The organism is Pseudomonas sp. Tul2A7 (genome assembly GCF_054790505.1).
Genome location: NZ_CP186499.1, coordinates 4,844,156 through 4,959,498, shown reverse-complemented (window position 1 = coordinate 4,959,498; position 115,343 = coordinate 4,844,156). Strand labels below are relative to the sequence as shown.

69 protein-coding genes (2 of these 69 running past the window's edge) are annotated in these 115,343 nt (G+C 60.8%); 41 read left to right on the top strand and 28 right to left on the bottom strand.

Translation table 11 applies throughout. The features are described from left to right. From ACOYXJ_RS22125 to ACOYXJ_RS22115, 3 genes are all read right to left on the bottom strand, one after another. Positions 1-625, bottom strand: partial view of a helix-turn-helix domain-containing protein gene (locus ACOYXJ_RS22125; protein WP_460371407.1) — the 5' portion only. It extends 332 nt beyond the left edge of the window; only the first 625 of its 957 coding nucleotides appear in the window; the start codon lies at positions 623-625; the stop codon falls past the left edge of the window. Positions 626-1,499: 874 nt separating this feature from the next. Continuing rightward, positions 1,500-2,429 (bottom strand): bifunctional helix-turn-helix transcriptional regulator/GNAT family N-acetyltransferase, encoded by a 930-nt coding sequence (locus ACOYXJ_RS22120; RefSeq protein WP_460371405.1) that lies wholly within the window; start codon positions 2,427-2,429, stop codon positions 1,500-1,502. A gap of 67 nt (positions 2,430-2,496) precedes the next feature. Then, the gene (locus ACOYXJ_RS22115) at positions 2,497-2,772 is read right to left on the bottom strand and encodes a hypothetical protein (protein ID WP_102899113.1); all 276 of its coding nucleotides are present in this window, start codon (positions 2,770-2,772) and stop codon (positions 2,497-2,499) included. Positions 2,773-2,909: 137 nt separating this feature from the next. Here ACOYXJ_RS22115 and ACOYXJ_RS22110 point away from each other — a divergent pair, with 137 nt between their 5' ends. Together ACOYXJ_RS22110 and ACOYXJ_RS22105 are read left to right on the top strand one after the other, a co-directional pair. Continuing rightward, positions 2,910-3,746: an AraC family transcriptional regulator gene (locus ACOYXJ_RS22110; protein ID WP_460371403.1), complete on the top strand. Its 837-nt coding sequence runs from the start codon at positions 2,910-2,912 to the stop codon at positions 3,744-3,746. Between the two features lie 55 nt (positions 3,747-3,801). After that, the gene (locus ACOYXJ_RS22105; protein WP_460371401.1) at positions 3,802-4,398 is read left to right on the top strand and encodes a LysE family translocator; all 597 of its coding nucleotides are present in this window, start codon (positions 3,802-3,804) and stop codon (positions 4,396-4,398) included. Between the two features lie 112 nt (positions 4,399-4,510). Here ACOYXJ_RS22105 and ACOYXJ_RS22100 read toward each other — a convergent pair whose 3' ends face one another. Then, a complete protein-coding gene (locus ACOYXJ_RS22100; protein ID WP_460371399.1) occupies positions 4,511-5,281 on the bottom strand; it encodes a PAS domain-containing protein in 771 nt (256 codons plus the stop codon). A gap of 231 nt (positions 5,282-5,512) precedes the next feature. Between ACOYXJ_RS22100 and ACOYXJ_RS22095 the strand changes: the two genes are divergently transcribed. The 5 genes from ACOYXJ_RS22095 (at position 5,513) to ACOYXJ_RS22075 (ending at position 12,010) form a co-directional block, all read left to right on the top strand. After that, positions 5,513-7,138 (top strand): APC family permease, encoded by a 1,626-nt coding sequence (locus ACOYXJ_RS22095; protein ID WP_460371397.1) that lies wholly within the window; start codon positions 5,513-5,515, stop codon positions 7,136-7,138. A 22-nt stretch (positions 7,139-7,160) separates the two neighbouring features. Continuing rightward, positions 7,161-8,087, top strand: coding sequence for a 4-hydroxyproline epimerase (locus ACOYXJ_RS22090; RefSeq protein ID WP_460371396.1), 927 nt, complete (start codon positions 7,161-7,163; stop codon positions 8,085-8,087). A 56-nt stretch (positions 8,088-8,143) separates the two neighbouring features. Continuing rightward, positions 8,144-9,091 carry a dihydrodipicolinate synthase family protein gene (locus tag ACOYXJ_RS22085; protein ID WP_460371395.1) on the top strand — a complete coding sequence of 316 codons (948 nt, stop codon included), beginning with the start codon at positions 8,144-8,146 and terminating at the stop codon, positions 9,089-9,091. 71 nt (positions 9,092-9,162) lie between these two features. Further along, positions 9,163-10,755 (top strand): aldehyde dehydrogenase (NADP(+)), encoded by a 1,593-nt coding sequence (locus ACOYXJ_RS22080; protein WP_460371394.1) that lies wholly within the window; start codon positions 9,163-9,165, stop codon positions 10,753-10,755. Then, the gene (locus tag ACOYXJ_RS22075) at positions 10,745-12,010 is read left to right on the top strand and encodes an NAD(P)/FAD-dependent oxidoreductase (RefSeq protein ID WP_460371393.1); all 1,266 of its coding nucleotides are present in this window, start codon (positions 10,745-10,747) and stop codon (positions 12,008-12,010) included. Before ACOYXJ_RS22080 ends, ACOYXJ_RS22075 begins: the two co-directional genes overlap by 11 nt. A gap of 116 nt (positions 12,011-12,126) precedes the next feature. Here ACOYXJ_RS22075 and ACOYXJ_RS22070 read toward each other — a convergent pair whose 3' ends face one another. Then, positions 12,127-13,065 (bottom strand): LysR family transcriptional regulator, encoded by a 939-nt coding sequence (locus ACOYXJ_RS22070; protein WP_150795408.1) that lies wholly within the window; start codon positions 13,063-13,065, stop codon positions 12,127-12,129. A 120-nt stretch (positions 13,066-13,185) separates the two neighbouring features. Between ACOYXJ_RS22070 and ACOYXJ_RS22065 the strand changes: the two genes are divergently transcribed. Then, on the top strand, positions 13,186-14,112 hold the full coding sequence (locus ACOYXJ_RS22065; RefSeq protein WP_191622703.1) for an alpha/beta hydrolase: 927 nt from the start codon (positions 13,186-13,188) through the stop codon (positions 14,110-14,112). A gap of 111 nt (positions 14,113-14,223) precedes the next feature. On the opposite strand, the gene ACOYXJ_RS22060 is transcribed toward ACOYXJ_RS22065, so the two are convergent. Beyond that, the gene (locus ACOYXJ_RS22060; RefSeq protein WP_460371392.1) at positions 14,224-15,150 is read right to left on the bottom strand and encodes a Gfo/Idh/MocA family protein; all 927 of its coding nucleotides are present in this window, start codon (positions 15,148-15,150) and stop codon (positions 14,224-14,226) included. 188 nt (positions 15,151-15,338) lie between these two features. Between ACOYXJ_RS22060 and ACOYXJ_RS22055 the strand changes: the two genes are divergently transcribed. After that, on the top strand, positions 15,339-16,388 hold the full coding sequence (locus ACOYXJ_RS22055) for an NAD(P)-dependent alcohol dehydrogenase (RefSeq protein WP_460371391.1): 1,050 nt from the start codon (positions 15,339-15,341) through the stop codon (positions 16,386-16,388). A gap of 122 nt (positions 16,389-16,510) precedes the next feature. Further along, entirely contained in the window at positions 16,511-17,206 is a 696-nt protein-coding gene (locus ACOYXJ_RS22050; RefSeq protein WP_460371390.1) for a tRNA (adenine(22)-N(1))-methyltransferase, read from the top strand. Positions 17,207-17,557: 351 nt separating this feature from the next. On the opposite strand, the gene ACOYXJ_RS22045 is transcribed toward ACOYXJ_RS22050, so the two are convergent. From ACOYXJ_RS22045 to ACOYXJ_RS22025, 5 genes are all read right to left on the bottom strand, one after another. Next, the gene (locus ACOYXJ_RS22045; RefSeq protein ID WP_123376776.1) at positions 17,558-17,821 is read right to left on the bottom strand and encodes a PAAR domain-containing protein; all 264 of its coding nucleotides are present in this window, start codon (positions 17,819-17,821) and stop codon (positions 17,558-17,560) included. Positions 17,822-17,903: 82 nt separating this feature from the next. Further along, positions 17,904-18,245 (bottom strand): immunity protein Imm33 domain-containing protein, encoded by a 342-nt coding sequence (locus ACOYXJ_RS22040; protein ID WP_134177840.1) that lies wholly within the window; start codon positions 18,243-18,245, stop codon positions 17,904-17,906. Positions 18,246-18,248: 3 nt separating this feature from the next. Beyond that, positions 18,249-22,937 (bottom strand): RHS repeat-associated core domain-containing protein, encoded by a 4,689-nt coding sequence (locus tag ACOYXJ_RS22035; protein ID WP_460371389.1) that lies wholly within the window; start codon positions 22,935-22,937, stop codon positions 18,249-18,251. Continuing rightward, positions 22,934-25,819 carry a type VI secretion system Vgr family protein gene (locus tag ACOYXJ_RS22030; RefSeq protein WP_460371388.1) on the bottom strand — a complete coding sequence of 962 codons (2,886 nt, stop codon included), beginning with the start codon at positions 25,817-25,819 and terminating at the stop codon, positions 22,934-22,936. Before ACOYXJ_RS22030 ends, ACOYXJ_RS22035 begins: the two co-directional genes overlap by 4 nt. Before the next feature lie 125 nt (positions 25,820-25,944). Then, complete coding sequence (locus tag ACOYXJ_RS22025) at positions 25,945-26,460, bottom strand: Hcp family type VI secretion system effector (RefSeq protein ID WP_008084998.1); 516 nt, start codon at positions 26,458-26,460, stop codon at positions 25,945-25,947. A gap of 433 nt (positions 26,461-26,893) precedes the next feature. On the opposite strand from ACOYXJ_RS22025, the gene ACOYXJ_RS22020 reads away from it, so the two are divergent. The 4 genes from ACOYXJ_RS22020 (at position 26,894) to ACOYXJ_RS22005 (ending at position 29,536) form a co-directional block, all read left to right on the top strand. Beyond that, entirely contained in the window at positions 26,894-27,109 is a 216-nt protein-coding gene (locus ACOYXJ_RS22020; protein ID WP_007916028.1) for a tautomerase family protein, read from the top strand. Further along, positions 27,106-27,762 (top strand): DsbA family oxidoreductase, encoded by a 657-nt coding sequence (locus ACOYXJ_RS22015; RefSeq protein WP_460371387.1) that lies wholly within the window; start codon positions 27,106-27,108, stop codon positions 27,760-27,762. Before ACOYXJ_RS22020 ends, ACOYXJ_RS22015 begins: the two co-directional genes overlap by 4 nt. A 49-nt stretch (positions 27,763-27,811) precedes the next feature. Further along, positions 27,812-28,522 carry an SDR family NAD(P)-dependent oxidoreductase gene (locus ACOYXJ_RS22010; RefSeq protein WP_150795027.1) on the top strand — a complete coding sequence of 237 codons (711 nt, stop codon included), beginning with the start codon at positions 27,812-27,814 and terminating at the stop codon, positions 28,520-28,522. Positions 28,523-28,615: 93 nt separating this feature from the next. Beyond that, positions 28,616-29,536: a LysR family transcriptional regulator gene (locus ACOYXJ_RS22005; RefSeq protein WP_460371386.1), complete on the top strand. Its 921-nt coding sequence runs from the start codon at positions 28,616-28,618 to the stop codon at positions 29,534-29,536. Between the two features lie 68 nt (positions 29,537-29,604). Here the strand turns inward: ACOYXJ_RS22005 and ycaC (ACOYXJ_RS22000) are convergent, their stop codons facing one another. Both ycaC (ACOYXJ_RS22000) and ACOYXJ_RS21995 read right to left on the bottom strand, forming a co-directional pair. Next, the gene (gene ycaC, locus ACOYXJ_RS22000; RefSeq protein WP_007915995.1) at positions 29,605-30,237 is read right to left on the bottom strand and encodes an isochorismate family cysteine hydrolase YcaC; all 633 of its coding nucleotides are present in this window, start codon (positions 30,235-30,237) and stop codon (positions 29,605-29,607) included. A gap of 169 nt (positions 30,238-30,406) precedes the next feature. Next, entirely contained in the window at positions 30,407-31,417 is a 1,011-nt protein-coding gene (locus ACOYXJ_RS21995) for a LacI family DNA-binding transcriptional regulator (protein ID WP_460371385.1), read from the bottom strand. Between the two features lie 204 nt (positions 31,418-31,621). Here ACOYXJ_RS21995 and ACOYXJ_RS21990 point away from each other — a divergent pair, with 204 nt between their 5' ends. The 3 genes from ACOYXJ_RS21990 to ACOYXJ_RS21980 are packed head-to-tail and all read left to right on the top strand — an operon-like array spanning position 31,622 to position 35,138. Beyond that, positions 31,622-32,785: a Gfo/Idh/MocA family protein gene (locus ACOYXJ_RS21990; protein ID WP_460371384.1), complete on the top strand. Its 1,164-nt coding sequence runs from the start codon at positions 31,622-31,624 to the stop codon at positions 32,783-32,785. Beyond that, positions 32,775-33,857, top strand: a complete 1,083-nt coding sequence (locus ACOYXJ_RS21985) for a sugar phosphate isomerase/epimerase family protein (RefSeq protein WP_460371383.1) — start codon at positions 32,775-32,777, stop codon at positions 33,855-33,857. The genes ACOYXJ_RS21990 and ACOYXJ_RS21985 overlap by 11 nt, the downstream gene beginning before the upstream one ends. A gap of 42 nt (positions 33,858-33,899) precedes the next feature. Then, positions 33,900-35,138, top strand: a complete 1,239-nt coding sequence (locus ACOYXJ_RS21980) for a nucleoside permease (RefSeq protein ID WP_460371382.1) — start codon at positions 33,900-33,902, stop codon at positions 35,136-35,138. 84 nt (positions 35,139-35,222) lie between these two features. Here the strand turns inward: ACOYXJ_RS21980 and ycaC (ACOYXJ_RS21975) are convergent, their stop codons facing one another. After that, a complete protein-coding gene (gene ycaC / locus ACOYXJ_RS21975; RefSeq protein WP_007916011.1) occupies positions 35,223-35,855 on the bottom strand; it encodes an isochorismate family cysteine hydrolase YcaC in 633 nt (210 codons plus the stop codon). 128 nt (positions 35,856-35,983) lie between these two features. Next, positions 35,984-36,580, bottom strand: a complete 597-nt coding sequence (locus ACOYXJ_RS21970) for a TetR/AcrR family transcriptional regulator (protein WP_460372998.1) — start codon at positions 36,578-36,580, stop codon at positions 35,984-35,986. 141 nt (positions 36,581-36,721) lie between these two features. Here ACOYXJ_RS21970 and ACOYXJ_RS21965 point away from each other — a divergent pair, with 141 nt between their 5' ends. The 4 genes from ACOYXJ_RS21965 (at position 36,722) to ACOYXJ_RS21950 (ending at position 40,565) form a co-directional block, all read left to right on the top strand. Next, complete coding sequence (locus tag ACOYXJ_RS21965; RefSeq protein WP_460371381.1) at positions 36,722-37,822, top strand: alkene reductase; 1,101 nt, start codon at positions 36,722-36,724, stop codon at positions 37,820-37,822. A gap of 61 nt (positions 37,823-37,883) precedes the next feature. Then, positions 37,884-38,666 (top strand): SDR family NAD(P)-dependent oxidoreductase, encoded by a 783-nt coding sequence (locus tag ACOYXJ_RS21960; RefSeq protein ID WP_150795019.1) that lies wholly within the window; start codon positions 37,884-37,886, stop codon positions 38,664-38,666. A 14-nt stretch (positions 38,667-38,680) separates the two neighbouring features. Further along, positions 38,681-39,511, top strand: a complete 831-nt coding sequence (locus ACOYXJ_RS21955) for an alpha/beta fold hydrolase (RefSeq protein WP_460371380.1) — start codon at positions 38,681-38,683, stop codon at positions 39,509-39,511. A 55-nt stretch (positions 39,512-39,566) separates the two neighbouring features. After that, positions 39,567-40,565, top strand: coding sequence for an NADP-dependent oxidoreductase (locus tag ACOYXJ_RS21950; protein ID WP_460371379.1), 999 nt, complete (start codon positions 39,567-39,569; stop codon positions 40,563-40,565). A 199-nt stretch (positions 40,566-40,764) separates the two neighbouring features. On the opposite strand, the gene ACOYXJ_RS21945 is transcribed toward ACOYXJ_RS21950, so the two are convergent. After that, entirely contained in the window at positions 40,765-41,697 is a 933-nt protein-coding gene (locus ACOYXJ_RS21945) for a helix-turn-helix transcriptional regulator (protein WP_095111883.1), read from the bottom strand. Between the two features lie 569 nt (positions 41,698-42,266). Here ACOYXJ_RS21945 and ACOYXJ_RS21940 point away from each other — a divergent pair. The 4 genes from ACOYXJ_RS21940 to ACOYXJ_RS21925 all read left to right on the top strand — a co-directional run bounded on the left by ACOYXJ_RS21940 (position 42,267) and on the right by ACOYXJ_RS21925 (position 46,197). Continuing rightward, positions 42,267-43,616 (top strand): MFS transporter, encoded by a 1,350-nt coding sequence (locus ACOYXJ_RS21940; RefSeq protein WP_460371378.1) that lies wholly within the window; start codon positions 42,267-42,269, stop codon positions 43,614-43,616. Positions 43,617-43,715: 99 nt separating this feature from the next. After that, the gene (locus ACOYXJ_RS21935; protein WP_460371377.1) at positions 43,716-44,408 is read left to right on the top strand and encodes a fumarylacetoacetate hydrolase family protein; all 693 of its coding nucleotides are present in this window, start codon (positions 43,716-43,718) and stop codon (positions 44,406-44,408) included. Between the two features lie 41 nt (positions 44,409-44,449). Next, positions 44,450-45,208, top strand: coding sequence for an SDR family oxidoreductase (locus ACOYXJ_RS21930; protein WP_150795030.1), 759 nt, complete (start codon positions 44,450-44,452; stop codon positions 45,206-45,208). 32 nt (positions 45,209-45,240) lie between these two features. Further along, entirely contained in the window at positions 45,241-46,197 is a 957-nt protein-coding gene (locus ACOYXJ_RS21925) for a 2-hydroxyacid dehydrogenase (RefSeq protein WP_460371376.1), read from the top strand. Positions 46,198-46,606: 409 nt separating this feature from the next. Here ACOYXJ_RS21925 and ACOYXJ_RS21920 read toward each other — a convergent pair whose 3' ends face one another. Then, complete coding sequence (locus ACOYXJ_RS21920; RefSeq protein WP_460371375.1) at positions 46,607-48,733, bottom strand: TonB-dependent siderophore receptor; 2,127 nt, start codon at positions 48,731-48,733, stop codon at positions 46,607-46,609. Between the two features lie 266 nt (positions 48,734-48,999). Here ACOYXJ_RS21920 and paoC point away from each other — a divergent pair, with 266 nt between their 5' ends. Next, positions 49,000-51,210, top strand: coding sequence for an aldehyde oxidoreductase molybdenum-binding subunit PaoC (gene paoC / locus ACOYXJ_RS21915; protein WP_460371374.1), 2,211 nt, complete (start codon positions 49,000-49,002; stop codon positions 51,208-51,210). Positions 51,211-51,222: 12 nt separating this feature from the next. Here paoC and ACOYXJ_RS21910 read toward each other — a convergent pair whose 3' ends face one another. Then, positions 51,223-51,630, bottom strand: a complete 408-nt coding sequence (locus ACOYXJ_RS21910) for a carboxymuconolactone decarboxylase family protein (RefSeq protein WP_412071133.1) — start codon at positions 51,628-51,630, stop codon at positions 51,223-51,225. A gap of 219 nt (positions 51,631-51,849) precedes the next feature. Here ACOYXJ_RS21910 and ACOYXJ_RS21905 point away from each other — a divergent pair, with 219 nt between their 5' ends. Both ACOYXJ_RS21905 and ACOYXJ_RS21900 read left to right on the top strand, forming a co-directional pair. Continuing rightward, positions 51,850-52,797 (top strand): NAD(P)-dependent alcohol dehydrogenase, encoded by a 948-nt coding sequence (locus ACOYXJ_RS21905; protein WP_460371373.1) that lies wholly within the window; start codon positions 51,850-51,852, stop codon positions 52,795-52,797. Continuing rightward, a complete protein-coding gene (locus ACOYXJ_RS21900; protein WP_102899148.1) occupies positions 52,797-53,501 on the top strand; it encodes a helix-turn-helix transcriptional regulator in 705 nt (234 codons plus the stop codon). Before ACOYXJ_RS21905 ends, ACOYXJ_RS21900 begins: the two co-directional genes overlap by 1 nt. Positions 53,502-53,534: 33 nt before the next feature. On the opposite strand, the gene ACOYXJ_RS21895 is transcribed toward ACOYXJ_RS21900, so the two are convergent. Next, positions 53,535-54,119, bottom strand: coding sequence for a TetR/AcrR family transcriptional regulator (locus ACOYXJ_RS21895; protein ID WP_102899149.1), 585 nt, complete (start codon positions 54,117-54,119; stop codon positions 53,535-53,537). Positions 54,120-54,331: 212 nt separating this feature from the next. Here ACOYXJ_RS21895 and ACOYXJ_RS21890 point away from each other — a divergent pair, with 212 nt between their 5' ends. From ACOYXJ_RS21890 to ACOYXJ_RS21875, 4 genes are all read left to right on the top strand, one after another. Beyond that, positions 54,332-55,009 (top strand): type 1 glutamine amidotransferase domain-containing protein, encoded by a 678-nt coding sequence (locus ACOYXJ_RS21890; protein ID WP_077572445.1) that lies wholly within the window; start codon positions 54,332-54,334, stop codon positions 55,007-55,009. Between the two features lie 104 nt (positions 55,010-55,113). Beyond that, the gene (locus ACOYXJ_RS21885; RefSeq protein WP_460371372.1) at positions 55,114-56,238 is read left to right on the top strand and encodes an alkene reductase; all 1,125 of its coding nucleotides are present in this window, start codon (positions 55,114-55,116) and stop codon (positions 56,236-56,238) included. Positions 56,239-56,519: 281 nt separating this feature from the next. Beyond that, complete coding sequence (locus tag ACOYXJ_RS21880; RefSeq protein ID WP_460371371.1) at positions 56,520-58,058, top strand: cryptochrome/photolyase family protein; 1,539 nt, start codon at positions 56,520-56,522, stop codon at positions 58,056-58,058. Positions 58,059-58,185: 127 nt separating this feature from the next. Further along, a complete protein-coding gene (locus ACOYXJ_RS21875) occupies positions 58,186-60,648 on the top strand; it encodes a PAS domain-containing protein (protein ID WP_460371370.1) in 2,463 nt (820 codons plus the stop codon). Here the strand turns inward: ACOYXJ_RS21875 and ACOYXJ_RS21870 are convergent. After that, positions 60,610-62,157, bottom strand: a complete 1,548-nt coding sequence (locus ACOYXJ_RS21870) for a sensor domain-containing diguanylate cyclase (protein WP_460371369.1) — start codon at positions 62,155-62,157, stop codon at positions 60,610-60,612. The two genes, ACOYXJ_RS21875 and ACOYXJ_RS21870, sit on opposite strands and share 39 nt — an antisense overlap. Before the next feature lie 265 nt (positions 62,158-62,422). Here ACOYXJ_RS21870 and ACOYXJ_RS21865 point away from each other — a divergent pair, with 265 nt between their 5' ends. Then, a complete protein-coding gene (locus tag ACOYXJ_RS21865) occupies positions 62,423-63,679 on the top strand; it encodes an MFS transporter (RefSeq protein ID WP_150795004.1) in 1,257 nt (418 codons plus the stop codon). Positions 63,680-63,859: 180 nt separating this feature from the next. Further along, complete coding sequence (locus ACOYXJ_RS21860) at positions 63,860-64,882, top strand: alpha/beta hydrolase (RefSeq protein ID WP_110719886.1); 1,023 nt, start codon at positions 63,860-63,862, stop codon at positions 64,880-64,882. Between the two features lie 85 nt (positions 64,883-64,967). Here ACOYXJ_RS21860 and ycaC (ACOYXJ_RS21855) read toward each other — a convergent pair whose 3' ends face one another. Continuing rightward, complete coding sequence (ycaC, locus tag ACOYXJ_RS21855; RefSeq protein ID WP_007916011.1) at positions 64,968-65,600, bottom strand: isochorismate family cysteine hydrolase YcaC; 633 nt, start codon at positions 65,598-65,600, stop codon at positions 64,968-64,970. A 211-nt stretch (positions 65,601-65,811) separates the two neighbouring features. On the opposite strand from ycaC (ACOYXJ_RS21855), the gene ACOYXJ_RS21850 reads away from it, so the two are divergent. Both ACOYXJ_RS21850 and ACOYXJ_RS21845 read left to right on the top strand, forming a co-directional pair. After that, positions 65,812-67,398, top strand: coding sequence for a sensor domain-containing diguanylate cyclase (locus ACOYXJ_RS21850; RefSeq protein ID WP_460371368.1), 1,587 nt, complete (start codon positions 65,812-65,814; stop codon positions 67,396-67,398). Between the two features lie 135 nt (positions 67,399-67,533). Further along, positions 67,534-68,280: a response regulator transcription factor gene (locus tag ACOYXJ_RS21845; RefSeq protein WP_460371367.1), complete on the top strand. Its 747-nt coding sequence runs from the start codon at positions 67,534-67,536 to the stop codon at positions 68,278-68,280. 240 nt (positions 68,281-68,520) lie between these two features. Here ACOYXJ_RS21845 and ACOYXJ_RS21840 read toward each other — a convergent pair whose 3' ends face one another. From ACOYXJ_RS21840 to ACOYXJ_RS21815, 6 genes are all read right to left on the bottom strand, one after another. Beyond that, positions 68,521-68,997: a DUF6124 family protein gene (locus ACOYXJ_RS21840; protein WP_460371366.1), complete on the bottom strand. Its 477-nt coding sequence runs from the start codon at positions 68,995-68,997 to the stop codon at positions 68,521-68,523. Between the two features lie 591 nt (positions 68,998-69,588). After that, a complete protein-coding gene (locus ACOYXJ_RS21835) occupies positions 69,589-71,547 on the bottom strand; it encodes a MacB family efflux pump subunit (protein WP_435037095.1) in 1,959 nt (652 codons plus the stop codon). Positions 71,548-71,549: 2 nt separating this feature from the next. Further along, positions 71,550-72,698 (bottom strand): macrolide transporter subunit MacA, encoded by a 1,149-nt coding sequence (gene macA, locus ACOYXJ_RS21830; RefSeq protein WP_460371365.1) that lies wholly within the window; start codon positions 72,696-72,698, stop codon positions 71,550-71,552. Positions 72,699-72,764: 66 nt separating this feature from the next. After that, positions 72,765-90,593, bottom strand: a complete 17,829-nt coding sequence (locus ACOYXJ_RS21825; protein ID WP_460371364.1) for a non-ribosomal peptide synthase/polyketide synthase — start codon at positions 90,591-90,593, stop codon at positions 72,765-72,767. Continuing rightward, positions 90,590-103,606 carry an amino acid adenylation domain-containing protein gene (locus ACOYXJ_RS21820; RefSeq protein WP_460371363.1) on the bottom strand — a complete coding sequence of 4,339 codons (13,017 nt, stop codon included), beginning with the start codon at positions 103,604-103,606 and terminating at the stop codon, positions 90,590-90,592. Before ACOYXJ_RS21820 ends, ACOYXJ_RS21825 begins: the two co-directional genes overlap by 4 nt. 257 nt (positions 103,607-103,863) lie before the next feature. Beyond that, positions 103,864-110,274 (bottom strand): amino acid adenylation domain-containing protein, encoded by a 6,411-nt coding sequence (locus ACOYXJ_RS21815; protein ID WP_460371362.1) that lies wholly within the window; start codon positions 110,272-110,274, stop codon positions 103,864-103,866. A gap of 477 nt (positions 110,275-110,751) precedes the next feature. On the opposite strand from ACOYXJ_RS21815, the gene ACOYXJ_RS21810 reads away from it, so the two are divergent. From ACOYXJ_RS21810 to ACOYXJ_RS21795, 4 genes are all read left to right on the top strand, one after another. Beyond that, positions 110,752-111,546: a helix-turn-helix transcriptional regulator gene (locus tag ACOYXJ_RS21810; protein ID WP_150794994.1), complete on the top strand. Its 795-nt coding sequence runs from the start codon at positions 110,752-110,754 to the stop codon at positions 111,544-111,546. Positions 111,547-111,579: 33 nt separating this feature from the next. Beyond that, positions 111,580-112,974, top strand: a complete 1,395-nt coding sequence (locus ACOYXJ_RS21805; RefSeq protein ID WP_460371361.1) for an efflux transporter outer membrane subunit — start codon at positions 111,580-111,582, stop codon at positions 112,972-112,974. 157 nt (positions 112,975-113,131) lie between these two features. After that, entirely contained in the window at positions 113,132-113,737 is a 606-nt protein-coding gene (locus tag ACOYXJ_RS21800; RefSeq protein WP_008079652.1) for an SCO family protein, read from the top strand. Further along, positions 113,737-114,216 carry a copper chaperone PCu(A)C gene (locus tag ACOYXJ_RS21795; RefSeq protein ID WP_460371360.1) on the top strand — a complete coding sequence of 160 codons (480 nt, stop codon included), beginning with the start codon at positions 113,737-113,739 and terminating at the stop codon, positions 114,214-114,216. Before ACOYXJ_RS21800 ends, ACOYXJ_RS21795 begins: the two co-directional genes overlap by 1 nt. Before the next feature lie 74 nt (positions 114,217-114,290). Here ACOYXJ_RS21795 and ACOYXJ_RS21790 read toward each other — a convergent pair whose 3' ends face one another. Then, positions 114,291-114,788, bottom strand: coding sequence for a hypothetical protein (locus ACOYXJ_RS21790; protein WP_460371359.1), 498 nt, complete (start codon positions 114,786-114,788; stop codon positions 114,291-114,293). A 233-nt stretch (positions 114,789-115,021) separates the two neighbouring features. Between ACOYXJ_RS21790 and ACOYXJ_RS21785 the strand changes: the two genes are divergently transcribed. Then, positions 115,022-115,343: the 5' portion of a hypothetical protein gene (locus tag ACOYXJ_RS21785; protein WP_186614901.1), read on the top strand. 53 nt of this gene lie beyond the right edge of the window; the window shows 322 of its 375 coding nt (coding positions 1-322); the start codon lies at positions 115,022-115,024; the stop codon falls past the right edge of the window.

The window sequence follows — 115,343 nt, the reverse complement described above, 5'->3', positions numbered from 1 at the left end:
CGCTCAGGCACTCACGGCTGACATTGGTGTTCATCAGCGAAATCAGTTTGCTGCCGATGATCTGCGCGTAATGCTCCTGCACCCGCAGCAACGGATCGCTGGCCTCGGCTTCCTGGCAGATCATCGCGAGCAGGTTGGTGAAGCCTTCCAGCTCTTCCAGCCGATAGTGATTGCGCAGGAAACGGATACCGCTGGAGGGGTGCTGCCAGCGCTGCTCGTCGCACACCGATTCGAGCACGCTGACCGGCACCTTGAGGATGAATTTCTCGCAGTCTTCCGAGTACGTCAGATCAACCGGATCATCCGGGTTGATCAACAGCAACTCGCCGGGCACCAGATGCTGTTCGTGCTTGTGCCCGCGCCACAGGCAATTGCCTTGCAAGAGCACTTGCAGGTGGTAAACGGTCTCCAGCGCCACTGAGGTCACGCGCACGCTGCCGCCATAGCTGATGCGGGCCAGATCGAGATCGGCGAGTTTGCGATGGTTGAGGCTGGCTTGCGGGTGGGCGGTTCTGGACAGGCCGATGAAGTGCTGGCCGACGTGCTGATTGACGTAGTCGGAGACGACATAAGGGTCAGCGTGACGGAACACGCTGCTGCGATCGCTCAGCAGATGGCTGTCCATGGGGCATTGCTCGTTGTTGTCGTTATTTTGGGATCACGGGGTTTCAGGCATCACGACTCACAGTACGCCGGAGTTTCAGGGTGGGCAATTGGACGAAGGTTTGGGTGCTCGATAATCGAACGTTTTTTTGCGGATTACAGAGTGGTTTGAACAATGCAAACATTTGCCGAAGAAAGGCCCTACACGCCAAAAAAACCGACACTGAAAAATCATACTTATGACAGCTTTAAAACCAAAAAAAGCCCGTTCCAGACGAAACTGAAACGGGCTTCTCCCACCTCAACGGCCGTTACTTCAGGTCGTCAAAGTGGTCTCGCAGGAACTCGTAAAAGCGAAAGGCTTTAAACAATCTCCATACAAGGCTCAGCGTACGCAGCAAAAGCTTCATACGTTTTGGCCTCCAGGGCTGGGGGCCAAACCTCCGGCAAGCTTACCGGATCATGCGTGCCTTCAGCCTGCACGTTAAAGCAGCTAGTGAGGCGGCCGGTTGAAATCCCTCCGAAACATCATTCCGGCACGGGTGCAAAACCGTGTCAAAGGGCATGAAACCGTTGAGTCACCAGCCTGGCCTCACCGCTGTTCGAACAAGTGAGCGCCCGCATCATAACCTTCATTCAAAGGCTTTCAGGAAAAGTAATTTTCTGTTTTGTTAAGCATTATTTCTGCCAGCTTTTTCTGGAAATGAAATAGCGCAAACAACCAGTTTCATACGAACTTTAACCTTGCAAGGGGGCACAAAGACTCCTACCATGAGCGAACGTTAAAGCAGCTAGTGAAGCAACAAACCTCAGCCGCAAACCGAGGTTTACAAAAGAACCGCCCCGCAAAGGCGGTTTTTTTTCGTCTGCCTTTTCACTTTACCCGACGATGAAAATCAGATCACAACCCCCCGCGCCCACGTCTGACTCACCAGATCCTTGCCAAAGCTGTGAATCGCTTCTTCCTCCACCAACTCAAACCCGGCCTGCTGATAAATCTTGCGTGCAGCCGTCAGGTTGCTGGTCGTCCACAGGGTCACTTTCCGGTAACCGATCTGCCGGGAAAAGCGCAGGCACTCCTCGACCAGACGGCTGCCAATGCCCAAGCCCCGCGCGCTGGCGTCGACGTAGAGCATGCGCAGTTTGGCGGTTGTTGCATCCTGGCGGACGATGAACACGGAGCCAATAACCTTGCCGTCCTTTTCCGCAATCCAGCAGCGCTCGCTTGTCGGGTCGTAATCACGCAGATATTTGGCGACCACCTCGGCCACCAGCGCCTCGAACTCCGAATTCCAACCGTATTCACGGGAATACAGGGCCGCTTGTTGTTGCATCACCGTGCCCATGTCGCCGGGCTGCGGATCGCGTAACACGTAGTTCGAATCCTTGTTGCCTTGCAGCAGTGTCTGGATCAGCGTCATGGCGCCGATCAGTTGTTTCTGCTGCGGTTCAGACAACCGCTCGAGCATGGCGACGATCTGTTCGCGGGAAGCCTTTTCCAGCGGGATCAGGATTTCACGGCCCAGGTCAGTAAGGTGTAATTGCGCAGCGCGAGCATCCGTGGGTGACGGCACTTTCTGGATCAGGCCGCGCTTCTCGAAACCGCTGATGATGCGGCTCATATAACCGGCGTCGAGGCCGAGCATCTGGCGCAGATCAGCGCTGGTCAGATCACCGCGCGAGGCCAGCTCATACAAAATGCGTAGCTCGGTCAGCGAGTAGTCGCTTTGCAGCAGATGCTCCTGCAGTACGCCGATCTGATGGGTGTAGAAGCGATTGAAGCCGCGCACGACGTCGGCTTGCTCGAGGAGATGGCTGCTGGACATGGCAAACACTCAGATAATTGCTTGAGGCAACTATATATTTGCCTAAAGCAACCATGTCAACAGAAAGCTATTTGCATTTGGCCAAGACCACCTGACAGGTGTTCGGCGTGCCCCCGGAGCGCCCGGCATAACGGATGCAGTTGTTCATCGATTTCTGCCGGGCCATGTTCAAACTGGAACCCCACGCCAGACCGCCCTCGCCGACCGACGGCAAGGCTTTGGCGTAGCAGGCGTCCCCAACGCCGGAGGGCGGATAGTGTTTGCGGCTTGAGCAGCCTGCCGTCAGCGCCAGGCTGAGGGCGATCAAGGTGAGTAAAACCCCACGCGAGCATCGGTTCATCATCGCATTCCACCTGTCGCCAAAGGGGCCGTGACCTACAGAGTCTAGCCCCCTCACCTGCACAAATCTTCTAAACGTCGACGAGCATTGCGCGGTATTTTATGGGGCCGCACCTTTCAATGGCGAACTCTGGAGCCTTCGTGGATAAACGCAACTGGATCGAGCTGTCCCAGGATGTCGACACCGGGATTGAATCGATTCGCGCTCACTTTGAGGGCCATGCCTACGATCCGCACTGGCATGACAGCTTCCTCGTCGGCGTTACCGAGCAAGGTGTGCAGCAGTTCAATTGCCGCCGCGTGCGCCATCGCAGTACGCCGGGCAACGTGTTCCTGCTGGAGCCGGGGGAAATCCACGATGGGCAAGCGCCGACCGAGGAAGGTTTTACCTATTCGATGCTCTACCTCGATCCGCACTGGCTGGAGCGTGAACTGCATGCGCTGTTCGAAGACGCACCGTCCGACAGCCAGCCCGGTTTTGCCGACACGCTGAGCCAGGATCCGCGTCTGGCCACAGCGATCAGCCACGCTTTCCAGGCGTTGCATGACGGTGATCTGCGCATCGTCCGGCAGACCGCCGTCGATGGCTTGCTGAGCTCGCTCACGCGCCATCTCGACTGGCGCAAGCGCCAGGTTTTCGATCCGCGCCTGCCGTTGGTGGCGCAACTGGCGCGGGATTATCTGCACGCGCACACCTATGAAGATATCGGTCTCGATGATCTCGCGCGGGTCTGCGGGGTCGACCGTTTTCGTCTCAGCCGCGCCTTCAAGTCTGCTTTTGGCCTGGCCCCACACGCGTACCTGATCCAGCTGCGTCTGGCCAAGGCGCGGCAGTTGCTGGCCCGGGGTGAGACGCCGGCGCAGGTCGCCAGCGTGCTCGGTTTTGCCGACCAGAGTCATCTCGGCCGCTGGTTCCGCCGCGCCTACCAACTCACCCCTGCCGACTACCGCAAGCGCTGCTCAAACCTTCCAGACTGATGCGCACCGACTGGCGATCATGGATGCCTGTGTTCACTTTCAGGAAGTTCGGATCATGGCGTCACTACTGCCCTTTTTGCTGTTTGCTTTCGTCGCCTCGATCACACCGGGGCCGACCAATATTCTGGTGTTGAGCCACAGTTCGCGCCAAGGCTTGCTTGCCACGTTGCCGATCATTTTTGGCGCCTGCGCGGCGGCGGCGTTGATCGTGCTGGTGGTTGGCCTCGGTGCCGGCGAAACGTTGCTGCGCTATCCGCGTGTGCAGCAAGCCATGGCCTGGGGCGGTGTGCTCTGGTTGAGTTGGCTGGCGTGGCAGATCTTTCGCAGCCCGCCGCCATCGCTGAATTCGGACGATGCACAGGAGGAAGGTTTCAGCGTGCTGGGCGCGGCCATGTTGCAACTGGTCAACCCCAAGGTGTGGATGATGGCCGTGGCGGTGGTCAGCGTGTTTGTCGGCGGTGGTGACAAGACCCTGCGACTGCTGGTTTTGTCACTGGCGTTTTTGCTGGTGTCGTTGCCATGCATGACGTTGTGGGCGTTGCTGGGTGTGGGCAGTGCGCGATTGATGGGATCGCCAAAGGCGTTCAAGCGGATGAATGCGGCACTGGCGCTGTTGTTACTGCTCTCGGCATGGCTGACTGTCCTGAAATAACTCCACTGTAGGAGCTGCCGAAGGCTGCGATCTGTTGATCTTGATCTTAAAAGACAGAATCAAAAGATCGCAGCCTTCGGCAGCTCCTACAAAGCGCTTCAATACCATTTCATCAGGGTGAGGTGGCCTGCCGATACTCGCGCGGAGTAAACCCGGTCGAGGCCTTGAACTGCCGAGTGAAGGCGCTGTGATCGGTGTAGCCGCATTGCAGCGCCACATCGGTAATCGGCAGGTCGGTATGCAACAACCGGTGCGCGTGTTCAAGGCGTACTTTCTGGATCATCTGCCGTGGCGTCAGGTGGAACACGCGTTTGCAGTAACGCTCCAGCTGCGCAACTGAAATACCGGCGATGCGGGTCAGTTCACCGAGGGTGACGCGGCGATTGAAATTCGCGCGGATATGCTCATCGACTGCCGCCAGCCGTTCGAATGCCGGGTGCGTTTCACTGGCCGATTGCAGGTCAACCGAGATTCCCGCCAGACCAATAATGACCCCGTCACGGTTGTACAGCGGCTGCTTGTGCGTCAGGCACCAACCCGGTTCGCGACTGCCGTACAGGTGCAGCTCAAGTTGATCCTCCAGTACAAAGCCCTCCTCCAGCACCTTGCGGTCCTGCTCGGTGTAGCCCGGCCCGAATTGCGCCGGGAACACCTGCGCACTGGTTTTGCCGAGCAACGGGCGTAAATCCTTCAAGCCACAGCGCTGCACCAGCGTGCGATTCGCGAGCACGTAACGGGCCTGCACATCCTTGATGAAAATCGCCGCGTTGGGGATCACATCGAGCATCGGCAACAACAGCGCCGCGCCGGCCAAGAGTTCCTCCAGTGTCTGCGGACGATGCCCATCAATGCCTTGAGACAGGATCGAAAACGCCTGCTGCATCAAACAACCCCCTCCTAACGTGAATGGACGAAGCGCCCGCCATGCGGCCTTCGCGTGCAGATTGCAGCATCGCTCAAGACCTGTCGAGGGCCACGTTTCGCCAGTGCGATTGTGCTGATTTCGTCATCGAAGCCACCGCAAAACATCAATCGCCACACCATCGATGAGTTCAAAGTCTGGCCGTCCCAGTGACACAACTGCCTATCCAATAACTCACAAGAAGGCGATGCCATGTCAGGCCAAGGCAAGTTCAAAAAACAGCTTTCACTGATCGACCTCACATTTATCGGGCTCGGGGCGATCTTCGGTTCCGGCTGGTTGTTCGCGGCCAGTCATGTGTCCGCCATTGCCGGGCCGGCGGGGATTTTTTCCTGGCTGCTGGGCGGCTTCGCCGTGTTGTTGCTGGGCATCGTCTACTGTGAACTCGGCGCTGCACTGCCGCGTGCCGGTGGCGTGGTGCGTTACCCGGTGTACTCCCACGGGCCGTTGCTCGGCTACTTGATGGGTTTTATCACCCTGATTGCGTTTTCCAGTCTGGTGGCGATCGAAGTGGTTGCTTCGCGCCAATACGCGGCGGCATGGTTTCCCGAGCTGACCAAGGCTGGCAGCGGCGATCCGACGATCCTCGGGTGGATGGTGCAGTTTGGTCTGCTCTGCATTTTCTTCCTGCTCAACTACCGCAGCGTGAAGACCTTCGCCAAGGCCAATAATCTGGTCAGCGTATTCAAATTCATCGTGCCACTGCTGGTGATCGGCGTGCTGTTCACCTTCTTCGAACCGGCCAACTTCCAAGTACAAGGTTTCGCCCCGTTCGGCTTGTCCGGTATCGAAATGGCGGTATCGGCGGGCGGTGTGATTTTCGCTTATCTGGGGCTGACGCCGATCATCTCGGTGGCCAGTGAAGTGAAGAATCCACAGCGCACCATTCCCATCGCACTGATCCTCTCGGTGCTGCTGTCGACGCTGATTTATGTACTGCTGCAAATGGCCTTTCTCGGCAGCATCCCGACCGAAATGCTCGCCAATGGCTGGGCCGGTATCAGCAAGGAGTTTTCCCTGCCGTACCGCGACATCGCGCTGGCACTGGGTGTGGGTTGGCTGGCCTGGCTGGTGGTCGCCGATGCGGTGATCTCGCCAAGCGGTTGCGGCAACATCTACATGAATGCAACCCCGCGCGTGATCTACGGCTGGGCGCAGACCGGCACCTTCTTCAAGGTCTTCACCCATATCGATGAGAAGTCCGGCATCCCGCGCCCGGCGCTGTGGCTGACCTTCGCCCTGTCGGTGTTCTGGACCCTGCCGTTCCCGTCTTGGGAAGCGTTGATCAACGTGGTCTCCGCCGCGCTGGTATTGAGCTACGCCGTGGCGCCAGTGTCGGTGGCAGCTCTGCGCCGCAATGCGCCAGACATGCCGCGGCCGTTCCGGGTCAAGTGCATGGGGCTGCTCGGGCCGGTGTCGTTCATCATCGCCGCGCTGATCGTCTATTGGTCGGGCTGGAACACCGTGTCGTGGCTGCTCGGCCTGCAAATCCTGATGTTCGTCGTCTATCTGCTGTGCGGCCGTTTCGTGCCGACCGCTCACCTCAATCTGGCCAGCCAAGTGCGCTCCTCGGCGTGGTTGATCGCCTTCTACGCGGTAACCATCGTGCTGTCGAAGCTCGGCACCTTTGGCGGCCTGGGCATCCTCGCTCATCCATTCGACACGATTGTCGTCGCCGCATGCGCCACCGGCATTTATTACTGGGGCGCAGCGACCGGTGTGCCGGCGCATCTGCTGCGTCTGGAAGAGGACGATGAGGAAAGCGAAGTCAACGCCCCTGCCTCGACCGTTTCTGCACGCCCTGCCGGCGCCTACTGAAATCATCCAACGGGATCTATTCATGAAAGAACTACACGTCATTGATTCCCACACCGGCGGTGAACCCACGCGTCTGGTGATGAACGGCTTCCCCGATCTGCCCGGCAACAGCATGGTGGAAAAACGCGACGCGCTGCGCACTCAGCATGATCAATGGCGCCGCGCCTGCCTGCTGGAGCCACGCGGCAATGATGTATTGGTCGGCGCGTTGTATTGCGCGCCGGTCTCGCCGGACGCCACCTGCGGGGTGATTTTCTTCAATAACGCCGGTTATCTGGGCATGTGCGGCCACGGAACGATTGGCCTGATCAACTCGTTGCAGTACCTGGGAAAAATCGAACCGGGCATCCACAAGATCGACACCCCGGTCGGCCCGGTCAGCGCCACGTTGCATGAGGACGGAACCGTCACCCTGGGCAACGTCCCCGCTTATCGCCACGGCAAACAGGTACCGGTGGATGTGCCGGGTTACGGCCGCGTATTCGGCGATATCGCTTACGGCGGCAACTGGTTTTTCCTCGTCTCCGAACACGGCCAGACATTGACGATGGACAACGTCGAACACCTCACGGCGTACACCTGGGCGATGCTCAAGGCCCTCAAAGACCAAGGCATTTACGGCGACGACGGCGCGGTAATCGATCACATCGAACTGTTCGCCGATGACGATCAGGCCGACAGCCGCAACTTCGTCATGTGCCCTGGCAAAGCCTACGACCGCTCCCCGTGCGGCACCGGCACCAGCGCCAAACTCGCCTGTCTGGCCGCCGACGACAAGCTGCAACCCGGTGCAACCTGGGTGCAGGCGAGCATCACCGGCAGCCAGTTCGAAGGCCGCTTCGAATGGGACGGCGAACGAGTGCGCCCGTTCATCACTGGCCGCGCTTACATGACCGCCGACAGCACCTTGCTGATCGACGAAGCAGACCCGTTCGCCTGGGGCATTTGAGCCACCGCGCTGACTTTTCACCTCAATTTGAATGATGTGCCAAGGAGTTAAGAACAATGAGCGACAACATCTTCACCGGTTGCATGCCGGCCCTGATGACCCCGTGTACCGCCCAGCGCAAACCGGACTTCGACGCGTTGGTGGCCAAAGGACGCGAGCTGATCGATATCGGCATGAGCGCCGTGGTTTATTGCGGTTCGATGGGCGACTGGCCGTTGCTCACCGAGGCTGAACGGCAGGAAGGCGTGGCGCGTCTGGTCGCTGCCGGGATTCCAACCATCGTCGGCACCGGCGCAGTGAACTCACGAGAAGCGGTTTCCCATGCAGCGCACGCGGCGAAAGTCGGCGCGCAGGGTCTGATGGTGATACCGCGCGTACTGTCCCGAGGTGCTTCGGCGACTGCGCAAAAAGCCCACTTTGCAGCGATTCTGCAAGCCGCGCCGAACCTGCCGGCAGTGATCTACAACAGCCCTTATTACGGCTTCGCCACCCGCGCCGACCTGTTCTTCGAACTGCGTCGCGAGTACCCGAACCTGATCGGCTTCAAGGAATTCGGCGGTGGTGCTGACCTGCGTTACGCCGCCGAAAACATCACCTCCAAGGACGATGACGTGACCTTGATGGTCGGCGTCGACACGCAGGTGGTCCACGGTTTCGTCAACTGCAACGCCACCGGCGCGATCACCGGTATCGGCAACGCCCTGCCCCGCGAAGTGCTGCAATTGGTGGCGCTGAGCAAGAAGGCCGCACAAGGAGATGCCAAGGCCCGTCGTCAGGCGCGGGAGCTGGAATCGGCACTGTCGGTGTTGTCGTCGTTCGATGAAGGCTGCGATCTGGTGCTGTATTACAAACACCTGATGGTGCTCAACGGCGACAAGGAATACACCCTGCACTTCAACGAAACGGATGCGTTGAGCGATTCGCAGCGGCGTTATGCCGAGAAGCAGTACTCGCTGTTCCGTCACTGGTACGAGAACTGGTCGGCGGAACAGAGCTTCGCCTGACACCTCAGCCTCACCTGCCGCGATGCGTAGTGCTACGCGGCAGGCATTTCCCTTTTCATCAGGAAGACACCATGACTCTGACGGGCCACATGCTGATCGGGCAGCACACGGTTGCGGGAAATCGCGCCGCCATTCGCGGGATCAATCCGTCCACGAATGAAGCGCTGGAACCGGCGTATGCCGGAGGATCGACGGAGCATGTCGAACAGGCCTGCGCGCTGGCCTGGGCAGCGTTCGATGTTTATCGCGAGACAGCACTGAATCTCCGCGCCGATTTTCTGGAAAGCATTGCCGAGGAAATCGAAGCCCTCGGCGATGAACTGATTGACCGTGCCCATGCCGAAAGCGGCCTGCCGCGTGCACGGTTACTGGGCGAACGCGGGCGTACTTGCCAACAATTGAGAATGTTCGCCCGCACCGTCCGCGGCGGTGAATGGCTGGACGTGCGCGTCGATAGCGCGCTGCCGCAACGTCAACCGCTGCCGCGCGCGGATTTGCGTCAGCGTCAGATCGCGCTGGGGCCGGTCGCGGTGTTTGGTGCGAGCAATTTTCCGCTGGCATTTTCGGTGGCGGGCGGTGACACCGCGTCAGCATTGGCCGCCGGTTGCCCGGTGATCGTCAAGGCGCACAGTGCGCATCCCGGCACCAGCGAACTGGTCGGCCGCGCGGTCGCTCGGGCGGTAAAAACCTGTGGTTTGCCGGAAGGCGTGTTCTCGTTGCTGTACGGTTCCGGCCGCGAAGTGGGCATTGCACTGGTCACTGATCCACGGATCAAAGCGGTGGGTTTCACCGGTTCGCGCAGTGGTGGCCTGGCGCTGATGCAAGCGGCGCAAGCCAGGCCCGAGCCGATTCCGGTGTACGCGGAAATGAGTTCGATCAATCCGGTGCTGCTGTTTCCGGCGGCGCTGGACAATCGCACGCAGGCGTTGGCTGAAGGGTTTGTGGCGTCGCTGACGCTGGGCGCGGGCCAGTTCTGCACCAATCCGGGTTTGGTCATTGCCTTGAAAGGACCCGCGCTGGACCGGTTCATTAGCGCCACCAGCGAGATCATTCAACGCAGTCCGGCACAAACGATGCTGACGCCGGGCATCTTCAACGCTTATGAATCTGCCGTGAATGCGCTGACCGAAAATGCCAGTGCACACATCGCCGGTATTGGTCTGAGCGGCAACGGCCCGAACCAATGTCAGGCCCGTGTATTCGTGACAGAAGCCGCTGATTTTCTCGCCGATCACCGCCTGCAAGCTGAAGCCTTCGGTGCAGCGGCGCTGATCGTGCAATGCTGCAGTGAGGCTGAAATCCACCAGGTCACCGAACATCTGGAAGGCCAGTTGACTGCCACGTTGCATCTGGATGACCAAGACCTGGAACAGGCGCGTGCATTGCTGCCGACGCTCGAGCGCAAGGCCGGCCGCTTGCTGGTGAATGGCTGGCCCACCGGGGTCGAAGTGTGTGACGCAATGGTTCACGGCGGGCCATTCCCGGCCACCTCAGACGCGCGCACGACATCCGTCGGTACAGCGGCGATCCTGCGCTTCCTCCGCCCGGTCTGCTATCAGGACTTCCCGGACAGCTTGTTGCCGACCGCACTGAAACAGACCAATCCGCTGCAATTGCGACGTCTGCTCGATGGGCAAAGGGAAGCTCTGCACCATGGCCAATAACGTCTCCCACGACATCGCTGTGGTCGGCGCCGGCATCATCGGCGTCGCCTGCGCACTGCGTCTGGCGCGCCAAGGGTTGCGCGTGGTGGTCATTGATCAGCAGCCACCCGGCCACGGCGCCTCGTTCGGCAACGCCGGGCATCTGGCGACCGAGCAGGTGTTTCCGATTGCCGACGCGTCCATCCTCAAGCGCCTGCCGGCCATGCTAATGGATCCGATGGGACCATTGCGGCTGGACTGGCAATACCTGCCGCGCGCCTTGCCATGGTTCACCCGGTTGTTGCTGAATCTGCGCCCGGCGCCGTTTCAGAACACCGTGGCAGGCTTGCGCGCGCTCAATGAAAGCAGCCTTGAGACCTGGCAGCGCTTGCTCGCCGACATCCAGCGGCCAGACTTGCTCAAGGTCGATGGCTCGCTGTTGGTGTTCGAACGGCCCGAATCGCGTCAGGCAATCCAGGCATTCCAGGCTCGACTGCATCAGCAGCAGGTGCCGGTCGATTACTGGCAGGCCGCTGCCATACGCGACACCGCGCCGCAACTCAGCGAACAAATTCAGGGCGGCTTGTTCTTCCCGCGCACCGGGCACTTCATCGACCCGTATCGCGTGGTCTGGGAATTGGTCGAAGCGGCCAAGGCCAGCGGCGTGAGCTTCGTACAGCAGCAGGTTCAGGGTGGCTATGTGCAAGAGCACGGTGTTTCGCTGATCACTGGATCGGGTGGTTTGACTGCCAGCCGGGTGCTGATCGCCTGCGGTGCGCACTCAGCGAAACTCACCGCCGCCCTCACCGGCAAAAAAGTACCGCTGGACACCGAGCGCGGATACCACCTGATGCTGCCTCAGGAACACGACCGACTGCCCTTCCCCGTGACCTCGCTGGAGCGCAAATTCATCATGACGCCAATGTCCGAAGGGTTGCGCCTGGCCGGCACGGTTGAATTCGCCGGACTGGAAAAACCACCGAGCATGGAACGCGCGTGGCAGTTGCACCGCTTGAGTCAGGGCTTGTTCCGCAAGGATCTGAATGCTGAAGCGGCGACGCCGTGGATGGGTTTTCGACCGTCGTTGCCGGATTCGCTGCCGGTGATTGATCAGGTCTGTGAGGGCAAGGTGTTGCTTGCTTTTGGGCATCAGCATCTGGGGCTGACGCAGGCGGCGGTGACGGCGGAGATGGTGGTGCGGATGGCTCGGCCGGCAACGACGAATCAGGCGACTGATTTGACGGCAGATGAACTCTTCAGACTCGATCGTTTCTGAACGGCGGGTGCTGATGCGATTGAGCGTCTGCACTCAAGTGATCGGTTGCAATGCTTCTTTCAGCGCTCCTGACGACATTGCAACTATCCGCTCCGCCGGGGACATCAGCCCCCTTTTCATACAGCGCACATATCATCGACCGGAGATTGTTCCCACGGGGGGCAAGGCGACCACGCGTCTAAGAGCTTGTCGATGAACAGGCGGATCTTGGGAGAAAGGTGTCGTTTGCTGGGATAGATGATCCGGATGGGTTCTGCTGCCTCAGCGTATTCTTCGAGCAGTTGAACAAGCTTGCCACTGCGTAGTTGGTGGCTCACTACGTACGACGGCAGTGTCGCAATACCCAAGCCCGCCATCGCGCATTCATGCAGCGCTTCCGCGCTGTCCATCTGTAGCCGCCCACCTTGAGTGAAGGCAACCGCCTGGCCGTCTACTCGAAAATTCCATGGAAGTAATCGTCCCCCGCTGACGAAATGCAGACATTCGTGCGCGGACAACTCTTCGGGAGTTTTTGGCCGTGGATGCTCCGCCAGATAGCGGGGTGAAGCACAGGTGATCATCTGCTGGTACGCCACCGTGCGCGTCAGCAATCGAGAATCCTCTTTGGGCGGGCCAATACGCATTGCCAGGTCAAACCCCTCATCAATGAGGTCTACAAGTCGGTCGGAAAACGTTACGTCGACACTTAGCGAAGGCCATTCCTTCAGACAGCATTCGATGTGAGGGAGAACGTGAAGCCTACCCAGCGCGACCGGCAGACTCATACGCAATCGCCCACTGGGTGTCGAGCGACGAAACGCCAGTGCATCCTCGACATCGTCTAGATCTTGAAGGATGCCAACACAGCGCTCGTAGAGAACCTGACCGTCGTCCGTCAGGCTCAGACTGCGGGTTGTGCGGTTGAGTAACCGCACTTGCAATCGAGCTTCCAGCCTGACAATCGATTTACCCACTGCCGAACGAGTGAGACCTAATTGCTTGGCAGCTGCGGTAAAGCTTCCGGCATTTACAGAACTCACAAAAGCCGCGATGTCGTTCAGGTTATGAATTTCCATACTTCCTCACTCGCTCAACGTTCGGGCGCCACGGCACTCGCTATGGGGAACCCTATTCCCCAATCAAGAGAATAGCATCTCGATTAGCTAATCCAATACCCTCCTTCAATCGAGATCACTATGAATACGAAAGTAAAAGCAGCCGTTCAAACTTGGGCCAACAGCCTGAGCGATTTGGTACCTGTCCTCAAAGGCATTGATACCACCACAAAAATGAGCGATATCCGCGACTCCTACGCAGGAATGCTCGCGCAAAATCCAGCGCCCACCGGCGTCAGGTTCGAAGCAGTCGACATGGGCGGTGTTCCAGGGACCCTGGTGACACCCGATGAAGTCAGGACCGACGCAGTTGTGATGTACATCCATGGCGGGGCGTACATTGTCGGCCGTCCAGATGGCTACCACGGCATTGGTGGCAACTACGCAAAAATGCTGGGTGCTCGTGTATACATGCCTGACTACCGCCTGGCCCCGGAGCACAAATTCCCCGCATCCATCGACGACACATTGCGCGCCTACGAGTGGTTGCTCGAGCAGAAAATCCCGGCTGAAAAAATCGCGTTTTCCGGCGAGTCGGCTGGCGGCGCAATGGTTGTAAGCGTGATGGTGGCTGCCAAATCCAAAGGGCTCGCGTTACCTGCGGTGGGTTCTTCGATCTCGCCTTGGGCAAACCTCGAACACACCGGCGCCTCTATGAGCAACCGCGAGGGCCTGGATCCGCTGAATTCCAAGCCTGTTCTGGATATTCTTGCCAGAACATTCCTTGGCGAGACACTCGCCAACCATCCTCTGGCATCGCCAGTTTTCGCGGACGTCACTGGACTCCCACCCATTCTGGTACAGATTGGCGAGAACGAGCTGATGCTGAGTGACGCGATGCGGCTTGCCACCCATCTGGCGGACAACCGTGTCCGAGTCAATCTCGAGGTATGGCCTGCCATGTTCCACGCCTGGCACTTCTACTCTGCCATGCTGCCAGAAGGTCAGCAGGCAATGGAGAGCTCAGTACGTTTCATTGAGGCGGGTCTGGCCGAAGCCAATCGCTGAGTAGAAATTCAGACCGCGGGAGCTTTTCAGTTCCCGCAGATCTGCTTTCAACAGAGCACCGGCAAGGAAAAACAAGTAAAGAGCGATTGACCGGATATGTTGCCTACCGCACTAATCGTAAAACGCCTCAACCAACACCCGACTGCCGACAAAGAAACTGTCCGCCACCAAGCGCAACGGCTGCACATCCAGATCACTGGCCTTGTCGCCAATCAACTGCTGAAAATGCCGATACACCGCTGCGTACTCACCCTCCTCCGACACGGCCTGGCGCACACCGTCGATGCTTAACAGCGCACCGCCGTTATCCAGGCGCAACACGCCTTCAGCGCAACGCACCTCGATACTCCACAGCTCATCATGGCCATGATCAAAATCAAACTCGGCGCGCACATCGAGATGACGCGCGTCCGACATTTGGATCGACGCGGCAATCGGCGACTGGCAGTTGCTCGGCACGCGCAGTTCAGCCGATTCGACAAACAGCGGCGACTTGAGCAAATGAGTGACGATCGATAAGGCATTGATGCCCGGGTCGAATACGCCGAGGCCGCCGGGTTGCCAGATCCAGGTCTGACCGGGGTGCCATTTGCGCACGTCTTCTTTCCAGTCGATCTCCACGCTTTGCAGGGTGCGTGAGGCAAGCCAGTCGCGGGCGGCTTCGATGCCGGGCGCGTAGCGTGAATGCCAGGCAAACAAAGCACTGACGCCCTGCTCGGCAGCCTGATCGACCAAGGCCAGCGCTTCGCCCAATGTGGCGCAGGGTGGCTTCTCAACCAGCACGTGTTTGCCGGCGGCCAGCGCTTGCTGCACGAGGGCGAAACGTCCTTGCGGCGGCGTGCAGAAGGCAATTGCGTCCACCGCCGGGCCGTTTTCCAGCAATTCACTTAAGGATTGGAAGTTTTCCACGCCTGCGCAAGGCTTGCCCTGGGTAGCGACGGAGACCAAGTGGAAGGCGGGATTGGCGAGAATTGCCGGGACGTGTTGATCCTGGGCAATCTTGCCGTAGCCCACCAGACCGAGACGGATTGGTTGCATCAATGACTCCTGTTTTGATTTTGTTGTCGTCAGTGAACCGGGAGATTACCTGCAAACAGCGCAAGCGTCTGTCCGCGCAATGTCACAACGACGCACAGGATCAGGCAAGGATTGCACAGGAATGCACTAGTGCCCGCAGCGCTGGAACAGAAACAATGCCCTACGACAAACCGATCGAGGATGTTCCCATGCTTGTACAAGCCTACGGCGCCCACGCGGGCGACAACCCCCTTGAGCCGATGCAGATCAACCGCCGCGCGCCGGCCGCCCATGATGTGCAGATCGACATTGCGTTCTGTGGCATCTGCCATTCCGACCTGCACCAGGTGCGTGCGGAATGGGCCGGTACGCAATTCCCTTGCGTACCGGGGCATGAAATCGTCGGTCGCGTGTCGGCCGTTGGCGCCCATGTTTCGGACTACAAAATCGGTGATCTGGTCGGCGTCGGTTGCATCGTCGACAGCTGCAAACATTGCGATGACTGCGAAAGCGGGCTGGAAAACTACTGCGACGGCATGATCGGCACCTACAACTTCCCGACTCCGGATGCACCGGGCTGGACGCTGGGCGGCTATTCGCAAAACATCGTCGTGCATGAACGCTACGTGCTGCGCATCCGCCATCCCGAAGCGCAACTGGCCGCCGTCGCGCCGCTGCTGTGTGCTGGCATCACCACTTACTCGCCGCTGCGCCACTGGAACGCCGGCCCGGGCAAAAAAGTCGGCGTGGTCGGCATCGGCGGCCTTGGCCACATGGGTATCAAACTGGCTCACGCTCTGGGTGCGCACGTTGTTGCATTCACCACCTCTGAATCCAAACGCGAAGCAGCGAAAACGCTGGGCGCCGATGAAGTCGTGGTGTCGCGCAATGCCGAAGAAATGGCCGCGCACGCCAAGAGTTTCGACCTGATCCTCAACACCGTCGCGGCGCCGCACGATCTCGATGCATTCCTCGTGCTGCTCAAGCGAGATGGTGCGTTGACGCTGGTCGGTGCCCCGGCCACCTCGCACCCGTCGCCGAACGTGTTCAACCTGATCATGAAGCGTCGCACAATTGCCGGCTCGATGATCGGCGGCATCGCTGAGACTCAGGAAATGCTCGATTTCTGTGCCGAGCACGGCATCGTCTCCGACATCGAACTGATCCGCGCCGACCAGATCAACGACGCCTACGAGCGCATGCTCAAGGGTGACGTGAAGTATCGCTTCGTGATCGACAACGCAACGTTGGCCGTCTAAGCCTCAGCGCCCATTTCCGTTCAGCGCGGCCAATGGGCCATTGAATTCCGTCGCCGGGATTTGACAGGCCCGGCGTTGCTCGCCAGAGTCGCACCCCTTTGCCTGCCATCAAGGGGTTGCCGTTGAACGAACAGACATTGTCCATGCGCCTCGAGCGCGTGGCTGCCCACGTACCGGTCGGAGCACGACTGGCGGATATCGGCTCGGATCACGGCTATCTGCCGGTGGCCCTGATGCGCCGTGGCCTGATCAGCACGGCCGTGGCTGGCGAAGTCGCGTTGACGCCGTTCCACGCGGCTGAACGCACCGTGCGCGAGAATGATCTGCAGCAGTGCATCAGTGTGCGCCGGGCCGATGGTCTGGCGGCGATCAAACCTGACGACGGCATCACCGCCATCAGCATCTGCGGCATGGGCGGTGAAACCATCCGCGACATCCTCGACAACGGCAAGGCTCACCTCAGCGGCCAGGAACGTCTGATCCTGCAACCCAACGGCGGTGAACAACCCTTGCGCCAGTGGCTGATGGAAAACGGCTACCGCATCCTCAGCGAAGAGCTGCTGCGGGAAAACCGCTTCGACTACGAAATCATCGTGGCCGAACGCGCCGAACCGGTGACCTATACCGACCAGGAGCTGTATTTCGGCCCCTTGCAGATGCAGGCCCGCAGCCCCGAGTTTCTGACCAAGTGGCAACGCATACTGAACGAAAAGCAAAAGACCCTCGGTCAGTTCACCCGGGCGCAGCAGGCTTTGCCCGAGGCGAAGGTACGAGAGATCACGCGACAGGCTGAATGGATCGCGCAGTTGCTGGCTTGAGAAGCCGTGGCCGGCGAGGTGCGCATGCGCCAATTCCGCGGGCAGGCTCGCTTCCAGATTCTGGTATTGACCTTACGTCAACACTTCGCCCTTTCGTCCCTGGGCTTTGCTTTTGTCACCGTCATACTTGAACGGGAGTCCAAGTGTGACGGTGACGTGATGCTGCCTCCCTTGAATTACAGTTGAGGGATAACGTTGTAAATCTCTGGCGGAGACAGTTCTGAGTTCGCTTGAAAACCCTGACTTCATTTCCTTCCTCCGCAGCCGCTACCGCCCACTACATTCAAATTACATTTCTTCACTAAGGTCAAACGCCACGCCGCTGGCTCTCCGTCAGTGGCATTACAGCACTCAGCTGACGACCGCACCTTTCGGGCCACTGGCAATCAGCGCAGCGCCACAGGCGGTTTTCATGCCATCGAGCGCGATGGGCGTGCCATCGACGGTGTAGGTGCTGCTGCCCTCGGCAATCGGGAATATCCCTTTGCACAACGGGCAACTGACGTTGTGCCCGACCCCGGCAATGGGCTTGCCGTTGAGGTCAGTCTGGGAGAAGGCTTCGAGGACCTTGCCACCGTGAGTGGTGGAGTCGCCCAAGCGGATGGCGTCCTTCATTGTTGTCACTCCTTTGACAGACGAAATTGATCCACGCGATCAATCAAGCGTGAAACCGGTGACGATCCGGTTTCAATAATGCTTACTCAGCCATCCAGACATCTTCATAGCCGGCTGTATCGATGATGAATTTTGCGCCAGTGGGTAGACAAAGATAATTCACAACCTGAGGCAACATTTCACTCAGGTGGTGAACATGGACAGGCTTGTAAAAGTCATCCGCCGCCGAGTACTCACCGCAGTGAATGAACCAGCTGATATTACCGTCCTCGGGCAATTGCACTCTTGTGCCGTAGATCGGGGACTGGCCAAGCGAATCAATAGCAACCGCGACCATCTCTTCGGGCGGTTGCACAGGCATTCCATACTTGCTACAGATTTCTGTCTGCGCCTGGTCCGGATAAACAGCTTCAGCCTTTTGCATTAATCAGATCCCCAGCTTGGTTTTCATACATTTTGAATACGATGATGCATGCCCACCCTGTTTTTTTGAGCAGACGGGGCAGTGTGACTGCACAGCCAACAACGAGGACTGATGCGTCGCATCGTTAGTGCCCGTTCGATAATACTCCACCACCAAGGCATCTTTGTGATCAGCAACCATTTTAGGCGCCACGGTTCCACACACCACACAAGGTAGGCCCTGTACCGAGGCGGTTTGCGCCGTAGTAGGCCCACACGCCGAACTTCGAGCGTAAGGCTTTGTAATGCCAGGTTTTGGATCAAATTGACTCCTGTCGGGAATACCCAGATTGTTCATCGGAACGGTTTTCCCCGTACCGTCTGGGGTATTCGTCAAGCCTAGAGGGTCAATCCAGCCTGTGGGGTTAGGCGCGTAAGCGTAGGTGTTCAAACCACCTGCATAACCCACCGGGTCCTTGCTTATGAATCGACCGACACCAGGGTCATAGTAGCGATGCCGGTTGTAATGCAGACCGGTCTCGACATCGTGGTACTGCCCCTGGAAACGTATCGGGTTGGCCAACCCCAACTGCTGTGCTCGAGCGGAACGTTGCTCACGAACCTCTCCCCATGCCTTGTAGTGAGCACTCCAGGCAATCTCACCGTGCTCATCAGTGAGTTCCAATGGTGTCCCCAGACGATCGCACTGGTACCAGGCAATCGCATCGAAACTTTGTACAGTCGGTTGGTGATTCCACAAGGGATCGTCGTCGAGCGTGTAGTCGCCAACATAATCGGGCAGTCCTGACAGTTGTATCGAGCCGTTGGAAACAGCCTGGGCTACCGGAATGTAAGTGCCTGGCTCAAAAACGTAATGAACCGTTCTCCCCGTTCCGTCATCTGCTTGAGCAGGACTGCTTTCCCACGCCAGGTTATCTCCGTCCCAGCCAAATAACGTGAAACCGCAGCCTAACTCTCTTTGTTTACGAGCATGTTCGTTGTGATTCCACTGAGACCCTGCCTCTGGACGCTCCTTGTAGTGAGCATTGGAGTTTTTGTACAGGCGCCGGCCCAACGCGTCATAAGCGAAATCGACACTCAAACGTGCATCGTCGAAATTCACCATTCGATCAAACAGATCCCAGCGCATACGGCTGTAACTTCCGTTGTGCCATCGCTGGATAAGATTGCCACGCTCGTCGTACTCATAGTGAGTACCGGCGTATTCACGCAGGAGGTTATCGAGCAACTTGCTGCGCGGCGTGTCCTGATCAAGCGGTCGTCGAACCTGCGTAAGCGCGTCATCCAACAGATTACTGGCCGGATCGAATGCAAATGTTTCGGTGCCCAGTCGGCTGACGGCACTGATGAGACGGCCAACCGGGTCGTAACGGTACGCCAATGGGCCCCGCCGAGTGTCGTTAATCGCGGTCAACTGGCCCACTGCATCGTACTTATACTCGCGCTTGAGTAGAGTCGATTTGTCGTCAGAGTGCCCCAGCAGTTGCTCCTGAAGCCGCCCAGCCGGATCCCACTTCTGGGTTTGTAGTAGCCGATTACCTTGATGGCGTGCCACTTCACGGTGCAGATCGTCGCGCTCGTATGCAATCAGATCATGATCGTCCAGTCGTAACCCCAGAAGGTGGCCACTTCCGTAGGTCAACCAGCTCACCTTGTGCCCGTCTGGGCGAACCGTCGCTATGCGTAGATTGAGAACGTCATATTCATGTTTCCAGACAGCGACAAGAGGCTTGTCGAGATCCAGATAGTGCTGGTGTTCGCGAATAAGATTGCCGGCAGGATCATGAAACCAGTTCAGGCGACTGTTGCCGTTGCTGGCCATGACCAGACGACCATTTCCGTCATAGGCATACGCTTCACTTTGAGACTCACCGCCCAGATTTGCATGACGATCAGTCAGGCGCCCCATGGAGTCGAAATTGAACTTGATGACACGCTGGCCATTGAACTTGCTATCCAGACGCCCGGTTTCAGGATTGTATTGATAGCGAGTCGTGCGTCCGTCGAACCCCCTCTCCTCCAACAATCGGCCAAGCGGATCGTAGTGAAAGTGGGCGCGTTGTTCGTTCTCGTTCTCCAAGGCAACCAGACGGCCCAAACGGTCCCAGCTGTAACGCAAGGTCTGCTCGGCGGCATCTACACGCTCACTGACGAACCCGGCCGCGGTATAACTCCAAGTCGTGCATTGCCCCAATGCATCAACGTGCGCCAGCAGTCGCCCCTCTGCGTCCCGCTCAAAACGCTCTTCCGTTTTGTCAGGATGTTTGATCAGCACCAGCTGACCATTTCTGTATTCGTATTCAGTGCTTTGTCCGGCGGCGTCAGTGAAGCAGATCATCTGGCCACGCGCATCGTACGCCCATGCGCTGGCCTTGCCAGAACAGTCAACGTACTTGGTCAGTTGGCCGGCCTCGTTGTATTCGATCGCTTTTTCATTGCCGTTGGCATCTTTGATGGCAATTGGCAGTCCGGCCTTGTTATAGGCGTACTCCGTCTTGTTGCCTAAAGGATCTATCGCCTCAACAAGGTTGCCGCGGTCGTCATACCCTCTTTGCCACTGACCACCTTCTGCGTCACTGATTTTGATCAGTTGATCATGGTCGTCAAACGCGTAGTACTCGACGCTGTCATCCGGGCGGATGTGTTCAACCATGTTCCCGCGGGCGTCGTAGCTGAAGCGATCGGTACTTCCATCTGTATGAACATGACGAACCAGATTTTTGGCGTCGTCACGAAAGAACCATTCAGAGCGCTCATCCGGATGACGGATGCGATAGGTATAGCCAAGGATGTCGTAGTAATGCCAGGTCTCGTTGCCATACGCGTCCGTCACATAGGTCAAACGAATATTGTCATCCCACTCAAGACGCGTATCGAAGCTGCCATCGTCCGCCCATTCCCGGATAGCCTTTGCGTCGGCGCCACGCCCCTGCCATTCGATGTTCATGCCCCGGGCGGTTCGATCGGTATAGCGAGTGATCAAGTGATGCTCGTACTGATACGACCAGGCGGCTCCATTTTCATCCTGGGCCAGAATCAGATTGCCGAAGGTGTCGTATTGATAACTGCACAGTTGACGCTGAGGCACGCCATCCTTGATCTCCCACAAACCGGTGAGACGTCCGTGATCATCAATTAATGTGCCCAGATGCGAAAGCACTTGAGTGACTTCGTCCTGATAAGTCATCAAGTCCGACAGGATCGATTCGTCACCGTGACGATGCTCGTAATGAAGCATGATCCCGGCACCGTTACGAAGTACGACGCCAGCCAACAGATAGCGCCGACCATGACGTACGTAGGTTTCCTTGCGCTCAAAGCCGCGGCATAACAGCAACTGATCTTCTCTGCTGCGGATCAGCGTGACGTTCTCTATAGGGTCATAGTGAAACAGTCCGACCTTGGGGAGTGGGTAGTCGTGGCTTCTGCCATCGGAGCCAAAAAAGACCAGCCCCTCTTCTCGGCAATCGAAGCGTGTGCTCAGTTCGGTTACCCAGCGTGCACCCAATGAGCCTTGGTCATAGGCATCCAGTCGAGAGTTATAGGTTCTCGACCACTCGATTGGAAAGGCACCGGGCAGACTGAAGTCGATATGACGAAGTAGCTCTGAGCCCAGCGAAAAACTAATACTGTGGCAGGTCCCCGTACAAGCGACGTTCTTGTTTGGATTGGCTGCACCTTTGGCCGGTGCTTGATGACTGGAGGCCTCTAATCGACCTTCCCCGGCCTTGCGTTGTGCCTTGCTGGTCGCATTGGGTTTGACGCTCGCGCTCTGACCATGCCCACGGCGCTTGCGCCACGTCAAAACAGCACCGCTGAGCATTTGCAATAACCAGGCGATCGAATGACGTGTACCTGGATCCCCCAACTTGCTCAGTTGGGTTTTTATCTCAGGCCCCATGGCTCGCAAGGTTCCGGTATGCGTCAAAACCAGCTTCTTGGCTTGATCCGGAAGCAGATTCCTGGCTGCACTGTTGGCGACACCCTTACCTACTGCTTTGTAAGCACTGAAGGCGGCACCAAAAATGTTTCCGATGGCCGCTTTAGGATCACTGAGCAGTTGATTGCCCGCCGTGGTGATTTTCTGACTGGCCGCGCGTGCATCGCCTTTCGCATCAAGCTTGCCGTTGACGACGGCCTCAAGCCCTTTGGCAATTTCGCTGACCGCGCTTTCGCCCAGTTTTCCAGCGTCAGCGAGTATCCCGGAAAGCTTTCCTTGGGCTTGTTTGACGAAGTCATCAATCGTGCCGACGATGGTTGCATTCAAATGACCGACCAATACTTCAATCATTGAATCGCCCAACAGCATTTTGACGCTGTTGCGCAGTTCCTGACGAACAAGAAACAGGGTCGGACGCAAGCTCATGCGCGCTGCAGCCATCGTGGGAGGCGCGGGCAAGACACCAATCAGGTTGATGCCCAGGCTCACCCAATCGAGCAGTTCGCGCTGCTTGCTTTTGGTGAGGGTCACGATATCGCCAAGCGCATCAACCAGCGCCATGATGTTGCCAACAACAGGCAGGGCTCCAGCTACACCCTTGATACGATCCAGCGTAACCACATCGCCACTGATAGATCGCAGCCAGGCATCAAATCGAGCCGCACCGCGCCCGACATCCTGCACATCCAGAGTGTTCAACGGTACAACGGCGACCTGTGGTTCACGTTTTTGCGCACCGGCTGCTTCAGTCATGACAGTACTTCTCCAGTCATGAGGCTTGGAGTTTTAACAACAGATTTCGAAATCGTCGGCGCTGGCAGGCTTGGCAATTTGCCCGCCTTGCTTGCCGCCCCCAGAACCCCCGACGCACTCGGCAACGCCGCACTCGCCAGTTTCGGCAACCCGGCTACCCCGCCCTGCACCACACCTTTCACTTGCTGCGCCGTCTGCATCGCACTCATCCCTGTTTGTGCCATGTCCTTACCCTTCTCCAACATCTCCCAACTCTTGCTAGGCAAGACCTGTGCGACCATCGCCTGCACCTGGCTCGGCACGTCTTCAGCACCTGGCGGATTCAACGGCCACTCCGGCTTGCCGATGTAACTGCCATCGCTCCAGGTGTCCGCCGGATCCTTGCCGAACAACACACGCGCCGGCCCCGGCGCAGCGCCGGCGACGCTGGCAAAACCTTTGCCATCGAGCTTGCCCTTGATGCTTTTACCCAGGGCATCGATGACTTCGTAATCGCCTTCTTTGATGCCCTGACGCCCGGCGTACTGATTGAACAATTCCAGATTGCCCTTGCCCGGTTTTGGTGGTTCCGGGAATACCCCGGCCAAAGATTTCGCGCCGGTGTAGGCGAAGTTCGCCGCGTGCGCGGTGTACGGGCCGCTGGTGGCGTGGGTGATGCCGCCGGCGTTGTAGGTGGTGGCGCTGCCGCCGCCCTGGATCACCAGTTCGGTTTTTGCGGTGATGGTGATGCGGTCGGCGTTGGCGGTGATGTTGAGTTTGGCCAGCAGGTTGATGCTGTCCTTCAGTGCGCGCACGTCGATGTCGCCGGACGCCGCGACCAGCCGCCAGCCCATGCTCTGCACGAACAGGCGCATGCCGCGACTGGCGCTGGCGAGCAGGCGTTTGCCGATCGACAGGCTGGTGTGGCCGGTACTGCTCAGCGCCAGGTGTTCGCCGGTGGCAATGTGGCTGGAGCGTGGCGTGGTCAGGGCGATGCCGGCCGGGCTGGCGAGGACCAGATGCGGTTCGGTGAATTCCGGGAATTCGTTGGCGGTGAGGTTGGCGGGGCCGCTGCCGAGTACGCCTTGGTGCTGGGCGTGCAGCGCTTTGGCGACGTCGTCCTGATCGCCCGCCTCCTGAGCCTGAAGCTCTTTGGCTTGAACGGCGAATCCGTCCTGCTGATCGCTGGCGGTGGCGAGGCGTTCGGCGGTTTCCGGCAAGTCCTTATGGTGTTTGGATTCGTTCGGACGCGGCTCAGTGGTGATCAAAAGACCCGCCCCCGCACGCACTGCGCCGTGGCGGTCGGTGCGTAACTCGAACCCTTCACCGCGCGGCTGTCCACCGCTAGGACGCGGATGAGTCAGATAACCCAGGTTGATCGCACTCGCACCGTGGTCACTGCGCAGCGCGATGCTGATCTCGCTGGTGGTGTCGTCGATGCGTAATTCGTTGGCGCGGGTGCCCTTGTATTCCTTGCTCTTGACCGTCGCCAGCGTCTTGAAATCCGGCAGCTTGTACGGCGGCAGATTCGCGCCGTGGTACAGGCAACCGGTGATCAGCGGTTGATCGGGATCGCCCTCAAGGAAGGTGATCAACACCTCCATGCCGACCCGTGGAATATTGATCGAGCCAAAAGTCTCGGCTGCCCAGCTCGACGCGACGCGCATCCAGCAACTGGTCATGTCGTCGTGCTTGCCTTCGCGGTCCCAGAAGAACTGCACCTTCACCCGGCCGTATTGGTCGCAGTAAATCTCTTCGCCCTCGGGACCGCAAACCACGGCGCTTTGTGTACCGAGGACTTTCGGTTTCGGGTGATCGAGCGGCGGACGGTACGGCACGTCCCACGGAATCGCGCTGAAGCGGTTGCGGTAGCCCTGGTGGAAATCGTCCTTGTTGTCAGTGGTGTCGCTGGTCACCGATTCTTCGAGCACCTGCGGCTGCTTGCCTTCGTGGAAGATTTCGGTAAGCAGCCACAAGTCATTCCAGGTCGGGTTGGCGTGGTCGGTCAGGGCGAGGAAATGCCCGCTGACGAGGATCGGCTGATCGCTGTTGCCCTCGGCCAGACGATAGTCGCTGCGATGGCGTTCCAGCGCGCGATTGGCCAGGTGTTTACCGCGCTCGCGGTCAACGAAACGGCCCGGGTAATCGTAGTCTTCGAGGTCCGGTTGCGCGCTGCTTTTGGCGTCGCTTTCGAGCTCGATCTTCGGTTTGACGAAGTCGTAATCGCGGCGGGTGGTGCGGCTGGTGCGGGTGGCCAGACGCAGGCCGAAACGCTTGACCACCGGTTTGTCGGCAACCAGTCCGGAGTCCTGCTGATAGGCCACTGGCGCCAGTTTCGGGAACACCGTCTGGTCATCGCCGAAGGTCAGTTTGTGGCCGCTGGACGTGTGCTGGAAGTGGTAGTGAATGCCCTCTTCTTCACACAAGCGCTGGATGAAATCCAGGTCCGACTCGTCGTACTGCACGCAGTAAATGCGCTCGGGGTAAATCGCGCTGAGCTGGAAGTGGTAATCGCTGGCAAGGATGCCGTGTTCTTCCAGCACCTGGCTGATGATCTGCTGCACGGTCATCTGCTGGAAAATGCGCTGGTTGACCCGGTGCGCGAGGTACGCCAGTTGTGGGCGCAGGGAAATCTTGTAGCGGGTCAAGCGCTTGCCCGCCTCGCCCTGAGCGATGCTGTAGACCAGCCCGTGAATGCCGCTGCCGCTTGGCGACAGCTGGAGAAACGCCAGTTTGTGCAGCACGCTTTCGAGGTTGATCGAGGCCTTTTCACTGACCAGTTCCAGCTCGAATTCGAACGGCGTGTTAAGGGCCTCACGACCGGTGAACGACAGCACCTGGAAATCGCTGTCGATGCCATCGACGGTCAGATTGAAGTGAGGCTGGTTGGCCGGTGAGAACATTCCCTTGTCCCTCGCGCAGTGCTGCAATGCGCCTCGGATTGCCAGAACCCGGGGCAAAAAATCCTTGATCGAGTGATGAACTCGACCAGCAACGCTGATCGAGTCGGTATAACCATCAGCCGTAATTAAACGACCGGAGCACGCCAGTCATCGGAACCCGAAGTACCGGAGACTTCGTGGGTCCAGGTGATTTTGCGGTAGGTGAACTGCACTTCTTCCAGGTGGGTGAAATGCGCGTTGCCTGGATCCTGGCAGTTGTGCATTTTGTTGTTGATGGCGACGATGATCGCGTCTTCCAGTTTGGTGGTGTAGTAGTGCTCTTGGGTGCCTTGCGCCGAAGTGCGGTACCACTGGATAACGATTTCGCTCATGCGCTCGCCGGAAGTCAGCGCCGCTTGCAGCAGCGGCGAAGCCTTGTCGTAGACCTTGGTGATGACCACTGGCTTGTGCACGCGCTGACCGGTTGGCTGACCGGATTGCGGGTCACGCGGGATGATCACATCGTGGGTGAAAGCCTGCACCATGACCTGGTCTTCGTGGCCTTCCTGGAAGGTGTTGCCTACGGAATCAGCGGTGAAAGCGCCTGCAGTGATCAGGCCTTGTTTTTCGCCAGTAACGGACATGTACGCTGGTGTTGCCATGGGGATGCTCTCCTTGCTTAAAACACACAACCGACAGGCACCATTGCCTGTCCGGGCAGGCCTGAGCTATCAAACTTCATGCCAGCTATCACAAAGCCATTATTCTTCAACGCCTTAAACAAATAGCCCGTACGCCGACCTTTGAATAAACGAGATTAAACAAATAAAAGTGCGCAACTTTTTGCGCAGTGGTGTGCAAGAAGTTGCGCACTTAGCTGAAAGCCCCGGTTCATAAGGCCTGCACAGACTTTCCCGGATGAAAACAGGCGAGGCACTGCGCAACTTCTTGCGCACTTCACCGCACGCAGCCATTTGATACACCACATCACAAATGATGTACCTCAAAGCCTATTTATCAATCTTGCGCAGCTTCTTAAAGTTCATTCCAACAGCGGCCCATCATCCTGACGGGTTGGCCAGTGGAGCGATTCCCATGCCTTTCATCAGCGTACGTATCACCCGTGACGGCGTGACCCGGGAACAGAAAGCCCAGGTCATCAAGGAAATCACCGAAACGATGGAGCGGGTGCTGCACAAGGATCCGAAACTCACCCACATCGTGATCGAGGAAGTCGACACCGATAACTGGGGTTACGCCGGTATCACCACCACCGAATATCGCCAACAGTTGGCGGACTCGCAGTCATGAGCCGGGCCGTGAAAATCGATTTCGTCTCGGATGTCGTTTGCCCTTGGTGCGCATTGGGCGCCACCGCTCTGGAACAAGCGATCAAGAATCTGGCGGGCGAAGTCGATGTGGAACTGACCTACAAACCGTTCGAACTGAACCCCGACATGCCCGCCGAAGGTGAGCACGCCATCGAGCACATGATGCGCAAATACGGGCGCAGCGCTGAGCAAGTGGCGGATCGCAACGCGATGATCATCGAACGCGGCGAGCAGATCGGTTTTCACTTCGACCTGGAAAAGCGCAGCCACTTCCACAACACCTTCGACGCCCATCGATTGCTGTTCTGGGCCGCCACACAAGGACGTCAGCGTGAGTTGAAGCAAGCCTTACTGAAAGCCTACTTCAGCGACGGCGAAAACCCGAATGACCACGCCACGCTGGTGATGCTGGCAGGCGCAGTCGGGCTCGACAGCCAGCGTGCGCAAGAGGTGCTGGCCAACGCTGAGTTCAGCCAGGCCGTGCGCGAACTTGAACGGTTTTACCAGCAACGCGGCATCGATTCGGTTCCGGCCATGGTGATCGACGACAAACAGGTCATCCCCGGTTCCCAGTCCGTCGCTTATTACGAGCAAGCGTTACGTCAAGCCGCGCAGATTGCGGCTCACGCCTGACACCCGAACTTCGTTTTTTCAAACCATTCAGATTGCATGAGGAAACATCATGAACACGTCCAAAAAAGTTGTAGTGATCACCGGCGCCTCGCAAGGCATTGGCGCAGGTCTGGTCAAGGGTTTCCGTGAACGCGGCTATCAGGTTGTCGCGACCTCGCGCTCGATCAAACCGTCCACTGACCCGAATATTCTCGCCGTCGCTGGTGACATCGCCGACCCGCAGACCGCCGAGCGGGTGATTCGCGAAGCCGTTGCACGTTTCGGTCGTATCGACACATTGGTCAACAACGCCGGGATTTTCGTCGCCAAACCCTTCACCGAGTACAGCCAGGCAGACTACGCACAAGTGGTGGCGACCAACATGAGCGGCTTCTTCCACATCTCGCAATTGGCGATTGCCGAAATGGAGAAAAACGCCAGCGGCCACATCGTCAGCGTCACCACCAGTCTGGTCGATCATGCGATTGACGGCGTGCCGTCGGTGCTCGCTTCGCTGACCAAGGGTGGCATCAACGCGGCAACCAAGTCGCTGGCCATCGAGTACGCCAAGCGCGGAATCCGGGTCAACGCGGTTTCGCCGGGCATCATCAAAACGCCGATGCACGGCGAAGAGACGCACGCCGCCCTCGGCAGCCTGCATCCGGTGGGTCATATGGGCGAGATCGATGACATCGTGCAGGCGATCCTCTACCTGGACGGCGCGAACTTCGTGACCGGCGAAATCCTCCATGTCGACGGTGGTCAAAGCGCTGGCCATTGATACCTCCCCGCAGCACTGCCGGTGTGTACCGGCGGTGCCGCTTCATGAGATAAGCCTGAGAATGAACCGTCAGTAGATCCTCGGTGTACTCACATGAAGCGCCACTTTGAAGACTTGCAGTTAGGCAGCATCGAACTCTTTTGCCTCGCCGCTGAAGCCGGCAGTTTCACCGCCGCCGCGCAGCTCGCCGGTGTAACTCCGGCCGCCGTGAGCCGGTCGATTCTTCGCCTCGAAAAAAGATTGGGTTCACGCTTGTTTGCCCGAACCACGCGCAGTATTCGCTTGACCGAGGCCGGCAGAAACTTTTTCCTCCAGTGCAGCCAGGCCCTGACCCAACTGGTCGAAGCGCAACAAGAAGTCATGGGCGCACAGACCTCACCGTCCGGTCAGTTGCGCATCAGCCTTCCCACCACTTACGGGCATCACCGTATCCTGCCGCTGCTGCCAAAGTTTCGTGCGCTCTACCCCGACGTGACTGTCGATATCCACTTGGGCAACCGCAATATCGACTTTGTCGGCGAAGGCTACGATCTGGCGATCCGCGTCCGCGCCCAACCGGATTCGACCATGGTCGCGCGGTTGCTGGAGGATGCAGAACTGGTGGTGGTCGCCTCCCCCGACTATCTGCAAAAGGCTGGCACACCGAAGACGCTTGAGGATCTGGTGCAACACGAATGCATTCAGTTCGAACTGCCCAGCAGCGGACGGCGGATTTCCTGGCTGTTCCAGGAAGACGGCGATGATCGGGAAGTGATTTCCGAGGGGGGCTACTCCTGCTCAGACGATGTGCTTGGCGGTGTCACCCTGGCCAAACATGGTGCCGGGGTCTTCCAGACGTACAAGTTCATTGTCGAAAAAGAGCTGGCCGACGGCAGCCTGGTCGAGGTTCTTCAGCCGTACGCCGGGCGCTCGCGGCCTTACACCTTGCTCTACCCGCACGGCCGCTATGTGCCGCAACGGGTGCGGGCGTTTGTCGATTTTCTGTTGCAGTTTCGTGATGAGTGGGCCGGTTGACGCTGATTGAATCGGCGCAACCCAAAAGCCTGCTTTTCATGGCAGGCTTTCGTTTGAATCGCGTCGGCTTACTTCTGCTGAGCGGTCAGCGCCGAGTAGCTGTTCATCAGATTGCGGTAGTTGGGGATGCGCTGCGACAGCAGATTACCCAAGCCTTCAATGTCGTTGCGCCAGTCGCGGTGCAGCTCACACGCCACCGAGAACCAGTTCATCATCTGCGCACCGGCCTGAGTCATGCGGCTCCAGGCGGCTTGTTGCACGGTGGTGTTGAAGGTGCCGGACGCATCAGTCACCACAAACACCTCAAACCCTTCTGCCAGCGCCGACAAGGTCGGGAACGCTACACACACATCCGTCACCACACCGGCAATGATGATCTGCTTACGGCCGGTGGCTTTGATCGCTTTGACGAAGTCTTCGTTGTCCCACGCGTTGATCTGACCTGGGCGAGCGATGTACGGCGCGTCCGGGAACATCTCTTTCAACTCGGGTACCAGCGGGCCGTTCGGGCCTTGTTCGAAACTGGTGGTGAGGATGGTCGGCAGTTCGAAGAACTTGGCCAGATCGGCCAGAGCCAGCACGTTGTTCTTGAATTCGTTTGGCGAGAAGTCCTGCACCAGGGAAATAAGGCCGGTCTGGTGGTCGACCAGCAGCACGATGGCGTCGTCTTTGTTCAGGCGGTTGTAGGTTGGAGTGGTCATGGTCTGCTTCCCTTTTGAGTTTTAGAAGTTGTTGTTGCGTTCAAGTTGGGTACAGATTACTGACGCACAGGGACGGGATAAATCGGCTGAAAAGCGTTTCACCGTCCACTCAGGCAGGACAATTCTCGGGTAGCGTGGAGGCTAAAAACCGTCGCGGAAATTCAGAGGTTCATCTATCCGCTTGATCAACCCGCGCCGTGCTGTCGCGCTTGGTCAATGCGAACGGCAATACCACATGCCGTTGCGGCAACGGCTGTTTCTCGATCAGCGTAATCAGCATTTCCACGGCTTTCTCGCCAAACATTTCGGCGGGTTGGGAAATGGTCGTCAGCGGTGGATCGCAGTACGCGGCCATTGGGATATCGTCGAATCCGGCGAGAGAAATATCCTCCGGCACACGCAGCCCCTGCTCTTTGATTCGCTTGAGCGCGCCGATGGCCATTTCGTCATTTTCACAAAACAGCGCGCTCGGTCGGCTGTCGAGCGCGAGCAGTTTGCCGGCACCTGAATAGCCCGCGTCGAGGGTGAAATCGCCGTGACAGATGAGCGTGTTGTCCAGCGCAAGACCTGCATCGCCCAGGGCCGCCTCATACCCCGCCAGACGATCGCGCGTGAGCGGGCTGCCTTTGGGTCCTTTGATCAGTCCGATGCGCTGATGCCCCATCGCGATCAGGTGCTCGGTCATGGCTTTGGCCGCCGCAACGTTATCCAGACTGATCGTTGGATGCCGTCCGTGCCGGATGACTTCGCAGGCATTGACGATCGGGGCCGGTGCTGGCTCGGCGGCAGATTCTTCGAAGGGATCATAGGCGCGCAACTGAATGACACCATCGGCTTGATGGGCGTGCACCAGATCAGCGAATTGGCGCTCAAGTGATGCCTGGCCTTGGGTGTCGCACAACAGCAACCGGTATCCGGCGGCCTGCGCGGCTTTTTGTGCGCCGCTGATCACTCTGGCGAAAAAGGTGTTGGCAATGGTCGGGACCAGAATCACCAGGTTGCCCGTTCTGCGCGAGCGAAACTGCACCGCCATCAAATTCGGTCGATAGCCGGTTTGCTGGACGGCGGCCATGACCCGCTCGCGGGTATCGGGCAGCACCCGCTCGGGGGACTTCAATGTTCTCGACACCGTTGCCACTGAGACACCCGCCAGCCGTGCCACTTCGCGGATATTGGACAAGACTGCCTCGCTCTTTCAATCAAATCGGCCGTCGAGCTTACCGCACAGCGTCACGGGCCGAAACGTTGGCATTCGTCAGACACGGTTTGACACTCGCTGATTTCAGGCCTAGATTTCGCCGACGATGTAACCGGTTACATCATCAATGTTCCGCATGAATCCACTGAGACAATTGCCATGATTGCAGCAGGTAGAAAAATAAGAATGGGCTTCGTCGGCGGTGGTGAAGGCGCCTTCATCGCCCAGGCACACCGGCAAGCCGCCGGCCTCGATGGACGCTTCGAACTGGTCTGCGGTGCGTTCAGCCGCGACGCCCACAACAATCAACGCAGTGGTGCGGCGCTTGGGTTGCCTGCGCAACGCTGCTATGACGCCTGGCAAGACATGCTCGCCGCCGAACATGCACTGCCGGCCGATCAGCGCATGGAACTGCTGGTGATCGTCACGCCCAATCACCTGCACGCCCCTATCGCCAGTGCAGCACTGAGTGCGGGTTTCCATGTGTTCAGTGAAAAGCCTGCTGCGCTCAATCTGGCGCAAGTGCAGGACCTGGCCCGCGTGGTCAACAACAGCCAGCGAATTTACGCCCTCGCGCACACCTACCTGGGGTATGCGATGGTCTGGCAGACACGCGAGATGGTCGCCAGCGGTGAAATCGGGCGTCTGCGCAAAGTCCTCGTCGAATACCCGCAAGGCTGGCTCAGCAGCGATGTGGCTGGCGAAGGCAACAAACAGGCGGGCTGGCGCGACAATCCTGAACAATCCGGCATCGGTGGCTGCATCGGTGACATCGGCACGCACGCGTTTTCCCTCGCGGAGTTTGTCGCCGGTCAACCCATCCAGTTCATCAGCGCGATGCTCGGGTCACATTTGAGCAGTCGCCAACTGGATGACGACGCCTCGATGCTGTTCAAAATGGCCGACGGCGCCAGCGGCGTATTGATCGCCAGCCAAGTGTGCGCCGGCGAAGAGAACCCGCTGAAGATTCGTCTGTATGGCGACAAGGGCGGGCTGGAATGGCGTCAGGAAGAGCCCGCCAGTCTGATCCATCGACCCTTGAATGAGCCGATGCGCGTGCTGCGCTCGGGCCTTGGCCAACCTTGGCTGTGCGAAGCCGCCACCCGGCGCATGCGCTTGCCCGCCGGACACCCGGAAGGCTACCTCGAGGCCATGGCCAATCTCTACGGCGACCTCGCGCAGGCCATTTTCAACGGTGCGAGCGGTCCTGACGCACCGGGCGTTCCCGGCATAGCCACCGGGCTGCGCGGCATGGCCTTCATCGAGACCGCCATCGCCAATCATTGTGGCGAAGCCAAATGGACTGCAATACCTGACCTTGCCAATGGAGTAACCGCCAATGAACGTTAATCAACAACGCCCGAGCGGGATGCGCGGCCCCGGCATCTTTCTCGCCCAATTCATCGCCGACGAGGCGCCTTTCGATACCTTGGCCAACATCGCGCAATGGGCCGCTTCCCAAGGCTACAAAGCCATTCAGTTGCCGACCCTCGGCACGCGCTTCATCGACCTTGAACGCGCCGCCGACAGTCAGGATTACTGCGACGAACTCATCGCCGTATGCGCCAAGGCCGGTGTGGTGATCAGCGAGCTGTCGACACACCTGCAAGGCCAGTTGGTCGCGGTGCATCCTGCGTTCGACGCGCTTTTCGACGACTTTGCCCCAGCCGCGCTGCGTGGCAATCCGCAAGCACGCACCGAATGGGCGATCAACCAGTTGAAACTGGCGGCGCGCGCCAGTCAGCGCTTGGGGTTGACCGCCCACGCGACCTTTTCCGGCGCCCTGCTCTGGCCGTACGTCTACCCGTGGCCGCAACGCCCTGCCGGCCTGGTGGAACAGGGCTTTGCCGAATTGGCGAAACGCTGGTTGCCGATCCTCGAGTGCTTCGATGAGGCCGGTGTCGACCTCTGCTACGAGATCCACCCCGGCGAGGACCTGCACGATGGCGCCTCTTTCGAGCAATTCCTCGAAGCGGTGAATCATCATCCACGCGCGGCGATTCTGTATGACCCGAGCCATCTGTTGCTGCAGCAAATGGACTACCTGGGCTTCATCGATCGCTACCACGCGCGCATCCGCATGTTCCACGTCAAGGACGCGGAGTTTCACGCCAGCGCGCGATCCGGCGTCTACGGCGGCTATCAGGGTTGGGTTGATCGCCCTGGCCGGTTTCGCTCATTGGGCGATGGCCAGATCGACTTCAAGGCGATCTTCAGCAAACTGACTCAATACGACTTCAACGGCTGGGCCGTGCTGGAGTGGGAATGCTGCCTGAAAGACGCGGCACAAGGCGCTGCCGAAGGGGCGGCCTTCATCGAACGACACATGATCACCCGAACCCGCAAGGCATTCGACGATTTCGCCGGTGTGAGCGCTGACGAGCAATCCAACCGGCGTCTGCTGGGCCTTGGCGAACCCTGATGACAACGCTGTTACCGACATAAAAATAATACGGTGATTGAAATGAACGTAATGAATGCGCGACTCAGCGTCATGATGTTTTTGCAGTTTTTTATCTGGGGCGGCTGGTTCGTCACCCTCGGCACTTTCCTCACCACGACACTGGCAGCAAACGGCGGCCAGGTGGGAATGGCGTTCTCCACGCAGTCGTGGGGCGCGATCATTGCGCCTTTTGTCGTGGGTCTGATTGCTGATCGTTTTTTCAATGCCGAACGCATCTTGGCGGTGTTGCACCTGCTGGGTGCGGTGCTGCTCTTTCAGCTTTATCGGGCAACTGATTTCAGCGCGTTTTATCCCTATGTGCTGGCCTACATGCTGGTCTACATGCCAACCCTGGCCCTGGTCAACGCGGTAGCCTTCAGACAGATCAAAGACCCGGCCCGGGAGTTTTCCCGCATCCGCGTGTGGGGCACCGTTGGCTGGATCGTCGCCGGCATCGTGATCAGTTTCGGCTTTGCCTGGGACGCTCAACAGGCGATCGCCGCCGGCGGTTTGCGCAACACATTCCTCATGTCTGCCGTGGCCTCGCTGGTGTTGGGGCTCTACAGCTTCAGCCTGCCGAAAACCGCACCGTTGAAATCCACCGCCGATGCGCCAGGCATCAAACAGATGCTGGGGGCGGACGCGTTGGGTCTGCTCAAGGATCGCAGCTATCTGGTGTTCTTTCTCGCGTCCATCCTGATCTGCATTCCTCTGGCGTTCTATTACCAGAATGCCAATCCGTTCCTGGCCGAAATCGGTGTCACCAACCCCACCGCGAAGATGGCCCTCGGTCAGGTCTCCGAAGTGCTGTTCATGCTTCTGCTACCCCTGTTCATCCAGCGTTTCGGCATCAAGATTGCCTTACTGGTCGGCATGCTGGCCTGGGCCTTGCGCTATGTGTTGTTCGCCTACGGCAACAATGGCGACCAAGCGTTCATGCTGCTGATCGGTATTGCACTGCACGGCGTGTGTTATGACTTTTTCTTCGTCTGTGGGCAGATCTACACCGATGCCAAAGCGCCCGAGCGCTTCCGCAGCTCTGCTCAGGGCCTGATCACCTTGGCCACTTACGGTGTGGGCATGCTGATCGGATTCTGGGTGGCGGGTCAGATCACTGACCACTTCACCGCGCAAAACGGCCACGACTGGAGAAGTATATGGCTGTTCCCGGCAGGATTTTCGGTGGTGGTTCTGCTGTGTTTCGCACTGGCGTTCAAAGGCCGAGGCGGCGAAAAGGAGGGGATGCCGTCGACCGTCTAGAAACGCTGCTCTGATAGGCGCTGCGGCAGAAAAACACAAAAAGCCTGCTTTTCAGGGCAGGCTTTTCGTTTACATCGCGCTGGCTTACTTCTGCTGTGCGGTCAGCGCCGAGTAGCTGTTCATCAGATTGCGGTAGTTGGGGATTCGCTGCGACAGCAGATTGCCCAAGCCTTCGATATCGTTGCGCCAGTCGCGGTGCAGCTCACAGGCCACCGAGAACCAGTTCATCATCTGTGCACCAGCCTGAGTCATGCGGCTCCATGCAGCCTGCTGCACAGTGGTGTTGAAGGTGCCGGAGGCGTCAGTCACCACAAACACATCAAACCCTTCCGCCAGCGCCGACAAGGTCGGGAACGCTACGCACACATCCGTTACTACACCGGCAATGATGATCTGCTTGCGGCCGGTGGCCTTGATTGCCTTCACAAAATCTTCGTTGTCCCAGGCGTTGATCTGACCAGGACGAGCGATGTACGGCGCGTCCGGGAACATCTCTTTCAATTCCGGCACCAGCGGGCCGTTCGGGCCTTGTTCGAAACTGGTGGTGAGGATGGTCGGCAGTTCGAAGAACTTGGCCAGATCTGCCAGAGCGAGCACGTTGTTCTTGAATTCGTTTGGCGAGAAGTCCTGCACCAGAGAAATCAGGCCGGTCTGGTGGTCGACCAGCAGCACGATGGCGTCGTCTTTGTTCAGGCGGTTGTAGGTTGGTGTGGTCATGGTCTGCTTCCCTTTTGAGTTTTTGAAGTTGTTGTTGCGTTCAAGTTGGGTACAGATTACTGACGCACAGGGACGGGATAAATCGGCTGAAAAGCGTTTCACCGTCAACTCAAAAAGGACAATACCGATCAACCAGCCACTTCTGCACTGTCGGCAGATATCAGCAATGACGCGGTCATTTCAGCGTGGCATACCACAAGTATTTCATCGGCCAGGGCTGAATCATCCGGGCAGGCACGCGACAGAATAATCGCGCCAACCGCACGCGCCAGCATGTCGATCATTTTCACTCGCCCCTCACCAGATGCCGCGTCGGGCCCTGTCGGGTACTTGTCGCCAAGCGTCTGCAGCGTGCGCTCGATGCCGTCGGCAAACGCCGTTTTCACGTCGTCAGACTGACGCGCGGCGTCGCCGCACAAAGCGGCCATGGTGCAACCGTTGCCCCGCCCGTCCCGATGTTCTTTCGACACATAAGCGTCGATGAAGCCCTGAACATCAAGGGTTTCGGCACCGGCCAACGAGCGCGCAAGGCTGTTGGCAGAGGCTTCGGACATCAGATCGGCCTTCGAGCCGAAGTGTTTGTAGAAACCGCCGTGGGTGAATCCGGCCGCCGCCATGAGATCCGCGACGCCGACACCGTCAAAACCTCGCTCACGAAACAGCACCGAAGCGGTCTCGACGATGTGCTCGCGGTTTGCCTGCGCCTGGGCTTTGGTGACTCTCACGTGCAATACCTCCGTTGAAAAATCATGCGCAGATGATACATAGATGTCGGCCATAATCAAAACCGTTGACAGCTTAGATTTCGATCATCATCCTAATTGCAGACATTATCGCTGCTCATCCACAGGCACGGATCCAACCCCATGACCGATCAAAATCTGTTCACGCCGTACACGCTTGGCTCCCTGACGCTGGCGAATCGAATTGTTCTCGCACCGTTGACCCGCAATCGAGCGGGCGAAGGCTTTGTGCCCAGTGAGTTCGCAGCCACCTATTACAGTCAGCGCGCCTCCGCTGGCCTGCTGATCTCCGAGGCGTCGCAGATCTCCCGACAAGGCCAGGGCTATCAGGACACCCCGGGGATTTACACGCAGGCGCAGATCGATGGCTGGCGCAAGGTGACCGCTGCGGTGCACGAAAAAGGCGCGAAGATCTTTCTGCAACTGTGGCATGTCGGTCGTGTTTCTCACGTCGATCTGCAGGAAAACGCTGCTGCGCCGGTTGCCCCTTCCGCGATACGCCCGGCGACCAAAGTGTTCGTCAACAACCGCTTTGAAGACGTTTCCGCGCCGCGAGCACTGGAGATCAGCGAACTTCCGGGGATCGTCAACGATTTCCGCCAGGCAGCGGTCAACGCTATCGCCGCTGGGTTTGATGGTGTGGAAATCCACGGCGCCAACGGCTATTTGCTCGATCAATTCATCAAGGATGGCGCCAATGTGCGCACCGATGCCTACGGCGGCTCGATTGAAAATCGTGCGCGCTTGTTGCTGGAAGTGACGGCCGCGGTCGTCGCCGAGATTGGCGCAGATCGCACCGGCATTCGCCTCTCGCCGGTGTCGCCGGCCAACGGGGTGTCGAGCAGCGACCCGCAAGGGCAATTCGATTACATCGTCGAGCAACTCGACGCGCTGGGCATCGTTTATCTGCACGTGGTCGAAGGCGCAACCGGCGGGCCGCGCGATGTCGCGCCGTTCGATTTCGGCGCTCTGCGCCAGCGTTTCAAAAACACCTACATCGCCAACAACGGCTACGACCTCGACCTCGCGAACGCGCGGATTGCCGAAGACCACGCCGACCTGATCGCCTTCGGTCGCCCGTTCATTGGCAATCCCGATCTGGTCGAGCGCCTGGCGGCCGGTGCGCCGTTGGCCGCTTTCAACCCCGCCACCCTGTATGGCGGCGGCGCGGAAGGCTACATCGACTACCCGACCCTGGCTGAATGGAGCGCTGCGGCTCAGTAACCCGAGCCCCCAGCGCATTTACTGCCTCTCCTTAATCGTTTTGTTGAAAAGAGATGACCCTATGAACGCCCACCCTACTGTTCTTATCACTGGCGCCTCGACCGGCATCGGCGCGGTTTACGCCGAACGTTTCGCCCAACGCGGGCATGATCTGGTGCTGGTCGCCCGCGATCTTGACCGCCTGGAAACACTGGCCGCGAAACTGCGTAACGAACACAGCGTCGCCGTGGATGTGCTTCAGGCCGACCTGACCCAACTCAAAGACCTGACCACCGTCGAAACGCGCCTGCGCGACGATGCGCGCATTGGCATCCTCGTCAATAACGCGGGCGCCGCGCAGTCCGGCAACTTCATCGAGCAGAGCACCGATAAAGTGGCCAATCTGGTCGCCCTCAACACCACGGCACTGGTGCGGCTCGCCAGTGCCATCGCTCCCCGTCTGGCGAAGGCTGGTAACGGCGCGATTATCAACATCGGTTCGGTGGTCGGTCTGGCCCCGGAGTTCGGCATGTCGGTGTACGGCGCGACCAAGGCGTTTGTCCTGTTCCTGTCTCAGGGGCTGAGCCTGGAACTGTCGCCACTCGGCGTCTACGTGCAAGCCGTGCTGCCGGCCGCGACGCGTACCGAGATCTGGGACCGCGCGGGCATCGACATCAACACCTTGAGCGAGATCATGGAGGTCACCGATCTGGTCGATGCGGCGCTGGTCGGTTTCGATCGTCGCGAACCGGTGACTATTCCGCCGCTGCATGAAGGTGAGCGCTGGGATGCCTTGCAGACCGCGCGGCAGGGCCTGTTGGCGCAGATCCGCCAGTCCGCGGTCGCGCAGCGCTATCTGGCGTGATTGCAGTGGAACAGATGCCGTTCGTCACAGCCGCCAACCAATCGATCATGATTGGCGGCACGGCCTTCGCCTATCGAGACCTCGGCCCGAAATCGGCGGTGCCGCTGATCCTGCTCAATCATTGGGGCGCGGCACTCGACGACTTCGACCCGCGAATCGTCGATGGTCTGGCGCGAACCCGGCGCGTGCTCGCCATTGACTATCGCGGTGTCGGTGGCTCAGGCGGCACCGCGCCCCTGACCGTCGCGCAGATGGCCGACGACGTCATCAGCCTGATCTGCGCGCTGGACTTCACCAGCGTCGATCTGCTGGGTTTTTCCCTCGGCGGATTCGTTGCTCAGGACATCGCGCTCAAAGCGCCCGCCTTGGTGCGGCGCCTGATTCTGACCGGCACCGGACCTGCGGGCGGAGTCGGTATCGCCAAGGTCGGTGCGGTTTCCTGGCCATTGATGTTCAAGGGCTTGCTGACTCTGCGCGATCCCAAGTTCCATCTGTTTTTCACTACAACCGCCAACGGACGGCAGGCCGCGACAGACTTCCTGCAACGTTTGAAAGAACGCCGCAAAGATCGCGACAAGCGCCCGACACCCAGCGCTTTTCTGCGGCAGTTGAAAGCCATCAAGGCATGGGGAAAACAGATGCCGCAGAACCTTGGCGGCCTGCAAATTCCGACGCTGGTGGTCAACGGTGACAACGACATCATGGTGCCCACGGTCAACTCGATTGACCTGGCGAACCGTATTCCCTACGCGCAATTGATCATTTATGAAGACGCCGGACACGGCGCGATATTCCAGAACTACGCTGACTTTGTCAGCAAGGCGCAGGCGTTTCTCGACAGCTGAACCCATCTGCTCAGGCACCCTGCCCTCCCCCAGAACCGTGAGAGCCGTCCCCACCATGAAAGCTTATTTTATCGATCGCTACGGCAAGCAGAACGGGCGTATTGGCGATGTCTCCGAGCCTGTACCCGGCGCCCATGACGTGCTGATTGAAGTCCATGCGGCCAGCGTCAACGTGCTCGATTCAAAGATTCGCAGCGGCGAATTCAAACTGATTCTGCCGTACTCATTCCCCTTGGTGCTTGGCAACGATTGTGCCGGCGTGGTGATTGCGGTTGGCGCAGCGGTCAAGGGTTTCAAGCCCGGCGACGCGGTGTATGCGCGCGTGCCCGAACAGCGAATCGGCACGTTCGCCGAGCGAATCGCCGTCGAGCAAAACGCCGTCGCCTTGAAGCCCGCCAACCTCAATATGGAGCAAGCCGCCGGCATTCCCTTGGTTGCCCTGACAGCCTGGCAAGCGCTGGTCGACATCGCCCGTTTGCAAAAGGGGCAGAAGGTCTTGATTCACGCCGGTTCCGGCGGTGTCGGCACCATCGCCATTCAACTGGCCAAGCACCTCGGCGCTGTTGTCGCGACCACCACCAGCACCGCGAATGTCGAATGGGTTAAAGCGTTGGGCGCAGACGTGGTGATTGATTACAAACAGCAGCGCTTCGAGGAGGAACTGCGCGATTACGACGTGGTGCTGAACAGCCTCGGCACCGACGTTCTGGAAAACTCGCTCAAGGTACTCAAACCGGGTGGCCAGCTGATTTCCATATCAGGCCCGCCAACAGCCGAGTTCGCCAAGGCGCAGGGCTTGGCGTGGCCGCTGCGGCAAGTCATGCGTATGTTGAGCCTGAGTATTCGGCGCAAGGCGCGCAAGCAGAATGTCCGTTACAGCTTCCTGTTCATGCGGGCCAACGGTGCGCAACTGCAAGAAATCACCACGCTGATTGAAGCCGGCGAAATAAGTCCTGTGCTTGACCGCACCTTCGCTTTCGAGTCAGCGGGCCAAGCCCTGACTTACGTCGAACACGGCCGCGCAAAAGGCAAGGTAATCGTGCAGATCAAATAGTTGCCTGCCTGTAATCATCTGGCGAAAGACCCATGGATAACGTTGCCTGCGACACCGAAAAGCCCCCCACCGACGAACTGCAAGACACGGAGAACAAACACCCACCTGAACCCGCGAACCACGAAACGCCCGACCCTAAGCAGCACAACGCAATACTTGGTGTTGCTCCGATCGTCTGGCGGCCCTTGATGCTTGAGCCCTAGGTGTTCAACGGCGATTGCGGCGTATCAGGATTGAGTTGCCGGCGGCGAAACTGTCCCGGCGGCTGGCCGTGAATCTGCCGAAAGCGTCGGGAGAAATACGCCTCGTCAGCGAAGCCGCACAACCTTGCGACCTCGCCCACCGAGCGCGTGCTGTTGAGCAGGAAATTGCGTGCCGCGTGCATCCTGCGTTCGAGCACCAGTTCGGTGAAGGTCTTGCCGATCTCCTTGCGTAGCCAGTGCGTCAGATAGGTCGGGGACAGGTATGTCGCCGCAGCTACCTTGATCAGATTGAGGTCGGGATCGGCAATGTTTTTGCGCAAGTATTCGAACATGCGGCCCAGCGCATCCCGGCGGCTGACCTCGGCCGCATTCTCCTCGGCCAGACGCTTGAGTGGCTCGGCATAAAGGAAACACACGCTGCCAATCAGTTGCAGCAGCAAGCCTTTGAGCATCTCGCGCGTACCAAACTGACGGTTCTCGTCCAGCGTGCGCATCTGCTCGATCAAGGCACAGACCTTGGCGAAATCCTCATCCCCGAGAATGAAATCCAGATGCTCCTGAAAGCGGAATGGCGATAACTCCGGCGCTAGCAGGATCGACACTTCTTCCAGATCCATCGGGTCGCACTGCAAATGCGGCAGCAGAAAGGTCTGGGAAAAATTGATCACCATGAAATTGCTGTCCGCTGGATGCGGGATTACGTGCACCCGGTGCGGCAGGATGAATGCCAGGGTGTTGCGCGGGAACGGACGCTCGACGTTGCCGATGTGCTGCACGGTGTCGCCACCGAGGTTGATCTGAATCTGGAAATACTCGTGCCGATGGGGACTGGTCTCGGCGCGCCGGCCCTTTTTGTCGCGAATGTAGAAGTCGGTCAATTCGCTGCGCTGCTGCATGACATAGGTGGGAATACGGCTGAGTGACGACATCTGCGCAGAATCCTCGACAGGTATTGGCAGTGAGCTGACGACCGTCATCTTGCAGACATGTACGCAATACACGCAAGCAGTCATACGACGACCTGCCTTTCCAGGGAATTTTTATCCTCGATATGGCGTTTAGCCTGTCCAAAACCGCCGAGAACGTATCAAGATTTTTTATTGTTAATAATCAATGTATTAACAGACATATCTAAAAAGACACTTAGGAAATAATCCGATTTATTTTTTGGACAGGTTTAGCAACGCCGCTTCCATAGAAAAAAAACGTTCTAACCCCTCGGTTGCTTTACCAACGTTGTACGACCACTGTGAGCCAACGCAGCCCAACCTCTTCCAAAAACAATCACAGGTGCGCACGTCATGATTCTGCTATTCCCCCTCGCCACCCCTCCCGACATTGTCCCGATCACGCCGACTGGAAAACGTTTCTGAACGTCTGACGCTGGCTGTTCGCACCGTTCGTTTCAGTATCGATTGGCATGCCCCGACCATCGCGGGCAAACGCCTTCGGCTGCACGAAAACATCTCGACTCTTCTAACAATAACGAGGTCTCTTCATGTCGAATTCACATGCTTCCCAAGCCACCGTGCCGCCGGTGATAGACGGCGCCCGGGACGCCGTCGTGCCGCAGCGTCTGCCCTCGCGGCGGCGCTGGTTCATGCTCTCGTTGCTGCTGATTGCGACGATCATCAACTACATCGACCGGGTCAATATCTCGATTGCCGCGCCGTTCATGGCCAAGGATCTTGGCTTGGACAAAATCGAGATGGGCCTGATTTTCTCGGCATTTGCCTGGACTTATGCCTTGGCCCTGGTGCCGGCCGGGTTCATCGCCGACCGCTTCGGTTCGCGCTTCACTTACGGGGTTTCCCTGATCAGTTGGTCGACGGTGACCGTGTGCCAGGGCTTTGCCACGGGCTTCGCGTCCTTGTTCGGTTTGCGTCTGGCGGTCGGTGCGATGGAAGCACCGGCGTTTCCGGCCAACAGCCGTGCGGTGACGGTGTGGTTCCCGGCGCGGGAACGCGGTCTGGCCAGCAGTATTTATGTCTGCGGGCAATACCTGGGGACGGCGTTGTTTACCGGTGCCCTGCTCTGGCTGGCGACCACCTTCGACTGGCGTCATGTGTTCTACAGCACCGGCGTACTCGGCATCGTCTTCGGGGTGTTGTGGCTGTACCTGTATCGCGACCCGCTGAACTGCAAGAAAGTCAGCCAAGAAGAACTGAAGTACATCGAAGCCGGCGGCGGCCTGGTCAAAAGCAGTCAGGAACGTACGCGTTTCAACTGGCGGCAAATCGCCGAATTGTTCAGCTACCGCCAGATCTGGGCGATTTGCATTGGTAAATTCGCCAGCACCTCGGCGCTGTACTTCTTCCTGACCTGGTTCCCCACCTACCTGATCGAAGAACGCAAGCTGACCATGATCAAGGCCGGGATCTTCGCAGTTCTGCCATTTGTAGGCGCGACGGTCGGCATCCTTCTCGCGGGCATCGTGTCGGACTTGTTGATCCGCCGTGGCTACTCGATGTCGTTCGCCCGCAAGTTGCCGCTGGTGATCGGCTCGATGCTGGGCATGTCCATCGTGCTGGTGAATTTCACCGACTCGAACACGATCTGCATCGCCGTGCTGACCATTGCGTTCTTCGCCCAAGGCATCGCGTCGTCTTCGTGGGCGGCGGTATCGGAAGTTGCGCCCAAGGAGCTGATCGGCTTGACCGGCGGGATCACCAGCCTCGCCGCCAACATTGGCGGCATCGTCACGCCGATCGTGATTGGCGCGATTGTGCATGCCACCGGTTCATTCGCCTGGGCCTTCTGGTTCATTGGCGGCGTGGCGCTGATTGGCACCCTCTCCTACTCACTGCTGCTCGGCCGCTTGTACCGCATCGAATTGAAGGTGCGCTAAAGCCAACAGCACCGTTTTCTCCAACTGGAGGCGGCTTTCGTCCAACTTCACCAACGACTGCCGCCGTACGCTGAAGCTACCAACAGGACTATTACCAGGATGAACATGACTGAATACGTCTTCACGCCGGATCTGCCCGTGACCTTGCCCGTAGTCGGCAGTAAGCAGCGCTTTCCCGTTGGCCGGGTATTTTGTGTCGGGCGCAACTACCCGTGGCCAGATGCTGTCGGCCAGTCGCGCCAGCCACCGGTGTTTTTCATGAAACCGGCCAGCAATGTCGTCGACGCCATTGGTGAGGTGGCATTCCCTTCGCTGACCGATGATTTCGCCCACGAAATCGAACTGGTGGTGGCCATCGGTGAAGGTGGCGCGAATATCCCCGAAAGCGAGGCGCTGGCTTATGTCTGGGGTTACGCCGCCGGCCTCGACCTGACCCGCCGTGATGTTCAGCGCGCCGCCAAGAGCAATGGTTTGCCGTGGGAAGGCGCCAAGGTGTTTGACGGCGCCGCGCCGATGACCGCCATCGTGCCAGTGACCCGCACTGGCCATCCCGAAGGCGAATTATGGTTGAACGTCAACGGCGAGGAGCGTCAGCGCGACAGCCTCGACAGCCAGATCTGGTCGGTGGCTGAAGTGATCAGCCGGATCTCCCGGTCAGTGGCGTTGAGGGCCGGCGACCTGATCATGACCGGCAGCCCGGCCGGCGTTGACGGCCTACAACCGGGCGATGTGATCAACGCCGGAATCGACGGGATCGGCCAACTGGAAATGCGCGTCGGCCCGCGGGCCTGAACGCCGCAGTGATTCGAAGACAGGAGAACAACAAAATGTCCATCACTCAACCTTTGAAAGTCGCGCTGGTCACCGGCGCCGGTAGCGGAATCGGCCGCTCTGTGGCGCTTGGCCTGTTGGCCGACGGCTACACCCTGGTGCTTGCCGGTCGCCGGCCGGAACCGTTACAGGCGCTGGTCGAACTGGCGGCAAGCGAAGGACACGAAGCCCTGGCGGTGCCCACCGATGTGCGCGACCCGGTCAGTGTCGATGCGCTGTTCGCAACCATTGCCGAGGTCTACGGACGCCTGGATGTGGTCTTCAACAATGCCGGGGTCAACGCCCCCGCCGTGCCCTTGGATGAACTGACGTTCGAACAGTGGCGCAACGTGATCGACACCAACCTCAACGGGGTTTTCCTCTGTGCTCGTGGTGCCTTCGGACTGATGCGCCGGCAACAGCCGCAGGGCGGACGCATCATTAATAACGGTTCGATTTCGGCGCACACGCCACGCCCGTTCAGCAGCGCCTACACCGCCAGCAAACATGCGGTGCTGGGCCTGACCAAATCCCTGGCGCTGGACGGTCGCGAATTCAACATCGCCTGCAGCCAGATCGACATCGGCAACGCGCTGACCGAAATGTCGGTACGCATGACCAAAGGTGTACGTCAGGCCAACGGCAGCATCGCCGTGGAGCCAATGGTCGACGTCAAGCATGTCGCCGATGCGGTGCGCTACATCGCCGGCCTGCCGTTGTCGGCCAACGTTCTGAACATGACCGTCATGGCCACCGCCATGCCGTTTGCCGGCCGCGGTTGAGCCGGCCTTTTTATTCGGTAAGAGAGGTTTACATGAAGCCAGAAGTCTTGCAGCTGAGCCCGATCCTGATTCCTGAAATCAACACGCGGCTCGATGAATTGTTTACGGTCCGCCGCTATTTCCAGCAGGCGGACAAACAGGCGTATTTGCAGGAACACGGCGCGAATATTCGCGGAGTGATCACCGGTGGCCATACCGGCATCACCCAAGCCGTCATGGCGCAACTGCCGAAACTTGAAGTGGTGGCGGTCAATGGCGTCGGCACCGATGCGGTTGACCTGGCTTACGCTCGGGATCGCGGCATCCGCGTGACGGCGACCATTGGCGCGTTGACCGAAGACGTCGCCGACCTTGCCATCGGTTTACTGATTTCCGTGTGTCGCGGGCTGTGTACCAGTGATCGCTATGTACGCTCGGGTCAATGGCCGCACAGCGCCACACCGCTGGCGCCTCTGCCGCTGGCACGCCAAGTGTCCGGCATGCGTATCGGCATTGTCGGCATGGGCCGGGTTGGCCGCGCGGTGGCCAGCCGAGCGGCGGCCTTCGGCTGTCCGATCAGTTACACCGACCTGCAACCGATGAGCGATGTACCCCACACGTTCGTCGCCGACCTCAAGCAATTGGCCCGCGACAGCGATGCGCTGATTCTCGCCGCCGCTGCCGACAAGGCTGAAGCCATCATCGATGCTGCCGTGCTACAGGCCTTGGGCAAGGACGGTTATCTGATCAACGTGGCACGGGGCAAACTGGTCAACGAGGCTGATTTGCTGGCGGCACTGAATGCCGGCGAAATCGCCGGTGCCGGGCTGGATGTGTTTGTCGATGAACCGAATGTGCCGGAAGCCTTGTTCGGTAACGAACAGGTGGTGCTGCAACCGCACCGCGCCAGCGCCACCTTGCAGACGCGCACGCGAATGGGAGAAATGGTGGTGGCGAGCTTGCTGGACAGCTTTGCCGGGAAAACGCCGCAAGGTTGTGTCACTGGCTAAGTGGCGGGTGCCGAAACAGCTGCCCTCACCCTAGCCCTCTCCCCCAGGAGAGGGGACCGATTGGGGGATATTGGCGATGTGCGCCGACGTGCAATAGCGTCTGTGAATCCAATATTGCCGAGCATTGCGGATGAACCCGTCATCGACGCGATCTTTCAGGTCGATGGATAACCCAAGACACCTCGGTCGGCTCCCTCTCCCGCAGGGAAAGGGGCCGATTGGGGGATGTTGGCGATGAGCACCGACGTGCAATAGCGCCTGTGAATCCATCACCGTCAGGCATTACCGATGAATCCATAATCGACGCGATCTGTCAGGTCGATGCATAGCGCAAGACACCTCGGTCGGCTCCCTCTCCCTCCGGGAGAGGGCTGGGGTGAGGGGCCGCCGTTGTAGCGTCGAGCGCGGCTTACAAGGTGTAGGAAATCCCCACCTGCACCGTTCGCGGCGCACCCGGATAGGCGTAGACATTACCGAACGCGCCCTCTTCATAATCCCGGTCAAACAGGTTCTTCACGTCAAGATTGAGCCGCACCTTCTCGTTGACCTTATAGAAGCCGAGCAAGTCGACAACGGTGTAGCTGTCCATCGAGAAAGCAGTATTGGCGGTTTGCCCAGCGCGCTCGTCGACGTACTTGAGTCCGGTGCCCAGGCCGAGGCCTTTGAACGCACCGTCCTGAAACTCATAGACGTTGAGCAGGCTGAAGCTGTTCTGCGGAATGTTCATCAACCGTGTGCCCGAGCGGATCACATTGTCCTTGGTCACTTCGGCATCCACGTAGGCGTAGCCACCGATCACGCGCCATTCGGGTGTCAGGTTGCCGGCGACGTTCAGGTCGAAACCACGGCTGCGCACTTCCCCGGCCGCCACACTGAAGGTCGAGTCCACCGGGTCGGTGGTCAGCACGTTGCGTTTTTCGATCTGATAGATCGCCGCATCGACGCTCAACTGATGATCCAGCGCTTCCCACTTGACGCCCATTTCGTAGGATTTGCCTTTCTCCGGTGCAAAGCCTCCGCCCACGCGGCTCGCGCCGGTATTGGGCTTGAACGAGCGCGCAGTGTCGGCGTAGACCGCCAGCGTCTCGCTCAGGTCGTAGGTCACGCCGATGCGCGGGGTCACCGCGTTGTCGCTGGCCTGCCAGTTTTTACCGCCGGGTACGTAGGTTTCATAGTCGTGTTCGAAACGCTCAAAACGCGCCCCGGCCAGCACCTTCAGACGCTCGGTCAACGCCACCTGATCCTGCACGAATGCGGCGTAGGTCTTGAGGTTTTCCTTGTCGTGGGTCGGGGTGCGGGTCAATGCCGGGCGCGGTTGGCCGTAAACCGGATCGAAGATGTCGATCGGGTAGGCGCCGACCGCGCCGCTGGAGCGCTGAATGATCGACTTGTAGTCGTAATCTTCATACTCGATACCGGTCAGCAAGGTGTGCTGCAAGCCACCGGTGCTGAAATGACCGGTCAGATTGAGTTGAGTGTCCTTGTCGGTCCACTCCAGTTTGCGGTAGTTGAAGTTGCGCCCCAGAGTTCGACCGTCATCGGCAATGCCGTTGGCTTCGATCGCATTGCCTTCAAGCGAGCCGTCGAGCCACTGGAAGCCACCGCCCAGCGTCCAGTCATCATTGAGCAGATGTTCGAAGCGCAGTTGCGCCATGTTGTTGTCGTTGTGCAACTTGCCGGCGTCTTTCTCGCCGAAGAACGTGTCGCGCGAGGCGGTGCCGATCTGTTTGGCGTAACGCGTCACACCGCGATCCAGTGGATGATTGTTGCGCATGAAATCACCCTCGAAGATCACTCGGGTGGCATCGCTGGCCTGCCAGGTCAGCACTGGCGTGATGCCGTAGCGCTCGGTCTCGACGTGATCACGGAAGGTGTCGCCGCCCTCACCCACCACGTTCAATCGATAGGCCAAACGCCCCTCTTCATCCAGCGGGCCGGAGGCGTCCAGGGTGCCGCGCTTCATGCCTTGATCATTCAACTGACTGCCCAACGTGACCGTGCGCTCTGCCAACGGCTGCTTGGACACAACGTTGAAGGTGCCGCCCGGATCACCACGGCCATAGAGCATCGTCGCCGGCCCGCGCAGCACTTCCAGACGCTCGATGGTGTTGGCGTCGGGCATGTTCGGGTAGCCGCGATTGATCGGGAAACCGTTGCGGTAGAACTCGCCAGTGGTGAAGCCGCGCACGGTGAATGTGGTCAGGCCCTGCCCGCCGAAATTGTTCGCGCGGCCGACGCCGCCGGCGTAATCCAGCGCGTCTTGCAGACGGGTGGCGCCGAGGTCTTCGACAGCATCTTTAGTGACCACGCTGATCGATTGCGGGGTTTCATGGATCGAGGTGTCGGTACGGGTGGCACTGGCAGAACGTGTGGCGCGGTAACCCTGCACCGGGCCGTCAGCCCGTTCGTAATCCGCTGTACCGACCACATCGGTTGCGTCCAGCTCAAGCGCTGAGGTGGTTGAATCGGCCTGTTCGGCCCACGAGGAAGAAGACAACGCCTGCAGCACGCAAATGGAAAGCAGAGTACGACGCATGAAATGAAAACCTTGTGAATAGGCCAGAACGAAGGGTGAAACCGCCAGAACAGCGGCGCGGATGGTATACCAGAGATCGTGTAATTGAAACTTATTCTTATTTGTCATGTTGGTCAGGATTCGTGAGCCGGACTCATGACTCCATCCTGGCAAGGCGCATTATCAGATGCGTTTCAATGGCCTAGGCTCGTAGGCGATATGGCCTGCAACGCTGGTGCTGAGGCGCCCGGCGTTGTCCGCCAGCCCGCCTGAAGAGGAACTCCGCGATGAAATTCGACACACCGGCCGGCACTAATCCGATCGATCAATTGAACGTCATCGGCCAGCCCGCCGACCGCATCGATGGCAAGTTGAAAACCACCGGGACCGCGCCCTACGCGTACGAACAACATGCCGCAGTACCCAACCCCGCCTATGGCTATGTGGTCGGCGCCGGGATCGGCAAGGGACGAATTGCCTCGATCGACTCGACGCAGGCGAGCAACAGTTCCGGGGTGATCGCGATCGTCACCTACGAGAATGCCGGGCCTTTGGCCAAGGGCGAGTTCTATGTTGCGCGCGCCTTGGCTGGCCCGCAGGTGGACCACTATCACCAGGCTGTCGCGATCGTCGTCGCGCAGACATTTGAAGAGGCCCGCAGCGCCGCCAACCTGCTGGAAATCACCTATGTCGCCGAACCCGGCGCGTTCGATCTGGCTGCCGCCAAGGATTCGGCGACCCCGCCGCCACCCGCTGGTTTCGGCCCTCCGCCGCAGACGCAGACCGGAGATTTCGAAGGTGCCTTCAGCGCCGCGCCGGTCCAGATCGATCAGCACTACAGCACGCCGGATCAGGCGCACGCGATGATGGAACCCCACGCCACCATCGCCCAGTGGAACGGCAATTCGCTGACGTTGTGGACGTCGATTCAGCAGATCAACTGGGGCGTGCGCGATCTGGCCAAGACACTCGGCATACGCAAAGAAGATATTCGTTTGATATCGCCCTACATCGGCGGCGGTTTCGGCGGCAAAGGCACGATCCTGTGTGACGCGGTGCTGGCGTCGCTGGCGGCACGACACGCCGGGCGTCCGGTGAAAGTCGCGCTGCCACGTCCGCTGATGTTCAACAATTTGACCCATCGCCCCGCGACGCTCCAACGCATTCGCCTCGGTGCCAGCCGCGAGGGTTTGATCACTGCCATCGGCCATGAGAGTTGGTCAGGCAACCTGCCCGGGGGCCGGGCCGAAGCTGCGACGGCGTCGACACGGTTGCTCTACGCTGGCGCCAACCGTATGACACGTCTGAATCTTGCCGTGCTGGACCTGGCCGAAGGCTCGGCCATGCGCGCGCCGGGGGAAGCACCGGGGATGATGGCGCTGGAAATTGCCATGGATGAACTGGCGGAAAAACTCGGCATCGACCCACTGCAGTTGCGCCTGCTCAACGACACCCAGGTCGACCCCGAACAGCCATCGCGCCCGTTCTCCACGCGGCAACTCGTCGAGTGTTTACAAACCGGCGCCGAGCACTTCGGCTGGCACCAGCGCAACGCAAGCGCCGGGCAACGTCTGGAGAATGGCTGGCTGATCGGCATCGGTCTGGCGTCCGCCATACGTGGCGCGCCAACCACCGCATCGGCGGCCCGTGTGCGTCTTGACCGGCACGGCACGATCACTGTCGAAACCGACATGACTGATATCGGCACCGGCAGCTACACGATCATCGCGCAGACCGCCGCCGAGATGATGGGTGTGGAACTGGACCGGGTCGAAGTGCACCTTGGCGACTCGCGCTTTCCGGAGTCGTCGGGATCGGGCGGGCAATGGGGGGCGGCGTCGTCAACCGCCGGGGTCTATGCCGCTTGCGTCAAGTTGCGCGAAGCCGCTGCCCGCGCCGTCGGACTTGATCCGCAAACGGCCGAATTTGCCCACGGCGAGGTGCACGATGGCACGCGGCATTTTCCTTTGGCTCACGCGGCGGCCGCAGGCGATCTCGTTGGCGAAGACCGCATGGAATTCGGCGATCTGGCCCAGCGCTTTGCCCAGCAGACCTTTGGCGCACATTTCGCCGAAGTCGCGGTCAACGCGGCGACCGGCGAGATTCGCCTGCGCCGTCAAATGGCGGTCTGCGCAGCAGGGCGGATTCTCAATCCGAAGACCGCGCGCAGCCAGATCATCGGCGGCATGACCATGGGCGCCGGGGCCGCACTGATGGAAGAACTGCAGGTCGACAAGCGCCGTGGTTTTTTCGTCAACCATGACCTCGCCGGTTACGAAGTGCCGGTGCACGCCGACATTCCCCATCAGCAGGTGATTTTTCTCGATGAGGTCGACCCCTACGCCACGCCGCTCAAGGCCAAAGGTGTCGGCGAGTTGGGCATCAGTGGCGCGGCAGCGGCCATCGCCAATGCGATTTACAACGCCACCGGCGTGCGCGTGCGCGATTACCCGATCACGCTGGACAAACTTATCGCGCACTTGCCGGAGCAGATTTGACGCCCTGTTCAGTCAGCCCGGCGCGCGCTGGCTGAACACTTCCTTGAACACCGGCACGGCGGAAAACGCATGCGGCCATCCGGCATAGAACGCCAGTTGGGTGATCATTTCCGCCGCTTCGGTCTGGCTCAAACCGTTGTCCATCGCCCGACCCAGGTGATAGCCGACCTGCCCTGTCTGCCCGTTGGCCACCAACGAACTGACCGTGATCAGGCTGCGATCGCGAGGCGCCAGACCTGGCCGCAACCACAGATCGCGGAACAGCGCTTTGGTGGTGAACTCGACCAGCCCCGGCGCCACTGATCCCACCGCCGCATTCACGCGCTCCACGCGGTCAGCTTCGCGAGCCTGGTCCAGCGGCAGCAACGACGGCGCAACCGGTGCCAGTTGCTCAGCATCGATGTTGCGCGCGGAGAACACCTCGCCGGCGATAGGCAGAGCCGCTGACGAGGATCTTGCGACTATCTGCGCTCAGCGTCATGAAGTCATGAAGTCATGAAGTCATGAAGTCATGAAGTCATGAAGTCATGAACACCGTTCATCAATCTGCCTCCTCCATAGAAAGCGAATGGTGCCAAAAACTGGCACTGCCCCGTTATAGAGTCGGAGTCATGTCCACTCTCGGAAGGCGAACCCAACATGTCAGCAGGCTATAAACGTATTCAGTATTCGCGCTACGGCGGCCCGGAGGTGATGCGCGTCGAAGCATTCCAGTTGCCAGCACCCGGCAAGGATGAAGTGCTCGTGCAGGTCAGATTTGCAGCGATCAACCCCATTGACTGGAAGTTGCGTCAGGGCCGGATGAAGCTGATCACCGGCAGAACATTTCCGCGCGCGATGGGTATGGATTTCTCTGGCGTGGTTCTTGCGGTTGGGGCGAGTGTCAGACGCTTCCAGGTCGGCGACGCGGTTTTCGGGTTATCCCGCTTCAAAGAAAGTGGCGCATTGGGCGAAGCCGTCGTGACCAGGGAGGACTTTCTGGCGAGCAAACCGGATACTCTTTCCTTCGCCGATGCGGCGTGCCTCGGCACACCGGGCGTTACCGCGTGGAACGGGTTGATCGACAAGGCCAGACTGCAAGCCGGTCAGCGGGTTTTCATCAATGGTTGCGCGGGGGCGGTCGGCGAAGCGGCGGTGCAGATCGCCCTGATGTCGGGGGCCACCGTATCGGGCAGTTGCAGCGCGTCGGACGTTGCCCGGGCACAGGCGCTGGGGGTATCGACCGTCTACGACTACCGGTTAACGGACCTGACAAGACTGCCGGCGCGCTTCGATGTGGTGTATGACACGGCCGCGACGATGACGGTCTCGACCGGTATCGGATTGCTGCGTCCCGGCGGCTGTTTGCTTGATCTCAATCCGGGTCCGGGTAAATTCCTGCGTGGCCTGATTGATCGGCGACTGAAACTGGTCATTGGCACACCGCGACACGAAATCCTCGAAACACTGGCCAGTGCCGCCAGTGAGGCACGCTTGAAGATTCGGCTAGGAGAAGTGGTGCCGCTGGACGGCGCCATACAACTGATCCGCGAGCTCGAACAGGGCCGCAAACTCGGCGGCAAAGGTGTCGTCGCCATGGAGCGTTAATGGCCAGAAGTCATCGTCTGTTTGAGCTGATGCAAGCGCTGCGGCGTCATCGTCGTACGGTGTCCGGCAAAGCCTTGGCGGCTGAACTGGGTGTGTCGCTGCGCACGATTCGCCGCGACATCGTCACGCTGCAAGGCATGGGGGCCGAGATCGACGGCGAGCCGGGCCTTGGGTATGTGCTCAAGCCCGGTTTTGTCCTGCCGCCGTTATCGTTCAGCGCCGAGGAAATACAAGCCTTGGTCATCGGCGCGCAATGGGTCAGCCGGCAGACCGACAGCCAACTCGCGGGCGCCGTCAACAATGCCCTGGCGAAAATCAGTGCCGTGTTGCCCGCGCAGATGCGGCCGATCTTCGAAGACGAAACCTTTTACGTGGCCAAGCCGCACAAGCCCGGCACAACCATCGACCTCAGCGAGATTCGTCGGGCGCTGCGCGAGCAGAACAAGCTGCGCATCGCGCTAGCGCTCGAACATGCGGAGGCCGCCGAACACATCATCTGGCCGATCATGTTGGGCTTTATCGAAGGCAAGCGCTGCATCGCGGCGTGGTGCGAAGGCGACAGCCGGTTTCGCGTGATCGATATGGCTGACCTTGCGACGGTGCAGGTGCTCGTCGAACACTACGCGCCTGACCGCCGGCGCTTGATCAAACAATGGCGTGCCGAGGATGTGCGGCCCTGCAACAGTCAGGGCGAGGTGTGTTGAGCCATGTAACCTGGGCCACAACGGCCCCGCCGCTCACACCGCCAGCAGTTGTCGGGTCATCGCCATCGAGGTCTGCAGCGACTGCCCGGTTCGCTGCAACTTGTTCAGCAGACTGGCGCCCAACCACAGCTGATAAAGGGTTTCCGCCAGATGCCGGGCGTCGCCTGCGGGCAGGCTGTTTTCGGCCTGGCCCTGCTCGATGCACAGGGTGATGCGCGCCACCACTTGCTCGGCGCCATCGCGCAAGGTCAGGCGCATCGACTCCGACAGGTCGGCGACTTCGGCGCTGAGCTTGACCACCAGACACTCATCGCCGTGGCCTTCGAGGGTGCAGCGGTTCTGCCAGCCCTGCCAGTAATCCATCAGCCGCTCGTAAGCGCTCAGCCCCGGCAGCGTCAGGCGCCGCTCCATGTCGGCGAGATAGCCGACGAAGTAATCCGCCAGCAACGCCTGACCGTACAACTCTTTGGATTTGAAGTAGTGATAGAACGAGCCCTTGGGCACACCGGCGGTTTGCAGGATTTCGTTGAGGCCGACACTGGTGAAGCCCTTCTCGGCCATCATCCGGTGGCCGGTGTCGAGCAAGTGTTGGCGGGTGTCGTCGTAGGTCGCTTTCATCGGGCGCACATTACCAGGCAATAGACCAGTCGTATATTTGGAGGAACGGAAGTTTGCCATACCTGTCGATGAAAAACCGCAGGATAAAAAATTACTAGACGACTGGTCTAATTGGAATCTATGCTGCGCCCCGACAAACGTTTTCTGACCGGTGTGGCCGATGTGCGAATCCTTCGCCCAATCGAAGACACCTGATCGACTCAAGGTGCTCTATGAAAATCCTGATGGTTTTGACTTCCCACGATCAACTCGGCAACACCGGCAAGAAAACCGGCTTCTGGCTGGAAGAGTTCGCCGCGCCCTACTACGCCTTCAAGGACGCCGGCGCCGACGTCACCCTGGTCTCGCCGGCCGGTGGCCAGCCGCCGCTGGACCCGAAAAGCGATGAGCCTGATGCGCAGACTGCCGAGACTGATCGCTTCCGCAAAGACTCCGCCGCGCAGCAGGCACTGGCCAATACCGGCCGTTTGGCCGATGTCAGCGCTGAGGATTTCGATGCCGTGTTTTACCCGGGCGGCCACGGCCCACTGTGGGACCTGGCCGAAGACAAGCAGTCGATCGCGTTGATCGAAGCGTTTGACCGCGCCAACAAACCCCACGGTTTTGTCTGCCATGCGCCGGGTGTGTTGCGTCACGCCCTCACCGCTGACGGCAAACCGCTGGTCCAGCATCGCCAGGTCACCGGTTTCACCAATGCCGAAGAAGAGGCCGTTGGCCTGACAGACGTGGTGCCGTTCCTGATCGAGGACGAGTTCCAGCGCCTCGGCGGTTATTACTCGAAAGTCGCTGACTGGCAGGTTCATGTGGTCGCCGACGGACAACTGGTCACCGGCCAGAACCCGGCCAGCTCCGCCGCCGTCGCGAAAAAACTGCTGGAGATGCTGGGCTAAAACCTCGCTTCCAACCTCCTAACGCCGGGTGCGTCTTGCCCGGCGTTATTTTTTCACCCAATCAATAGTCGACTGGTCTAATAAGCACCAAGACAAGGTAATCCATGAATAGCAGCCCGTTCTTCACCCCGGCCAAACTCGGCCACCACACCCTGAAAAACCGTATCGTCCTGCCACCCCTCACCCGCCAGCGCAGCACCCAGCCGGGCAATATCGCCAATGAGCTGATGGCCGAGTATTACCAACAGCGCGCCGGCGCCGGTTTGCTGGTCACCGAAGGCACGCAGGTTGAACCGCGTGGCCAGGGTTACGCGTGGACGCCGGGCATTCATACGCCTGAACAAATCGCCGGATGGCGCAACGTCACCGACGCCGTGCATGCCGTGGACGGGGTGATTTTCGCGCAGTTGTGGCACGTCGGCCGTGTCTCCCACACCGCGCTGCAACCCGACGGCGCAGCCCCGGTTTCCGCCTCCGCCGTGGCTACAGATCGGGTCAGCGTGTTTATCGAAACCGCGCCCGGCGCCGGTGAACTGGTGCCTCCGTCGGCACCTCGCGCGCTGAGCACCGATGAAGTTCAGGAACTGGTGCAGCTATATATCCAAGCCGCACGCAACGCGATGGACGCCGGTTTCGACGGCATCGAATTGCATTGCGCCAACGGTTATCTGGTGAACCAGTTCATCTCCGCCCACAGCAATTTGCGCGACGATCAGTACGGTGGCTCGCTGCACAACCGCCTGCGCTTTCTCAAGGAAGTGGTCGCCGGCGTCGCCGAGTGCATCGGCAAGGAAAAGGTCGGCGTGCGCTTCGCCCCACTGTTTACCACCACTGATGAAGCGCGCACTTACCTAGGCATGGTCGAAGAGGATCCGCACACCACTTACATTGAAGCGATCAAAGTGCTGCAGGACGTGGGCATCGCCTATCTGTCGATCGCCGAAGCCGACTGGGACAACGCGCCGGCGATGCCACAAACGTTCCGTCAGGCGGTGCGCGACACCTTCAGCGGTGCGATCATTTATGCCGGACGTTACACCGCAGAATCCGGCGCGCAACTGCTCGATTCCGGGCTGGCAGACTTGGTCGCATTTGGCCGCCCGTTCATGGCCAACTCCGATCTGCCTGCGCGTATCGCCAATGACTGGCCGTTGAATGCGTTGAACCCGGCGACGGTGTATGGCGGCAACGCCGAAGGCTATACCGACTACCCCGTTTATCCCGGCTAAGCCTTTCCACGCGGCGTCAAGCGCTCCCACAACAGCGGGAGCGTTTATCCGAGTCGGAGTGCAAGCCCTTGTGGGAGCGAGCCTGCTCGCGAAAGCGGCGGGTCAGCCACTCACAATGTTGAATGTGACGACGCCTTCGCGAGCAGGCTCGCTCCCACTGGGGGGATGTGAATATTCACCGCACAAAAACCTATACACCAACTACAATTCTGTATAACTATCTGGACTTAACGCTAAACGTCCATCAGGCAGCCTGCTGCTCACTACGCTGAATCCGTGAAATGAACATAACCCATCGGCTGTGCCTCGTTCTGGGTGACCAGTTATCGTTTGATCTGGCTTCATTGGCAGGTCTGGATCGCGAACAGGACCGTGTGCTGCTGGTCGAGGTCATGGAAGAAGCCAGCCATGTTGCTCATCACCCACAGAAGATCGCCCTGATCTTCAGCGCCATGCGTCACTTCGCTCAGGCACTGAAAGACCAAGGCTTCCACGTGCATTACGTGACCCTCGACGACCCGCACAACAGCGGCTCGGTGCCTGGCGAATTAAAGCGCTGGCAGGCGCTGCTGCAAGCCAAGGAGGTGCACCTGACCGAATGCGGCGACTGGCGTCTGGAGCAATCACTGAAGGATTGTGGCTTGCCGATCCACTGGCATGCCGATAACCGTTTCCTGTGTAGCCGCGACGAATTCCGCGCGTGGGCCGCTGGCAAAAAGCAGTTGCGCATGGAGTTCTTCTACCGCGAGATGCGCCGCAAAAGTCGTCTGCTGCTCAACGGTGACGGCACGCCGGTCGGCGGCGCGTGGAACTTTGATGCCGACAATCGCAAAGCCCTGCCCAAAACCGTCAAGGCGCCCTACCCGACGGGCTTTACCAACGATGCAATCACCCTCGAAGTTCTCGCACTGGTCAAGGAACACTTCGCCAGTCACTACGGCAGCCTCGATGATTTCAACTATCCGGTGACGCATGCCGATGCCCAGGCATTGTGGGCGTACTTTCTCGATTACGGCCTGGCCGGCTTCGGCGATTATCAGGACGCCATGGCCAGCAACGAACCGTTTCTGTTCCATGCCCGCATCAGCGCTGCACTGAACATTGGCTTGCTCGATCTGCGCCAACTCTGCGCCGATGTGGAGTCGGCCTATTGGTCCGGCAGCATCGCGCTGAATGCCGCCGAAGGCTTCATCCGCCAACTGATCGGCTGGCGCGAATATGTGCGTGGCGTTTACTGGCTGCACATGCCCGAGTACGCCGAGGGCAATGCCTTCGGTAACACGCGGCGCTTGCCGGAGTTTTACTGGACCGGCGCAACGCAGATGAACTGCATGCGCCAGGCCATCGGCCAAAGCCTCAAACACGCCTACGCCCATCACATCCAGCGCCTGATGGTCACCGGCAATTTCGCCCTGCTCGCGGGCATCGCGCCGAAGCAGATCTGTGAATGGTATCTGGCGATTTACATGGACGCTTTCGATTGGGTCGAACTGCCCAACACCCTCGGCATGGTCATGCACGCCGACGGCGGCTACCTCGGTTCCAAGCCTTATTGCGCCAGCGGGCAGTACATCAACCGGATGTCCGACTACTGTCGCGACTGTGCGTACTCGGTGCGTGAAACCACAGCTGACAACGCTTGCCCGTTCAACGCGTTGTACTGGCATTTTCTGATGCGCCACGGTGACCTCCTGCGCGGCAATCAACGCATGGGCATGATGTACAAAAACCTTGATCGCATGCCGTTGGAAAAACAGCAGGCTTTGTGGCAACGCGGGCAGAGTCTGCTCGACAGACTGGATCGCGGCGAATCGCTATGAAAACGCGTGTGCCTTTGGCCCGTGTGCAACTTAACCATGAGGCTCTGGGTCAATGGCTCACAAAGCTGCGAACCCGATCGCTTGAAACACGCCAATCGAACGCAAGCCAACCATCAACGCATGAAGGGTGAACATCCTGAAACAGCTTACTCGCGAGGAGCTTGAGTCTGAGGTCACGCGCCTGCGTCTGGCCGTCAAGGCGACCTGCGACGCCGTCTGGGACTGGGATCTGCAAACCAATCAGGTCATCTGGAACGACTCGCTGCAACAGGCGTATGGCTACGCGTCAACAGCCATCGAGCCGACGTGTGACTGGCGATTTGCGCAGATTCACACGCAGGATCGCGCGCGCGTGACAACCTCGATTCGCTCGGCCATTGACGGCTCTGGCACGACCTGGAGCGCGGAGTACCGCTTCCTCTGCCACGATGGTTCATACGCCGAAGTCCTGGATCGCGGACATCTGATCCGCAATGCCGATGGCAAAGCCGAACGCATGATCGGGGCGATGCTCGACCTGACCCGCTCGCGCAGCGCCGAGACGGCACTGCGCCAGAGTGAAGAGCGCTTCAGCACCATTCTGGAAACCATCGAAGCGGCTTTCGCCATCGTCAAAGTCAAATTCGACGCCGACGACCACCCCATCGACTATTACTTCGTCGAGGCCAACCCGGCGTTCGAACGTCAGGCCGGGGTCAATCTGCGGGGCAAGTGGGTCACCGAGTTCGCGCCCAACCTCGAGAAATTCTGGTTCGAGACCTACGGCCATGTGGCCAAGACCGGCGAACCGGCCAACTTCGAGAACTACGCCAATACCTTCGAACGTTGGTTCGATGTGCGCGCCGTGCGTGTCGGCGACCCGGCCGATCGGCAGATTGCGATCTTCTTCAGCGATGTCACCGAGCGCCGCGACGCGCAAGAGCGTTTGCGCATCAGCGAAGCGGTCGCCCGGGAGAACGTCGAACGCGTGCAACTGGCCCTTGCCGCTGGCGCCATTATCGGTACCTGGCACTGGCACTTGCCCAGCGATCGCTTCAGCGTCGATGAAGCCTTCGCGCGGGTGTTCGACCTCGACCCGGCCTGGGGTCTCGACGGTCTGAGCCTGGAACAAGTGGTGATGACCGTGCACCCGGACGACAGGGAAGGACTCACCACCGCGATCAACGAAGTCATTGCCCGTGGAGGTGCCTATTCGCACCAATACCGAGTGCGCGGCGCGGACGGCCAATACACCTGGATTGAAGCGAACGGCCGCGTCGAGTGCGCCGAAGACGGCACGCCTGTACGCTTTCCCGGCGTGCTGATCGATGTCGAAGACCGGCGCAACGTCGAAGCCGAGCGCGACCGGGTCACCGCCGCGTTAAAGGCGCTCAACGACACATTGGAACAACGGGTCTCGGCGCGCACCGCTGACCTGATGCAGGCCGAAGAAAAGTTACGGCAATCGCAGAAAATGGAGGCGGTCGGGCAACTCACCGGTGGTCTGGCCCATGACTTCAACAACCTGCTGGCAGGCATCTGCGCCTCCCTTGAACTGATGGAAAAACGCATCGGCCAAGGCCGGCTGAACGACATCGACAAATACATGCAGATCGCCCAGGACGCCGCCAAACGCGCCACCGCCCTGACCCATCGCCTGCTCGCCTTCTCCCGGCGCCAGACCCTCGATCCACGGCCGACTGAAGTCAATGCACTGATTGCCGGCATGAGCGAACTGATCCAGCGCACCGTCGGCCCGAGCATTCGCCTGAAAACGGTCGTCGCCGCCGATCTGTGGCCGGCGCTGGTCGATGCCAGCCAACTGGAAAACGCCCTGCTCAACCTGTGCATCAACGCCCGCGACGCGATGCCCGATGGCGGCAGCATCACCGTCGAAACCGCCAACCGAACCCTGGATGCTGAATCAGCGCGCGTACGGGAAATGCCCGAAGGGCAATACCTGTGCCTGTCGGTCGCCGACACCGGTACCGGTATGAGTGCGGAAGTGATCGCCAAGGCCTTCGACCCGTTTTTCACCACCAAACCGTTGGGCCAGGGCACGGGCCTTGGGCTGTCGATGATTTACGGTTTTACCAAACAATCCGGCGGGCAGGTGCGGGTGCAATCGACCGTGGGTCAAGGCACCATCATCTGCATTTACCTGCCGCGCTACCTCGGCGAAACGCAGCGCAATCAGGATGACACGCAAAGCTCAGCGACGCCTCATGCCAAGGCCGGTGAGACCATTCTGATTGTCGACGACGAACCCACCGTCCGCACGCTGCTCAAAGACGTGCTGAACGACCTCGGCTACAACTTGCTCGAAGCGGCCGACAGCGTTGAAGGATTGGAAGTGTTGCGTTCCAGCGCGCACATTGATCTGCTCATCACCGATGTCGGCTTGCCGGGCGGCATGAACGGCCGGCAAATGGCTGATGCGGGCAGGCAAATCCGGCCGAAACTGAAGACCCTGTTCATTACCGGATACGCGGAAAACTCGGTGATCGGTAACGGTCAACTCGGCCCGGGCATGCAGGTGCTGACCAAACCCTTTGCTGTCGACACGTTGGTGTCACGCGTCAGTGGCCTGCTGTCCATCGAAGTCGAGTAAGGCTTGCGCGCGAGACGCCATGAAGCGGTTGCGCCCGGCCAACTTCGCTTGATACAGCGCCTGATCGGCTGACTCGATCAAACCGTGCACCGGGTCCAGGTGCGACCCGCGCGCGGCGGCGATGCCAATGCTCAGGCTCACGCGGGCCACCGGGCTTGTCGGGTGGGCAATGTTGGCGTGCTGCAAGCGCTCGATAATCAACTGTGCTACCACGGCGGCACCGTCGATGTCGGTGGCGGGCATGATCACCGCGAACTCTTCACCGCCGTAGCGCGCGACCAGGTCTGACGGTCGCCGCACACATTCATCCAGCACCCTGGCGACAGCTTGCAGACAAGCGTCGCCGGCAACGTGCCCGAGCGCATCATTGAACAGTTTGAAATAGTCGATATCGATCATCAGCAAGGCCAGCGATGAGCCGTCGCGCTGTGCCCGCCGCGCCTCTGTGGCCAGGGTCTGGTCGAAGCAGCGCCGATTCGCCAGACCGGTCAGCGCATCCTTCATGGCCAACAGTTCCAGCTGTCGATTGGAGCCGAGCAACTGCTGCTGAGCAATGCGCAGTTCGCCTTCCACCTGGGTCCGGCGCCGGATATCGAGGATCAAGAACCAGCCGATCAGTCCGGTAAGGCCCAACAACCCCGCCACCACCACCGCCGACAACAGCGCTTCCGTTCGCCACGCGGTGAGCGCTTCACGCTTGCCGATGGCGACCGTGGTAATCAGCGGCAACTTCTCGCTTTTGCGGAAGGCGTAGAGGCGTTCGACGCCATCCAGGCTGGAGGTATACGACGCGGTACCGACCGATTGATCGACCAGGTACTTGGCGTAGATGGGTGACTTGGAAAAGTTGCGGCCCATGTCCTGTTCGCGGAACGGATAGCGAACCAGCAATGTGCCGTCGGTGTACGACAAACCGATGGCACCTTCCTGCCCGACATCGAGTTTGCCGAACAGGCGCAGGAAGTTTTCCACGCCCAAGGTCACGGCCACCACCCCGGCAAACTCGCCACGATCATCGTTGAAACGGCGGCTGACGGTGATCACCCACTCCTGATTGGAGCGGCTACGGATGGGTGGCCCGATAAAAGGTTCGCGGCTCGGGTCGTCACGATGATGAATGAAGTAGACCCGATCACTGCTGTTGGCCCCCGCCGGGATCGGCCGGTTCGACGACATCAGCCAATGGCCCTGACGGTCATAGATGGTGATCCCGCTCATTTGTGGCATCAACGGCTGCTGGCGGTTGATCAGCGCACCCAAGCGCTGGATCTGCGCGGGGCCACTGCCTTCGGTTTCCAGGCGTTCGACCAGCCCGAGCAGCAGCAGCGAACTTTGCCGGACAATGCCCTCGGAATAGGTCTCGAGTGCCTGGGTCAGGTTCAACCCGTGCACGTTGACTTCCTCCAGCGCGCGATCGCGCGAGGACAGCACTTTCCAAATGGTCAGCGACGCCAGAGAGCAGCCGATGACCAGCAGCAAGAGGATGACGAGGTGGGTATCACGCTTCACGAAAGTACCTAATGGAAAGTCCGGTTTCCCGTTCCGGCCGTTACTGATTCAAGGCAATAACAGCGGTCGTATGTCCTCGACCGGCGCAAGGATACAAGTAGCGCGTCGAACGTGCAGCAACCGTATGACGGAACGTCGTTTTCAGCCCCTTGGCGATGTTTCGCAACGACACGGCGGCGGCCTGCAACTTATATTCACGGCCGCAGGTCATTAGGCTTGCTGAGGTTGAAACCATCCGCAAACCTCAAATATTGAAGATACCGCCGTGGCCGCTGACCTCGATCGCCGCAACAACCTGTCACTGGACAGCCTGAACTTTTTCCTCGCCGACGTGCGCGACGGCCTCGGCCCCTATCTGGCCATTTACCTGTTGGCGGTGCATCACTGGGAGCCGGCGAGCATTGGTCTGGTGATGACCATCGCCGGAGTCGCCGCGCTGATCACCCAAACACCCGCCGGCGCCTGGGTCGACAACAGCCGACGCAAACGTGCGTTGATTGCGATCGCCGCGCTGCTGGTAACCGGCAGTTGCCTGCTGCTGCCGTTCGTGACGTCGTTCACGTGGGTGGCGTTGACGCAAACCCTGAGTGCAATGGCCGCCTCGATATTCGCCCCGGCCATTTGCGCAATCACCTTGGGCATGACCGGGCCGCGAGCGTTTACGCGCCGAACCGGGCGCAATGAAACCTTCAATCATGCCGGCAATGCCTGCGCCGCCCTCCTCGCCGGCGTGTTCGCGTATCTGTTCGGACCGGTGGCGGTGTTCTATCTGATGGCGGCCATGGCCCTGGCCAGTGTCATCGCGATTGCCTGCGTGTCGCCAGACGCGATCAACCATGATCAGGCCCGCGGACTGGACCCGGCCGACGCTGGCCATCGCCAGCCTTCCGGTTTGTCGGTGCTGCTCGGCAACCGCTCGTTGTTGCTGTTCGCCATTTGCTGTGCGCTGTTCCACCTCGCCAACGCGGCGATGTTGCCGTTGGTGAGTCAAAAACTCGCGCAAGCCAATTTGCAGATGGCCACCCCGCTGACCTCGGCGTGCATCGTCGCGGCGCAACTGGTGATGGTGCCGGCGGCATTACTGGTCGGGGCGAAAGCTGATGTGTGGGGACGCAAACCGCTGCTGCTGGCCGGTTTTCTGATCCTGCCGCTGCGCGGTGTGCTCTATACGCTGTCGGACGATGCCTATTGGCTGGTCGCGGTGCAGATGCTCGACGGTGTCGGCGCCGGCCTGTTCGGCGCCTTGTTTCCGATCATGGTCAAAGACCTCACCCAGGGCACCGGCCACTTCAACGTCAGCCTCGGCGCACTGACAACCGCCTTTGGACTGGGCGCGGCACTGAGCAACGGCCTCGCCGGATTCGTCGTGCAAGAGGCTGGTTACAGCGCGGCGTTTCTGACCTTGGCCGGTATTGCGGCGGTGGCGGTTGTCCTGCTCGCGATCGGGGTTCCGGAAACCCAGCGCAACGGTCGTCAGGCTGAAACCGGAGTGGTTGAGGCCAGCGCTGAATCCTCTGCGTAATCCATATCCCTTCCCTGCCCTCTCATTGCCGCCATCTCGTGTCTGCGTGGCGTTGAAAATCCAGATTCAGTGGATCAGGCAAGCAATCCAGAGGAATGCACTACGGCGCTGAGGAGCTGATCGAGAGAATGTTCGGGCACAGGCTCAGACGAATAAACCCTCAATCGCAAGGACATTCCAGTGAAAGGTTTTTGCTTGGCCTTCGGGCTGCTCTTCAGTACTTTTTCAGCCATGGGAGCCGATATGTCGAACGGCGCAGACAACTTCTACACCAGCGATAAAGTGACCGTGGAAAAGGTCACCTTCAAGAACCAGTACGGGATGAAGGTCGCAGGCAATCTGTTCAGCCTGAAGAACCTTGATCCACAGTCAAAAAATGCCGCGATCATCGTCGGCCACCCGATGGGCGCAGTGAAGGAGCAAAGTGCCAATCTCTACGCGACCAAAATGGCCGAACAAGGCTTTGTCACGCTGTCGTTCGACTTGTCCTTCTGGGGCGAAAGCGAGGGCCTGCCACGCCAGTCGGTTGCGCCGGACATTTATGCCGAAGACTTCAGCGCGGCGGTGGACTTTCTCGGCACTCGCCCACTGGTCGATCGCGAGCGTATCGGCGTTATCGGTATTTGCGGCAGCGGCAGCTTCGCCATCAGTGCCGCCAAGATCGACCCACGTTTGAAGGCGATTGCCACCGTCAGCATGTACGACATGGGTGCTGCCAACCGTAACGGCCTCAAACATTCGCTCACGCTAGCGCAACGCCAATCCATCATTGAACAGGCGGCGCAGCAGCGTAACGCGCAGTTCTGGGGCGGCCCGATCCGCTACACCGGCGGCACACCGCTGAAACTCACCGGCAACGCGGTGGGTGACGAGTTCTACGATTTCTACCGCACACCGCGTGGTCAGGTCACGCCGACCGGCGCTTCGCCGCAGACCACCACCATGCCGACGCTGGTCAGCAATGTGAAGTTCATGAACTTCTACCCGTTCAATGACATCGAAAGCATCTCCCCGCGTCCGCTGCTGTTCATTGCCGGTGCTCAGGCGCACTCCCGCGAATTCAGTGAAGACGCGTACCAGCGCGCGGCCGAGCCCAAAGAGCTGCTGATCATTCCAGGGGCCGGCCATGTCGACCTGTACGACCGGGTCAACCTGATTCCCTTCGCCAAATTGACCGAGTTCTTCAGCCATAACCTGAAGTAACGCCATCGCAACGCTGCCAGCGCTTTAAAGCGCAGACACGACAAAAGCCTGCTTTGAGGGCAGGCTTTTGTCGGGTCGCGTTCGCTTACTTCTGCTGAGCAGTCAGCGCCGAGTAGCTGTTCATCAGATTGCGGTAGTTGGGGATACGCTGCGACAGCAAGTTACCCAAGCCTTCAATATCGTTGCGCCAGTCGCGGTGCAGCTCACACGCCACCGAGAACCAGTTCATCATCTGCGCACCGGCCTGAGTCATGCGGCTCCATGCAGCCTGTTGCACGGTGGTGTTGAAGGTGCCGGAAGCGTCGGTCACCACAAACACATCAAACCCTTCTGCCAGCGCCGACAAGGTCGGGAACGCTACGCAGACATCCGTTACTACACCGGCAATGATGATCTGCTTGCGACCGGTAGCCTTGATTGCCTTCACAAAATCTTCGTTGTCCCAAGCGTTGATCTGACCTGGGCGAGCAATGTACGGCGCATCCGGGAACATCTCTTTCAACTCGGGTACCAGCGGGCCGTTCGGGCCTTGTTCGAAACTGGTGGTGAGGATTGTCGGCAGTTCGAAGAACTTGGCCAGATCGGCCAGGGCCAGCACGTTGTTCTTGAATTCGTTGGGCGAGAAGTCCTGCACCAGAGAAATCAGACCAGTCTGGTGATCAACCAACAGCACGATGGCGTCGTCTTTGTTCAAGCGGTTGTAGGTTGGAGTAGTCATGGTGTGCGTCCCTTTTGAGTTTTTGAATTTGTTGTTGCGTTCAAGTTGGGTACAGATTACTGACGCACAGGGACGGGATAAATCGGCTGAAAAGCGTTTCACCGTCAACTTATCCAGGACAATCAGGCAATAAAGCACGCTCCGCTCCGAACTTCCTGGCGATCCTTGTCATACTGTTGCGATGCCTTACGTATGAAAAAAGGAGAGGTTCATGCTCGGACGCCGTCCGCCAGAGCCGAACACCGAAGACCCGAGCAGAGCCGCTTCTGCCCGTAACGCCGTGCGCGCCGGCTCGACATTCCGCCTTACGGTCAGCTTTATGCTGGTGGTGGTACTGGCCTTTCTGACGGTCGAGAGCTGGCGCACCTGGCGCGACTATCGCGCTGCATTCGCCTCCGCGCGCGATTCGGTGACCAACCTGGCCCGCGCCACTGCACAGCATGCCGAAGACACCATTCGCCAAATGGATGTGCTGACCGCCGCCCTGAGTGAGCGGATCGAAGGCGATGGACTGCAGAACCTCGACGTGCCCCGTATTCACAAATTGCTGGTGCAGCAATCGAAAATCATGCCGCAGCTGCATGGCTTGTTTATCTACGGGGCGGATGGGCAGTGGATCGTCACCGACAAGGAGGTCACGCCCGAGACCGCCAACAATGCCGATCGCGATTACTTTCAGTACCACCGCAGCCATGATGATCGGCAAGTGCGCATCGGTGAGGTGGTCGAAAGCCGGTCGACCCATGACTTGATCATTCCCGTCTCCCGCCGCCTGAACAATCCCGATGGCTCGTTCGCCGGGGTGCTGCTGGGCACGGTCAAGGTCAGCTACTTTGTCGACTATTACGGCGACTTCAGGATCGATGACAAAGGCGCACTGGTGCTGGCCAGACGCGACGGCACCATCCTCGTGCGCCGGCCGTTCATCGCGTCGGTGATCGGCAAAAGCCTGGCCAACAGCGAGATCTTCAAGGTCTACCTGCCCAACGCCAACGCCGGTATCGCGCAAGTCCGCGCGGTGGTCGACGACACTGAGCGGTTGTATGGCTATCGCGCGCTCACCACCTATCCGCTGGTGGTCGAGGCCGGGCTTTCACGGGATTCGATCATCGAACCGTGGCAGCAGGATTTGCTGAAAAACGGCTTCGTTCTGGTGTTTCTGATTTTGGTACTCAGCGGCTTCGGCCTGGTGGTGCTGCACCAGTTGCGCCAGCGCATGGCCATGGAGCGGGAAATTCGCTACGCGCACCAGACCATGCGCGACATGGCGCTGACTGACAGCCTCACCGGGCTGGGCAACCGCCGACGCCTGGACAACGCGCTGATGGACGAAATCCGTCTGGCGCGGCGACAGGGTTCGGCGCTGTCATTGATCATGCTCGATGTCGACCACTTCAAACGCTACAACGACCAGTATGGCCATGCGGCGGGCGATGATTGCCTGAGCGCTGTCGGGCAGGCGATCCAGCAAGCGGTCAAACGACCGAGTGACCTCGCGGTGCGCTACGGCGGCGAAGAATTCACCGTGCTGTTGCCCAACACCGACAATGCCGGCGCCATTCAGGTTACCGAAGACATACTGCAGGCTATCCGCGCACTGAAACTGGAGCACGCCGGGCATCCATTGGGCTATGTCACCGCCAGCGCCGGGATTACCACTTGGCATCCAGTCGATGACACGGTAACCCCGGCGACCCTGTTGAAAGCAGCCGATACCTGCCTGTATCAAGCCAAGCAGCAAGGCCGCAATCGCTGGTGCTCACAGGGCAAGCAACCTGACGTCGCGGTTATGAGCTAATAACACCTTCATTAAACCGTCGCTCAAACGTTGTACTAGGATAGGATCCAAGTCTGCGGTATTTCGTCGACCAAGGAGATCGTCGACAGTGCTGCAGACGTTTTTGAATTAACGCCTCTCAGGGATGACACGCATATGAACTCACACTTGTTCCCCCACATCGGCAAGGTCATTGCCAGCACCGGCAGCCGGCATTTTCCGCGCATGCTGCATGACCTGATCCTGACGCAACTGGCGGTAGACGCCACGCACATCCGGCAGATGCGTGTCGAACCGGTGGGCCGCGCGTCGAGCCGCAGCGAGCCTGAGCCGCTGAAAGAGCCAGCCCTGCTCGCCGAAACGGTGTTTTCCGAACACAGTGCGGCGGCCCACCATTTACAGAATCCGCCGACCGCGACCAGCGCGGACGCCTCGCAACTGCACCTGACCCGGCGCAAGGACGGCTACCGCTACGTGATTTCGGTGTATCGCAACGACGAGTCGCAGCGCTTTTCCGCGCAGGAACGCAGCCTGTTGCAGGACATCTCCCCGGTGCTGCTGCCGATGGTGGAAAAGCACATCAACGCCCTGCAACCGGCCAGCCCTGATCCACAAAGCCCACCCGAGTCAGCCGAAGGCAACGGCCTGGAAACCTTGCGCCTGCGCTTTGACGAGCGTCTGGAGCAACTGGGGCTGAGTCTGTCGAACCGCGAAACCGAAGTGTGTGTCGGCCTGCTCGCCGGGCGCACGGCGCCGGAACTGGCCGAGCAGTTGGCGTTGAAGGTCAACACCGTGGAGAGTTATCTGAAACGGGCGGCGATCAAGTTGGGCATCAGCGGGCGGCATTCGTTGATGCGCTGGATGTATTCGCCGTTGGAGGCGTTGGCGTCGAGTGCGGCGTGATACGCAGGGATAGTGAGCGTTTCGGTTTTTTGGGTGTGTCAGTGAGATCTCCCCCCTCACCCCAGCCCTCTCCCCCCAAGGGGGCGAGGGGGAAAGGGAGCCGACCTCGGTTGAATTCGAAACTGAGTTCGACTTTTGAACCGAACTTTGTGCTGTTCAAACCTGAGTTCGACTCGGTATCTCACGTCGGCGTAGCTCGAAAGAACATCTCGGTCAGTCCCCTCTCCCACTGGGAGAGGGTTAGGGTGAGGGCACTCCCGCGACGTGCTCCAATGCCTGATTCACCGCCAATTCCCCCAACGTCACCACTTGCGCGATGCCCAGCAAGGTCTGGCGATGCGGCCCCTCCAGCATCCCGGCAAAATCACACAACATGACCGAGGCCGAGGCCAGCGATTCACAGGCGTTTGCCAGCAGGGATTCGGTATCGGTTTGCGGGTTGACCCGGAACATAGCGTTGGGCGTATAGGGCGTGGCCATGTCACTGGCCGATGACAACGATTCGTAGGCTTCAACGATCAGGGTTTCGTCATCAACGGTGGGGTCGATCAGGTAGATCTTGCCGGTTTTGCGGGTGGGTTTTGAGGTTTTGAGCGCGGAAGGATTGAGATAGAAATTGATCGCCCGCTCTGTGGCCTCTTTGATGTTTTCAGGTTCGAGCGCGGCGTCGTAGGGGATCGGATCGGTATCTGGTGGGTTGGGTGTGGCTTTGAACATAGATAAAGTCTCGTATCGAAATTGACCGGAGCCATCACTTTAGCTACCAAACGAAGGTGGCGGCCATGCGCGGGTTGGTAGACCGGTCGATACGGAAACCCGGCGCTCATGAATGAGCCCCACGCATGTCCACCATATAAAACGCAGCCGCAAAAAGAGACCGCATAAGGTGGCGCCATACGGCGGTACCGAAGCGGGCTACCAAACCCGATCACTGATTTGCAGTGCCAGGCAAACGATATATCCCGACCCATAGCCGCGTAAGCCGGCGGATTCTGGCGTACGCGTAGGTAACGACGCAAGGTGTTGTAGGCGGTATGACGTAACGGGTCGTGTAATTTAAACGGGCAATCGGCGTTGTGTTTATTGATGGAAATTCTGGATGGCGGTGGTTTCAGGTTTTTCGGTGTGTCAGTGGGATTTTCCCCCTCACCCCAGCCCTCTCCCCCAGGGGGGCGAGGGGGAAAGGGAGCCGATCTTTGTGCTTTTCAAACCTGAGTTCGACTCGGTAGTTCACGTCGGTGCATCTTCAGCAAACACCCCGGTCAGTCCCCTCTCCCTCCGGGAGAGGGCTAGGGTGAGGGTCAGCTTTTAATCCCGCGCCAACGCCTCAATCGGATCAAGCCGCGAAGCATTCCGCGCCGGCACAAAGCCAAACACAATCCCGATCAACGTCGAGCACACCACCGCCGTCAGCACCGACGCCAGCGAAAACACCATCTCCCACTCCTTGATAAACACCGAAAACAGATGCCCGATCGCATACGACAGCGAAATCCCGATCGCCCCGCCCAACAGACACACCATCACCGCCTCCACCAGAAACTGCTGACGAATGTCCGACTGCCGCGCGCCCACCGCCATGCGAATACCGATCTCGCGGGTTCGCTCGGTCACCGACACCAGCATGATGTTCATCACGCCGATACCACCGACCACCAAAGAAATCACCGCAATCAGCGACAGCAACAACGCCAGCGAGCGGCTGGTTTTCTGCACGGTCTGCAGGACGCTGTCGAGGTTGTTGGTGAAGAAATCCTTGGTGCCGTGGCGTTGCAGCAGCAGTTGGGTGACGTGCTCTTCCACCACTTTGCTCGGCTGGCCGTCCTTCATGCGCACGCTGATGCTGTCCAGATAACGCTGACCCAACACCCGCCCGGCGGCCGTTTCGTAGGGCACCCAGACGTTGAGGGTCTTGCCCGAGGCGAACAGGCTTTTATCCTGCGCGGCCACGCCGATCACTGTGCACGGCAGGTTGCCGATCAGGATCACCTGACCCAACGGATCCACGTCTTGCCCGAACAAACGTTGGCGGGTGTTGTGATCGATGACCACCACCTGCGCCTGGCGTCGCGCATCGCTTTCGCTGAACGGGATGCCCGCGGCCATCTTGATCCCGCGCACCTTGAAGTACTGGTCGCTGACGCCGTTGACCTGCGCATCCAGATCGATATTGCGATAGCGCAGCAACAGGCTGCGGCCGATCATCGGCGTGGCGCTGTCGACGTAATACAACTGATTCAGCGCGGTGACATCGGCCGGCGTCAGGGTTTCGATGGCGGCGGCACGTTTGTCGCCATAACTGCTGCCCGGATAGACATCGATGGTATTGCTGCCAATGGCGGCGATGTCCTTGAGCACGTAGTTCTTCGCGCCCTCCCCGACCGCCGAAATCGACACCACCGAGGTGATGCCGATGACGATGCCGAGCATGGTCAGCAAGGTACGCATGCGGTGCGAGATCAATGCTACCCAGGCCATGGCGAACGCCTCTTTGAACAAACCGAGACTGGCAACAAGACGTCGAGAGGCGGTGGCTTTCGGTGTCACCGGTTCATCGCTGAGCAAGTGCGTGGTGTCGCGTTCGTTGGCGCGGTCGCTGAGGATTTCGCCGTCGCTGACTTCGATGATGCGCTCGGCATTGGCCGCGACTTTCGGGTCGTGGGTCACCAGAATCACCGTATGCCCCGCCGCGTGCAGCTCTAGGAGGATGCGCATCACCTCTTTGCCGCTGGCCGTGTCGAGTGCGCCGGTCGGCTCGTCGGCGAGGATCACTTCGCCGCCGTTCATCAAGGCGCGGGCGATACTCACCCGCTGCTGCTGACCGCCGGAGAGCTGGCTCGGCCGATGCGTCAAATGCCCTTCCAGACCCAGCCGCGCCAACAACTCACGTGCGCGGGCGTGGCGCTGAAGCTGCGGCGTGCCGGCATAAATCGCCGGCATCTCGACGTTGTGCATCGCGCTCAAATGCGGCAGCAAGTGGTAACGCTGGAAGATGAAACCGAAGTAGTCGCGGCGCAGCTCGGCCAGGGCCTGATTGTCCAGATCGCGGGTTTCCTGGCCGTTGATTTTGTAGCTGCCGGCAGTGGCGTAATCGAGGCAACCGAGGATGTTCATCAGGGTCGATTTCCCGGAGCCCGAGGCGCCGATAATCGCGACCATTTCCCCGGCATTGATAGTCAGGTTGATGTTCTTTAGCGCGAGAAATTCGCGGTCGCCAGCGGTGAAACTGCGCGTGATGCCGGTGAGCTGCAACAGTGGCTCAGTCATGCTCAGGCCCCCGCCACATTCGTCAGCGGATCACCAATGACCACGCGATCACCTTCCGCCAGACCATCATTGATCTGCACTTTGACGTTGTTGTTGATCCCGGTCTGCACATTGCGCGACTGCGCGTGGCCCTTGGCGTCGAGCACCCGTACCGGAAAACTGCCATCGGCATTGCGCGGCCCGAGCGCCGCGACCGGCACGGTCAGCACCGACTTGGCGGTGTCGAGGATAATGCGCACCTGCGCGGTCATCGAAATGCGCAAACGATGGTCGGGGTTCGGCACCTCGAACAAGGCGTTGTAGAACACCGCGCTGCTTTGTTTCGGCGTGCCGGCGGGCGGCGTTTCAAGAAAGTTCTGTGGCGCCGGATCGGTGCCGCGCAATTTCGCGTAGTAGCGTTTGTCCTCGCCAAGAATGGTGAAATACACCTCTTGCCCCGGGGCGATGTGAATCACATCCGCTTCGGAAACCTGCGCCTTGACCGTCATGGTGTCCAGATCCGCCAGCTTCAGCAGGACCGGCGCCAGTTGGCTGGCGATCACCGTCTGACCTTCCTGGGTGACGACCCCGACCACGTCGCCATCGATCGGCGCGACGATGCGCGTGTAGGCCAGATTGACCTTGGCCGTGTCGATCTGGATATGCGCACTTTTGATCTGCGCATCCAGCGACATCAGATTGGCCTGCTGCACCTGATAATCCGACTCGGCGGTTTCAAAATCCTGGCGCGAGATCGACGCGTCGTCCTGCAAGTTCTTGTAGCGCTCGTAAATCGCTTTGGTCTGCCTGAGTTGAGCCTGCGTGGCGCGTTTTTGCGCCTGCAGGTTCTCCTCATCCACCTGGGCCTGACGCAGAGTGTTCTGCAACACCAGCGGATCGATTTCCGCCAGCCATTGGCCTTTCTTCACCTTGTCGCCGACCTTGACCTTGAGCGACTTCAATTGCCCGGACACTTGCGCGCCGACGTCCACTTGTTTGATGCCTTCGAGCAACCCGGTGGCCAGCACCGCGTTTTCAATATCACTGCGTTCAACCGGGGCGGTCAGGTATTGCGGCGCCTCGGCCGGTGCCTGCACCGCGTAGAACGCCAATCCCGCCACTACCACCAACGCCAGACCCATACCGACTTTGCGCAACTTCGACTTTTCCATAAATAACCACAAGTCCGTTCAGGGGTGAGCCCGGCCAGCGACCGGGCTCTGGTAGATAAACAACAATCAGGAAACCACTTGGCCGGCCGGCACTTTCAGGCCGTCATGCCACCACGCCGCGAGACTGAAGACGTTGGGCGCCTTGAGAATCGTGAAGTGGTTGCCCGGCCCGTACCACACCGCCAGATCCGCGACCTGGCGTTGCCAGCCCTCGACCATCGCCGCTTGCTCGCGCTGATTGCCCCACGCATCCAGCGTCGGGTCATCGACCAGCGCCAGCCGCACCGGCCCGGTGTAGGCCAGTGGCGGTTGATAGACCGTGCGCAAGGCTGTAGCGAAGGTGCGGACCGGGCCATGCATCGCATCCGCCGCGGCGCGCTCCGACAGCACGCCAGCGCGCACCATCCCGGCATGCAGCAGGCGCATTTGCGTAGCGTCATCAGCGTCAGCAAACACCTGCGGATCGATCTCCAGCGACTTGCCACTGGACAGTTGCAGGGTGTCAATCAAGCGCTCCAGCGCCGCCGTGCCGGTGTACGGTTTGCCTGCCGTGCCGTTGCCGCCCGGCGCTTCGCTGTCGATCAACGTCAGCGAAGCCACCTCGCGCCCGACCGCTTGCAACTGCGCCGCCATGGCATGCGCGACCCAACCGCCAAAGGAGTGGCCGATCAAATGCACCGGGCCTTGCGGGTAAGCCTGCGCGATCGCCTGCAGATAAAAAGCGGCAGCGGCCTCGACCTGACTGTGCGGCACACTGCTGCCGTCCAGCCCGCGCGGTTGCAGGCCGATGATCGGCCACTCCGGGCCAATCGCTTCGGTCAGGTGAATGAACCCGGTGACGCTGTCACCTGCCCCCGGCACGCAGAAAATCGGCGCATGCCCGACGTGTCCGCTCTGGATCGTCAGCAGCGGCTGATACACCGCCGTGGCGGGCGCGACTACCGCCTCAAGTGCCTGAGTGATGGCCTGCGCCAACGCCTGAATATGCGGGTTTTTCATCATGCTGCGGTGATCGCCGGGGATGTCGATGCATTGCAACAGACGCCTGTCGAAGCGCTCCTCCCAACCGCGTGTCGGGCTTGGCACAGACTGCCCGTCCATCAACTCCTGGGCGCGGAACAGATGAATCGTCTGGCTCGCCGGGCTGACCCGGTAATGCGCCAAGGCCAAGCGATGCGCCGCCTCGCGATCGAAGTAATGCCAGGCATCGGCCGCGCTGACCGTGGCCAGTTCCGGATCGGTCAGTTGCTGCACCTGGCAACGCTGGAACAGCGCGTGGAAATCCAACTGCTCCATCTCGGCCTCCAGAGCCTCGACCGACACCAACGCGGCGGCGCCATCGGCACCGAGCATCAGCGCACGCCCCCGGCAATGCCCAAGCAACTGGCGCTTGTCGAGATCCTTGCCGCTCCACATCGCCTTGTCCTGGGCCAGCGAGTTGGGCGCGTAGCTATCGAGCATGCCGATGAACTCCACCGGTTGATCCTGGCCAAGCAATTGTTGAGCGACCTCATGGGCCAGCACCCCGCCGAACGACCAGCCCGCCAAACGATACGGCCCGTGTGGCTGCACCGAACGGATGATCCCGGCCATCCGCGTGGCCATGCATTCGATTGTGCGCAGCTGTGGCTGACCCAGCGGCACGCCGGGCAGGCCATAAATCGCAAACTCACCGCCAATGTGCTGCGCCAGCGTCGGGAAATACACGTCGCGGCCACTGAATTCATGCACCAGGAACAGCGGCGTGCCACGCTCCCCGGCACGCACCACGACCAGCCCCTCCGGTTGTCCGGCGATTTCGTCCTGAGCAAGCAACGCCGCAGCCGACTCGATGCTCGGGTGCTGGAACAATTCGGCCAGCGACACTTGCAATCCGCCGCGTTGCAGCAGATTGACCAGCCGCACCGCGAGCAACGAATGTCCGCCCAACTCGAAGAAGTTGTCGTGACGACCGACCTGCTCGACGCCGAGCACGTCCGCCCAGATCCGCGCCATCGCGGTTTCCACCTCGCCTTGCGGCGCCACATAAGGACGGTTGATTACCGCGTCGGCGCCCGGCTCTGGCAAGGCCTTGCGATCGACCTTGTCGTTGGGGGTCAGCGGCAATGCGTCGAGTAGCACATAGGCGCCGGGCACCATGTATTCCGGCAAACGCTCCAGCACATGAGCGCGCAAGACGTCCAGTCCTGGCGCCTGCAGCCCCGCGCGCAGTGTGTACCAAGCCACCAGACGTTCATCGCGCACCATCACCACCGCTTCGCGGATCGCTGGATGTTCGATCAGCCGCGCTTCGATTTCGCCTGGTTCCAGACGCAAGCCGCGCAGCTTGATCTGGAAGTCGTTGCGCCCGAGGAATTCCAGATCGCCGTTGTTGTTATAGCGCGCCAGATCGCCGGTGCGGTACAGCCGATCACCGGCCACGAACGGGCTGTCGATGAAACGCTCGGCCTGCATCTGCGGCAAACCGTGATAACCGCGCGCCACACCCACGCCGCCAATGTGCAACTGGCCGCTGACACCCTGCGGCACCGGTTGATCGTAAGCATCGAGGACGTACAAACGCGTGTTGCTCAGCGCCTTGCCGATCGGCACCACGCTGTGCGGTACCGGTTGATCCGGTTCAAGCGTCCAGCCGGTGCTGTCGACCGTGGTTTCGGTCGGGCCGTAAACGTTGTGCAAACGCACCCACGGCAGGCGATCGCGCACCTGACGCACCAGTGCCGCGCTGAGTTCTCCGCCACCGTTGAGCACATCGGTGAGGCTGCTGCACTGCTCGACACCTTCCTGCTCAATGAAGTCCTGCAGCAGCGCCGGCACGAACTTGACCACCGTCACTTGCTGCTCGCGAATCGCCTGCACCAGATAGGCCGAATCGCGGTTGCCATCCGGCCGCGCCAGTACCAGACGCAGGCCGGAACACAGCGGCCAGAAAATCTCCCACACCGAACTGTCGAAACTGAACGGAGCCTTTTGCAGCAGAGCGCCATGCTCGGTCGGCGCACTGATCTGCGAACCCCAATGCACCATGTTGCAGGCGCTGCGATGCTCGATCATCACGCCTTTCGGCAGGCCGGTGGAGCCGGAGGTGTAGATCATGTAGGCCAGGTTCGCGGCACTCAGGCCGTGCACCTGCGGATCATGATCAGGCAGCTGTTGCCAATGACCTTGGTCGAGGTCGATCAAGGTCGTTGCACGCGCGGCGAACAGCGAACGCGTCGCCGCTTGCACCAGCAGCGCGACCGGCGCGCTGTCCTTGAGCATGTAGGCCAGACGTTCCGCCGGATACCCCGGATCCAGCGGCACATAGGCCCCGCCCGCTTTGAGAATGCCGAGCAGACCGACCACCAGATCCAGCCCGCGCTCAACGCAAATCGCCACGTATGAATCCGGCTGCACGCCCTGTTCGCGCAAGTGATGAGCCAGTTGGTTGGCCCGCGCATTGAGTTGGCGATAGGTGAGGCACCCGGCTTCGGACTGCACGGCGATGGCCTCGGGCTTAATCCGCACCTGCGCTTCAAACAAGCAGTGCAACGGCTGTTCCAGCGGGCAGTCGACTTCGCTCGCGTTGAAGTCGTGCAACAGGCGCTGACGTTCGTCTTGCGCCAGTAGCGGCACCTGCTCCAGCAGCGTTTGCTCATCGCTCACCAGTGCAGCGAGCAAGCGCTGGAAGTAACCGACAAAACGCCGCACCGTCGATTCATCGAACAATGCCGTGGCATAACGCAGGGAGCCGCGAACGCCATCGGCGCTATCGCCGAGACTCAGCGACAGGTCGAACTTCACAAAGTGGCTTTCCCCCGCCACGCCTTCCAGCGTCAGGTCGCCAAGTTGCACGCTCGGGCCGTCGTTGTTGTCCCAGCTCAGCAGGGTCTGGAACAACGCGCTGTGGGCCAGACTGCGCAGCGGTTTGCTGATGTCCACCACGTGTTCGAACGGCAGATCCTGATGCGCCTGCGCCGCCAGGGTTTGCGCCTTGACCCGCGCCAGCAACGCTTCGCCGCTGAGTGCGCCCGAGGTGTCGATGCGCAGCGCCAGGGTGTTGACGAACATACCGATCAAGCCTTCGATCTCGGCGCGGGTGCGGTTGGCCACCGGCGAGCCGATGACCACGTCGGTCTGCCCGGACAAGCGACTGAGCAACATCGCCCAGGCGCTGAGGATCACCATGTACGGCGTCACCGCGCGACGTTGGCACAGCGCTTTCAGTCCGCGACTCAGCGGCGCGCCCAGCACCACGTCGACATGGCTGCCGGCAAAGTCCTGTTGCGCCGGACGCGGACGATCGGTCGGCAGCGTCAGCAACGCCGGAGCACCGGCCAGGGTCTGCTGCCAGTAATCGCTCTGCCGTTGCAGCACCTCGCCACTGAGCCAACGGCGTTGCCACACCGCGTAATCGCTGTACTGCAGCGCCAGCGCTGGCAACGGGTCTTGCTGGTCATGGCTGAAGGCTTGATACAACGCCGCCAACTCACGGGTCAGCACACCCATCGACCAGCCATCGGAGATGATGTGATGCAGCGTCAGCAACAGCACGTGGTGATCGTCGGCCAGACGCACCAATCGCCCGCGAATCAGCGAATCGCGAGCAAGATTGAACGGTGCGCCGGCTTGCTCTTCGATCAGCCCACGCAAGGCGTTATCGGCCTGCGGGTGCTGGCGCAAATCTTCAACTTGCAGCAACAGACCGGCATCGGCCGGCACGATCAGCACCTGCGCTAGATCGTCGATCTGGGTGAAGCGGCTGCGCAGGGTTTCGTGGCGCTCGACAATGCGCGCCAGTGCCCGTTGCAGCGCGTCTTCATCCAGCCGCCCGCGCAGACGCAGGCCCAGCGGGATGTTGTACGCCGTGTTGCCACCGTCCATTTGCGCCAGGAACCACAGGCGCTGTTGCGCAAACGACAGCGGCAGCGCTTGCTCACGCGCTGCCGGGACAATCTCCGGCAACGTGCTGCGCGCAGCCTGGCTCAACACCTGCGCCACGGCCGCCAGTTCCGGGTTGGCGAACAGTTCGGCCAGGGTCAGCTCCACGTCCAGCTGTTGGCGAACCTGCGACAGCATGCGCATCGCCAGCAACGAATGCCCGCCTAGCTCGAAGAAATTGTCGTGTCGTCCCACCTGCTCGACCTGCAATAACCCGGCCCAGATGCGCGCCAGGTTTTCCTCCAGCGCCGTGGTCGGCGCCACATAGACCCGGCTGAGCATGGCGGCCTGGGTCGGCGCCGGCAGCGCCTTGCGGTCGATCTTGCCGTTGTTGTTCAGTGGCAACACCTCCAGTTGCACCCAAGCCGTCGGCAGCATGTACTCCGGCAAGCGCGCCGACAGTTGGGCGTGCAGCTCAACGCTGTCGAGTTGCCCCGCGTGCGCGGTGTAATAGGCGACCAGACGCGTGGCCTCCTGAGTGTCGCGGCGCGCGAGCACCACGGCTTCCTTGATCCCCGCGCAGTTCAGCAAGCGGTTTTCGATCTCACCCAGCTCGATGCGGAAACCACGGATTTTCACCTGATCGTCGTTGCGCCCGACGCAATCGAGTTGCCCCGGCGCCAGCCAGCGCGCGAGGTCACCGGTGCGATACAGCAACGCGCCGGGTTTATCGCTGAACGGATCGCGGAGGAATTTCTCGGCGGTCAGATCCGGACGATTCAGATAACCCAGCGCCACGCCCTGCCCGCCGATATAAAGTTCGCCGGTCACGCCCATCGGCACGGGTTGCTGATGCGCATCGAGCACATAGACCTGGGTGTTGGAAATCGCTCCACCGATCGGCACGCTCTCGGCATTTTCCGCCACTTCCCGCACTTCGAACGTCGTGGCGTAAGTGGTGGTTTCGGTCGGGCCGTAGCAATGCACAACACGCAGTTGCGGCGCTTCGGCCAGCAGCGTACGGAACGCCACCGGATCACCGCGCTCGCCACCACAAAGCAGAATGCGCAGGCCTTTGAGGGCTTGCGGAATCAGTTGCACGTACTGGTTGAACAACGCCGTGGTGACGAACAGGATCGTCGCGCCACTGGCGTTCAACTCACGACCGAAGGCCTGCGGATCCAGCAGGGTCTGATGGTCGATGATCACCACGCGACCACCGTTGAGCAGCGGCCCCCAGATGTCCATGGTGCTGGCGTCGAACGCCGGGTTCGAGGCAAACACCACGCGATCCTGCGCATTGAAATCGGCGTAACCGTTATTGAGCACCAAACGGCCGATGCCACGGTGCGGCACCATCACGCCTTTCGGCGTGCCGGTGGAGCCGGAGGTGTACATGATGTACGCCAGCGCCTCGGAAGACTGCACCAGGTTAGGGTTGTGTGTCGGCTGGCCGTTGAGGGTCAGCCGGTCCAGATCGATACGCGGCGCGGCGTAATCGATGACTTCGCCGCTCAGGGTCAGCAGCGCGGCCGCCCGACAGTCCTCGACCATGAACGCCTGACGCTCGCTCGGCGCATGGATGTCCAGCGGTACATAGGCCGCCGCGCACTTGGCAATCGCCAGTTGCGCCACCAGCAGTTCCAGCGAACGTGGCAGCAGGATCGCCACGTGATCCCCCGGTTGCACGCCCTGGCCGATCAGGTGATGAGCCAGGCGGTTGGCCTGCGCGTTCAGTTCGAAATAACTCAGCGATTGCGCGCCATGCACCGCCGCCACAGCCTTCGGATGCGCCGCTGCCTGTTGCTGGAAAATCCCGTGCACGGTCAGGGTCTGGGGGTAATCGCGCGTGGTGGCGTTGAACTCGACGAGCAAGCGCTGACGTTCCTCCGCCGCCACTAATGGCAGGTGCTCGAGTACCGCGTGATCATTGCCGACCATCGCTTGCAGCAGCCGCTGGAAGTAACCGACAAAGCGGCGGATGGTCGATTCGTCGAACAGCGCCGTGGCGTAGTTCAGCGAGCCGCGAATCACGCCGTTGACCTCGCCCAATGTCAGCGTCAGGTCGAACTTGGCGACCTCGTCCGCGCCGGCCACCGCTTCCAGTGTCAGCTCGCCCAGCGCCAGTTGCGGGCCGCCGTGACTGTCCCAGCTCAGCGTGGTCTGGAACAGCGGACTGTGCGCCAGGCTGCGCGACGGTCGGGCGATTTCCACCACTTGCTCGAACGGCAGATCCTGATGCGCCTGCGCCTCCAGTGTCCGTGCCTTGACCCGTGCCAGCAACGTTTCGACACTCGGCTCGCCCGAGGTATCGATACGCAGCGCCAGGGTGTTGACGAACATGCCGATCAACCCTTCGATTTCAGCGCGGCTGCGGTTGGCCACCGGCGAACCGATCACCACATCGGCTTGCCCGGACAGACGACTCATCAGCAGTGCCCAGGCACTCGTCAGGGTCATGAACAGGGTCACGCCATGCCGCTGGCTCAGGGCTTTTAGTCCAGCGCTCAAGTGTTGGTCCAGCACCACTTCGAGGTTGCTGCCGGCATAATCCTGATGTGCCGGGCGCGGACGATCGGTGGGCAGTGTCAATAGCGCCGGCGCACCGTCGAGGGTTTGTTGCCAGTAATCACTTTGCCGTTGCAGCACTTCACCGCTGAGCCAGCGTCGTTGCCACACCGCGTAATCGCCGTATTGCAACGTCAGCGCCGGCAGCGGATCGGGCTGGTCCTGGCTGAATGCCTGATACAACGCCATCAATTCGCGAGTCAGCACGCCCATCGACCAACCGTCGGCGACGATGTGATGCACCGTCAGCAACAGCACATGCTGATCGTCGGCCAGACGCACCAGCTGTCCGCGGATCAGCGAATCGTTTTGCAGATCAAACGCCGTCGAGGCCTCCTGCTCCAACAACCTCTGCAAGGTGTCCTCGGCCTGAGGCTCTTGGCGCAAATCTTCCACACGCAACAGCAAGCCGCTGTCGACCGGCGCAATCGTCACCTGCGCAGTGTCATCGCGACTGATGAAGCGGCTGCGCAGGGTTTCGTGGCGGGCCACGATGCGCGCCAGCGCTGCTTGCAGCGCATCGATGTCGAGCCGACCGCGCAGGCGCAGGGCGATGGGGATGTTGTACGCCGAGTTGCCGCCCGCCATTTGCGCGAGGAACCACAGGCGTTGCTGGGCGAAGGACAAGGTGCCGTCACGCGTTACCGGGACAATCGACGGCTGGGTGCTGCGCTCGGCACCCGCCAGGCACTCAGCGACCGCCGCCAGTTCGGCATTGGCGAACAGATCCGCCAACGCCAGCTCCAGCCCCAACCGTTGCCGGACCTGCGCGACCATGCGCATCGCCAGCAGCGAATGCCCACCGAGTTCAAAGAAATGATCATGGCGCCCTACCCGTTCGACCTGCAGCACCTCGGCCCAGATCTGCGCCAGGATGGTTTCGGTCTCGCCCTGCGGCGCGGCGTATTCGCGGGTGAACAACGCGGCCAGATCCGGTTTCGGTAACGCCTTGCGGTCGACTTTGCCGTTGGCCGTCAGCGGTAAGGCGTCAAGCCGCACAAAAGCCGCCGGCACCATGTACTCCGGCAGTTGTCCCAGCAGGTGCGCACGCAGCTCGCCGACGTTCAGCGACTCGCCTTGCGTGGCTTCGGTGAAATACGCCACCAATCGCGGCTGGCCGGGCTGATCTTCACGGGCCAGCAGCACGACATCCTGAATCCCCGGCAACTGATTAAGGCAGGTCTCGATTTCGCCAAGTTCGATGCGCACGCCACGGATTTTCACCTGGTCGTCATTGCGCCCCAGGTAGTCGAGCGTGCCGTCCTCGCGCCAGCGCGCAAGGTCACCAGTGCGGTACATCCGCGCGTTCGGCAAGCGGCTGAACGGGTCATGCAGAAAGCGCTCGGCGGTCATTTGCGGGCGGTTCAAATAGCCACGGGCGACGCCGGCACCGCCAACGTATAACTCGCCCATCACCCCGAGTGGCACCGGACGCTGCTGCTCATCAAGCAGATAAACATTGGCATTGCTCAGCGGTTTGCCGATGTGCAGCACCTGCCCGGCCTCGATCAATCCGGACGTGGCAACCACCGTGGCCTCGGTCGGGCCGTAGTTGTTGATCACCTTGAAGGACTGGTTGCGATTGAACTGGCGCAGACGATCGCCGCCGATCAGCAAGGTTTTCAGGGTTGGATGCGCCTGCTCCTGGCTGAAGGCGTACTCGGCCACCGGAGTCGGCAGGAAGCTCACGTCCAGCGGCTGCGCTCGCCACCAGTCGAGCAGTGCATCGATGTCTTCGTTGCCATCGTGGGCCGGCGCCAGATGCAGAGTCGCGCCGACGCACAACGCCGGCCAGACTTCCCAGGCCATGGCGTCGAAACCGAACCCGGCGAGGCTTGAAGTGTGGCTGCCGGCGTGCAGATCGAACGCCGCACAATGCCAGTCGACCAGATTGCTCAGGGTGCGGTGCTCGACCATCACGCCTTTCGGCAGCCCGGTGGAACCGGAGGTGTAGATCACATAAGCCAAGTGTTGCGGCGTCAGCGCAGGCACTGATGGAGTATCGATTCTGCTGCTTGACCACTGGCGCAAATCGAGATCGATCACCGGCACTTGCAGCGCCGGCAGGCGTGCGCGCAGTGCGCTTTGGGTCAACACCGCAACCGGCGCGCTGTCCTCCAGCAGATAGTTCAGACGCTCCGTTGGATGCGCCGGGTCCACCGGCACATAACCGGCGCCCGCCTTGAGAATCGCTACCAGTCCGACCAGCGTATCGAGGCCGCGACGGGCAACGATGGCCACACGATCATCTGGCCGCACACCCGCTTCAATCAGGTGATGCGCCAAGGCGTTGGCCTGCTGGTCGAGTTCGGCATAACTCAGGCGCGCGCCAGCAAAAATCGCCGCCGGCGCGTGCGCTCGCTCAGCCACTTGCTGCTCGAAACGCTGGCCGATGGTCAGCCCCTGAGGGAAATCGGCGCGGGTGGTGTTAAAGCCGATCAACAGTTGTTCGCGCTCAGCGGCCGGCAGGATCGACAAGCGTTCGAAACCTTGATGCGGTGCCTGTTCCAGCGCTTGCACAAGGCTGTGCAAGGCACATTGCAGATAGTCGCAAGTACGCCGTGCGTCGATGCCGGCAGCGGCCAATGCGCTGAGGCTGAAGCCTTCGCCGAGATCGTCGACGCTAAGGGTCAGGCGATAATTGCTGTGTTCCTCGGCTTCCAGCAATTGCATGCCCTGCCAGGCCGCTGCGGCCTCGGTAGAACTCGCTGGCGCCGCAGCCCCGTGACGATAATTGAACAAAGTGCTGAACAGTGGCGTGGTTGGCGCCATCGCGCTGCAATGCTGGATACGCGCCAGTTGCGCGTGTTCGTGCTGGAGCAATTGGCTCAGCCGTTGATGGGTAGCCAATGCCGCGCCTTTGACACTGTGCGCGCTCAGATCGATGCGCAGCGGCAAGGTATTGATAAACACCCCGAGGGCACGCTCGGCGCCCTCGCCGCCGTGCAAGCGCCCGAGCAATACCGTGCCGAACACCACATCATCGCGGCCCGACAACTGCCCGAGCACCTGCGCCCAGGCCAGGTGCATCAGGCTCGCGGCGCTGACACCCAGACGCCGCGCCTGCTGACGGATGTCGCGGCTCAGACCGAGGTCGAGGGTCAACCGCGCCTGTTCAGCCAGTCCTTCCTGTGCCAGGGCCTGGCCGTAAGGCAAGGTAGGCTCGTCGACATCGCCGAGCATGTCGCGGAAGAAGCTTTCATGCTGCTCATCGCTCATTCCGGCCAATGTCTGCGCCACGTAATTGCGGTATGGCACCGGCTCGGCGAGACGTTGCGGCTGGCCGCTGAGGAAGGCCTGCATTTCCTGTTGCAGCACTTCCAGCGCGACGTGATCCATCACCAGATGATGGAACAGCAGCAACGCGACAACCCGCTGATTGACTGCGTCCCACGCGTGGACCACGCGCATCAGCGGCGCCTGATTGACGGCCATGCGGTAATGGCCGGCATCGAAGCGAGCGCGCAACTGCGCCAGTGCATCGCCGTTCATGTCCTCCAGCGCAATACCTTCGCAGGCCAGCGACGCCTGGCGCCAAACCACTTGCACCGGGTCTTCGAGGCCTTCCCAGAACAGCGAGGTGCGCAAAATGTCGTGGCGCTGGATGACCTTCTGCAAAGCTTCAGTGAAGGTGTTCAGGCGTTGTTCGTCGGCAAACGCAAACTGTGCCTGCAACACGTAGGGGTCGCCGTGAGCGGCCGCCAAGTGATGGAACAGAATGCCCGTCTGCAACGGCGCCAGCGGATAAATGTCCTGCACATTGGCCGTGCCGCCGGGGATGCTGGCGACGATGCGGTCAAGGCTCGCTTGATCGAGCGTCAGCAGTGGCAGCAGTGCCGGCGTGATACGCGTGCAGTCAGGTGTAATGCGATTGGCCGGGACCTCGGCTTGCGGCTGACCACCGACGGCCGCCGCCAACGCAGCGAGCGTCGGCTGGTTGAACAGCACGCGAATATCGGCGCTGAGGCCGGCACGACGCATTTTCGCCAGCAGATTCACCGCCATCAGCGAGTGCCCGCCCAGCTCAAAAAAGTGGTCGTGACGCCCTACGCGTTCGACGTTGAGCAATTGCGCCCAGAGCGCCGCGAGAAGGATTTCCACTTCGCCAACCGGCGCCTCGTATTCACGCGCGACCAATGCCGCCAGATCCGGCGCTGGCAATGCCTTGCGATCGAGTTTGCCGTTCGGGCTCAGTGGCAGCGCATCGAGGTGCACGAACACCACAGGCACCATGTAGTCCGGCAAATGTTCCAGCAGATGGCTGCGCAGCGTTTCGATGTCCAGCCGTTCCCCGGTGTAATACGCGACCAGACGCTTGTCGCCGGGCACGTCTTCGCGGGCCAGCACCACCGCTTCCTGCACCCCCTCGATCTGGGTCAGGCGTGCCTGTATTTCACCCAGTTCGATACGCAAGCCGCGGATTTTCACCTGGTCGTCGTTGCGGCCCAGGTATTCGATGTTGCCGTCGGCCAGATAGCGGGCGACGTCGCCGGTGCGGTACATGCGGCCATTGGCCTGGAACGGATCATCGAGGAAGCGCTCGGCACTCAGCTCAGGCCGATTGAGGTAACCACGGGCCACCTGCACGCCACCGATGTACAGCTCACCGACAACGCCTTGCGGGACCGGTTGTTGTTGGCCATCGAGAATGTACATGCGGGTGTTGGCAATCGGTTTGCCGATCGGCGTGTTGTCCGGGGTTTGCTCCAGCGGCCCGGCGCAATTCCACGCGGTCACGTCGACGGCGGCTTCGGTCGGGCCATAGAGGTTGTGCAACGCACTGCCCGGCAATTGCCGTTTGAAACGCCGCACCAGACTGCCCGGCAATGCTTCGCCGCTGCACATCACCTGACGCAGTTCCGAGCAGCGCTGGGTGTCGCCGTGGGCAAGGAACACGTCGAGCATCGACGGCACGAAGTGCAGCGTGGTAATCCGTTCCTGCTCGATGATTTCGCTGAGATACAGCGGATCCTTGTGGCCACCGGGCTGCGCCATGACCAGACGTGCACCGGTCATCAGCGGCCAGAAAAACTCCCACACCGACACGTCAAAACTGAACGGCGTCTTCTGCAACACCGTGTCCGCCGCTGTCAGTGGGTAGGCGTCCTGCATCCACAGCAAGCGGTTGACCACCGCGGTGTGTTCGTTGATCACGCCTTTTGGCTGGCCAGTCGAACCGGAGGTGTAGATCACGTACGCCATGTGTTGCGGGGTCAGCTCGGCGGTCGGCAGAGGGTCGCTCGACAGCGACTGCCAGTGCGCTTGATCGAGATCAATCACAGGCAGGGTGACGTCACCGAGCAGCCCGCGAGTGGAACCTTGTACCAGCACCGCCAGCGGCGCGCTGTCGTCCAGCATGTAGGCCAGACGTTCCAGCGGATACGCCGGGTCCAGCGGCACATAACCACCGCCAGCCTTGAGGATCGCCAGCAGACCGACAACCATGTCCAGACCGCGCTCGACGCAAATCGCCACCCGCGAATCCGCCTGCACGCCCAAGCCACGCAAGTGCCGCGCCAGTTGGTTGGCCTTGGCGTCCAGCTCGGCATAGCTCAGGCGCTGCTCACCGGCGACTACCGCCGGCGCCTGTGGCGTGCGCACCACTTGCGCCTCGAACAGACCGTGGAGGTTCTGCTCAAGGTTGTAATCCACTGCCGTGGCATTGAAATCATTCAGCAGCCGCTGTTGTTCGTCCTGCGCCAGCAGCGGCACGTGTTCCAGCACCGTTTGATCATTGGCGACCATCGCCTGCAACAGACGCTGGAAATATCCGGCAAAACGCAGCACCGTCGCCTCGTCGAACAGTGCCGTGGCGTACTCCAGCGAACCACGAATCGCACCGTTGGACTCGCTCAGGTTCAGCGAGACATCAAACTTGGCGAAGTGACTCGGCTCCGCCACGCCTTCCAGGGTCAAATCACCGAGGGCCAGCGCCGGGCCTTGCAGACCGTCCCAACTGAGCAACGCTTGGAACACCGGGCTGTGCGCCAGACTGCGCAGTGGCCGCGTAATTTCCACCACCTGCTCGAACGGCAGATCCTGATGCGCCTGCGCCGCCAGCGTCAGCGCCTTGACTCGGGCCAGCAGCGCTTCGACGCTGAGTTCGCCCGAGGTGTCGATGCGCAAGGCCAGGGTGTTGACGAACATGCCGATCAAGCCTTCGATCTCGGCACGGCTGCGGTTGGCCACGGGCGAGCCGATCACCACCTCAGACTGACCGGACAAACGACTGAGCAGCATGGCCCAGGCGCTCATCAGCGTCATGTACAGCGTCACGCCATGGCGCTGACACAACGCTTTGAGGCCGGCACTCAAACGTTCATCGAGCACCACGTCGACACTGCTGCCGGCATAGTCCTGCTGCGCCGGCCGCACGTGATCGGTCGGTAACAGCAACAGCGCCGGCGCGCCCGCCAGCGTCTGCTGCCAATATTCGCTCTGGCGCTGCAACACCTCACCGCTGAGCCAGCGCCGTTGCCACACGGCGTAATCGGTGTATTGCAGCGCCAGCGGCGGCAGTGGATCCGGCTGACCGTGGCTGAAGGCCTGATACAGCGCCATCAGTTCGCGGGTCAGAACACCCATCGACCAGCCATCGGAGATGATGTGGTGCAGCGTCAGCAACAGCACGTGATGATCGTCGGCCAAACGGACCAACCGACCGCGAATCAGCGCATCGTCCTGTAAATCGAACGGCCCCGAGGCTTCGCCCTGAATCAGCGCCTGCAAGGTTTGCTCGGGTTGCGGGTGTTGGCGCAGGTCCTCGACGCGCAGCAACAGGCCGCTGTCGACCGGCGCGATCAGCACCTGTGCCTGATCATTGAACTGGGCGAAACGGCTGCGCAGGGTTTCATGGCGGGCAACGATCCGCGCCAGTGCACGCTGAAGCGCAGCGTCGTCGAGGCGGCCACGCAAACGCAGGGCCACGGGAATGTTGTAAGCGGTATTGGCGCCTTCCATTTGCGCCAGAAACCACAAGCGTTGCTGGGCGAACGACAGCGGCAAGGCGCCGTCACGCGGCACCGGCACAATCTCTGGTTGCGTGCAGCGCCCCGCTTCGCTCAGTACCGCAGCGACCGCCGCCAGTTCGGCGTTGGCGAACAGCTCAGCCAGTGCCAGTTCGACGCCAAGCCGTTGGCGCACTTGCGAGACCATGCGCATCGCCAGCAGCGAATGGCCGCCGAGTTCGAAAAAGTGATCCTGACGCCCGACCCGGTCAACCTGCAGCACGTCGGCCCAGATCTGTGCCAGCGCGGTTTCCACCTCGCCTTCGGGCGCCGCGTATTCGCGAGTGAACAGCGCCGACAGCTCCGGCGCCGGCAAGGCTTTGCGGTCGACCTTGCCATTGGCGGTCAACGGCAACGCGGCAAGTTTGACGAACGCCACCGGCACCATGTACTCCGGCAAGCGGCTCAGCAGTTGCGCGCGCAACTCGCCGACCGGCAGCGCTTCAACCTGTGCTTGTTCGGTGAAATACGCCACCAGTCGTGGCTGGCCGGGCTGATCTTCGCGGGCCAGCAGCACGGCTTCCTGAATCCCCGGCAACTGATTGAGGCAGGTTTCGATTTCCCCCAGTTCAATACGCACGCCACGGATTTTCACCTGATCGTCATTGCGCCCCAGGTATTCGAGCGTGCCGTCCTCGCGCCAGCGCGCAAGGTCACCGGTGCGGTACATGCGCGCGTTCGACAAGCGGCTGAACGGGTCACGCAGAAAACGCTCGGCGGTCATTTCCGCTCGATTGAGGTAACCACGAGCGACACCCGCACCGCCGACGTACAGCTCGCCCGCCACGCCCATCGGCACCGGACGTTGCTGCTCATCAAGCAGGTACACCGTGGCGTTGCTCACTGGTTTACCGATGTGCAACGCCTCGCCGCTGTCGATCCTTCCCGATGTGGCGACCACCGTGGCCTCGGTCGGGCCATAATTGTTGATCACGTCGAAATGCTGGTTGCGATTGAACTGGCGCAAGCGGTCACCGCCGATCAGCAGCGTGCGCAGGGTCGGGTGTTCGAGGTTCTGGCTGAAGGCGTATTCGGCCACCGGCGTCGGCAGAAAGCTCACGTCCAGCGGTTGCGCCTGCCACCACGCCAATAGCGCGTCGATATCTTCATTGCCATTGTGGGTCGGCGCCAAGTGCAAGGTCGCGCCGGCGCACAGCGCCGGCCAGACTTCCCAGGCCATCGCGTCGAAACCGAAACCGGCGAGGCTCGAAGTGTGGCGACCGGCGCACAGGTCGAATGCCGTGCAGTGCCAATCGACCAGGTTGTTCAAGGTGTGATGCTCGACCATCACGCCTTTGGGCAGGCCGGTGGAACCGGAGGTGTAGATCACATACGCGAGATGTGAGGCGGTCAGGCCCGGCACCTGCGGGTCGAGCGTGCAGGTCAGTGGCCAGGTGCAGCGGTCGAGGTCGATCACCGGCACGTCCAGCGCCGGCAAGCGCTCACGCAGATCGGTTTGGGTGAGGACGACCACCGGCGTGCTGTCGCCGAGCAGATAGTTCAAGCGCTCGGTCGGATGGGCCGGATCGACCGGCACGTAACCAGCGCCGGCCTTGAGAATCGCGACCAGCCCGATCAGCGTATCGAGCCCCCGGCGGGCGACGATGGCCACGCGGTCGTCGGGTTTTACCCCGCGCTCGATCAGGTGATGCGCCAGGGCATTGGCGTGGCGGTTCAACTCGGCGTAGGTCAATTGTGCGTCGGCAAACACTGCTGCCAGCGCTTCAGGCCGCTCGGCAACCTGCGCTTCAAAGCGTTGCTGAAGGGTTTGGGCCGGCGGGAAACTCATTTGCGTAGCGTTGAAGCCGACCAGTACTTGCTCAAGCTCCGCTGCCGGCAGAACCGGCAGTAGATTGACCGGTGTTTGCGGCGCCTGCTCCAGTGCCAGCAGCAGATTTTCCAGCGCGCAATGCATGTAGGCGCAAATCCGCTGGGGGTCGATTTGCGTGCTCGCCAGCAACGTCAGACTGAACGCGTCGCCGAAGTCGTCAACGCTCAGGGTCAGCGGATAGTTGGTGCGCTCCTCGGAGTGCAGGGTAGCAATGCCCGCCCACGCCGCGAGCGTTTCAGCGCTGGCCGTGGTGACGTTGTGGCTGTGGCGGTAGTTGAGCAGCGTGCTGAACAGTGGCGTCGGTGCGACCACGTTGCTGCAGCGCTGGGCCAAGGCCAGTGGCGCGTATTCATGGCGCATCAGCGAGGTCAGCCGCGCATGGGTCGCGTTGACGGCGGCACGCACGTCAGCGCTGTCGACATTCACCCGCAACGGCAAGGTGTTGATGAAGATTCCCAGCGCGCGGTCAATGGCTTCGGCGCCCTGCATGCGCCCCATCAGCACCGTGCCGAACACCACCTGCTGCTTGCCGGTCAACGCTGCCAGCACCTGCGCCCAACCGAGGTGAAACAGGCTCGCGGCACTCACCCCGAGCTGGCGTGCCTGGGCGCGCAAGCGCTGGCCCAGCAGCGGCTCGATCGGCTGGCTCAATTCGGCAATCTCGCTGCCGTCACCCTGCACGTCTTGCAAGCCGTACGGCAACGTCGGCTCGTCGATGTCGCTGAGCATGTCGCGGAAAAACGCCTCATGCTCGGCTTCGCTGACACCCAGACGCGCCTGCGCCACGTAATTGCGAAACGGCACCGGCCGCCCCAACAATTCGCGCTGGCCGCTGAGGCAGGCGCGCATTTCACGCCGCACCACGTCGAGGGCCGAGTGGTCGAGGGCCATGTGATGAAACAGCAAGGTGGCGATCACTCGCTGTCCGGCTTCGTCCCAGGCATGGGCCAGGCGCATGAGCGGCGCGCGGCTGACGTCGAGGCGAAAGTGTCGGGCGTCGAAACGCTCGTGCAGGTACGCCAGCACATCGCTGCCAGCGTCTGGCACCACGAGTTCTTCCACGGGCAGTTCGGCGCGACGCCAAACCACCTGCGCCGGAGCATCCAGGCCTTGCCAGTGCACCGAGGTGCGCAGAATGTCATGGCGATCGATCACCGTTTGCAACGCTTGCGCGAACGCCTGAAAACGTTCGCGACTGGTGAAGGCGAAATGCGACTGCATGACATACGGATCGCCTTCACCGCCACTGACGTGGTGATAAAGAATGCCTTCCTGCAATGGCGCCAGCGGGTAGATATCCTGCACATTCGCCGCGCCGCCGGGCACTTGCGCCACGAGGTGGTCGATACAGGCCTGATCCAGCTCGACCAGGGTCAGCATCGACGGGGTGATCTGCGTGGCGTCGGCCGCGATGCCATTGGCCGGCACTTCGACCTGACCGGCCTTGGTGGCCGAGTATTGCCCGGCCTTGATCAGTTCGATCAGCGCCGGTTTGTGTTCGCGCAACAGCGCCAGCAACGCCGGATCGCTCAAGGCCTGTTTGTTGCCGTTCACCCGCAGCTGATCATCGGTGACCGCCAGTTGGATGTCTTTAGCCTTCAATGTGGCCAACAGTTCGATCACGTTCACAGGACGATCTCCATTCTTTCGGTAATTGCGGCGTAGCCGGCCAGGGTCGGATGTTCGAACAGCGACCTGACATCGGCTTCCATGCCTTCCTGACGCAACCGGCCGATCAGACTGACCGCCAGCAGCGAGTGACCACCCAACTCAAAGAAATGGTCGTGACGCCCTACTCGTTCGACGTTGAGCAGCTCGGCCCAGAGCCGTGCGAGGGTGATTTCCACTTCGCCCACCGGGGCTTCGTATTCGCGGGTTTTCAGCGCTTGCTGATCCGGCGCCGGCAGGGCCTTGCGGTCGAGCTTGCCGTTGGGGCTCAGCGGCAAAGCGTCGAGATGCACGAACACGGCGGGCACCATGTAGTCCGGCAAGTGCTCCAGCAGTTGACTGCGCAGCAGGTCGATTTCCAGGCGTTCGCCGGTGTAGTACGCGACCAGACGTTTGTCGCCCGGCACGTCTTCACGGGCCACCACCGCCGCTTCTTGCACGCCGTGGATCTGGGTCAGGCGTGCCTGAATTTCGCCCAGTTCGATGCGCAGACCGCGGATCTTCACCTGATCATCGTTACGCCCCAGATACTCGATGTTGCCGTCTGGCCGATACCGCGCGACGTCACCGGTGCGGTACATGCGCCCGCCAGGCTGGAACGGATCGTTGAGGAAGCGCTCGGCACTCAGCTCAGGTCGGTTCAGATACCCGCGCGCCACCTGCACACCAGCGATATACAGCTCGCCGACCACACCTTGCGGCACCGGCTGCTGTTGCGAATCGAGGATGTACATCCGAGTGTTGGCGATCGGTTTGCCGATGGGTGTGTTGTCCGGAACCTGCTCAATAGGCCCAGAGCAATCCCACGCGGTTACGTCAACGGCCGCTTCGGTCGGACCATACAGGTTATGCAAACCGCTACCCGGCAATTGCAGCTTGAAACGCCGCACCACACTGCCCGGCAACGCCTCGCCGCTGCACATCACCTGCCGCACGCTGTCGCAGCGTGTGGTGTCGCTGTTGGCGAGGAACACGTCGAGCATCGACGGCACAAAGTGCAGCGTGGTGATGTGTTCGCGCTCGATCACTTCGCTCAGGTACTGCGGATCCTTGTGCCCGTCGGGCCGCGCCATGACCAGTCGCGCGCCGGTCATCAACGGCCAGAAGAACTCCCACACCGACACGTCAAAGCTGAACGGAGTTTTCTGCAACACCGAATCGGCAGCGGTCAGGCGATAAGCGTCCTGCATCCACAGCAAGCGGTTGACCACACCGGCATGCTCGTTGACCACGCCTTTCGGTTGGCCGGTCGAGCCGGAGGTGTAGATCACGTAGGCGCTGTGTTGGGGCGTCAGCCCCGCGATTTGCGGATTCTCGGCAGACAGGGTTTGCCAGGTGTTCTGGTCGAGGTCGATTACAGATGCCGAGAGCTCTCCCAACAGCGCGCGGGTCGCACCGTGCACCAGCACCACGACCGGCGCGCTGTCCTCAAGCATGTAGGCCAGACGTTCCGGCGGATAGGCCGGGTCCAGCGGCACATAACCGGCGCCGGCCTTGTTGATCGCCAGCAAGCCGATGACCATTTCCAGGCTGCGTTCGACGCAGATCGCCACCCGCGAATCGACTTGCACGCCAAGGCTGATCAAATGCCCGGCCAAGCGGTTGGCGTGTTCGTTCAGCTGCGTGTAGCTCAATGCCTGTTCGCCGGCGACTACGGCGACAGCCTGTGGCGTACGTCGCACCTGCGCCTCGAACAAGCCGTGCAGCGTCTGCTGCAGGTCGTAATCGACGTCGGTGTCGTTGAGGCCGAACAGCAACGCCTGCCGCTCTTCGTCCGCCAACACCGTCAGGCGATTCAACGCTTGCTGTGGGGTGTGCTCCAAGGCTTCAACCAGCGCGGTCAGCGCGTTCTCCATGTACTGACCGATGCGCGCTGCGCCGATGCGCGACGGCGTCATCACTGTCAGTTCAAAACCGCTGCCCAGATCGTCGACGTTGAGGGTCAACGGGTAATTGGTGCGCTCCTCGCCGACCAGCGATTCGATGCCCTGCCAGGATTCACGCTTGGCCTCTTGTCGGGTTTCATTGTCGCTATGCCGGTAGTTGAGCATCGCACTGAACAGTGGCGACGGCGCCGCGATACCGCTGCAACGCTGGGCCAGCGCCAGCGAAGCATGTTCGTGGGCCAGCAGCGCACTGAGCCGCGCATGGGTCGCCTTGACCCCGGCGCGCACGTCGGACTCATCGACATCCACACGCAATGGCAAGGTGTTGATGAACATGCCCAGTCCGCGATCCGCACCCGCGCCGCCCTGCATGCGACCGAGTAACACCGTGCCAAAAACCACGCGTTCCTGAGCGGACGTTGCCGCCAGCACTTGCGCCCAGGCGAGATGGAACAGGCTGGCGACGCTGACGCCGAGCAAGCGTGCCTGACTGCGCAGCCGCTGCGCCACCGCAGCGGGTAGCGCCTGGCAGACTTCCTCGATGTCATTGCCGTCGCCGTGCACATCCTGCAAACCGAACGGCAGTGTCGGTTCGTCGATGTCGCCGAGCATTTCGCGGAAGAACACTTCGTGCTCTTGTTCGCTGACACCAAGACGAGTCTGCGCAACATAATTGCGGTACGGCACCGCAGCCACCGGCAGTTGCTCATCGCCCTGCAAAATCGCCTGCATTTCTGCGCTGACCACCGCCAGCGCGGTGTGGTCCATGGCGATGTGGTGGAACAACAACATCGCAACCACGCGCTGACTGTAGGGGTCAAGGGCATATACCAGACGCAGCAGCGGTGCCCGATCAAGTTCCAGACGCCAGTGCCGCGCATCGAAGCGCGCCCGCAACTGATCGATGGCTTCACCTTGCGCAGGCTCCAGCGCCACGGCTTGGACCGGTAGCTCCGCCTGCCGCCAGACCACTTGCACCGGCGCCGTCAGGCCTTGCCAGACTATCGAAGTACGCAGGATGTCGTGGCGCGCCATGACTTGACGCAGCGCCGCAGCGAACCCTTGAAAACGTTCAATACTGTCGAACGCCAGACACGATTGCAGCAGGTACGGATCGCCTTTCACGGCGCTGAGATGGTGATACAGAATCCCCTCCTGCAACGGCGCCAGCGGATAAATATCCTGCACGTTGGCAGCGCCACCCGGCACCGTGGCGACGATGCGCTCGATGCTGGCCTGATCCAGTTGCACCAGTGGCAGCATGCCCGGGGTGATGAGCGTGCAATCGGCGGCAATCAGATTGGCCGGCACCTCGACCTCGCGGCCACTGCCCACCGCTGCCGCCAGCGCGGCCAGGGTCGGCTGGCTGAACAGCACGCGCACATCGGTGCTCAGATCGACCTGACGCATGCGTTCGATCAGCGTCACCGCCAGCAACGAATGCCCGCCCAGTTCGAAGAAGTTGTCGTGACGGCCGACCTGTTCAACGTTCAAGACCTCCGACCAGATCTGCGCCAGCGCGATTTCCACCGAACCTTGCGGCGCGGCGTATTCGCGGCTCAGCCACGCGGTTTGATCCGGCTCCGGCAACGCCTTGCGGTCGAGCTTGCCGTTGGCGGTCAGCGGAAGGGATTGCAGGCGCACGTAAGCGGCGGGCACCAGGGCTTGCGGCAACTGCGCTTGCAGATGACTGCGCAAATCCTCGATATCGACGCTCAGGCGTTCGGTAAACCACGCCAGCAACTGGCCGTCGCGCACCAGCACCACGCAATCCTGCACGGCCGCGTGAGCGCTCAACGCCGCTTCGATTTCACCCAGTTCGATGCGCACGCCGCGCAGTTTGACTTGATCATCGTTGCGACCCAGGTATTCGATTGTGCCGTCAGCCAGCCAGCGCGCGAGGTCGCCGGTACGGTACATGCGCGCCTGAGGTTCATCGCTGAACGGGTCGTCGAGGAAGCGTTCGGCGGTCAGTTCGGGGCGCTGCAGATACCCGCGCGCCACACCGGCGCCGCCAACATACAACTCGCCGGCGACGCCAACCGGTACCGGGCGCTGCTGGTCGTCGAGCAAATAAATCTTCGCGTTGGCCATCGGCTGACCGATGTGCAGCACCTGCCCGGCCTCGACCGCGCCAGAAGTCGCAACCACCGTGGCTTCGGTCGGACCGTAGTTATTGATCACCGCGAAGGTCTGTTCACGCGGGAACTGGCGCAATTTGTCGCCACCGATCAACAGCGTGCGCAAGGTCGGGTGGCCTAGGTCGCGACTGAACGCATATTCGGCCACCGGCGTCGGCAGGAAACTCACCTGCAACGGCTGCGCGCACCACCATTCCAGCAACTCATCGAGGTGCTCGTTGTTCACCATTTGCGGCGGCAGGTGCAGGGTCGCGCCGACACACAGCGCCGGCCAGACCTCCCACGCCATGGCGTCGAAACCAAAACCGGCGACGCTCGACGTGTGGCTGCCGGCGTGCAGGTCGAAGGCCTCGCAGTGCCAGTGCACCAGGTTCTCCAGCGTCGCGTGTTCGACCATTACACCTTTCGGCTGGCCGGTAGAACCCGAGGTGTAGATCACATAGGCCAGATGCGCCGGGGTCAGCGCCGGCAGTTGCGGATTGCTGTCGGACAGTTGTAGCCAGGCGGGATTGTCCAGATCAATCAGCGGCACGGCGCCAAGCAAATCAGTCGTCGACGCCTGCGCCAGCACCGCCATCGGCGCGCTGTCCTGCAACAGATAAGCGATGCGTTCCGCCGGGTACGCCGGATCGACCGGCACATAACCGGCGCCGGCCTTGAGGATCGCCAGCAACGCGACGAGCATGTCCGGGCTGCGGCGCAGGCACACGGCGATGCGGTCATCGGGCTGCACGCCGAGGCCGAGCAAGTGATGGGCCAGGCGATTGGCACGCTGATTGAGCTGCGCGTAGGTCAGGTGCTGCGCGCCCTGCACCACGGCCAGTGCGTCCGGCTGCTGCTCGGCCTGAGCCTCGACCAAGCGCTGAATCGTCGCGCCACGCGGATAGGCTGCTGAGTGCTGGTTGAAGCCGACCAGCAAGTGTTCGTATTCCGCCACCGAGAGCACCGGCAACCGGTTGAGCGGACGTTGCGGCGCCTCTTCCAGTGCCGTTACCAGATGTTCGAGCGCGGTGTGCATGTAACTGCAGATCCGTTGCGCACCGATCTCGGCGACCGCCAGCACGTCGAGGACAAAACCTTCGCCCAGATCATCCACCGACAGGGTCAGCGGATAATTGCTGCGCTCCTCGCCGCCAAGCATGCGCACGCCCTGCCAGATACCCTGGCCGTCATGCGGCTGCTGCTCGGCGGCACTGTGCCGGTAGTTGAGCAACGCGCTGAACAGCGGCGCGGAACCGGCCATGCCAGTGCATCGTTGAGCCAGCGCCAGCGATGCGTGTTCATGACCCAAAAGCGCTGTCAGCCGCGCATGAGTAGTTTTCACCCCGACGCGCACGCCTTCAGCGAGATCGACGCGCAGCGGCAAGGTATTGATGAACACTCCCAGCGTGCGGTCGGCGCCCTCGCCACCCTGCATGCGCCCCATCAACACGGTGCCGAAGACCACGTCGCGGCGGCCGGAGACCACGCCCAGCACCTGCGCCCAGGCCATGTGCATCAGGCTCGCCGGGCTGACGCCCAACTGCCGCGCCTGTTCACGCAGGCGCAGATTGAGCGCGGCATCCACCGGTTGCAGCGCTTCTTCGATGCCACGCCCGTCGCCCTGGACATCCTGCAGACCGAAGGGCAAGGTCGGCTCGTCGATATCGCCAAGCATCTCGCGGAAGAACGCTTCGTGTTCCTGCGCATCGGCGCCCAAGCGGGCCTGCGCCACGTAATTGCGATACGGCATCGGCGGCGTCAGTGTGTCGAGCTGATCGAACATCAACGCGTGCATTTCCCGACCGATCACGTCCATGGCGGTGTGGTCAAGAATCGAGTGATGGAACAGCACGATGGCGACGACTTGCTGTTGCGCCGGATCCTCGGCGTAGACCATGCGGATCAACGGTGCCTGATTCAAGTCGAGGCGGAAATGCCGGGCATCGAAACGCGCGTGCAACTGCTCGAGGATGTCGCCGTCCTGCGCCTCCAGCGGTGCCTTTTGCACAACCATCTGCGCCTGACGCCAGACCACTTGCTGCGGGCTGGGCAAACCTTCCCAGACCACGCTGGTGCGCAGAATGTCGTGGCGGGCGATGACCTGCTGCAAGTGCTCGGCGAAGGTTTGCAAACGTTCGAGGCTGTCGAAAGCCAGACGCGATTGCAGCAAGTATGGATCGCCCTGCTCGGCGCTCAGATGGTGATAAAGAATGCCTTCCTGCAACGGTGCCAGCGGATAGATATCCTGCACATTGGCGGCGCCGCCCGGCACCGTCGCAACAATACGATCAATGCTGGCTTGATCCAGCGTGGTCAGGGTCAGCATATCGGGAGTGATGTACGTGCAATCGGCCGGTATCAGGTTGACCGGCACTGCGATTTCCCGGCCACTGCCCAAGGCTCGCGCCAGCGCGGCGAGGCTCGGTTGGTTGAACAGCACGCGCACATCGGCGTTCAGACCGGCCTGACGCATGCGTTCGATCAGGCTCACCGCCAATAACGAATGGCCGCCGAGTTCGAAGAAGTTGTCGTGACGGCCGATCTGCTCGATGTTGAGTACGTCGGCCCAGATCTGTGCCAACGCGATCTCGACCGGGCCTTGTGGCGCTGCATATTCACGGCTGAGCCACGCGTCCTGATCCGGTTCGGGCAAGGCCTTGCGATCGAGTTTGCCGTGGGCCGTGAGCGGCAGGCTGTCCAGTCGCACATAGGCGGCCGGCACCAAAGTGTCCGGCAGTCGCGCTTGCAGATGGCGGTGCAAGTCGCTGATCTCGACCGCCTCGATGTCGGTGAACCAGGCCACCAGACGCCCGTCGCGCACCAGGACCACGCATTCGCGGACCGCGTCATGAGCGCTCAACGCGGCTTCGATTTCGCCGAGTTCAATGCGTACACCGCGCAGTTTCACCTGATCGTCGTTGCGCCCCAGGTATTCGATATTGCCGTCGTCCAGCCAGCGCGCGAGGTCGCCGGTGCGGTACATCCGTGCGTGCGGCTCGTCGCTGAACGGGTCGTCAAGAAATTGTGCAGCGGTCAGTTCCGGACGATTCAGATAACCGCGTGCAACCCCGGCGCCACCGACATACAACTCGCCTTGCACACCGGTCGGCACCGGTTGTTGCTGGCGGTCCAGCAAATAGACTTTGGCATTGGCAATCGGCCGGCCAATGTGCAAAACCCGCCCGGGCTCGATGCGCCCGGACGTCGCCACCACCGTGGCTTCGGTCGGGCCGTAGTTATTGATCACAGCGAACGTCTGATCCCGTGGGAACTGGCGCAATTTATCGCCACCGATCAGCAGCGTGCGCAGGGTTGGATGGCCCAGCTCACGGCTGAATGCATATTCGGCGACCGGGGTCGGCAGAAAGCTCACCTGCAACGGCTGCGCGCGCCACCACTCGAGCAATTCATCCAAGTGTTCATTGCCGATCGAAGGCGGTGGCAGATGCACGGTCGCGCCGACGCACAGCGCTGGCCAGACTTCCCAGGCCATGGCATCGAAACCGCAACCGGCAACACTGGCGGTGTGGCTGCCGGCGTGCAGATCGAAAGCTTCGGCGTGCCAGTGCACGAGGTTTTCCAGAGTGCGGTGCTCGACCATCACGCCTTTTGGCTGCCCGGTGGAGCCCGAGGTGTAGATCACGTAGGCCAGATTCGCCGGGGTCAGCCCCGACAGTGCCGGGTTGGTGTCAGGCAAGTGCCGCCAGTCGTTGGTGCCCAGATCGATCACGGGGACAGCGCCAAGCAGGTCGCGCGTCGAGGCCTGCGCCAGCACCGCGATCGGGTCGCTGTCCTGCAACAGGTAGGCAATGCGTTCTGCCGGGTAATCCGGATCAATCGGCACATATCCGGCGCCGGCCTTGAGAATCGCCAGCATTCCAACAAGCATGTCCGGGCCGCGACGCAGGCACAGCGCGACGCGGTCATCGGTTTGCACGCCGAGGCCGATCAAGTGATGAGCGAGACGATTGGCGCGCTGATTCAGTTCGCGGTAGCTGAACTGTTGCTCACCCTGCACCACCGCCAATGCTTCGGGATGCGCCAAGACTCGCGCTTCAAAAAGTCGCGGCACTGTCTGCGCGGGCGGGTATTCACGACCGCTGATGTTGAAGCCAACCAGCACCCGCTGCCGCTCGCCCGGTGACACGATCGATAGCTGTTGCAACGGCGCCGTCGGCGTGTACTCCAGCGCCGTGACCAGGCTGTACAACGCGGTTTGCAAGAAATCGCAGACCCGCGCACCGTTCACCTGCGGCACGGCTTGCACGCTCAAGCGGAACCCCTCGCCGAGGTCATCGACACTGACCACCAACGGATAATTACTACGCTCGCGCGAGCTGAGAATCTGCACGCCGTCCCACGTTACAGCGGCCGACTCCGGCGCACTGTGGCGGTAATTGAGCAAGGTGCTGAACAGCGCCTGCGACCCGGCGACACCACTGCAACGCTGGGCCAGTGCCAGCGAGGCTTGCTCATGGCCGAGCAACTGCGCCAGACGCGCATGGGTGGCACGCACGCCGTGTTCTACCGCCTCAGCAGCGACGCTGACGCGCAACGGCAAGGTGTTGATGAACATGCCCAACGCCCGATCAGCGCCCTCTCCACCTTGCATGCGCCCGAGCAATACGGTGCCGAACACCACGTCTTGCTGGCCGGACACCTGCGCCAACACCTGCGCCCAGGCCTGATGCACCAGACTGGCCACGCTGACACCCAGCCGCCGTGCTTGCTCGCGCAGACGCTGACCAAGGCTGGCGTCAAGATCGGAATGACTGTCGAGGATCGCGCTGCCGTCGCCGTGCACGTCCTGCAAATTGAAGGCCACGGTCGGTTCGTCGATATCGCCAAGCATTTCGCGGAAGAACGCCTCATGCGCCTGATCATCGGCGCCAAGCCGCGCCTGCGCGACAAAGTGGCGGTATTGCACCGGCGGCGGCAGGTCGCTGCTGCCGCCGAGCATGACGTCGTTCATTTCCGCAACCAGCACTTCCAAAGCGGTGTGATCGAGGACGATATGGTGCAGCAGGAGAATGCCGATCCAGCGCTGGTGTGGCCGATCTTCGGTGTAGACAAAGCGCATCAGCGGCGCGCGATCAAGGTCGAGACGATAGTGGCGTGGATCGAAACGCGCCTGCATCTGCTCGAGCACGTCGCCGTCTAGTTCATCGGCATCGACACGTTCCAGCGCCAGTGGCGCCTCGCGCCAGACCACTTGCACCGCCTCTTCCAGTCCTTCCCAGACGATGCCGGTACGCAGAATGTCATGGCGTTTGATCACGCCGTTCAAGGCTCGTACGAAGGTTTTGATCTGCGCCAGACCATCGAAGGCAAATTGCGCCTGCAACACATACGGATCGCCGGCGCTGGTGGCCAGGTGGTGATAGAGAATCCCCGCCTGCAACGGTGCCAGAGCATAGATGTCCTGCACATTGGCGATGCCGCCCGGCACGCTGGCAACCACGCGGTCGATAGCGGCTTGGTCGAGATTGACCAGCGGCAACATGGCTGGGGTAATGCGCGTGCAACCCGGTTCGATCAGGTTGTCTGGAACGACAATGCCGCGTTCGCTGCTCAAGGTCGCCGCCAGCGCTGCCACGCTCGGCTGACCGAACAACACGCGTACGTCACAGTGCAGATCCTGTTGGCGCATGCGTTCGATCAGCTTCACTGCCAACAGCGAATGACCACCGAGTTCGAAGAAATTGTCGTGACGACCGACCTGTTCGACACCGAGCAAGGTCTGCCAGAGTTCGGCAATCAGGTTTTCCACGGCACCAACCGGCGCCTCGAAACCACGCCGGGCGAATGCATCGCTGTCCGGTGCCGGCAAGGCTTTGCGGTCGAGCTTGCCATTGGTGGTCAGCGGCAAAGCGTCCAGACGCACGAAGGCGCTCGGTACCATGTAGTCGGCCAACACTGCCAACAGATGATCACGCAATTGCGCCACATCCGGCGCCGCACCTTCATCGGCCAGCCAGTACGCGACCAGACGCTGATCGCCGGGGCTGTCCTCACGGGCGATCACCACGGCTTCGCGCACACCTTCGCAAGCGCACAGGCGCGCTTCGATTTCGCCCAGTTCGATGCGGAAACCGCGAATCTTCACTTGATCGTCGTTACGGCCCAGGTATTCGAGGCTGCCATCGGCGGCCCAGCGCGCGAGGTCACCGGTTTTATACAAACGCGCATCGGCGTTGTCGCTGAACGGATCATTGATAAAACGCTCGGCGGTCAGTGCTTCGCGATTCAGATAGCCGCGCGCCACACCCGCGCCACCGACGTACAACTCGCCAATCACGCCGGCAGGGACCGGTTCGCGCTGCGCATCGAGGACATACAGTTGCAGGTCGGGAATGCGCACGCCAATCGGGCTGACGCCAAGCAATTGCGCATCGGCGGCTTGCAGCGGTCGATAGGTCACGTGCACGGTGGTTTCGGTGATGCCGTACATGTTCACCAACCGCGTTCCGGCATTGCCGACCCGCGCATACCACGGTTTGAGCAAGCCCGGCTCCAGCGCTTCACCGCCGAAAACCACTTCCCGCAAGGAGTGCTGCAAGGTGCTGCGGCCCTGGGCAGCGATCAGTTGGCGGAACGCGCTCGGCGTCTGGTTGAGCACGGTCACGCCGGTTTCGCAGAGCAATGCATAGCAGTCGTCCGGCGAACGGCTGACGGCTTGCGGGATCAACAGCAATTGCCCGCCGAACGCCAGCGCGCCCCAGATTTCCCACACCGAAAAGTCGAAGGCGAAGGAATGGAACAGCACCCCGATGTCTTGCTGGTTGAACTGGAACCAGTCCTGGGTGGCAGAAAACAGCCGCGCCACGTTGCGGTGCTCGACCATCACGCCTTTGGGCAAACCGGTGGAGCCGGAGGTGTAGATCACGTACGCCAGATGCGCCGGGGTCAGCTCGGGGATCTGCGGATTGCTGTCGAGTTCGGCTTTGAGGTGAGCGCTGTCGAGGTCGATCTGCGGCACCTCGAGAGCGGCCACGCGATCGCGGGTCGCCGCCTGCATCAGCAGCGCCGCCGGGGCGCAGTCCTGCAAGGTGAAACTGATTCTGTCGAGCGGATAGGCCGGATCGATCGGCACATAACCGGCGCCTGCCTTGAGCACACCCAGCAGACCGATGAGCATTTGCGGGCCGCGCTCGACGCAGATGGCGACACGGTCGTCAGGGCGAATGTTCAGCGCCAGCAAATGGTGGGCGACCTGATTGGCGCGGCGGTTGAGTTCGCCGTAGCTGAGCGCCTGCTCGTCGAAAATCAGCGCTGTGGCGTCAGGTCGGGCCTGCGCATGAGCTTCAAATTGTTGGTGGATCAGAGGGGTTTCGGGAAACTGCGCCAGCGGTAAGTTGACGCCGCGCAGCAAGTATTCACGTTCGCTGGCCGGGAGGATTTGCAGCGTCTGCAGCGGCACATCGGCGCTGGTTTGCAGCGCCGCGAGCAGACTCTCCAGCGCCGTGTTCAGGTAAGCGGCCATGCGCTCGGCACCCAGCGCCGCATCCGCCAGCGCAGTGATGCGCAAGTCCACGCCGAGGTCATCGATGTTGATCGTCAGCGGATAGTTGGTGCGCTCGCGGGCGCCGAGCACCTGCACACCGGGGGCAATGTCGACCACGTCAGCGACTTCTTCGACGCTGCTGTGCCGGTAGTTGAGGATCGCGCTGAACAGCGGCGTCGGCACTGCGACGGCGCTGCAGCGTTGCGCCAAAGCCAGCGAGGCCTGCTCATGCGCCAGCACCGCAGTCAGGCGCTGATGGGTCGCCCGCACGCCGGCACGAACGCTTTGTGCGCCGACATCAACGCGCAGCGGCAAGGTGTTGATGAACATGCCCAACGCCTGCTCACCGCCCTCGCCCGCGTCCATCCGCCCCAGCAGCACGGTGCCGAACACCACCGCCGTGCGCCCGGACAATTGCCCGAGCACCCGCGCCAGCGCCAGATGTGTCAGGCTCGCAACGCTCACGCCGAGCTGCCGCGCCTGCTCGCGCAACTGTTGGCTCAAGTGGCTGTCGAGCAGCAACGCGGCTTCTTCGATGGCATGACCGTCGCCCTGCACATCCTGCAAGCCACATGGCAGCGTCGGCTCGTCGATATCAGCGAGCATCTCGCGGAAAAATGCTTCCTGCGCCTGCTCACTGCCTGCACTGCGCGCCTTGGCCAAGTGATCGCGATACGGCACCGCCGCTGGCACTTGCGCAGTCTGCCCGAGCAGACAGGCCTGAACTTCCCGGCGCAGCACATCCAGCGCCACGTGATCCATGATCATGTGATGAAACAGCAACAGCGCGACCACGCGGCCCTGAGCGGGATCCTGCGCATAGACCATGCGCAGCAGTGGCGCTTGCTGCATGTCGAGGCGGAAGTGCTGCGGGTCGTGACGTTCGAGCAATTGCGTGAGCACGTCGGCACCGCTGTCGACGCGGATTGCCTCACACACCAGCGGCGCCTCGCGCCAGACCACTTGCACCGGTTCGTCGAGGTATTCCCAGACGAACGACGTGCGCAGGATGTCGTGACGTTTGACCACCCAACGCAGCGCGTCGGCGAAGGCATCCAGCCGTTGCTGGCTGTCGAACACGAAGCGCGCCTGCGAGATGTAAGGGTCACCGGCAGCGGCCGAGAGGTGGTGATAGAGCATGCCCTCCTGCAACGCGGACAAGGGATAAATGTCCTGCACGTTGGCGGCGCCACCCGGCACCGTGGCAACGATGCGGTCAAGGGTGTCCTGATTCAGCGTCACCAGCGGCAGCATGTCCGGAGTGATGCGAAACGCAGGACTCAGCCAGTCGCCGCCATGTTGGGCGACCAGCTCCAGCAGTTGCGCCTTGTGCGCCGCGAGGCTGTCCCATAACGCGTCATCCAGCGCGTCGTCGCTGCCCAGAATGACCAAGTCTTCATCTTCCTGTTGAAGGCGGATCGCATGGGTGGAAATGGCAGCCATCAGTTCGCTGAAATGCATGAGGTAACCTGCTGTAAATACGGAAAAAAGGAGCGCGCAGCAGCGAGTCCGTGCACGCGGCGCGCAGCCTGGAAAAACTAAAACATCGGGGCGTGGGTGTCTGACATGGGAAGCGGGGACAAGCCGTGCGCTTGAGCACCGCAAGCCCCCTGTGGGAGCGAGCCTGCTCGCGAAAGCGGTGTGTCAGTCGACATCAACGTTGACTGAACCAACGCCTTCGCGAGCAGGCTCGCTCCCACAGGTTTTGTGTCCGACGGTCAGAGACGGCGTTTTCGATTGAGGCTCGGGATGGTGGTCTGGGCGATCTCGACCTGCTTGGCCTGCCGCGAGGTCTGGGCCGCCAGCGCGGCCAGCGTCGGCTGGCTGAACAGCGTGCGCGCGTCGACATGCAGCCCGGCCAGACGCATGCGCGCGACCAGACTGACCGCCAACAGCGAATGCCCGCCCAGCTCGAAGAAGTTGTCGTCACGCCCGACCTGCTCGACGTTGAGCACCTGCGCCCAGATCTGCGCCAGGGCCGTTTCGACGTCGCCTTCGGGAGCCGCATAAGGCCGGCTGAGCAACGCCTCCGCCCCCGGTTCCGGCAACGCCTTGCGATCGATTTTGTCGTTGGGCGTCAAGGGCAGCGCCGCCAGCATCACGTAAGCGCCAGGCACCATGAATTCCGGCAACTGCGCCAACACATGCGCTCGCAATGCTTCCAGCGTCGGTGCAGCCTGCTCGGCACGCACGCTGTAATAAGCCACCAGCCGCTCATCGCGCACCAGCACCACCGCCTCGCGGATGGCCGGGTGTTCAAGCAGCCGCGCTTCAATCTCACCCAGCTCAAGACGCACCCCGCGCAGCTTGACCTGAAAGTCGTTGCGGCCGAGGAATTCGAGGTTGCCATCGGTGCCGTAACGCACCAGATCACCGCTGCGATACAAGCGATCACCGGCCACGAACGGACTGTCGATAAAGCGCTCGGCCTGCAATTGCGGCAGGCCCAGATAGCCGCGCGCCACGCCCACTCCACCAATGTGCAGATGACCACTGACGCCAAGCGGCACCGGCTGATCGCAGGCATCGAGGACATACAGGCGCGTGTTGCTCAGGGCCTTGCCGATCGGCACCAGCGTCGGCGGCACCGGCTCGCCGGGTTGCAGCGTCCAGCCGCTGCTGTCGACTGTGGTTTCGGTCGGCCCATAGACGTTGTGCAGACGCACCCACGGCAGGCGCTCGCGCACTTGCCGGGCCAGCGCAACGGTCAACTCGCCGCCACCGTTGAGCACATCGGTAAGGCTGGTGCACTGGCTGACGTCGTCCTGTTCGATGAACTGCTGCAACAACGCCGGCACGAACTTGACCACCGTGATGTTCTGCTCGCGGATCACTTGCGTGACATACGCCGAATCGCGATTGCCGTCGGCCCGCGCCAGCACCAGGCGCATGCCCGAGCACAGCGGCCAGAAGATCTCCCACACCGAACTGTCGAAACTGTACGGGGCCTTTTGCAGCAACGCGCCGTGTTCAGTGGGCGGCGACAACTGCGAGCCCCAGTGCACCATGTTGCAGGCACTGCGGTGCTCGATCATTACGCCTTTTGGCGTACCGGTGGAGCCGGAGGTGTAGATCATGTAGGCCAGGTTCGCCGCGCCGAGACCCGGTACCTGCGGATTTTCGTGCGGCTGCTCCTGCCATGCACCGAGGTCGAGATCGATCAGCGGCACGCCCGCCTCACCGAGCAGATCGCGCGTCGCCGCATGCACCAGCAGCGCAACCGGTGCGCTGTCCTGCAACATGTAGTTGAGGCGTTGCAGCGGATAATCCGGGTCGAGCGGCACATAGGCACCGCCGGCCTTGAGAATGCCCAGCAGACCGATCACCAGTTCCGGCCCGCGCTCGACGCAGATTGCGACTCGCGAATCCGGTTGTACTCCGAGCCCGCGCAGATGATGAGCCAAACGATTGGCCTGCTCGTTCAGCTCGCGATAGGTCAGGATTTGCCCGGCGAATTGCACGGCGATGGCATTCGGTTTGCGCTGCACCTGTTGTTCAAACAGCGCCTGAAGTGGCTGGTCCAGCGGGCAGTCGACTGCCGTATCGTTGAACTCGATCAGCAGCCGTTGCAGTTCTTCCGATGGTAACAACGGCAGGCTATTCAGCGGCCGCTGCGGCGTGGTCTCCAGCGCTTCGACCAAACCGCTCAGCGCCGACTGCACGTAAGCGCAAATCCGCTGCGCACCGATGCTCGACAAGGTTCGGGTGGTCAGACGCAAGCCTGTGCCGAGGTCATCGACACTCAGGGTAAACGGGTAATTGGTGCGCTCCTCGTTGGCCAGTGTCTCGATGCCCTGCCAGGTCTGCCGGGAGGTTGTTTGCTCGGCGTCATCGCTGTGCCGATAGTTGAGCAAGGCGCTGAACAACGGCGCTGGCGCAGCAACGCCGCTGCAACGCTGAGCCAGCGCCAAAGAGGCGTGCTCATGGGCGAGCAACGCGGTCAGCCGTGCATGGGTGGATTTCACCGCTGCGCGCGCGCCCTCGCCGACATCGACCCGCAGCGGCAAGGTGTTGATGAACACCCCCAGCGCCCGATCGGCACCCGCGCCGCCCTGCATGCGCCCCATCAGCACCGTGCCGAATACCACGCTTGGCTGCCCGGATGTTGCCGCCAATACTTGCGCCCAGGCGAGGTGGATCAGGCTGGCGACGCTGACGCCGGCCAGACGCGCCTGCTGTTGCAGACGTTGATAAAGATCGCTCGTCAGTGCTTGCTCGGCCTCCTCGATGTTGCTGCCGTCACCCTGCACATTCTGCAAAGCGAACGGCAAGGTCGGCTCATTGATGTCAGCGAGCATCTGGCGGAAAAACGCTTCATGCTCCTGTTCACTGACACCCAATCGCGTCTGCGCCACATAGTTGCGGTACGGCACCGGTGCCGCCAGCGGTTCGGCGCTCCCGGACAGGCTGGCGTGAATTTCTTCGCGCATCGCCTCCAACGCAATGTGATCCATCGCCAAGTGATGGAACAACAGGATACCTACCACCCGGTTGTGCGCGGGATCACGGGCATACATCAGGCGCAGCAGCGGCGCCTGACTGACATCGAGGCGATAACGCCGCGCGTCGAAGCGCTGGTACAACTGATCGATGATTGCGCCGCCAGCAGGGTCAAGTTCGACTTCCTGCACCGGCAAAATGGCCTCGCGCCAAACGACCTGAACCGGTGACGTCAGCCCTTCCCAAACCACCGCCGTACGCAGGATGTCGTGCCGTGCAATGACCTGACGCAGCGCAGCGGCGAAGGCCTCGACCCGCTCGAGGCTGTCGAACGCCAGCAGGGATTGCAGCAGGTACGGATCGCCCTGCGCAGCGGTGATGTGGTGATAGAGAATGCCTTCCTGCAACGGCGCCAAGGGGTAGATGTCCTGCACATTGGCGGCACCGCCCGGCACGGTTGCGACGATACGCTCGATCATCGCCTGTTCCAGTTGCACCAGTGGCAGCAGGTCTGGCGTGATGCGCGTGCAATCGGCAGGAATGCAGTTGGCCGGCACCTCGACTTCGCGACCGCTGCCCTCCGCTGCAGCCAGCGCCGCCAGTGTCGGCTGACTGAACAGCACGCGAACGTCGCTGCTCATGCCGATCTGGCGCATGCGCTCGATCAGGCCGACGGCCAACAAGGAGTGCCCGCCCAGCTCAAAGAAGTGGTCGTGACGCCCTACCCGTTCGACCTGCAAAACCTCGGCCCAGATCTGCGCCAGGGCGATTTCTACGTCACCCTGCGGCGCCTCGTACTGACGACGGATCAACGCTTCCGGCCCCGGTGCCGGCAAGGCTTGGCGATCAAGTTTGCCGTTGGCGGTCAGCGGCAACGTCGCCAGGCGGATGTAGGCGGCCGGCAGCATGGCGGCTGGCAAACGCGATGTCAGGTGCGCATGCAGTTGCAGGATGTCCAGCGTTTCGCGCTCGGTGAACCATGCCAACAGTTGACCGTCGCGCACCAGCACCACGGCTTCCTGCACCGCATCATGGCTGACGAGAGCGGCTTCGATTTCGCCCAGTTCGACACGCACGCCACGGACTTTCACCTGGTCATCGTTGCGACCGATGTACTCAAGGTTGCCGTCGGCGCGCCAACGGGCAAGGTCGCCGGTGCGATACATGCGCGCATCCGGCTGTGCACTGAACGGGTCGTCGAGGAAGCGTTCGGCCGTCAGATCCGGACGACTCAGGTAACCCCGGGCAACCCCGGCACCGCCGACATACAGCTCACCGATGATGCCGATCGGCACTGGACGCTGCTGATCATCGAGCAAATACGCGGTGGCATTGCTCACGGGTTTGCCGATGTGCAACGCCTGCCCCGGCGTGATCAACCCCGAGGTGGCGACCACCGTGGCCTCGGTCGGCCCGTAATTGTTGACCACCGCAAAACCCTGCGCACGGTTGAACTGGCGCAGACGATCACCGCCGATCAGCAAGGTGCGCAAGGTCGGGTGAGCGAGTTGTTTGCTGAAGGCATATTCGGCAATCGGTGTTGGCAAAAAGCTGACATCCAACGGCTGCGCCCGCCACCAGTCGAGCAGCGCGTCGATGTCTTCGTTGCCTTCGCTCGCGGGTGACAAATGCAACGTCGCCCCGGCACACAGCGCCGGCCAGACCTCCCAGGCCATCGCGTCAAAACCGAAGCCGGCCAGACTCGAGGTGTGCTGCCCGGGAGCGAGTCCGAATGCCGCGCAGTGCCAGTCGACCAGATTGCCCAGCGTGCGGTGTTCGACCATCACGCCTTTGGGCAAGCCGGTCGAGCCGGAGGTGTAAATCACATAAGCGAGGTGGCTGGTGGTCAACCCCGGCACGTCGGGATCGGTCACGTTGTCGAGCGACCATTCTCGGCGATCAAGCTCGATCACTGGCAGCGCTGTGGCGGGCAAGCGATCACGCAAATCACTTTGCGTCAGCAGCGCCACCGGAGCGCTGTCGCCGAGCAGATAACTCAGGCGCTCGTGCGGATGCGCCGGGTCGATCGGGACGTAAGCGGCGCCAGCCTTGAGAATCGCCAGCAGCCCGACCAGCGCCTCCAGGCCTCTGCGGGCAACGATCGCAACCCGGTCATCGGGCCGTACGCCGAGGCCCAGAAGATGATGAGCCAACGCATTGGCTTGCTGGTTCAGTTCGGCATAGCTCAGGGTTCGTCCCTGATACGTCGCGACCACGGCGTCCGGTTGTTCGGCCACTCGGGATACGAATCGCTGATGAATCAGTGGGCCTTGCGGATAACTGACACGGGTGTCGTTCCACTCATCGAGCAGGGCCAGCTCTGCCGGGCTATTGAGGTTGAAATCGGCTAGCGCCAGTGCCGGGCATTCCAGACCTTGCTCCAGAATCAGCAACAAGCGCTCGGTCAACGACGCAATCTCGTCAGCCGAGAAATAGGCCGGCGAGTACACCAGATGCAGCCAGGCCTTGTCGTTGTAACGGTTGCTGCGCAGGTGAAGGGCCAGCGGAGTCGCCTCGTGCTGGTTGGAGACCTTGACCGAGTGTCCCGACGCCTCACCGTAGCGATAATCATGGTCGTCCTGCTCGTAGGACACCGACAACTCGAACAGTTGCGCTCGGTCTTCACGCAACAGACCCAGCGCGCGGTTCATCTCGCTCAACGGGTAGCGTTGATGGCGAAAATCCTGCTTCAGGCTATCGCCGATTGCCTTGATCAATTCGCCAAATGACAGCGCCCGGCCAAACCCCATGTGCATTGCACTGACCTGGGTGAACAAGCCCAAGGTGCTTTTGAAGCGGGCACCGGAGCGATTGAGAATCGGCAAGCCGACCACCCACTCATCACGCTGCGCGGTACGACTGAAATACACATGCAGCGCCGCCAGCAAGACATGAAAGGCCGAACCACCGAGGTGCCGCGCGGCGTCTTTCATGCGCTCGTGCAACAACGCAGGAAAAGCCTCGACGTGGATGCGACTGGGCGCCGCTTCAGGCTCAAGGGGTTCGCGATGACGGGGAATCAACAAGGGTTCAGGCAGGCTGCGGTACTTGTCCAGCCAATAGCGTTGATCACGTTCATAGCGGGGTGATTGATGGTAGCGCGCGTCATCTTCGATAAAGCCGACATAGGACGGTGCCGCCCTGCGCGGATGCTCGCCACGGCACAACGCGCTGTAGATCTCGCCCACCGACTTGAACAGCAGCGCGAACGCCCAGCCATCGATGATCAAGTGATGGGCCTGGGCCGCCAACCAGTGGCGATGCCGATCGAGGCGAATCAGACTGAAGCGGAACAACGCTTGCCCGCTCATCACAAAGGCCTGCGTCATCTGCGCTTCGACCAGCGCCCGGGCTGCCGACTGGGGATCGGGATGCCCGCTGAAATCAAACAGCGGCATGACCACCGGCAGCGTCTGTGCGAACCCTTGCAACGGCAGCCCGTCGTGACCGACGTCCGCCAGCAGCACGATGCGCAAGGCGTCGTTCGCTGCCACCAGAGATTCAAGCGCCGATTGCAGCAATGCCGGATCCAGCGGCCCGCTCAGTTCGACGTAACCGCCAATGTTATACAGCGGCGAATCACCGCGGCTGAGTTGGTCCAGCCAGATATCCCGTTGGGCGGCAGTCAGCGCGAATGTCTCGACAGGCACGGACAGATCGCCCGCCACGTTGGCAGAAGTAGGCTGCATAAGATCCTTCTCATGAAATTTTGCCGGTATTCAAGCATCGGCCCCGCCACCGACATGACACCTGAAACCCGGACAACCAACACCCTGATACGCGCCATGGGCGTGCTTATCGCAGGCAAGGTCTAAAAATTCGGAGAGGAAATACTGAAAAGCTTGTAGGAAAAAAGCCACATACCAGCGCCGCCATTTGCCCGAGCGCCACCGATCAGAATTCACCATCGCCCCGTTTTCCGGGGCTTGAGCGTGACTGAACAGTCACGCTCGCCGATATGCCAGTGATCAACACCGTCAGAACCCCGGCGCCAACAATCAGAAATAGTGGCACTTTGTGTCCCTGTTTTCCCCTACAGACGTAGGACAAATCCATAGGCTTAAATCCCGCTCCAGATCGTGTTCAAGGAGAAATGACGGCGTGGGTGGCTTTTGCATAATCGGCAGACGATTCAGTGAGGGTTCTGAACCAGGGATGACAAGGATATGAATCTGACCGGCAGTATTCGCAATATGGAAAACCCGCATTTCTACTGGCAACTGGGTGAGCTGATTGCCAGCACCGGCGATGATCACTTCGCCACGAACATGTTCCAGTTGGTCGACACGCTGGTGCCGGTCAATCGGGTCGATCTCAGTGAGTGGACGCTCGATGAACGTCAGGCCAGCGTGGTTGAAATCAAGCCTTTGGGCAGTGCCGGCTTACCGCAGACTTTCCCCCCGCCCGATTCGCTGGAGAGACTGGACGATCATCCGTTGTTGCAGAAAATAATCGAAATGAATGACTCGTTGCTGATTCAGTTGAAAGCCTCACTGCTACCGCGTCATCCGCAGCACAGCGTGCATCAGTGCAACCTGGTGTCGCGCACTTCAAACCGCCGCTGCGTCATCTCGTTTTACCGTCCGCACACCCAGCGAGTTTTTTCTCTGCCGGAGCTGTCGTTTCTCAAGCACCTGTCCGACACCCTGCTGCCGCTGATAGAACGACATGCGCAAATCAGTCGACAATCCCTCGCCAAACAGCCACGCCAACCCTTGGCCGAGCTGGATCAGGCTCCGCTGGCGCAAGTATTCGATGAGCGCTTGGCGATCAGCGACATCGCCTTGTCGGTGCGTGAGAAAGAAGTCTGCCTGGGCCTGTTGACCGGCGGCACCGTGCCGCAAATGGCGGAGAAACTGCGGGTGAAAAACAGCTCGATCGAGACGTACCTGAAACGCGCCACGGCCAAACTCGGCGTCAGTGGTCGCCATGGTCTGGCGAAATGGATGGCCGGGGCCTGAGCACAACGCTCTTTACATGCATGAGGCAGTTCGATGTTGACGTTGCGACTTTCCCTGCTGTCCATCGCGGTGCTGATGGGCGGTTGTTCATTGATTCCCGAGTATCAGCGCCCCGCTTCACCCACCGCTGCGCAGTATCCGACAGCGACACAGGCTGCAACGAGCAGCGAGGACTGGCGCACGCTGTTCACTGATCCGGCGTTGCAGCAGCTGATTGAAAGCGCACTGGTCAACAACCGTGACTTGCGCGTGGCGGCATTGAATGTCGAAGCGTTCCAGGCGCAATACCGCATTCAGCGCGCCGACCTGCTGCCGGCGGTGTCGGCCAATGCCAATGAGCTGCGCCAGCGCATGCCGCCGAGCGTGACCCAAGGCAAGGCGCTGATCAATTCGACGTACTCGGTCAATCTCGGCATCAGCGCTTATGAGCTGGACTTCTTCGGTCGCGTGCGCAGCCTCAGCGAGGAGGCCTTGCAGACCTGGCTCTCGACTGAAGAGGCGCGGCGCAGTGCCGAGCTGAGTCTGGTGGCCAACGTCGCCAACGCCTACCTGACCTGGCGTGCCGATCAGGAGCTGCTGGTTCTCACTCGCGAGACCCTCGCCGCCGATGAACAGAGCCTGCACCTGACCACGCGCAACCGCGAGGCCGGCAAATCGTCGGCGCTGGAGCAGGCGCAGGCCAAAACCAGCGTCGACAGCTCACGGGCCAATCTGGCGCGCTATCAGCGTCAGGTCGCTCAGGACCTGAACAGCCTGACCTTGCTGGTCGGCGCGCCCGTGCCCGAGACCCTGCCCGCCCGACCACTGGCCAGCGATCTGGTGCAACAACTGCCGGCCGGTTTGCCATCGGATCTGCTGCAAAGGCGTCCGGACATTCTTCAAGCGGAGTACAAACTGAAAGCGGCCAACGCCAATATCGGCGCAGCGCGCGCGGCTTTTTTCCCCAGCGTCAGCCTGACGGCGAATGCCGGCACCTCCAGTCGAGACCTTTCCGGCTTGTTCGGCGCCGGTTCCGGGGCCTGGACGTTTCAGCCGCAGATCAGCCTGCCGATCTTCAATGCCGGCAGCCTGCGCGCGAGTCTGGATTATTCGAAGTTGCAGAAAGACGTGGCGGTGGCCGAATACGAAAAATCCATTCAGACCGCGTTTCAGGAAGTCGCCGACGGCCTCGCCGCGCGCAGCACGTATCAGCAGCAATTGCAGGCACAGCGTGATCTGGTCGAGGCCACGCAGACCTACTACAACCTGGCGCAGAACCGCTATCAGAATGGCGTCGACAGCAGCCTGACGTTCCTTGATGCGCAGCGTTCGCTGTTCAGTTCGCAGCAAGGTCTGATCACCGATCGTCTTGCGCAACTGGTCGCCGAGGTCAATCTGTACACCGCGCTGGGCGGTGGCTGGAGCGTTGAGGATTCGCGGGTGCAGTGAGTCCGTCGTCACTTTTTCTTACACCTTTTGTCGCTCGATCCTGTGCCGTGCGGCGATCCGTGGCCGGCCTCTGCCCTCAGTTTGGTATCATGCGCCGCTTTTACGGTTAACCCCCCGCCAGTCCTGCTGACTGACGGGCTGCAAAAGGCGGTATTAGATGACGGCTTTGTTGACTCGCCGCAAGGTGCTTGCGGGAATGGGCGTGCTCGGGCTAGGCCTGCTCGCCGGCTGCGACACCCGCGGCCAACTGTCGTACAAGTACGGCAAGGATCTGAGTAACAAGATCATGGGGCGCACCTTCAAACTGAAGAACACCGACGGCGAAACCATGACGCTGTCGAGCTTTCGCGGCATGATGCCGATGGTCTTCTTCGGCTTCACCCAGTGCCCGGCAGTCTGCCCGACCACTCTGGCCCGCGCGGCAAAAATCAAGAAGCTGATGGGCGCCGATGGCGATCGTTTGCAGGTGATCTTCATCAGTCTCGATCCCGAGCGCGACACCCCGGAAATCCTCGACGCCTACATGAAAGCCTTCGACCCGACCTTCGTTGCGCTGTACGGCACGCTTGAGGAAACCGCGGCCACCGCCAAGGAGTTCGACGTGTTCTACGAGAAAGTCCCGGCCGGCGACACGTACACCATCTCGCACACTGCCACCAGTTACGTTTACGACTCCAACGGCGGCTTGCGCCTGGGTCTGTCCACCTCGCTTTCGGCAGAACAATGCACGGAAGATTTGCTTACTGTTATGGAGGTTTGCTGATGCAACCTGTTCTGAACCACATCAAACGCGCTGTCATCGGCCTGTCTCTGCTGGGCCTGGCGTTCCAAGTGTCCGCGCAGACCAAAGTCGACGACGCCTGGGTCCGTGCCACCGTGCCAACCCAGTCCGCCAGCGGCGCGTTCATGACCCTCACCGCTGACAGCGACAGCAAGCTGCTCAGCGTCGCCACCCCAGCGGCCCGAGACGTGCAGATCCACGAAATGAGCATGAAGAATGACGTCATGAGCATGGGCCCGGTGAAGTTCGTCGAGCTGCCAGCCGGCAAAGCCGTGAAGCTTGATCCTAACGGCTACCACGTGATGCTGATGGGCCTGAACGGTCAACTGAAAGAAGGCGAAAGCGTGCCGCTGACCCTGACCGTCGAGAACGCCAAAGGCGAGAAAGAAACCATCGAAGTCAAAGCGCCGGTGCGCGCGCTGACCAGCATGGAAGGTCACGATCACAGCAAAATGCACTGATCTGACTGAGCGGCAATAAAAAGGGGCGGCCTGATCGATGATCGGGCCGCCCCTTTTTTTTGATGTGTGCCGAATTAACGCTTGCGGGCCAATGCCCTGCGCACGCTTTCCCGTGACATCCCCGAGCCGGAACGGGGCACGGCTTCAACGACGGTTGCCTTGGCCAACTGTTCCTTGCGCTTTTCCACCTCACGCCACTGGTAACCGAGATATCCGCCTGCCGCCACAATCCCCAGCCAACCGAACACCGAACTGACGAAGAACCACAGCCCGAGGGTGATCCATACGTTTTTCGAGGTGAACAACTTCAAACTGTCATCGACAGGCAGCGGTTCCTCCGGTTCAACCGCTGCCTGCGTCACCGGTACTCTATGCACCCCATCCAGATCAATGCGCCAAGCGAAATCCGCCCCGGCCACAGGAACGTCTAGCTGATTGCCTTCAGCACGATGCACCCGAATTTCGCCATCGACGAGCGACATGGAGCTGAAACTGATCTGGGCTTCATAGTGAATCTCGCCGTTGACCTGGGTCACGACCGTTCGTTTTTGGTCGATGGGGGTGTCGCGCATGTCGATTCCTTGAGCGTTCCACGTCGGACGACGTGCGAAGGGATAATCCGTTTGGCTCGAATGCTACTGAGTGGTTATTACGCTGTCCAGAAAGCGTGACCCTAAGCTGCTGACCTACGCGAAATCCTCCGGCATGAGTGTGTTCGCGGCTACCAGCCATGATGGAAAGCGTGCTTTACATCGGATAAGTCTTCGGCGACCATGTAAAGGGTCTTTTACATAGGAAGTAAAGAATGAACCGGTACTACCTCGAATTGGGCGCTGCATTAATCATCTACATGCTGGTGCTGACTGCTTCATTGATTGCCTCGCAATACCTGATGGACGCCCCCATCGTGCTGCGCTCGGCCGTCGCACTGACCCCGATCCTTCCTGCAGGCCTGATGTGCTGGGCCATCGTGCGCAATATGCGGCGCATGGACGAAATGCATCTGCGCATCCAGTTCGAAGCCTTGGGGTTTGCCTTCGCCGCCTCGGCACTGTTGACCTTCAGCTACGGTTTTCTGGAAAACGTCGGTGCTCCGCACATTCCGTGGACGTGTGTGTGGCCGGTGA

What these genes read in the sequence shown, in the direction of transcription:
- ACOYXJ_RS22120 (WP_460371405.1), bottom strand. Translation starts at nt 2,429, where the DNA reads ATGTCCAGCAGCCATCTCCTCGAGCAAGCCGACGTCGTGCGCGGCTTC.
- ACOYXJ_RS22115 (WP_102899113.1), bottom strand. Translation starts at nt 2,772, where the DNA reads ATGATGAACCGATGCTCGCGTGGGGTTTTACTCACCTTGATCGCCCTC.
- ACOYXJ_RS22105 (WP_460371401.1), top strand. Translation starts at nt 3,802, where the DNA reads ATGGCGTCACTACTGCCCTTTTTGCTGTTTGCTTTCGTCGCCTCGATC.
- ACOYXJ_RS22100 (WP_460371399.1), bottom strand. Translation starts at nt 5,281, where the DNA reads ATGCAGCAGGCGTTTTCGATCCTGTCTCAAGGCATTGATGGGCATCGT.
- ACOYXJ_RS22095 (WP_460371397.1), top strand. Translation starts at nt 5,513, where the DNA reads ATGTCAGGCCAAGGCAAGTTCAAAAAACAGCTTTCACTGATCGACCTC.
- ACOYXJ_RS22090 (WP_460371396.1), top strand. Translation starts at nt 7,161, where the DNA reads ATGAAAGAACTACACGTCATTGATTCCCACACCGGCGGTGAACCCACG.
- ACOYXJ_RS22085 (WP_460371395.1), top strand. Translation starts at nt 8,144, where the DNA reads ATGAGCGACAACATCTTCACCGGTTGCATGCCGGCCCTGATGACCCCG.
- ACOYXJ_RS22080 (WP_460371394.1), top strand. Translation starts at nt 9,163, where the DNA reads ATGACTCTGACGGGCCACATGCTGATCGGGCAGCACACGGTTGCGGGA.
- ACOYXJ_RS22075 (WP_460371393.1), top strand. Translation starts at nt 10,745, where the DNA reads ATGGCCAATAACGTCTCCCACGACATCGCTGTGGTCGGCGCCGGCATC.
- ACOYXJ_RS22070 (WP_150795408.1), bottom strand. Translation starts at nt 13,065, where the DNA reads ATGGAAATTCATAACCTGAACGACATCGCGGCTTTTGTGAGTTCTGTA.
- ACOYXJ_RS22065 (WP_191622703.1), top strand. Translation starts at nt 13,186, where the DNA reads ATGAATACGAAAGTAAAAGCAGCCGTTCAAACTTGGGCCAACAGCCTG.
- ACOYXJ_RS22060 (WP_460371392.1), bottom strand. Translation starts at nt 15,150, where the DNA reads ATGCAACCAATCCGTCTCGGTCTGGTGGGCTACGGCAAGATTGCCCAG.
- ACOYXJ_RS22055 (WP_460371391.1), top strand. Translation starts at nt 15,339, where the DNA reads ATGCTTGTACAAGCCTACGGCGCCCACGCGGGCGACAACCCCCTTGAG.
- ACOYXJ_RS22045 (WP_123376776.1), bottom strand. Translation starts at nt 17,821, where the DNA reads ATGAAGGACGCCATCCGCTTGGGCGACTCCACCACTCACGGTGGCAAG.
- ACOYXJ_RS22040 (WP_134177840.1), bottom strand. Translation starts at nt 18,245, where the DNA reads ATGCAAAAGGCTGAAGCTGTTTATCCGGACCAGGCGCAGACAGAAATC.
- ACOYXJ_RS22035 (WP_460371389.1), bottom strand. Translation starts at nt 22,937, where the DNA reads ATGACTGAAGCAGCCGGTGCGCAAAAACGTGAACCACAGGTCGCCGTT.
- ACOYXJ_RS22030 (WP_460371388.1), bottom strand. Translation starts at nt 25,819, where the DNA reads ATGTTCTCACCGGCCAACCAGCCTCACTTCAATCTGACCGTCGATGGC.
- ACOYXJ_RS22025 (WP_008084998.1), bottom strand. Translation starts at nt 26,460, where the DNA reads ATGGCAACACCAGCGTACATGTCCGTTACTGGCGAAAAACAAGGCCTG.
- ACOYXJ_RS22020 (WP_007916028.1), top strand. Translation starts at nt 26,894, where the DNA reads ATGCCTTTCATCAGCGTACGTATCACCCGTGACGGCGTGACCCGGGAA.
- ACOYXJ_RS22015 (WP_460371387.1), top strand. Translation starts at nt 27,106, where the DNA reads ATGAGCCGGGCCGTGAAAATCGATTTCGTCTCGGATGTCGTTTGCCCT.
- ACOYXJ_RS22010 (WP_150795027.1), top strand. Translation starts at nt 27,812, where the DNA reads ATGAACACGTCCAAAAAAGTTGTAGTGATCACCGGCGCCTCGCAAGGC.
- ACOYXJ_RS22005 (WP_460371386.1), top strand. Translation starts at nt 28,616, where the DNA reads ATGAAGCGCCACTTTGAAGACTTGCAGTTAGGCAGCATCGAACTCTTT.
- ycaC (WP_007915995.1), bottom strand. Translation starts at nt 30,237, where the DNA reads ATGACCACTCCAACCTACAACCGCCTGAACAAAGACGACGCCATCGTG.
- ACOYXJ_RS21990 (WP_460371384.1), top strand. Translation starts at nt 31,622, where the DNA reads ATGGGCTTCGTCGGCGGTGGTGAAGGCGCCTTCATCGCCCAGGCACAC.
- ACOYXJ_RS21985 (WP_460371383.1), top strand. Translation starts at nt 32,775, where the DNA reads ATGAACGTTAATCAACAACGCCCGAGCGGGATGCGCGGCCCCGGCATC.
- ACOYXJ_RS21980 (WP_460371382.1), top strand. Translation starts at nt 33,900, where the DNA reads ATGAACGTAATGAATGCGCGACTCAGCGTCATGATGTTTTTGCAGTTT.
- ycaC (WP_007916011.1), bottom strand. Translation starts at nt 35,855, where the DNA reads ATGACCACACCAACCTACAACCGCCTGAACAAAGACGACGCCATCGTG.
- ACOYXJ_RS21965 (WP_460371381.1), top strand. Translation starts at nt 36,722, where the DNA reads ATGACCGATCAAAATCTGTTCACGCCGTACACGCTTGGCTCCCTGACG.
- ACOYXJ_RS21960 (WP_150795019.1), top strand. Translation starts at nt 37,884, where the DNA reads ATGAACGCCCACCCTACTGTTCTTATCACTGGCGCCTCGACCGGCATC.
- ACOYXJ_RS21955 (WP_460371380.1), top strand. Translation starts at nt 38,681, where the DNA reads ATGCCGTTCGTCACAGCCGCCAACCAATCGATCATGATTGGCGGCACG.
- ACOYXJ_RS21950 (WP_460371379.1), top strand. Translation starts at nt 39,567, where the DNA reads ATGAAAGCTTATTTTATCGATCGCTACGGCAAGCAGAACGGGCGTATT.
- ACOYXJ_RS21945 (WP_095111883.1), bottom strand. Translation starts at nt 41,697, where the DNA reads ATGTCGTCACTCAGCCGTATTCCCACCTATGTCATGCAGCAGCGCAGC.
- ACOYXJ_RS21940 (WP_460371378.1), top strand. Translation starts at nt 42,267, where the DNA reads ATGTCGAATTCACATGCTTCCCAAGCCACCGTGCCGCCGGTGATAGAC.
- ACOYXJ_RS21935 (WP_460371377.1), top strand. Translation starts at nt 43,716, where the DNA reads ATGAACATGACTGAATACGTCTTCACGCCGGATCTGCCCGTGACCTTG.
- ACOYXJ_RS21925 (WP_460371376.1), top strand. Translation starts at nt 45,241, where the DNA reads ATGAAGCCAGAAGTCTTGCAGCTGAGCCCGATCCTGATTCCTGAAATC.
- ACOYXJ_RS21920 (WP_460371375.1), bottom strand. Translation starts at nt 48,733, where the DNA reads ATGCGTCGTACTCTGCTTTCCATTTGCGTGCTGCAGGCGTTGTCTTCT.
- paoC (WP_460371374.1), top strand. Translation starts at nt 49,000, where the DNA reads ATGAAATTCGACACACCGGCCGGCACTAATCCGATCGATCAATTGAAC.
- ACOYXJ_RS21905 (WP_460371373.1), top strand. Translation starts at nt 51,850, where the DNA reads ATGTCAGCAGGCTATAAACGTATTCAGTATTCGCGCTACGGCGGCCCG.
- ACOYXJ_RS21900 (WP_102899148.1), top strand. Translation starts at nt 52,797, where the DNA reads ATGGCCAGAAGTCATCGTCTGTTTGAGCTGATGCAAGCGCTGCGGCGT.
- ACOYXJ_RS21895 (WP_102899149.1), bottom strand. Translation starts at nt 54,119, where the DNA reads ATGAAAGCGACCTACGACGACACCCGCCAACACTTGCTCGACACCGGC.
- ACOYXJ_RS21890 (WP_077572445.1), top strand. Translation starts at nt 54,332, where the DNA reads ATGAAAATCCTGATGGTTTTGACTTCCCACGATCAACTCGGCAACACC.
- ACOYXJ_RS21885 (WP_460371372.1), top strand. Translation starts at nt 55,114, where the DNA reads ATGAATAGCAGCCCGTTCTTCACCCCGGCCAAACTCGGCCACCACACC.
- ACOYXJ_RS21880 (WP_460371371.1), top strand. Translation starts at nt 56,520, where the DNA reads ATGAACATAACCCATCGGCTGTGCCTCGTTCTGGGTGACCAGTTATCG.
- ycaC (WP_007916011.1), bottom strand. Translation starts at nt 65,600, where the DNA reads ATGACTACTCCAACCTACAACCGCTTGAACAAAGACGACGCCATCGTG.
- ACOYXJ_RS21850 (WP_460371368.1), top strand. Translation starts at nt 65,812, where the DNA reads ATGCTCGGACGCCGTCCGCCAGAGCCGAACACCGAAGACCCGAGCAGA.
- ACOYXJ_RS21845 (WP_460371367.1), top strand. Translation starts at nt 67,534, where the DNA reads ATGAACTCACACTTGTTCCCCCACATCGGCAAGGTCATTGCCAGCACC.
- ACOYXJ_RS21840 (WP_460371366.1), bottom strand. Translation starts at nt 68,997, where the DNA reads ATGTTCAAAGCCACACCCAACCCACCAGATACCGATCCGATCCCCTAC.
- ACOYXJ_RS21835 (WP_435037095.1), bottom strand. Translation starts at nt 71,547, where the DNA reads ATGACTGAGCCACTGTTGCAGCTCACCGGCATCACGCGCAGTTTCACC.
- macA (WP_460371365.1), bottom strand. Translation starts at nt 72,698, where the DNA reads ATGGAAAAGTCGAAGTTGCGCAAAGTCGGTATGGGTCTGGCGTTGGTG.
- ACOYXJ_RS21820 (WP_460371363.1), bottom strand. Translation starts at nt 103,606, where the DNA reads ATGCATTTCAGCGAACTGATGGCTGCCATTTCCACCCATGCGATCCGC.
- ACOYXJ_RS21815 (WP_460371362.1), bottom strand. Translation starts at nt 110,274, where the DNA reads ATGCAGCCTACTTCTGCCAACGTGGCGGGCGATCTGTCCGTGCCTGTC.
- ACOYXJ_RS21810 (WP_150794994.1), top strand. Translation starts at nt 110,752, where the DNA reads ATGAATCTGACCGGCAGTATTCGCAATATGGAAAACCCGCATTTCTAC.
- ACOYXJ_RS21805 (WP_460371361.1), top strand. Translation starts at nt 111,580, where the DNA reads ATGTTGACGTTGCGACTTTCCCTGCTGTCCATCGCGGTGCTGATGGGC.
- ACOYXJ_RS21800 (WP_008079652.1), top strand. Translation starts at nt 113,132, where the DNA reads ATGACGGCTTTGTTGACTCGCCGCAAGGTGCTTGCGGGAATGGGCGTG.
- ACOYXJ_RS21795 (WP_460371360.1), top strand. Translation starts at nt 113,737, where the DNA reads ATGCAACCTGTTCTGAACCACATCAAACGCGCTGTCATCGGCCTGTCT.
- ACOYXJ_RS21790 (WP_460371359.1), bottom strand. Translation starts at nt 114,788, where the DNA reads ATGCGCGACACCCCCATCGACCAAAAACGAACGGTCGTGACCCAGGTC.